General features: G+C 38.1%; 112 protein-coding genes and 1 tRNA gene (2 of these 113 cut by a window edge). 57 read left to right on the forward strand and 56 right to left on the reverse strand.

The genetic code is table 11. From position 1 onward, the window contains the following. The 3 genes from ABS766_RS04595 to ABS766_RS04605 all read right to left on the reverse strand — a co-directional run. A protein-coding gene (locus ABS766_RS04595; protein WP_408083946.1) for an FAD-binding oxidoreductase crosses the window boundary here: on the reverse strand, positions 1-72 show its beginning. 1,329 nt of this gene lie to the left of the window's left edge; only the first 72 of its 1,401 coding nucleotides appear in the window; the start codon lies at positions 70-72; its stop codon lies off the left edge, out of view. 70 nt (positions 73-142) lie between these two features. After that, positions 143-574 carry a DoxX family protein gene (locus tag ABS766_RS04600; protein WP_408083947.1) on the reverse strand — a complete coding sequence of 144 codons (432 nt, stop codon included), beginning with the start codon at positions 572-574 and terminating at the stop codon, positions 143-145. Between the two features lie 159 nt (positions 575-733). After that, positions 734-1,642: an AEC family transporter gene (locus tag ABS766_RS04605; RefSeq protein ID WP_408083948.1), complete on the reverse strand. Its 909-nt coding sequence runs from the start codon at positions 1,640-1,642 to the stop codon at positions 734-736. Between the two features lie 121 nt (positions 1,643-1,763). Between ABS766_RS04605 and ABS766_RS04610 the strand changes: the two genes are divergently transcribed. The 3 genes from ABS766_RS04610 to meaB all read left to right on the forward strand — a co-directional run bounded on the left by ABS766_RS04610 (position 1,764) and on the right by meaB (position 4,040). Next, a complete protein-coding gene (locus ABS766_RS04610; RefSeq protein ID WP_408083949.1) occupies positions 1,764-2,171 on the forward strand; it encodes an Rrf2 family transcriptional regulator in 408 nt (135 codons plus the stop codon). A gap of 34 nt (positions 2,172-2,205) precedes the next feature. After that, a complete protein-coding gene (locus ABS766_RS04615; RefSeq protein WP_408083950.1) occupies positions 2,206-2,853 on the forward strand; it encodes an NAD(P)-dependent oxidoreductase in 648 nt (215 codons plus the stop codon). A 107-nt stretch (positions 2,854-2,960) separates the two neighbouring features. After that, entirely contained in the window at positions 2,961-4,040 is a 1,080-nt protein-coding gene (gene meaB / locus ABS766_RS04620) for a methylmalonyl Co-A mutase-associated GTPase MeaB (RefSeq protein ID WP_408083951.1), read from the forward strand. A 2-nt stretch (positions 4,041-4,042) separates the two neighbouring features. Here the strand turns inward: meaB and ABS766_RS04625 are convergent, their stop codons facing one another. Further along, positions 4,043-4,273: a hypothetical protein gene (locus ABS766_RS04625; RefSeq protein WP_408083952.1), complete on the reverse strand. Its 231-nt coding sequence runs from the start codon at positions 4,271-4,273 to the stop codon at positions 4,043-4,045. 23 nt (positions 4,274-4,296) lie between these two features. Beyond that, positions 4,297-5,685, reverse strand: a complete 1,389-nt coding sequence (locus tag ABS766_RS04630; RefSeq protein WP_408083953.1) for an MATE family efflux transporter — start codon at positions 5,683-5,685, stop codon at positions 4,297-4,299. 196 nt (positions 5,686-5,881) lie between these two features. On the opposite strand from ABS766_RS04630, the gene ABS766_RS04635 reads away from it, so the two are divergent. Next, positions 5,882-6,388 carry a hypothetical protein gene (locus ABS766_RS04635; RefSeq protein ID WP_408083954.1) on the forward strand — a complete coding sequence of 169 codons (507 nt, stop codon included), beginning with the start codon at positions 5,882-5,884 and terminating at the stop codon, positions 6,386-6,388. 101 nt (positions 6,389-6,489) lie between these two features. Beyond that, positions 6,490-6,822: a response regulator gene (locus ABS766_RS04640; protein WP_408083955.1), complete on the forward strand. Its 333-nt coding sequence runs from the start codon at positions 6,490-6,492 to the stop codon at positions 6,820-6,822. Positions 6,823-6,916: 94 nt separating this feature from the next. Here the strand turns inward: ABS766_RS04640 and ABS766_RS04645 are convergent, their stop codons facing one another. Further along, on the reverse strand, positions 6,917-7,798 hold the full coding sequence (locus tag ABS766_RS04645) for a PPK2 family polyphosphate kinase (protein WP_408083956.1): 882 nt from the start codon (positions 7,796-7,798) through the stop codon (positions 6,917-6,919). 73 nt (positions 7,799-7,871) lie between these two features. On the opposite strand from ABS766_RS04645, the gene ABS766_RS04650 reads away from it, so the two are divergent. The 4 genes from ABS766_RS04650 (at position 7,872) to ABS766_RS04665 (ending at position 12,653) form a co-directional block, all read left to right on the forward strand. After that, entirely contained in the window at positions 7,872-8,720 is an 849-nt protein-coding gene (locus tag ABS766_RS04650) for a DUF6929 family protein (RefSeq protein WP_408083957.1), read from the forward strand. A gap of 172 nt (positions 8,721-8,892) precedes the next feature. Further along, positions 8,893-9,411: an RNA polymerase sigma factor gene (locus ABS766_RS04655; protein WP_408084125.1), complete on the forward strand. Its 519-nt coding sequence runs from the start codon at positions 8,893-8,895 to the stop codon at positions 9,409-9,411. After that, the gene (locus ABS766_RS04660; protein ID WP_408083958.1) at positions 9,395-12,256 is read left to right on the forward strand and encodes a YfbK domain-containing protein; all 2,862 of its coding nucleotides are present in this window, start codon (positions 9,395-9,397) and stop codon (positions 12,254-12,256) included. Before ABS766_RS04655 ends, ABS766_RS04660 begins: the two co-directional genes overlap by 17 nt. A gap of 13 nt (positions 12,257-12,269) precedes the next feature. Beyond that, positions 12,270-12,653, forward strand: coding sequence for an FEKKY domain-containing protein (locus ABS766_RS04665; RefSeq protein ID WP_408083959.1), 384 nt, complete (start codon positions 12,270-12,272; stop codon positions 12,651-12,653). Between the two features lie 75 nt (positions 12,654-12,728). On the opposite strand, the gene ABS766_RS04670 is transcribed toward ABS766_RS04665, so the two are convergent. Next, positions 12,729-14,366 carry an ABC-F family ATP-binding cassette domain-containing protein gene (locus tag ABS766_RS04670; protein ID WP_408083960.1) on the reverse strand — a complete coding sequence of 546 codons (1,638 nt, stop codon included), beginning with the start codon at positions 14,364-14,366 and terminating at the stop codon, positions 12,729-12,731. Positions 14,367-14,495: 129 nt separating this feature from the next. Between ABS766_RS04670 and ABS766_RS04675 the strand changes: the two genes are divergently transcribed. After that, the gene (locus ABS766_RS04675) at positions 14,496-14,891 is read left to right on the forward strand and encodes a DUF6678 family protein (protein ID WP_408083961.1); all 396 of its coding nucleotides are present in this window, start codon (positions 14,496-14,498) and stop codon (positions 14,889-14,891) included. Between the two features lie 89 nt (positions 14,892-14,980). Then, positions 14,981-15,190: a hypothetical protein gene (locus tag ABS766_RS04680; protein WP_408083962.1), complete on the forward strand. Its 210-nt coding sequence runs from the start codon at positions 14,981-14,983 to the stop codon at positions 15,188-15,190. On the opposite strand, the gene ABS766_RS04685 is transcribed toward ABS766_RS04680, so the two are convergent. From ABS766_RS04685 to ABS766_RS04715, 7 genes are all read right to left on the reverse strand, one after another. Then, the gene (locus tag ABS766_RS04685; RefSeq protein ID WP_408083963.1) at positions 15,182-16,012 is read right to left on the reverse strand and encodes an alpha/beta hydrolase; all 831 of its coding nucleotides are present in this window, start codon (positions 16,010-16,012) and stop codon (positions 15,182-15,184) included. The genes ABS766_RS04680 and ABS766_RS04685 overlap by 9 nt on opposite strands. A 39-nt stretch (positions 16,013-16,051) precedes the next feature. Next, positions 16,052-16,681 (reverse strand): DEAD/DEAH box helicase, encoded by a 630-nt coding sequence (locus tag ABS766_RS04690; protein WP_408083964.1) that lies wholly within the window; start codon positions 16,679-16,681, stop codon positions 16,052-16,054. A gap of 83 nt (positions 16,682-16,764) precedes the next feature. Then, positions 16,765-17,928, reverse strand: a complete 1,164-nt coding sequence (locus tag ABS766_RS04695; RefSeq protein WP_408083965.1) for a sigma-54-dependent transcriptional regulator — start codon at positions 17,926-17,928, stop codon at positions 16,765-16,767. Positions 17,929-18,039: 111 nt separating this feature from the next. Then, entirely contained in the window at positions 18,040-19,323 is a 1,284-nt protein-coding gene (locus ABS766_RS04700) for an ABC transporter permease (RefSeq protein WP_408083966.1), read from the reverse strand. A gap of 1 nt (position 19,324) precedes the next feature. Continuing rightward, positions 19,325-20,251: an ABC transporter ATP-binding protein gene (locus ABS766_RS04705; protein WP_408083967.1), complete on the reverse strand. Its 927-nt coding sequence runs from the start codon at positions 20,249-20,251 to the stop codon at positions 19,325-19,327. 187 nt (positions 20,252-20,438) lie between these two features. After that, positions 20,439-21,551, reverse strand: coding sequence for a molecular chaperone DnaJ (dnaJ, locus tag ABS766_RS04710; protein ID WP_408083968.1), 1,113 nt, complete (start codon positions 21,549-21,551; stop codon positions 20,439-20,441). 36 nt (positions 21,552-21,587) lie between these two features. Further along, entirely contained in the window at positions 21,588-22,151 is a 564-nt protein-coding gene (locus ABS766_RS04715) for a nucleotide exchange factor GrpE (protein WP_408083969.1), read from the reverse strand. Between the two features lie 139 nt (positions 22,152-22,290). On the opposite strand from ABS766_RS04715, the gene ABS766_RS04720 reads away from it, so the two are divergent. Next, on the forward strand, positions 22,291-22,959 hold the full coding sequence (locus ABS766_RS04720) for a YceI family protein (RefSeq protein WP_408083970.1): 669 nt from the start codon (positions 22,291-22,293) through the stop codon (positions 22,957-22,959). 18 nt (positions 22,960-22,977) lie between these two features. Here the strand turns inward: ABS766_RS04720 and ABS766_RS04725 are convergent, their stop codons facing one another. Further along, positions 22,978-23,883: a TIGR01777 family oxidoreductase gene (locus tag ABS766_RS04725; protein ID WP_408083971.1), complete on the reverse strand. Its 906-nt coding sequence runs from the start codon at positions 23,881-23,883 to the stop codon at positions 22,978-22,980. 116 nt (positions 23,884-23,999) lie between these two features. After that, the gene (locus ABS766_RS04730) at positions 24,000-24,455 is read right to left on the reverse strand and encodes a DUF4442 domain-containing protein (protein ID WP_408083972.1); all 456 of its coding nucleotides are present in this window, start codon (positions 24,453-24,455) and stop codon (positions 24,000-24,002) included. Between the two features lie 228 nt (positions 24,456-24,683). Between ABS766_RS04730 and ABS766_RS04735 the strand changes: the two genes are divergently transcribed. The 4 genes from ABS766_RS04735 (at position 24,684) to ABS766_RS04750 (ending at position 28,341) form a co-directional block, all read left to right on the forward strand. Continuing rightward, positions 24,684-25,022 carry a PadR family transcriptional regulator gene (locus ABS766_RS04735; RefSeq protein WP_408083973.1) on the forward strand — a complete coding sequence of 113 codons (339 nt, stop codon included), beginning with the start codon at positions 24,684-24,686 and terminating at the stop codon, positions 25,020-25,022. Further along, positions 25,019-26,683, forward strand: coding sequence for a PspC domain-containing protein (locus tag ABS766_RS04740; protein ID WP_408083974.1), 1,665 nt, complete (start codon positions 25,019-25,021; stop codon positions 26,681-26,683). Before ABS766_RS04735 ends, ABS766_RS04740 begins: the two co-directional genes overlap by 4 nt. A gap of 9 nt (positions 26,684-26,692) precedes the next feature. Then, complete coding sequence (locus ABS766_RS04745) at positions 26,693-27,415, forward strand: head GIN domain-containing protein (RefSeq protein WP_408083975.1); 723 nt, start codon at positions 26,693-26,695, stop codon at positions 27,413-27,415. Between the two features lie 89 nt (positions 27,416-27,504). After that, positions 27,505-28,341: a GIN domain-containing protein gene (locus ABS766_RS04750; RefSeq protein ID WP_408083976.1), complete on the forward strand. Its 837-nt coding sequence runs from the start codon at positions 27,505-27,507 to the stop codon at positions 28,339-28,341. Between the two features lie 33 nt (positions 28,342-28,374). Here the strand turns inward: ABS766_RS04750 and trxB are convergent, their stop codons facing one another. Then, the gene (gene trxB / locus ABS766_RS04755; RefSeq protein WP_408083977.1) at positions 28,375-29,322 is read right to left on the reverse strand and encodes a thioredoxin-disulfide reductase; all 948 of its coding nucleotides are present in this window, start codon (positions 29,320-29,322) and stop codon (positions 28,375-28,377) included. Positions 29,323-29,471: 149 nt separating this feature from the next. Between trxB and ABS766_RS04760 the strand changes: the two genes are divergently transcribed. Beyond that, positions 29,472-29,546: transfer RNA gene (locus ABS766_RS04760), tRNA-Pro, on the forward strand. 308 nt (positions 29,547-29,854) lie between these two features. After that, positions 29,855-30,079 (forward strand): hypothetical protein, encoded by a 225-nt coding sequence (locus ABS766_RS04765; RefSeq protein WP_408083978.1) that lies wholly within the window; start codon positions 29,855-29,857, stop codon positions 30,077-30,079. Between the two features lie 60 nt (positions 30,080-30,139). Here the strand turns inward: ABS766_RS04765 and ABS766_RS04770 are convergent, their stop codons facing one another. Continuing rightward, entirely contained in the window at positions 30,140-31,429 is a 1,290-nt protein-coding gene (locus tag ABS766_RS04770) for an Ig-like domain-containing protein (RefSeq protein WP_408083979.1), read from the reverse strand. Positions 31,430-31,715: 286 nt separating this feature from the next. On the opposite strand from ABS766_RS04770, the gene ABS766_RS04775 reads away from it, so the two are divergent. Both ABS766_RS04775 and ABS766_RS04780 read left to right on the forward strand, forming a co-directional pair. Further along, positions 31,716-32,834, forward strand: coding sequence for a DUF4932 domain-containing protein (locus ABS766_RS04775; protein ID WP_408083980.1), 1,119 nt, complete (start codon positions 31,716-31,718; stop codon positions 32,832-32,834). Positions 32,835-32,963: 129 nt separating this feature from the next. Beyond that, on the forward strand, positions 32,964-33,338 hold the full coding sequence (locus tag ABS766_RS04780) for a HEAT repeat domain-containing protein (protein ID WP_408083981.1): 375 nt from the start codon (positions 32,964-32,966) through the stop codon (positions 33,336-33,338). 244 nt (positions 33,339-33,582) lie between these two features. On the opposite strand, the gene ABS766_RS04785 is transcribed toward ABS766_RS04780, so the two are convergent. From ABS766_RS04785 to ABS766_RS04795, 3 genes are all read right to left on the reverse strand, one after another. Then, positions 33,583-34,572 carry an endo alpha-1,4 polygalactosaminidase gene (locus ABS766_RS04785; RefSeq protein WP_408083982.1) on the reverse strand — a complete coding sequence of 330 codons (990 nt, stop codon included), beginning with the start codon at positions 34,570-34,572 and terminating at the stop codon, positions 33,583-33,585. Between the two features lie 144 nt (positions 34,573-34,716). After that, positions 34,717-35,406 carry an SIMPL domain-containing protein gene (locus tag ABS766_RS04790; RefSeq protein ID WP_408083983.1) on the reverse strand — a complete coding sequence of 230 codons (690 nt, stop codon included), beginning with the start codon at positions 35,404-35,406 and terminating at the stop codon, positions 34,717-34,719. Between the two features lie 56 nt (positions 35,407-35,462). Further along, positions 35,463-36,110, reverse strand: a complete 648-nt coding sequence (locus ABS766_RS04795) for a rhomboid family intramembrane serine protease (RefSeq protein WP_408083984.1) — start codon at positions 36,108-36,110, stop codon at positions 35,463-35,465. Between the two features lie 105 nt (positions 36,111-36,215). Here ABS766_RS04795 and ABS766_RS04800 point away from each other — a divergent pair, with 105 nt between their 5' ends. Beyond that, a complete protein-coding gene (locus ABS766_RS04800; RefSeq protein WP_408083985.1) occupies positions 36,216-37,112 on the forward strand; it encodes a lysophospholipid acyltransferase family protein in 897 nt (298 codons plus the stop codon). Here the strand turns inward: ABS766_RS04800 and ABS766_RS04805 are convergent. Both ABS766_RS04805 and ABS766_RS04810 read right to left on the reverse strand, forming a co-directional pair. Beyond that, positions 37,102-38,589, reverse strand: a complete 1,488-nt coding sequence (locus ABS766_RS04805; RefSeq protein WP_408083986.1) for an aminotransferase class V-fold PLP-dependent enzyme — start codon at positions 38,587-38,589, stop codon at positions 37,102-37,104. The genes ABS766_RS04800 and ABS766_RS04805 overlap by 11 nt on opposite strands. Positions 38,590-38,633: 44 nt before the next feature. Beyond that, positions 38,634-39,851: a porin gene (locus ABS766_RS04810; RefSeq protein WP_408083987.1), complete on the reverse strand. Its 1,218-nt coding sequence runs from the start codon at positions 39,849-39,851 to the stop codon at positions 38,634-38,636. A gap of 111 nt (positions 39,852-39,962) precedes the next feature. Here ABS766_RS04810 and prmA point away from each other — a divergent pair, with 111 nt between their 5' ends. The 10 genes from prmA to ABS766_RS04860 all read left to right on the forward strand — a co-directional run bounded on the left by prmA (position 39,963) and on the right by ABS766_RS04860 (position 57,030). Beyond that, positions 39,963-40,796, forward strand: a complete 834-nt coding sequence (gene prmA, locus ABS766_RS04815) for a 50S ribosomal protein L11 methyltransferase (protein ID WP_408083988.1) — start codon at positions 39,963-39,965, stop codon at positions 40,794-40,796. Between the two features lie 26 nt (positions 40,797-40,822). Continuing rightward, complete coding sequence (locus tag ABS766_RS04820; protein WP_408083989.1) at positions 40,823-41,098, forward strand: ATP-dependent Clp protease adaptor ClpS; 276 nt, start codon at positions 40,823-40,825, stop codon at positions 41,096-41,098. Between the two features lie 408 nt (positions 41,099-41,506). Further along, positions 41,507-42,952 (forward strand): T9SS type A sorting domain-containing protein, encoded by a 1,446-nt coding sequence (locus tag ABS766_RS04825; RefSeq protein WP_408083990.1) that lies wholly within the window; start codon positions 41,507-41,509, stop codon positions 42,950-42,952. Positions 42,953-43,091: 139 nt separating this feature from the next. Next, positions 43,092-45,899 (forward strand): helix-turn-helix and ligand-binding sensor domain-containing protein, encoded by a 2,808-nt coding sequence (locus ABS766_RS04830; RefSeq protein ID WP_408083991.1) that lies wholly within the window; start codon positions 43,092-43,094, stop codon positions 45,897-45,899. A 245-nt stretch (positions 45,900-46,144) separates the two neighbouring features. After that, complete coding sequence (locus ABS766_RS04835; protein WP_408083992.1) at positions 46,145-49,201, forward strand: SusC/RagA family TonB-linked outer membrane protein; 3,057 nt, start codon at positions 46,145-46,147, stop codon at positions 49,199-49,201. Between the two features lie 10 nt (positions 49,202-49,211). Then, complete coding sequence (locus tag ABS766_RS04840; RefSeq protein ID WP_408083993.1) at positions 49,212-50,687, forward strand: RagB/SusD family nutrient uptake outer membrane protein; 1,476 nt, start codon at positions 49,212-49,214, stop codon at positions 50,685-50,687. 15 nt (positions 50,688-50,702) lie between these two features. Then, positions 50,703-52,238 carry a hypothetical protein gene (locus ABS766_RS04845; protein ID WP_408083994.1) on the forward strand — a complete coding sequence of 512 codons (1,536 nt, stop codon included), beginning with the start codon at positions 50,703-50,705 and terminating at the stop codon, positions 52,236-52,238. Positions 52,239-52,243: 5 nt separating this feature from the next. Then, positions 52,244-53,872, forward strand: a complete 1,629-nt coding sequence (locus tag ABS766_RS04850) for a glycoside hydrolase family 16 protein (RefSeq protein WP_408083995.1) — start codon at positions 52,244-52,246, stop codon at positions 53,870-53,872. Between the two features lie 88 nt (positions 53,873-53,960). Further along, the gene (bglX, locus tag ABS766_RS04855; RefSeq protein WP_408083996.1) at positions 53,961-56,258 is read left to right on the forward strand and encodes a beta-glucosidase BglX; all 2,298 of its coding nucleotides are present in this window, start codon (positions 53,961-53,963) and stop codon (positions 56,256-56,258) included. 7 nt (positions 56,259-56,265) lie between these two features. Beyond that, entirely contained in the window at positions 56,266-57,030 is a 765-nt protein-coding gene (locus ABS766_RS04860; RefSeq protein WP_408083997.1) for a glycoside hydrolase family 16 protein, read from the forward strand. Between the two features lie 115 nt (positions 57,031-57,145). Here the strand turns inward: ABS766_RS04860 and ABS766_RS04865 are convergent, their stop codons facing one another. Then, complete coding sequence (locus tag ABS766_RS04865; protein WP_408083998.1) at positions 57,146-57,301, reverse strand: lmo0937 family membrane protein; 156 nt, start codon at positions 57,299-57,301, stop codon at positions 57,146-57,148. Between the two features lie 27 nt (positions 57,302-57,328). After that, entirely contained in the window at positions 57,329-57,925 is a 597-nt protein-coding gene (locus ABS766_RS04870; RefSeq protein ID WP_408083999.1) for a DUF4142 domain-containing protein, read from the reverse strand. 192 nt (positions 57,926-58,117) lie between these two features. Between ABS766_RS04870 and ABS766_RS04875 the strand changes: the two genes are divergently transcribed. After that, positions 58,118-59,326, forward strand: coding sequence for an LETM1-related biofilm-associated protein (locus ABS766_RS04875; protein ID WP_408084000.1), 1,209 nt, complete (start codon positions 58,118-58,120; stop codon positions 59,324-59,326). 93 nt (positions 59,327-59,419) lie between these two features. On the opposite strand, the gene can is transcribed toward ABS766_RS04875, so the two are convergent. From can to ABS766_RS04895, 4 genes are all read right to left on the reverse strand, one after another. Further along, entirely contained in the window at positions 59,420-60,073 is a 654-nt protein-coding gene (gene can / locus ABS766_RS04880; protein WP_408084001.1) for a carbonate dehydratase, read from the reverse strand. 22 nt (positions 60,074-60,095) lie between these two features. Further along, positions 60,096-61,718: a SulP family inorganic anion transporter gene (locus ABS766_RS04885; RefSeq protein ID WP_408084002.1), complete on the reverse strand. Its 1,623-nt coding sequence runs from the start codon at positions 61,716-61,718 to the stop codon at positions 60,096-60,098. A 76-nt stretch (positions 61,719-61,794) separates the two neighbouring features. Further along, positions 61,795-62,082, reverse strand: a complete 288-nt coding sequence (locus ABS766_RS04890) for a hypothetical protein (RefSeq protein WP_408084003.1) — start codon at positions 62,080-62,082, stop codon at positions 61,795-61,797. Between the two features lie 45 nt (positions 62,083-62,127). Then, on the reverse strand, positions 62,128-62,625 hold the full coding sequence (locus ABS766_RS04895) for a Dps family protein (protein WP_408084004.1): 498 nt from the start codon (positions 62,623-62,625) through the stop codon (positions 62,128-62,130). A gap of 109 nt (positions 62,626-62,734) precedes the next feature. Between ABS766_RS04895 and ABS766_RS04900 the strand changes: the two genes are divergently transcribed. Continuing rightward, entirely contained in the window at positions 62,735-63,682 is a 948-nt protein-coding gene (locus ABS766_RS04900; protein WP_408084005.1) for a hydrogen peroxide-inducible genes activator, read from the forward strand. 35 nt (positions 63,683-63,717) lie between these two features. Here the strand turns inward: ABS766_RS04900 and ABS766_RS04905 are convergent, their stop codons facing one another. From ABS766_RS04905 to ABS766_RS04920, 4 genes are all read right to left on the reverse strand, one after another. After that, the gene (locus tag ABS766_RS04905; protein WP_408084006.1) at positions 63,718-63,915 is read right to left on the reverse strand and encodes a hypothetical protein; all 198 of its coding nucleotides are present in this window, start codon (positions 63,913-63,915) and stop codon (positions 63,718-63,720) included. Positions 63,916-64,052: 137 nt separating this feature from the next. Then, the gene (mnmD, locus tag ABS766_RS04910) at positions 64,053-64,751 is read right to left on the reverse strand and encodes a tRNA (5-methylaminomethyl-2-thiouridine)(34)-methyltransferase MnmD (protein ID WP_408084007.1); all 699 of its coding nucleotides are present in this window, start codon (positions 64,749-64,751) and stop codon (positions 64,053-64,055) included. Between the two features lie 9 nt (positions 64,752-64,760). Continuing rightward, a complete protein-coding gene (locus ABS766_RS04915) occupies positions 64,761-65,147 on the reverse strand; it encodes a hypothetical protein (RefSeq protein WP_408084008.1) in 387 nt (128 codons plus the stop codon). Between the two features lie 83 nt (positions 65,148-65,230). Next, a complete protein-coding gene (locus tag ABS766_RS04920) occupies positions 65,231-65,785 on the reverse strand; it encodes a DUF4920 domain-containing protein (RefSeq protein WP_408084009.1) in 555 nt (184 codons plus the stop codon). A gap of 207 nt (positions 65,786-65,992) precedes the next feature. Here ABS766_RS04920 and ABS766_RS04925 point away from each other — a divergent pair, with 207 nt between their 5' ends. Then, positions 65,993-67,060, forward strand: a complete 1,068-nt coding sequence (locus tag ABS766_RS04925; RefSeq protein WP_408084010.1) for a branched-chain amino acid aminotransferase — start codon at positions 65,993-65,995, stop codon at positions 67,058-67,060. Positions 67,061-67,098: 38 nt separating this feature from the next. On the opposite strand, the gene ABS766_RS04930 is transcribed toward ABS766_RS04925, so the two are convergent. Continuing rightward, complete coding sequence (locus ABS766_RS04930; protein WP_408084011.1) at positions 67,099-67,485, reverse strand: pyrophosphohydrolase domain-containing protein; 387 nt, start codon at positions 67,483-67,485, stop codon at positions 67,099-67,101. A 371-nt stretch (positions 67,486-67,856) separates the two neighbouring features. Here ABS766_RS04930 and ABS766_RS04935 point away from each other — a divergent pair, with 371 nt between their 5' ends. The 8 genes from ABS766_RS04935 (at position 67,857) to ABS766_RS04970 (ending at position 75,210) form a co-directional block, all read left to right on the forward strand. Next, the gene (locus ABS766_RS04935; protein ID WP_408084012.1) at positions 67,857-68,345 is read left to right on the forward strand and encodes a hypothetical protein; all 489 of its coding nucleotides are present in this window, start codon (positions 67,857-67,859) and stop codon (positions 68,343-68,345) included. A gap of 210 nt (positions 68,346-68,555) precedes the next feature. Next, positions 68,556-70,142 (forward strand): sensor histidine kinase, encoded by a 1,587-nt coding sequence (locus ABS766_RS04940; RefSeq protein WP_408084013.1) that lies wholly within the window; start codon positions 68,556-68,558, stop codon positions 70,140-70,142. Beyond that, on the forward strand, positions 70,139-70,756 hold the full coding sequence (locus ABS766_RS04945; RefSeq protein WP_408084014.1) for a response regulator: 618 nt from the start codon (positions 70,139-70,141) through the stop codon (positions 70,754-70,756). Before ABS766_RS04940 ends, ABS766_RS04945 begins: the two co-directional genes overlap by 4 nt. A gap of 109 nt (positions 70,757-70,865) precedes the next feature. Then, on the forward strand, positions 70,866-71,345 hold the full coding sequence (locus ABS766_RS04950) for a hypothetical protein (RefSeq protein WP_408084015.1): 480 nt from the start codon (positions 70,866-70,868) through the stop codon (positions 71,343-71,345). Positions 71,346-71,500: 155 nt separating this feature from the next. Next, entirely contained in the window at positions 71,501-72,100 is a 600-nt protein-coding gene (locus ABS766_RS04955; protein WP_408084016.1) for a penicillin-binding protein activator LpoB, read from the forward strand. Between the two features lie 137 nt (positions 72,101-72,237). Continuing rightward, a complete protein-coding gene (locus ABS766_RS04960) occupies positions 72,238-73,581 on the forward strand; it encodes a COG3014 family protein (RefSeq protein ID WP_408084017.1) in 1,344 nt (447 codons plus the stop codon). A gap of 6 nt (positions 73,582-73,587) precedes the next feature. Next, positions 73,588-73,965 (forward strand): hypothetical protein, encoded by a 378-nt coding sequence (locus ABS766_RS04965; RefSeq protein WP_408084018.1) that lies wholly within the window; start codon positions 73,588-73,590, stop codon positions 73,963-73,965. A gap of 102 nt (positions 73,966-74,067) precedes the next feature. After that, complete coding sequence (locus ABS766_RS04970; protein WP_408084019.1) at positions 74,068-75,210, forward strand: hypothetical protein; 1,143 nt, start codon at positions 74,068-74,070, stop codon at positions 75,208-75,210. An 11-nt stretch (positions 75,211-75,221) separates the two neighbouring features. Here the strand turns inward: ABS766_RS04970 and ABS766_RS04975 are convergent, their stop codons facing one another. From ABS766_RS04975 to guaA, 13 genes are all read right to left on the reverse strand, one after another. Then, positions 75,222-75,938, reverse strand: coding sequence for a tRNA threonylcarbamoyladenosine dehydratase (locus tag ABS766_RS04975; RefSeq protein ID WP_408084020.1), 717 nt, complete (start codon positions 75,936-75,938; stop codon positions 75,222-75,224). Beyond that, complete coding sequence (locus tag ABS766_RS04980) at positions 75,931-76,578, reverse strand: TatD family hydrolase (protein WP_408084021.1); 648 nt, start codon at positions 76,576-76,578, stop codon at positions 75,931-75,933. The genes ABS766_RS04975 and ABS766_RS04980 overlap by 8 nt, the downstream gene beginning before the upstream one ends. 7 nt (positions 76,579-76,585) lie before the next feature. Then, on the reverse strand, positions 76,586-77,152 hold the full coding sequence (locus ABS766_RS04985; protein ID WP_408084022.1) for a hypothetical protein: 567 nt from the start codon (positions 77,150-77,152) through the stop codon (positions 76,586-76,588). A 13-nt stretch (positions 77,153-77,165) separates the two neighbouring features. After that, the gene (mnmA, locus tag ABS766_RS04990; protein ID WP_408084023.1) at positions 77,166-78,353 is read right to left on the reverse strand and encodes a tRNA 2-thiouridine(34) synthase MnmA; all 1,188 of its coding nucleotides are present in this window, start codon (positions 78,351-78,353) and stop codon (positions 77,166-77,168) included. A gap of 38 nt (positions 78,354-78,391) precedes the next feature. Further along, the gene (locus ABS766_RS04995) at positions 78,392-79,072 is read right to left on the reverse strand and encodes a toxin-antitoxin system YwqK family antitoxin (protein WP_408084024.1); all 681 of its coding nucleotides are present in this window, start codon (positions 79,070-79,072) and stop codon (positions 78,392-78,394) included. Positions 79,073-79,220: 148 nt separating this feature from the next. Beyond that, positions 79,221-81,122 carry a membrane protein insertase YidC gene (yidC, locus tag ABS766_RS05000; protein WP_408084025.1) on the reverse strand — a complete coding sequence of 634 codons (1,902 nt, stop codon included), beginning with the start codon at positions 81,120-81,122 and terminating at the stop codon, positions 79,221-79,223. Positions 81,123-81,182: 60 nt separating this feature from the next. Further along, the gene (locus ABS766_RS05005; RefSeq protein ID WP_408084026.1) at positions 81,183-82,799 is read right to left on the reverse strand and encodes a CTP synthase; all 1,617 of its coding nucleotides are present in this window, start codon (positions 82,797-82,799) and stop codon (positions 81,183-81,185) included. Positions 82,800-83,067: 268 nt separating this feature from the next. Beyond that, positions 83,068-83,295, reverse strand: a complete 228-nt coding sequence (locus ABS766_RS05010) for a DUF3820 family protein (protein ID WP_408084027.1) — start codon at positions 83,293-83,295, stop codon at positions 83,068-83,070. Positions 83,296-83,302: 7 nt separating this feature from the next. Further along, the gene (locus ABS766_RS05015; RefSeq protein WP_408084028.1) at positions 83,303-83,704 is read right to left on the reverse strand and encodes an OsmC family protein; all 402 of its coding nucleotides are present in this window, start codon (positions 83,702-83,704) and stop codon (positions 83,303-83,305) included. Positions 83,705-83,707: 3 nt separating this feature from the next. Further along, positions 83,708-85,609, reverse strand: a complete 1,902-nt coding sequence (locus tag ABS766_RS05020) for a LysM peptidoglycan-binding domain-containing protein (protein ID WP_408084029.1) — start codon at positions 85,607-85,609, stop codon at positions 83,708-83,710. Positions 85,610-85,704: 95 nt separating this feature from the next. After that, positions 85,705-86,031 carry a LysM peptidoglycan-binding domain-containing protein gene (locus tag ABS766_RS05025; RefSeq protein ID WP_408084030.1) on the reverse strand — a complete coding sequence of 109 codons (327 nt, stop codon included), beginning with the start codon at positions 86,029-86,031 and terminating at the stop codon, positions 85,705-85,707. Between the two features lie 144 nt (positions 86,032-86,175). After that, the gene (locus tag ABS766_RS05030) at positions 86,176-87,033 is read right to left on the reverse strand and encodes a LysM peptidoglycan-binding domain-containing protein (protein ID WP_408084031.1); all 858 of its coding nucleotides are present in this window, start codon (positions 87,031-87,033) and stop codon (positions 86,176-86,178) included. 254 nt (positions 87,034-87,287) lie between these two features. Continuing rightward, on the reverse strand, positions 87,288-88,817 hold the full coding sequence (gene guaA, locus ABS766_RS05035; protein ID WP_408084032.1) for a glutamine-hydrolyzing GMP synthase: 1,530 nt from the start codon (positions 88,815-88,817) through the stop codon (positions 87,288-87,290). Positions 88,818-88,949: 132 nt separating this feature from the next. On the opposite strand from guaA, the gene ABS766_RS05040 reads away from it, so the two are divergent. The 5 genes from ABS766_RS05040 (at position 88,950) to ABS766_RS05060 (ending at position 93,225) form a co-directional block, all read left to right on the forward strand. After that, positions 88,950-89,618, forward strand: coding sequence for a DUF4919 domain-containing protein (locus tag ABS766_RS05040; RefSeq protein ID WP_408084033.1), 669 nt, complete (start codon positions 88,950-88,952; stop codon positions 89,616-89,618). 118 nt (positions 89,619-89,736) lie between these two features. Further along, positions 89,737-90,438: a DUF4919 domain-containing protein gene (locus tag ABS766_RS05045; protein ID WP_408084034.1), complete on the forward strand. Its 702-nt coding sequence runs from the start codon at positions 89,737-89,739 to the stop codon at positions 90,436-90,438. A 95-nt stretch (positions 90,439-90,533) separates the two neighbouring features. Continuing rightward, positions 90,534-91,544: a DHH family phosphoesterase gene (locus tag ABS766_RS05050; protein ID WP_408084126.1), complete on the forward strand. Its 1,011-nt coding sequence runs from the start codon at positions 90,534-90,536 to the stop codon at positions 91,542-91,544. Between the two features lie 4 nt (positions 91,545-91,548). Then, positions 91,549-92,109: a gliding motility-associated peptidyl-prolyl isomerase GldI gene (gldI, locus tag ABS766_RS05055; protein ID WP_408084035.1), complete on the forward strand. Its 561-nt coding sequence runs from the start codon at positions 91,549-91,551 to the stop codon at positions 92,107-92,109. Between the two features lie 6 nt (positions 92,110-92,115). Further along, positions 92,116-93,225, forward strand: coding sequence for a peptidylprolyl isomerase (locus ABS766_RS05060; protein ID WP_408084036.1), 1,110 nt, complete (start codon positions 92,116-92,118; stop codon positions 93,223-93,225). Positions 93,226-93,305: 80 nt separating this feature from the next. Here the strand turns inward: ABS766_RS05060 and ABS766_RS05065 are convergent, their stop codons facing one another. The 5 genes from ABS766_RS05065 to gltB form a co-directional block, all read right to left on the reverse strand. Then, positions 93,306-93,740 carry a hypothetical protein gene (locus ABS766_RS05065; RefSeq protein ID WP_408084037.1) on the reverse strand — a complete coding sequence of 145 codons (435 nt, stop codon included), beginning with the start codon at positions 93,738-93,740 and terminating at the stop codon, positions 93,306-93,308. Between the two features lie 36 nt (positions 93,741-93,776). Continuing rightward, the gene (mtaB, locus tag ABS766_RS05070; protein WP_408084038.1) at positions 93,777-95,114 is read right to left on the reverse strand and encodes a tRNA (N(6)-L-threonylcarbamoyladenosine(37)-C(2))-methylthiotransferase MtaB; all 1,338 of its coding nucleotides are present in this window, start codon (positions 95,112-95,114) and stop codon (positions 93,777-93,779) included. 100 nt (positions 95,115-95,214) lie between these two features. Then, complete coding sequence (locus ABS766_RS05075) at positions 95,215-95,406, reverse strand: hypothetical protein (RefSeq protein WP_408084039.1); 192 nt, start codon at positions 95,404-95,406, stop codon at positions 95,215-95,217. Between the two features lie 196 nt (positions 95,407-95,602). Continuing rightward, positions 95,603-97,126 carry a glutamate synthase subunit beta gene (locus tag ABS766_RS05080; RefSeq protein WP_408084127.1) on the reverse strand — a complete coding sequence of 508 codons (1,524 nt, stop codon included), beginning with the start codon at positions 97,124-97,126 and terminating at the stop codon, positions 95,603-95,605. A 44-nt stretch (positions 97,127-97,170) separates the two neighbouring features. Beyond that, complete coding sequence (gene gltB / locus ABS766_RS05085; protein ID WP_408084040.1) at positions 97,171-101,697, reverse strand: glutamate synthase large subunit; 4,527 nt, start codon at positions 101,695-101,697, stop codon at positions 97,171-97,173. A 240-nt stretch (positions 101,698-101,937) separates the two neighbouring features. On the opposite strand from gltB, the gene ABS766_RS05090 reads away from it, so the two are divergent. The 4 genes from ABS766_RS05090 to ABS766_RS05105 all read left to right on the forward strand — a co-directional run bounded on the left by ABS766_RS05090 (position 101,938) and on the right by ABS766_RS05105 (position 106,084). After that, positions 101,938-103,536: an ABC transporter substrate-binding protein gene (locus ABS766_RS05090; protein WP_408084041.1), complete on the forward strand. Its 1,599-nt coding sequence runs from the start codon at positions 101,938-101,940 to the stop codon at positions 103,534-103,536. A 79-nt stretch (positions 103,537-103,615) separates the two neighbouring features. Further along, positions 103,616-104,296: a response regulator transcription factor gene (locus tag ABS766_RS05095; protein WP_408084042.1), complete on the forward strand. Its 681-nt coding sequence runs from the start codon at positions 103,616-103,618 to the stop codon at positions 104,294-104,296. Beyond that, positions 104,293-105,600 (forward strand): sensor histidine kinase, encoded by a 1,308-nt coding sequence (locus tag ABS766_RS05100; RefSeq protein ID WP_408084043.1) that lies wholly within the window; start codon positions 104,293-104,295, stop codon positions 105,598-105,600. Before ABS766_RS05095 ends, ABS766_RS05100 begins: the two co-directional genes overlap by 4 nt. Positions 105,601-105,655: 55 nt before the next feature. Beyond that, positions 105,656-106,084 (forward strand): PepSY-like domain-containing protein, encoded by a 429-nt coding sequence (locus tag ABS766_RS05105; RefSeq protein WP_408084044.1) that lies wholly within the window; start codon positions 105,656-105,658, stop codon positions 106,082-106,084. Between the two features lie 37 nt (positions 106,085-106,121). On the opposite strand, the gene ABS766_RS05110 is transcribed toward ABS766_RS05105, so the two are convergent. From ABS766_RS05110 to ABS766_RS05120, 3 genes are all read right to left on the reverse strand, one after another. After that, on the reverse strand, positions 106,122-106,691 hold the full coding sequence (locus tag ABS766_RS05110; protein WP_408084045.1) for a thermonuclease family protein: 570 nt from the start codon (positions 106,689-106,691) through the stop codon (positions 106,122-106,124). 12 nt (positions 106,692-106,703) lie between these two features. After that, positions 106,704-107,879, reverse strand: coding sequence for a GlmU family protein (locus ABS766_RS05115; RefSeq protein ID WP_408084046.1), 1,176 nt, complete (start codon positions 107,877-107,879; stop codon positions 106,704-106,706). A gap of 197 nt (positions 107,880-108,076) precedes the next feature. After that, positions 108,077-108,328 (reverse strand): type B 50S ribosomal protein L31, encoded by a 252-nt coding sequence (locus ABS766_RS05120; RefSeq protein ID WP_408084047.1) that lies wholly within the window; start codon positions 108,326-108,328, stop codon positions 108,077-108,079. 240 nt (positions 108,329-108,568) lie between these two features. On the opposite strand from ABS766_RS05120, the gene ABS766_RS05125 reads away from it, so the two are divergent. The 6 genes from ABS766_RS05125 (at position 108,569) to ABS766_RS05150 (ending at position 115,118) form a co-directional block, all read left to right on the forward strand. After that, on the forward strand, positions 108,569-109,126 hold the full coding sequence (locus ABS766_RS05125) for a DUF4199 domain-containing protein (protein WP_408084048.1): 558 nt from the start codon (positions 108,569-108,571) through the stop codon (positions 109,124-109,126). 3 nt (positions 109,127-109,129) lie between these two features. Next, on the forward strand, positions 109,130-110,080 hold the full coding sequence (locus tag ABS766_RS05130; protein ID WP_408084049.1) for a glycosyltransferase family 2 protein: 951 nt from the start codon (positions 109,130-109,132) through the stop codon (positions 110,078-110,080). A gap of 41 nt (positions 110,081-110,121) precedes the next feature. Then, positions 110,122-111,852 (forward strand): phospho-sugar mutase, encoded by a 1,731-nt coding sequence (locus ABS766_RS05135; RefSeq protein ID WP_408084050.1) that lies wholly within the window; start codon positions 110,122-110,124, stop codon positions 111,850-111,852. Positions 111,853-111,856: 4 nt separating this feature from the next. Next, a complete protein-coding gene (locus tag ABS766_RS05140; RefSeq protein WP_408084051.1) occupies positions 111,857-113,686 on the forward strand; it encodes an ABC transporter ATP-binding protein in 1,830 nt (609 codons plus the stop codon). A gap of 96 nt (positions 113,687-113,782) precedes the next feature. Then, complete coding sequence (locus ABS766_RS05145) at positions 113,783-114,406, forward strand: HAD family hydrolase (RefSeq protein WP_408084052.1); 624 nt, start codon at positions 113,783-113,785, stop codon at positions 114,404-114,406. A gap of 13 nt (positions 114,407-114,419) precedes the next feature. After that, on the forward strand, positions 114,420-115,118 hold the full coding sequence (locus ABS766_RS05150) for a DUF2971 domain-containing protein (protein ID WP_408084053.1): 699 nt from the start codon (positions 114,420-114,422) through the stop codon (positions 115,116-115,118). A 3-nt stretch (positions 115,119-115,121) separates the two neighbouring features. Here ABS766_RS05150 and ABS766_RS05155 read toward each other — a convergent pair whose 3' ends face one another. Then, positions 115,122-115,343, reverse strand: partial view of a hypothetical protein gene (locus ABS766_RS05155; RefSeq protein ID WP_408084054.1) — the 3' end only. It continues 504 nt past the right edge of the window; the window shows 222 of its 726 coding nt (coding positions 505-726); its start codon lies beyond the right edge, outside the window; its stop codon occupies positions 115,122-115,124.

Consider the following 115,343-nt stretch of genomic DNA (forward strand, 5'->3'; position numbering starts at 1 on the left):
TGGCTCGTCAGTAAAAACATACCGGGAACCGGCTATTAAGTGTAGCTGTTTTAAAAGAGAATCTGTAAACATAGTACTGTAATGTATTGGCTTCAAAAATACATCTTAAAATAATTACACAATAATAAAGTTACAGATGAAATTATTTACTGAAAATATATCTTTTCCTGCGCGGTATAAGGCCATCAACCGAAAACTTACCGGGACCAGTTAAAAGCAATACTATAAAAACGGTAAGGTATATAATCCCAAGTTCCTGTTTCATAAGCCCGTCATTAGCATGTACAATAAATACTACCACAAACATTGTAATAATAAGGGGTATGGTAGCTAAGCGTGTTACAAAACCTATGATTAAAAGCGAAGCACAAATTAATTCTGCAAACACGGCCAATACCAGTGTAGTAACCTCTCCCACCCCTATTGGATTGGCAAACTGTATAGGATCTTCAGCTACAAGCATCTGGTACTTTTGCCAGCCATGTGTAAGCATCAATCCACCGGCCATGAGCCGCAATAGTAAAAGACCTATATTAGTTAATTTTTTATTAATTGTAGCCGTAAATGTGCCCATAATTACAGAATTAAAATTTTTTGAGTGCCACTAATTTAAAAATATTGGAGGGCAAATAAAAATTACAACCTGTTAATTATCTATTATTTATTTTATAACTACATATTTTTGAATTAATTACATTTTAACATGTAAGAAATAACTTATTTTAACATTATGTTAACTTTTAAGGAATATATACCAAAGTGCTAAGGTTAAAAAAGATAGCGGAATACCAATACCTATCATCATTCCCGCCAACTTGGGCTTCAATCCGTTAGCTGATGCAAGAATTGCTGCAGTTATCATTGGCGGCATAGCCGCCTCAAGCACACTAACGTGCATCGCCTGGCCACTATGCCCAAATACCCAATAGTATAGTATAAAAATAACCAGCGGTGTAATAATGAGTTTAAAAAGCAGTCCCAGCCATAAAAACTTCCAGTGCCGGCTCTTTATATCTATCTTAAGCTGCAATCCAACAGCTACCAGTGCAATAGCGGTTACCGTATTGCCAAGCCGTAAAAAAATATCCTGAAAAAGAGGTATAAAATCAAAACCGGAGATGTTAAGACACAGGCCAATAAAAAACCCTACAAAAGGAGGGAAAAACAATATGTTTTTAAGTAAATCTATCCCCGCTACCCTTTTACCTGAAAATTTAAGTGCCGTAAAAATGCCCAATGTAGAAAGCACCACAAAACTACCAGGCTGGTCTGTTATTATGGCTACCTTTAAACCATCCTGCCCATAGAGCGCCTGTATTACAGGGTATCCAATAAAAGAGGTATTACCTAGTCCTCCCAGTAAAATAAGGCATCCTGTTAATTTACGGGGCCACAAAAATATTTTTGAAAGGCTGGTAAAAAACAGCCACGACAATAAAAAGCCTATCCACGCCACACCTGCCGGGTATAACAATGATGTATCTATTTTTATTTTTGGTATATAATATAATGAAAGTGCCGGGAGCGAGATATAGATTGCAAACTGGTTTAGGGCAACATGTGCATTTGCAGGTACTTTTTTTATGCGGCGCAGGGCAACACCGGCAAATAAACAGATAAAAATGAGGATAATACTACCCATAAGGTTATAAAAATTAAAAACACAGTATAAAGCCTATAAAGCACAAAGCCGCTAAATTATTGGCAAAATAAAGCTAAGTAAAATAAATTCTTGTTATTTTCGTAGTATATTTTATTACAGAATGATTTCGGGTAAGTTTGCCATTAACCTACATATATTAAGCCTTATGACCAGGCATCCTGATGAATACCTTTCATCAGAATTTTTGGCCGGAAGTATGAATATCAATCCGGTGCTGGTGAGAAAAGAGATAGGCAATCTGAAAAGAAATAATATTGTTGAGTGCCGAGAAGGTAAATTTGGAGGTTCGCGCCTTGCTATAAACGCATCCGCCATAACACTTCAGGATATATTCAATATTACTTTTGAAAGCCTGTCTTTTGGTTACTGTAAAAATGAGCCTAACCCCCAATGCCCAATCGGTAATAAAATAAATGATAACCTTGACCTTTTATACAACGAAATTAATTGCGAAATTAATAAAAAGCTCAATGCAATTACATTAAGCGATTTTACGTCGGGGTTCTAATAGTGTAACATAACTTTTAACTGTCCTAATTACTATGAAAATAGCTATAATTGGCGCCACAGGGTTTGTTGGTACTGCCCTGGTAAATGAATTTGCCCACCGCGGCCACCGTGCCACCGCTATAAGCCGAAATCCTAAAGATGATGCGCCTCACGGTATTACTTATGTAAAAGCCGACGTTTTTGATACCGCTAACCTTGCCGAAGTGCTTAAAGGCCATGATACGGTTATAAGCGCCTACAACCCCGGTTGGGATAACCCTGAAATTTATGATGATTACCTTAAAGGGGCCAGGTCTATACAACAAGCCGTTATAAAAGCCGGGGTTGACCGGTTTATAGTTATTGGCGGCGCAGGAAGCCTTTATGTTTCATCTGATTTACAGCTTGTTGATACGCCAAAATTCCCGGAAGAATATAAACAGGGGGCGCTTGCCGTAAGGGATTACCTTAACGTTTTAAAAAAACAAAAAGACCTGGACTGGGTATTTTTCAGCCCTGCTATAGAGATGCATAAGGGCATTGCCACCGGCCGTACCGGAAAATACCGCCTTGGGTTTGACAGCCCTGTGTTTGATGACCAACATAGGAACACACTATCAGTAGAAGACCTTGCATTTATTATTGCCGATGAAACAGAAACACCACGGTTCCGCAGGCAGCGTTTTACTGCCGGATATTAGTATATAAAGTTAGTCTTCGCAAAAGATAATATAGGGGCAGTTTGTGAACTGCTCCTTTTTTTATGCCATAATTAACTGTATTTTTACCTTAAATATTTGGCCCTACCGTGACAGATAACAGCAACAGTAATGAAACCCACAAGAAAGCTCTGCAACCTGAAAGCATAAATGCTGCTTCGGCAGGATATATTGCGGGGCTGCGGAAAAATGCACCCTCTGCAAAAGCACTTGCCCAGGGAGTGCTTAATGGTGATATTACAGCGCTAAGCAGGGCCATAACGCTTATTGAAAGCGCTAATCCAAATCATTTTGAAAAGGCTGCAGAGGTTATTGCACAATGCCTGCCCCATGCTAATAAATCTGTACGCATTGGTATTACAGGTGTTCCCGGTGTGGGCAAAAGCACGTTTATAGAAGCTTTTGGCAAATATCTTACAGGTATAGGCAAAAAAGTGGCTGTCCTGGCGGTAGACCCCAGCAGTACAGTGTCTCACGGGAGTATTTTAGGCGACAAGACCCGTATGGAAGAACTCGTTAAAGATAAAAATGCCTATATAAGACCTTCTGCCTCGGGGGAAACTTTGGGAGGTGTGGCTCAAAAAACGCGGGAATCTGTCATACTTTGCGAAGCCTGTGGATTTGATACTATTTTGATAGAAACTGTGGGTGTAGGCCAGAGTGAAACTGCAGTGCACAGCATGGTTGATTTCTTTCTGCTGTTGCAAATAGCAGGTGCGGGAGATGAATTACAGGGTATAAAACGGGGTATAATGGAAATGGCTGACCTTGTAGTTATAAATAAAGCTGATGGCGATAATACACATAAAGCCAATTTTACAAAAACAGAACTTAACAGGGCATTGCATTATTTTCCGCCTAAAGCTTCGGGTTGGCAGCCAAAAGCCATGACGTGCAGCGCTGTAAACCGTATTGGTATTTCTGAAACCTGGCAGCAAATAGAACGTTATATTAACCACGCAAAAAATAATGGCTATTTTGAAATGTGCCGCCATAAACAAAACACGTATTGGTTTACTGAAACCATACACCAACTGCTGTTAAACCGTTTTTATAGTAATAGTGAAACAGCCTCACACCTTGAAACAGTAAAAAAGGCGGTACAAAATGGTGAAATATCACCTTTTGCCGCCGCCAGTATAGTACTTAAAAAATATTTCTCTTCCTAAAGTTACTGTGCTTCGTACCGCTCCATTTCGCGGTCATAAAATTCATTTGCAGCAGTAATAAGGGTTTCCATCTCTGCCTCAAGCTCATTTTCATCTATATCATCTGGCTCGTCAATAAATTCAACCTCATCATCTTTAAGGTTAATTATAAAGCGTGGATAATCCAGGTGAATAATAAAAATATCTTCCGGAAAGTCGGTGTTATCTGCCAATACAAATTTTGGTAATTCCATATAACTATATTTATAACTTTAAACTAAGCCCCGTGTACTGGCACTTTAGCCAAAAGCCGGGTGGTTAAATAATGAAAGCGAAGATACAAAAATAATGCTGCTGCGGTAAGCCCGCTCAGTAGCCCTATCCATATACCGGTAGCTTTTAATTCTGTATGCAGCCCAAGGTAATAGGATATAGGGAAACCGATAACCCAGTAAGCCACAAAAGTAATAAGTGTAGGTATTTTTACATCCTGAAGGCCGCGTAATGCTCCTAATACCACTACCTGTATACCGTCTGACAGTTGAAAAACAGCTGCCACAATTAGTAGCGTTGAAGCAATACTGATGGCTTCTGTATTGTCGCTAAATTGCAATGTGTCATCTAGGTTAAGAAAAATTAGCGGTAACTGGTTATGAAAAACAGTAAACACCAATGCAAACACTATCTCTATCATTACAGCAAGTAAAAATATAGACCGCGCTACTACTTTTAGCTTATTATAATCCCGCAGGCCTTTTTGGTTGCCTACCCGTATAGTGGCGGCTACGCTTAACCCAACTGCAAACATAAAGGTAAGTGAAGCAAGGCTAAGCGCAATCTGGTTAGCAGCCTGGCTGTTTTTGCCAATGCTACCGGAAAGCCATATAGCGGTGTTAAACAAAGCTATTTCAAAAAACATTTGCATTGATGAAGGTACACCCAGGGCGGTTATTCGGCGCAAAATACTTTGTTTTATCTCTTTTATCCTAAAACCGGTAAAATAACTTATAAGCTTTTCATTTTTAGACATTATATAATGCATATACAACAGCATTACTATACGCGAAACCAAAGTGCTCACTGCTGCCCCAACAATACCAAGTTCCGGAAAAAAGCCTATACCGTATATTAAAAAATAATTGAGTATTACATTAATAATATTAGCTACTACTACAGCATACATAGCGTATTTTGTAAAGGCAAGGCCATCGGCAAATTGCTTGTACCCCTGAAACATAATCATAGGTACGAGTGAAAATGCCACCAGGCTGGTATAGGGCCCGGCTAGTTGTACTACCTCCTGCGGCTGACCCATATAAAACATAGACGGGCGGGCAAGCCATACTGCAATAAAAAGTGCCAGGCCTAGCAGGGTACACATAAAAATTCCGTGGTGAAATACAGAGCGTACCTTTGAAACGTCTTTTGCTGCATCTGCTTCGGCAACCAAAGGGGTAATAGCAGTAGAAAAACCAATACCTATAGACATAGCCATAAATATTATACTATTACCCAAAGAGGCAGCAGCCAGTTGTGCCACCCCTAACTGCCCCACCATTATATTATCAATTATACCTGTAATGGTATGGCCCAGCATTCCTAAAATTACCGGATAAGCGAGACTTATGTTATAACGAGATTCTTTTATATAGACTGATAAACGCACTTTTTGAACAATTTTGGAGCAAATGTAGCAAGAAGAAGGTTATGGAAATACAGCTAAACGCCAAATAAATAATGAATTATCATTATACACGGCAGTTTTCTAAAAATTATAATATCATTTGTAATAAATTAACTTTTAATTACAATACTTCACAACACAATCAACATAATTTTACAACACAAAAATTAAATTAATTATGAGAATTTTAAAGACATTTGTTTCAGCTATTATTTTTTTAAGTGGTGTGTATACTGCCTCTGCACAGGACATACCTAACGACAATTACAAACAAGGTTTTCGTCTTGGTGTGGGTCTGAGTGCAGGTGTGCCAACAGGAGACAGTTTTAGTTTTGGGCTGGGCGGAGATGTAAGGCTGCAATATGACCTTTCACGGAAAACTTCTTTAACCCTTACAACTGGTTTTACTAATCTTTTCAGTAAAGAAGATTATATTAAAGATTATGGGTATATACCCGTAAAAGCAGGATTTAAGGCTTTTGTACTTAAAAACAGCCTTTATATACTTGGCGAGGCTGGTGCAGGATTTGCTGTTACAAATAATTATAACGACAGTTTCTTTTTATGGTCGCCGGGTATAGGTTATGCTAACGATATTATTGATATCAGCGTGCGTTATGAAGGCACAAATGATACTGAAACAGGACAGGTGGCTTTACGCCTGGCTTATGGTTTTGGGTTATAAGCTTATTTAATATATATACCTAAGTACATTACTAACCCTAAAAACCTGTTACTTTTTTTGTGACAGGTTTTTTTATACATTTATAGTGCAAATTATTTCTAATGACATTATTTGTTATTGACTGGACCCTTATGGATACAACCCCACTGCTTGAACTTTGCCGTGAAAGCAGCCATGAGGTGGTAGGCTATGAATTTGCTGATGGTGGGCGGGCCTATAAAAAAACAGGGGAATTAAAACCTGATGCCATTATCATTAATTACAACATAAAACCCTCTCACGGCAAAGAAACCGCCGGCAGTATTAAAAACCGTAAATCAACAGCACAGATACCCATATATTTTATTGACGGGGAGGTTGAAGATAATGAGCATTGCAATCATTTGGGTATATGCCTTTCTTCGGAAGAACTGAAAGAGTTATTAGAAAGCTGACAGAATAATAACCAAAAAACCTTCAAAAAAAGAACGGACTACCTTAGACCGTAACTTAAAATGTGAAGCGGAAAGGAAAGCAAATAATGCAATATTACGGCGCTTGATCTCTAAGCGCTTTTTTATAGGCTCTTATATTTTCGGCTACCTCATCATTTACATCCGGCTCATGGAAATTATATTTCTGCAGTTCCTCCAGCAATATGGTAGCAACAATCAGCCGTGCCGTTTTTTTATCATCGGCAGGTATGGCATACCAGGGTGCATTATCTTTAGAGGTGTTATTTATGGCCTCGCCATAATAGTTACGGTACTCGTCCCATAATTCACGTTCTTCCAGGTCGGCCGGATCAAACTTCCAGTTATGGCTTTCCAGGTCCAGCCTGCGCAGCAGGCGTTGGCGCTGTTCTTCTTTACCTATATTCAGGAAAAATTTAAAAACTATAGTACCGGTTTGCGTAAGGTGCTCTTCAAAATTATTAATCTGTTTATAGCGTTGCTGCCAAAAATTATCAGGAATATCTTTTACTTCTTCAATGCCCGGCAGGTGTTCATTCAATAAATATTCCGGATGCACACGCGTAACGAGCACATTTTCGTAATAAGAACGGTTAAACACCCCAAACTTTCCTTTATCGGGTAACGCCTTATAATGCCTCCACAAATAATCATGCCGCAATTCATCTAACGATGGTTTTTTAAAACTGCTTACCACTACCCCACGTGCATTAAAATCTTTAAACACATGTTTTATAAGGCTGTCTTTGCCCGATGTATCCATACCCTGCAGGCAAATAAGCACACTGTAGCGGTTATTGGCATACATTTTATCCTGCAATGCCCCCAGTTTTTTGCGGGTTTCTTTTAAGGCCTGCTTCTTTTGCTTATTGGTAGTACCAAGGTCAAATGCTGTAGGCACTTTAGTAATTGCAAAGTTTTCTGTTACTTTAAAATCATCGGGGTGTATATTCTTCATAAACAAATTGCGTTATCTTTATATAAAGTTAACCAATAATACGCCCCCGGGCATTACAGAAATATATAAGATTATGCAAAAGTTTACTTTAGAGGTATTATTTCATATTATAGGTATAAGCGCTGCTTCTGGCCTGTTTTATACTAATAATGCCCTTTATATAACATCAGACAACAGCCATATACTATATGAATACCATACCGACACACAAAAGCTGGATAAAACAGCGCTGGTAGCCGACACCTATACCGGGCCGCTGGAAAATATACCCAAAAAAGATAAACCTGATTATGAAGCCCTGGCTGTACATGGCAACGACATGTATTTGTTTGGCTCGGGAAGTACCGAAAACAGAATGTTGATTGGACATGTTGACTATACTACCAAAAAAGTATACCCCAATATAGAAGCTATTGACTTATATATGGTAATGCAGGATTTTGCCGAACTGGCTCCTGAAGATTTTAATATAGAGGCTGCAGTAAATGATGGGGATACCTGGTATCTTTTTAACCGTGGCAACGGGCCAAAACAACAAAACATTGTATATACACTTACGGGTGATATAAGTGATACGGCTTTTCAGATTATTTATAACGAAATAAAACTGCCAAAAATAAATGGCACACGTCCCGGTTTTACCGATGCTGTTAAAGTAGCCGATAAACTCTATTTTATTGCCGCCGCCGAAAAAACAACGTCCACTTATGAGGATGGTACAATAACTGGTACACTAATGGGCCGCATAGATATTGAAACCATGAAAGTAGACTTTACTATCAAAATATCTGACACCAAAAAGTTTGAAGGTATTACCCTGTATAAAGATAATAGAGACAGCCTTGAATTTTTATTATGCGAAGATGGCGACAACAGTAACGCGAATGAAACGGATATTTTTAAGCTGACGGTTAACAAGTAGCCTGGTTGTTGGTTTGTTGCTAATGTATAGTATATGGTTGGTTAATAATCATATTCTATACGCTGAAACAAAAAAATTTACCCTCCTCCCAACCTTTTGCATGCTTTTGTGCTCTATATAAGCAAAGAGACTTATTGTGATAGACGAAAAACTTATATCTGCTTGCAGGAAAATGCACCGGGGCGCCCAACGGCAGGTGTATGACCTTATGGTGCCTAAGTTGTACCATACGTGCAAAAGATACCTTAAAAGCGAGGAAGAAATAGAAGAAGCAATGGCCGATGCTTTTTTTACCATTTTTACCAAACTGGACCAACTAAAAGAAAATAAGGCTTTTGAAGCCTGGTCGCGCAAAATAGCCGTAAACCAATGCCTGTTAACCTTAAAGCGTAAAGTAAACTTCAACATTTACCTTGAAGATGTAGCACGCAGCGCAGAACCCTCTCAAATGCAACCGGCCGCACTGGAAGAGGAAGATTTGCTGCATCTGCTGGATTACCTGCCCGAAGGTTGCAAAACGGTATTTAACCTTTTTGCCATAGAGGGCTACAGCCATAAAGAAATAGCATCCATGCTGAATATAAGTGAAGGGACATCAAAATCACAATTAAACGTCTCCCGCACAAAACTAAAAGATTTAGTTAACAGTGTTTATTACCAAAACAAGAGCAGCCATGGAACATCAAGATAAACTATATAAACAATTTGAAGAAGCTGCCCGAAAGGCTGAAGAGAAAAGCTTTGGGCGCGCAGATGCGATTTGGAACCGCGTTGAGGAAAAACTGGACAGCCATGAACAAAAGCGTACCGCAGTACGTTGGAGGTACATAAGCATAGCAGCGCTATTTGCCCTGTTTATTACTATTGGGTATGTATTTATGTACCAAAATAACTCAGCTATAACCCCTGAAGGTAATCCAAATAACAATATTACAGTTATAGATACCCAAAAAATAATTGAGGAATTTAGTCCCGAAAAAGCAAAAAAGCAGGTTGTTGTAAATACTGACTCGACAGATAGTGATATTGTTAAGAATAAACAAGAAATAACATTTACCGCTACAGTAACCAATAGTGCAGGTTTACCTATAAAAGATGCCAAGGTCTTTGTTAATAAGAACAAAGTAGCTTTAACCAACAAAAATGGCAAGCTTACAGTAAATACTATTATAGGTGATACTTTAAAAATACAATATAAAGGTATGATTGGTAAATCTATAGTTGCCAATAAAAGTAACCTGTATAATAATGTAGTATTAGCTGATGATGGACTCTATACAAAAAGCGGCAATAAGAATTTTAATAATGGATACTTAGCTTCAGTTGAAAAAGATTCAAAGAATCAGCTTACGTATTCGGGAACTGTAATTGATGAAACTGGCACGCCTTTTCCAGGAGTAAAAGTAATTATAAAAAATACCGGAAATTCAACAATAACCGATTTTGATGGCAATTTTTCAATACAAGCACACAAAGATGATATTATTTCTATTGCTTTAAATGGATATAAAACACAGGAAATAAAATTGTCAGACCAGTTGGTACTTAATATAAGTATGCTTCCTGAAGAAGTATCATTAAGCGAAGTTGTTGTAGAAGGTTATTTCTCAACTTCGAAAGCAAAGGCTGCTGCAGCTGTTACAAACGTAAAAACTGAAGTAGTTAATGATTTTAATTATTACAGGGGTAGGGTTTACAATAATCAGGAAAATGGGTTTGTGAATTCTGATAAAGAAACTACACAAAACAGGCCAAATGTAAGCTTCATTCAATCCTTACAAGGCCAGGTCCCCGGGCTAAACATTTCTACCGGTTCCGGGTCGCCACAGGGAAATAGTATTAAAATAAGAGGGGTAGCGTCTGTTAAGGGTGGTACCGACCCGCTTTACATTATAGACGGTGTGCCTGTGAGTTTTACTGCCTTAAAAATACTTGATAATGATGATATTGAATCAATAAACGTACTAAAAGAGGCGGAATTAACAGCAATATACGGCTCAAGGGGCAGTAATGGTGTGGTACTCATTAAAACCAAAATGAACAAAAGACAACGCAGAAAATTCTTTAAAAAAGTAGAAAAAGAAAGAGAAAACAACAGTACTACAGAAAACGTTCCTCATAAAATACCTATTGATAATGAAGAGTATGAGGCTTTTGAAGAAAATAAATTCCAAAACCCGGCCACTAACCCGCTGTCAACATTTTCTATAGATGTAGATAATGCCTCTTACACTAACATCCGCAGGTTTATAAACAATGGGCAGACAGTGCCTAAAGATGCGGTACGAGTGGAAGAAATGATTAACTTTTTTAAATATCAGTACCCGCAGCCGGAAGGTGAAGACCCTTTTTCTATCAATACAGAATATACCGTTTGTCCGTGGAACCCACAGCACAAGCTTTTAAAAATAGGGTTAAAAGGCAAGGAAATACATAAAAGGGAATTACCTGCAAGCAATTTTGTTTTTCTTATAGATGTATCCGGCTCTATGATAGCCAAGAATAAACTGCCCCTTTTAAAAGACAGCATGAAAATGCTGGTGGGCAAAATGCGTGGTAAAGACCGTATAGCCATAGTTATTTATGCCGGTACTGCCGAGGTGTTACTACCTTCTACTACAGGCTATGACGAAAAAATTATTCTTGAGGCCATTAACAGCCTTGAGGCAGACGGCACCACTGCCGGGGGCGATGGTATAAAACTGGCGTATGAAACCGCTGAAGAAAACTTTATTGAAGGCGGAAACAACCGTGTAATACTGGCTACCGATGGCGATTTTAATATAGGGCCTTCGTCTGATAAAGAAATGGAAGACCTTATAGTAGAAAAACGTAAAACCGGAGTGTTTTTAACCTGCCTGGGCTATGGTATGGGTAATTATAAAGACAGTAAACTGGAAACACTTGCCGACAAGGGCAATGGCAATTATGCTTATATTGATAACGAAGATGAAGCGAAACGTTTTTTAAAGAAAGGCTTTTACGGCTCTATGTACACTATTGCCAAAGATGTAAAAATACAGATAGAGTTTAACCCAAAACATGTGCAAAGCTATCGCCTTATTGGGTATGAAAACCGAAAATTGCAGGATGAAGATTTTACTAATGATAATATTGATGCCGGTGAACTTGGCAGCGGGCACACGGTAACTGCACTGTATGAAATTATTCCCGTAGGGATAAAAAGCCCCTACTTTACCCCTAATCCCGACCTGAAATACAGCCAGCCTGCAAAATTGGCTACTATGTATAATGAAGAACTGGCTACCATAAAATTCAGGTATAAAAAACCGGACGCAGATTACAGTAAAGAAATTGTAAAAATAATACCCGATAAACAGGTAGCGTTAAATAATGCTTCAACCGATTTTAAGTTTGCGGCCGCTGTAGCGTGGTTTGGGCTAAAGTTAAGGGATAGTAACCTTGTGCCTAATAAATCTACCTACAGCATAATAAACCTTGCTAAAGAGGGGCTTAAAGATGACCCTAATGGTTACCGGGCAGAATTTATTAAACTGGCTACACAATTAGAATAAAACTTTTATGGCTATGAAACTATTAATGACTTTATTACCAATCTTAATCATTTTCCCTGCAGTTTTACAGGCACAGCAAAAAGAACCTGTCGGCTGCACAAAAGGAGAAGTAGCGGGCGCTGTACTACAGTTTAAAAAGGATGCGGAAAATGGTACTATAAAATTGTATACCCTTAGCGGTTTACAGCCATTGCCTTTAGAAGATGAAAGTGTTTTCACTAAAAAATACGCAACATCATTTCATGATTTTGGGTGTGTTGCCCCGGCAAACCTGTCCTACTACCGCAATTATAATTTGCAGGTTTTTGAATACCTGAATTCAGAATTTGGTACTTCCTGGCAAAAGGAGCTCCCGCCCGGAATTATAGGATGGCAACATTATAAAGAAACCAACTGACCAATTTTTATAAAAAACCCCTGCAAAATTTTCTGCAGGGGTTTTGATTTATAGTGAAAACATAAAGTAATGTCTTTATTTACGCTCAATCTCCCTGAGGTTTTCCATCTTTTTGTGCTCCAGGAATTCTTTTATGCCTTCAAAATGTTCTTTTACACGCTTATTGCCAAATTCAAATACTTTGGTAACAAGCCCGTCAAGAAAATCCCTGTCATGAGACACCAGTATAAGCGTGCCATCAAAAGCCTTAAGGGCATCTTTAATAATATCCTTGGTTTTCATATCCAGGTGGTTAGTAGGCTCATCCAAAATAAGTACGTTAACAGGCTCCAGCAAAAGCTTTATCATGGCAAGGCGGGTACGTTCTCCACCCGAAAGCACCTTCACTTTTTTGGTCGTATCGTCACCACTAAACATAAAAGCCCCTAATATATTTTTTATCTGTGTACGTATATCGCCTTCGGCAATACGGTCAATGGTATCAAAAACAGTAATGTCGCCATCAAGCATTGCGGCCTGGTTTTGTGCAAAATAGCCTATTTTAGCATTATGTCCTATTTCCAGTTTACCACCGTCATGATTAATTTCTCCCATAATAGCTTTTATCATGGTTGATTTACCCTCTCCGTTTTTACCCACAAAAGCTACTTTTTGCCCTCTTTCTATTACCATACTGGCATTTTTAAATACCACATGGTCGCCATAGCTTTTATCTAGCTCTTCTACAATCACAGGATATTGGCCGGAACGCGGCGCCGGAGGAAATTTTAACCGTAGCGCTGAGGTATCTATCTCATCAACCTCAATAATTTCAAGCTTTTCCAGCATGCGCACACGCGATTGTACTTGCTCTGTTTTAGAGAATGTTCCTTTAAAACGCTCTATAAACGCCTGGTTATCAGCTATAAATTTTTGCTGCTCATCATACGCTTTTTGCTGATGGGCACGGCGGTCTTTGCGCAGCTCTAAGTAATGGGAGTATTTGGCTTTATAGTCATATATACGGCCCATGGTAACCTCAATAGTACGGGTAGTAATATTGTCTACAAATGCACGGTCATGGCTAATAACAATTACAGCTTTAGCACTATTTACCAAAAAGTCTTCCAGCCATTGTATACTTTCAATGTCAAGGTGGTTGGTAGGCTCATCCAGCAGTATCAGGTCCGGTTTCTGTAAAAGCAGCTTTGCCAGCTCAATACGCATACGCCAGCCTCCGCTAAATTCTGATGTAGGTCTGTTAAAATCCTCCCGTAAAAAGCCCATCCCGAGAAGTGTTTTTTCTACTTCAGCCTCATAATTTATTTCTTCTATACTGTAAAATTTCTCACTAAGTTCTGAAACCTTTTCAATAATCTTATAATATTCATCACTCTCATAATCGGTACGTACCGTAAGCTCTTCATTAAGGGCATCTATTTCGGCTTTCATTTTAAAAATATCTTCAAAAGCCTTACTGGCTTCTTCAAAAACAGTAGCGCTGTCTGCTGTTAATAAATGCTGCGGAAGGTAAGCAATAACACTGTCTTTTGGCGCCGATATGGCACCTGTTGAAGGCTTGCTGGCTCCCGCAATAATTTTAAGCAGCGTACTTTTACCCGCGCCATTTTTGCCCATAAGGGCTATTTTATCATTTTCGTTTATAGAGAACGAAACATCGCTGAAAAGCGTGGTACCGCCAAACTGTACCGAAAGCGCATCTACAGTAATCATTTACAATAAATTTTAAGCGGCAAAGATAGTATAATTAACATATAAGCCGGAAGAATAGTAAGGAGCAGTAATTTACGCTACCTTTTAAAAAGCAAAGGATTATATTTGATTGATATTAAAACCTATGTAATGGAAAAAAATGAAAATATCAATAAGTTTATTGGAGAAAAATTCAATGGCTCATTTATGAATAACACAAAATGGGACAAACTCTTAAAAGCCCTTACCGAAACGGTCGGAGAGATAGTTATACAATATAAACTCATTTATAAAGAGGAAATATGTTTAACTACATTCATCATGCCAGATATTAAGCCCTTTTTTTTAGAACCTATCTTATACAAAGAAATTGAATGGGTTGAGTTTCCGGCAGAATATAATATGCCTGTAAACACCCGGGAATCAAGAAAAAAAATAAATATAAAAATACAGGATGTAAGCTTAATAAAGAAAATCATTAACGAAACAGGCCAATATATAACAGAAGAAAGGGATGAAAGACTTAGACTTTACGCATACCGATAGCCGGAGCATTTAATATAAATATTCTCATAACCATTGCTACGAAAACGTTTTCTTTGTATATTTGAATAAGAACTTAAAATTGTACGGTTATGAAAAAATGGATGCGTTCCGGCCTTGTATGGGGCGGTATTTTATACATTTTTGCCATGGTTATTTTTCCTGTAATAGACCATGAGCGTTTTGATTTGGAAAAGCTCATTTTAGGTATACCCTTATGGATTGCTTTTGGCCTTACTGTAGGTTATTTGTTTGAAAGAAAGCCTAAACGTAAAAAACTGCTTAAAAGTAGATCAGCGTAAAATATCTTTTATTTTATCTCTGAATATAAAGTTGGTATTAATACCGTTGTGCCCCTGGTAGGGTAATAATATCACTTCGCAGTCAGTACATCCTTTTGCCAGTTGTTCAGAATTTTGATAAGGTATCAGGAAATCTTCAGTGCCATGAAAAAAGTATTTCGGGGCATTAATTTTATCAATCCATTTAAAGGTTTCTACAGGATATTTTTTCACAAAATCGGGAAGGTAAAAAGGAATTTTTTCATCGCACAACGATGATAATGAATAATAAGGCGCCTGTAAAATAAGTGCTTTTATATTTTTACCGGCAGCCAGGTGTGCTGCCATACCACTGCCTATAGAGTAACCTGCAATTACAATAGGCTTGCCTTTATACTCGCTTGCAATTGCCTGATAAGCCTTTTCATTATCATCAAACAATTGCTTTTCACTGTTTATTGTGCCACCGCTTTTACCATACCCTCTGTAATCAGGCACAAAGGTATCATATCCTAAAGATGAAAACACACTACCTGCTTTTTCTACCCATCCGAAATCATTACCTCCATTACCGTGCAGATAAAACACTAAACCTTTATGCTGACCTGATTTAACCAGCAGGCCATGCAATTTTATATTATCTTCTACTACAATATATTTTTCTTCAATACCATTAGGGAGTTCATTTACAAGGTAATTTGAGGGGAGTTTTTGTGGGTAAAATAAAAGTTTTTCCTGAAAAAAATATAAAAATATAAGCGCTACTGTATAAAATACAACTACAAATATTAAAATCCTGAATATGATTTTTTTTATATTATTATTTTTGGGTATTCCCCTCATTAGAGCTATTTATAATCAAATTTAGATGTATACCCACTATTAACTTTCTTCGTCATCTTCATCCATCTCTAAAAAAATAGGCTCAACCATTATTCTGTCAGCTAAAAACTCTACCCTATCCGTGATGATATCAGTAAAAAATATGCGCTGTGTTTTTTGTATGCTATTGCTCACACGGCTTATTTTAGACTCCAGTCTGTTTTTTAAAAGCAGTTCTGTATCATCAACAATAAACATTTTAAGTTGGTTAACATCATAGCCGGCTGTACTAAACATATCGTTTAGTTTTTGCGGGGTACCAATAAGTACATCTATACCATCAGATATTTGATTTTTGTCTTCATCCATATCTGTTTTCTCATATACGCCATAAGCCCTTAAATCGGTATATTTTGCATATTTTGAAAACATCTCCAGCATTTCCAGCACCTTTTCCTTATCCTGTACAATTACCAAAGCCCTTGGCGATTGCATAAAGGCTTTTTCAAGCCTTTGTATAACATGAATTACTATAGCTGTAGTTTTACCTTCGGAGGATGGCCCTGCAATTACACAATCAGCACCGCTTTTAATAGTTCCAAAGCTATCATTTTGTAATGTTGTCGGTTCGGTTAGCCCGGCTTCTTGGAGTGCTTTTTGTAAGTTGGTATTTATTTTCTTTAGTTTCACTTTTAAGAACAATCTATTATATTCAAATTATACAGCTTATTTATCTACACTTTTAGTGTATTGGGTAGCTGTAAATCTGACTTTTATTTACTGGCAAATAATTTTACATCACTTTCAGATATTTCACTCCCGCCAAGAATAATTAACCTTTCTACCACGTTTCGTAATTCACGTATGTTACCAGTCCAGTCATACTCCTGCAGGAGTTTAATGGCATCATCAGAAAATTTCTTTTGGGCTGTACCCTGCTCTTCAGCAATTTTTTGGGTAAAAAAGTCAACTAAAAGCGGTATATCATTCCGCCTTTCGTTCAATGAAGGTACTTTTACAAGAATAACTGCAAGGCGATGGTATAAATCTTCCCGGAAACGCCCTTCGGCAATTTCTGTTTTTAAGTCTTTATTGGTTGCAGCAATTACACGTACATCTACTTTAATATCTTTTTCGGCACCCACACGTTGCACCATGTTTTCCTGCAGGGCACGCAGTACCTTTGCTTGTGCCGAAAGGCTCATATCTCCTACTTCATCTAAAAAAATAGTGCCTTTGTTGGCTGCCTCAAACTTACCTGCCCTGTCTTTAACAGCGCTGGTAAAAGCGCCTTTTACATGCCCAAATAATTCACTTTCTATAAGCTCACTGGGTATGGCAGCACAGTTAACCTCTATAAACGGTGCACCAGAGCGTTCACTTTTTTCATGCAGCCAGTGGGCCACAAGCTCTTTCCCTGTACCATTGGGGCCTGTTATAAGCACACGGGCATCGGTTGGAGCTACTTTTTCAATAATACCTTTTATGTGTTCTATAGGCTCACTGCTACCCACCATTTCATAATTTTTGCTTACTTTTTTCTTCAGCATTTTATTTTCAACCACAAGCTCTTTTTTATCGAGCGCATTGCGGACAGTATTTAGCAGGCGGTTAAGGTCTGGTGGTTTAGATATGTAGTCAAATGCGCCTAAACGCATGGTTTGTATAGCTGTTTCAAGGTCGCCATGCCCTGATATCATTACAAAAGGGATTTCAGGCTTAATTTTTTTTACTGCCTCAAGCAATTCTACCCCATCCATTTTTGGCATTTTTATATCACAAAGCACAAGGTCATAATCGTCATTCTGTATTTTTTCGAGGCCATTGGCGCCATCTTCGGCTTCTTCTATCATATAAGTATCGCTTTCTTCGGCAAGTATTTTGCCCAGTACACGGCGTATAGCAGCTTCGTCTTCTATTATTAGTATTTTAGGCATTCTATTTTCAGTTTATTGCTTTTAAAGGTATTAGTAGCTTTCCCCTTAAAATTATTAATTATACACATGCATCACAAGTGTAGGCGCATTATTTTAACGTAAGTTTTTGCACTAATACCTCATCCATTTAAACAGTTCCTGGTAAGTTGGTTTTTTGCCGTACATTAAAATACCTACACGGTATATTTTAGAGGCAAACCATACTACAAAGAAAAACGTACCAAAAAGTATTGCTACAGAAAGGGCAATTTGCCAGAGCGGTACGCCAAAAGGTATGCGCATAAGCATAACTATAGGCGATGTAAAAGGTATCATACTAAACACCGTAGCTACTGTACCATTAGGATCGCTTATTACTGTAAAAAAGCCTACATAAACACCCAGCATAAGCGGCATGATAATAGGCAGTAAAAACTGCTGCGAATCTGTCTCGCTATCTACAGCAGCGCCAATGGCTGCATATAGGGAGCTGTATAGAAAATATCCGCCTATAAAGAAGATGATAAATGATATAAACATGGTAAGCAGGGGCAGTTTAAACAGTTCTGCAACATAAATGGCAGCATCGCTTTGGTTTGCCTGCTCCTGTGCCGCACCGGCTGCGCCCCCCATCTGGATGCCGAATACAGTACTGAGTGCAAAGATAAGCCCAAGCCCCAATACTGCCCATATAACAAACTGTAACACACCCGCCAGTGAAGTACCTATAATTTTGCCCATCATTAATTTAAACGGCTTTACCGAAGAAATAATAATTTCTATAATGCGGTTGGTTTTTTCTTCTATAACACTACGCATTACCATGTTGCCATAAATAATAACAAACATCATGATGAGATAGCCTGCGCCTCCTCCAAAAATTATCCTTATCAGTGTAGCTTCTTTATTGGTTTCCTCTCCTGAAAATTTGCTAAGCCGTATGGTTGCTTTTACATTGGCTTCTTCTATCTTTTTAGGATCAAAACCAAGGCTAACAAGGTTTTGCTGAGTAATTTTTTCATCAAGTATATCTTCAATATCACCTATAAAGTCAAGGCTTGGCGATTCGTTAGAGATATAGGCCACTTTATCAGAAAGCTGTTGTATACTATCTGCCTGGGGTATGTATATAAGGCCCTCATAGTTTTTAGCTGCATCTTCTTTAGCCTTATCCAGTGGCAGGCCAGACAGGTCGGTATATTTTACGTGGCTACCGCTTTTAAAATCATTTTTTAGCAAACCTGATGCATCATACAGCGCCACCTGAGATACCTCATCATTATTAAGGTTTGCCAAATAACCTATAAGTGCACCCATAGCTACAATAAGCAACGGGCTCAAAAAAGTCATTACTAAAAATGCTTTATTACGCACCCTGGCATTAAATTCTCTTTTTATTATAAGGGAAAGGCTCATACTACTTGTGGCTTACGGTTTGAATAAAAATATCGTTTACACTGGGTATTTTTTCTACAAAATGGGTTATCTCACCATGTTGCATTAAATATTGCAGCAATTCTTTAGAGGTGCTTGTTTCAGGTATCAAAACATCAAGCTTTAACTCTTCATCCAGTGTTTTAAAATTGGCCTGTTGCGTTTGATAGCGTGTAGAAATATCGGACAGTAACCCTTGAAAGTTATAAGGAGCTATACCTACCTGAAACGTATTGGTGCGGTGTTGTTTTTTTACTTCATGCAGCTCTCCTTCTATAAGCTTGTTAGATTTGTGTATAAGGGCTATGTGGTCGCACATATCTTCTACACTCTCCATGCGGTGGGTAGAAAATATAACTGTAGTACCCTTATCCCTTAATTCCAGTATTTCATCTTTTATGATATTGGCGTTAACAGGGTCAAAGCCACTAAAAGGCTCATCAAGTATTAAAAGTTTTGGCCTGTGCATTACTGTTACCACAAACTGTATTTTTTGGGCCATACCTTTACTGAGTTCCTGTATTTTTTTGTTCCACCAGCCTTTTATATCCAGCTTATCAAACCAATACTCCAGCTGCTCTTTGGCCTCACTTTTGGTAAGCCCTTTCAGTTGCGCAAGGTATAAGGCCTGCTCACCTACTTTCATGCTTTTATACAGCCCTCTTTCTTCGGGCATATAGCCTATCTGACTTATATGTTCCGGCTGTAGCTTTTCGCCATCTAACCAGACTTCGCCACTATCAGGGTATGTAATTTGGTTTATAATACGTATAAGTGATGTTTTACCGGCGCCATTGGGGCCTAAAAGGCCATAAATACTGCCCTTGGGCACCGATAGCGAAACATTGTCAAGCGCGGTATAATTGCCGTATTGCTTTACAACATTTTTAACTTCCAGAATTGGTGTCATTCAGAGATTTTTAATGATTAGTAAAAATACTAATATTTATACAACTGTATCTCATTATATTTTAAATAGAATGAGTATAAGTAAAAAACCCATCCTTATAATAAAACAAGGATGGGAAAAATTGCTATGAAAAAGAAAAATTCACTAGTTAACTAGTGGTATTCAAATGTATAAATAAATTCTTAAATTAAGAAAACATATCCTTAACTTTTTCAAAAAAAGATTTATCAGTTTTCTCAGGCTGAGGTATAAAATTATCGTCAGTAAGCGAATTCTCAAAAAACTGGCGTTGCTCTTTTGTCAGTGTTTTTGGCGTCCATACATTTACATGTATCAGTATATCGCCATTACCATAACTACTTACACCCGGCAATCCTTTACCTTTGAGCCTCAATATTTTACCTGATTGTATACCTTCTTCCAGTTTTATCCTGACCTTGCCATTAACTGTTTCTATATCTTTAGAGGTACCCAGGGCTGCTTCACTAAAGCTTATATACAAATCCATATGAAGGTTTTCCCCCTCACGTTTCAGGGTTGCATGTTCTATTTCTTCAATGGCTACAATAAGGTCGCCTGGTATGCTGTTCCCCCCGGGAGCATCATTACCCTTTCCTGTAACTTTTAGCTGCATACCTTCGGCTACACCGGCAGGTATTTTTATAGATACAGTTTCATCTGTCATTACCATACCCTGAGCATCGGCATGGTTGGGTTTACTTTCTATAATCTGGCCTGTACCACCACAACTATGGCATGTTGATGCGGTTTGCATGCGCCCCAGTATGGTGTTGGTTACCTTCATCACCTGACCAGAACCGTTACAGGTTGGACAGGTTCTATAGTTAACACCGCTTGCCTGTACTTTACGTTTTACCTTAACTTTTTTCTCTACACCATTGGCAATTTCTTCCAGGGTAAGTTTTACTTTAATACGCAGGTTACTGCCTTTCATACGGCGTTGACCACCTCCGCCGCCAAAGCCACCGAAACCGCCACCAAAGGCACTACCGAAAATATCGCCAAACTGGCTGAATATATCATCCATATTCATACCGCCGCCGCCAAAGCCGCCACCTTCAAAAGCTGCATGTCCATACTGGTCATACCTGGCTTTTTTATCGGGGTCGCTAAGCACCTCATAGGCTTCTGCAGCGAGTTTAAAGTTTTCTTCGGCCTGTTTATTTCCGGGGTTTTTATCGGGGTGATATTCTACCGCCTTTTTGCGGTAGGCTTTTTTTACCTGCTCTGCCGTGGCACTTTTATCTATACCCAGTATCTCATAAAAATCTTTCTTCATCTTAAACTTTTGGTTTTTAATTGCCCTTACTTACTTTTAGTTGCCTATTACTACTTTTGGAAAACGTATTATTTTGTCTCCAAGTTTATATCCTTTTTCAATTACATCAACAACTTTCCCTTTAAGGTCTTTAGTAGGTGCCGGAATCTGGGTAATTGCTTCGGCAAAATCGGCATTAAAATCATCACCTGATTTAATATCAACCTGTTCCAGGCCTTTAGAAACCAAAGTATCCCTTAGTTTATTATGTATAAGTGATATGCCTTTAAGGTTTTCATCTTCAGATTTTGATATTTGGGCCATAGCCCTGTCAAAATCATCCAATACTGGTAAAAGCGCCTGTAATACTTCCTGATTTGCCGTTTTAAAAAGCTCTACACGTTCCTTAGAGGTGCGCTTTTTATAATTTTCAAATTCTGCAAAAAGGCGTAAAAACTTATCTTTTTCTTTCGCAAGCTCTTCCCTGAGTTTTTCTTCTTCTGTAAGCGCTTCGGCAGATGGTATGCTTTCTTCATGATTTTCAGCAACGTTATTTGCTGTTTCATTTACGGCATCGTCCTGATTTATTTGCTTTTCTGTATTCTCAGTGTCGTGGCTCATATATCTTTTTATTTTGTTTAACTATTATGTAACTTGTCAGAGGCAAAATGCAAAAGTATTGCCAAAAATCTAAAAATGTCAAATTGTCATTCTTATTTTTGTAATTCTTATTCTTCTGTAACCATAAAACTGTATTGTAATGAAGCATTATGTATTTATAACTATGTTTATTAGCGCATTGGCAACCATATCCTGCAAAAAAGAAAGTGAAGCTACTGAAGCCATACCGCCACAGGAAACTATAGATGCGCCTGCACAGGCCATACATTTTGTAGTAGACACTACAGCATCTGTAATTAACTGGACAGGCAGTAAACCTACCGGAAGTCATACCGGAACTATAAAACTGAAAGATGGTGAGCTATTTATAAAAAGTGATACGGTAACATCGGGCGCATTTACTATAAATATGAAAACTATTGAAGATAATGACCTTAAGGACCCTGAACAGAAACAAAACCTTGAAAATCACTTAAAAGGGCTTAAAGCAGATGCTGAAGATCATTTTTTTAATACCACAAAATATCCTATCGGTAAGTTTGAAATTACCAAAATTGTCCAGGAAGCAAATAAAATGGTAATACATGGCAACCTTACCCTAAAAGACAGCACAAAAAATATATCTTTCCCGGCGGCTATTACTAACAAGGATAGTATAGTTACACTAACCAGTGAGCCGTTTAAAATAGACCGCACTTTGTGGAATGTAAATTATAACTCTAAAAGCGTATTTAATAACCTTGGTAACCAGTATATAGATGACGATATTGAGCTACAGGTAAAAGTTATTGCAAGAAAAGAGGAATAATTTTTTTGTTCAGTATTTTTATTTAAGCTCAGCTTTTATTGCTTTTTCTAAGGAAAGGTATTTAAACTGGTAGCCCTGCCCTAATATTTTTCGGGCGCTTACATTTTGGCTGGCCAATACCAGCACATGCGCCTGGCCCATTACCATTTCTATAGCAAATTTTGGTATGTTTGGCATAAAATAAGGCTTATCCAACACTTTGGTTACTGTTTTCATTAAGGTATTTTGTGTAACAGGATAGGGCGCCACAGCGTTGTAAATACCTTCAAGATTGTTTTTAATTATATAATAATAAATACCAACCAGATCGCGCAGATGAATCCATGACTGCATTTGTTTCCCTGAACCAAATGCAGTACCTACACCAAATTTTACAGGCATGGCAATTTCTTTAAGCATACCGCCCGAGGCTGAAAGTACAAGGCCTGTGCGCACTATAGCTACGGGGATATTAAGCCTTTCTATTTGCATAGCCGCTTCTTCCCACTTTTCTACTACGGTGCATAAAAATGAATGGTCGCGTTCGGTACTGTTTTCACTATATACATTATCCAGGCTGTCTGGATAAATACCAATAGCCGAAGCACTTATAAACTGCTTTACCGTATGGCTATTATTTTTAAGAAGGTTATAAATAATATTAGCGCTTAGTACACGGCTTTCAACAATTTCTTCTTTGTAAGATTTTGTCCAGCGTTTAGATATAGATGCCCCTGCAAGGTGCACAATAACATCAACCCCATCAATACAGTTGGTATCAATTTCACCCCTGTGCGGATTCCATAAATATCCTTTATAATTGTCTTCGCTCTGAAGTTTTTCTTTTGAAGTAGTAAGGTAGTTAATGTATATTCCGTTTTTTAACAAAAGCGAAACAAGTTCATTGCCTACAAGTCCCGTAGCACCTGTAATTAAAACTTTCATAACTTTTTTGTTTATCTATTTCTGTAAAAGTATTGGCTTTTATTGTACCGCCCTGTTAAAAACAAAAGCATTAACTAATGTTTATGATATTGAAGATAAACTTAACGCATCTTTAACTATTGCTTTGCTTTTACAGTCCATTCAAAATCCATTTGCGAAACCTTTTCGCCCGCCTGGTCATAACCTTCAGATGTCATCCAAAAGGTTTGCCCCTCGCCTGTGGCTACAGCCTTTTCAATGGCTAGTGCAATAAGGTTTCCGTTATTACATGTAAAAGTAATCCTTCCTCTTGCCTTTTTGGTAAACATGCCTTTATTGCTGGCTACCAGCATAGATATTTTTTTACCGCTTTGATTGATATGGTACATAACCAGTGCACCTGTTGTAAGCTCTGCAGCCATAGCCTGTACGGCAAAATAGATGCTATTAAATGGGTTTTGGTTTATCCACCTGTGCTTTACGGTTGCCACGCAGCTATATGCTGTAATTTCTTTAACCCTGACACCACATATATAGGCCGAAGGAAGCTTAAGCAATAAAAAGATGTTGAGTTTATGGGCTGTAAATTTCATAAGCGTTTGATTATACTACTAATGTACAACAATTTTCTTATGCATGCATTATAAATAAGTTTGTTAAAAAAATGTTAAATATTAGTACCATGCATTGCATAATAGCTTCTTATAACCATATATTTGCATAGTAAATTATTATAGATAGTAATGTACTATATATAGTAATTAATTATCATCATTCAATCATCAATCAAAAAATGAACAGTTTTAATCAAATCAAGATCTATGAACATTGAAAACACCAAAGCACAAATGCGCAAAGGGGTTTTGGAATTTTGCATACTTTCTGTATTAAAAATTAAAGATGCATATACTTCAGAAATATTAGATACCCTTAAAAGCGCAAAGTTGCTTGTAGTAGAAGGTACCGTGTACCCGCTGCTAACCCGGTTGAAAAATGACGGGCTATTAAGCTACCGTTGGGAAGAATCTACATCTGGGCCGCCAAGAAAATATTATGGGCTTACCGATGAAGGAAAAGAATTTTTAAAAGAATTAAACAATACCTGGACAGAGCTGTCCGATGCCGTAAACATAATAACCAGTCAAAACCCACAGCCATGAACAAAACAGTAAGTATAAACTTAGGAGGCTTATTTTTTCATATAGATGAAGATGCCTATCAAAAGCTAAATAATTACTTTGATGCAATTAGGCGCTCACTTTCACCTGATGGTAAAGATGAGATAATGAGTGATATTGAAGGCAGGATAGCAGAGCTTTTGTCAGATAAGATGAAAAATGACAAGCAGGTGGTAGGCACTAAAGAAATTGACGAAATAATTTCTGTAATGGGCGAACCGGAAGATTATAGGCTGGATGACGAAGAGCCTGTTAAGGAAAAGAAAACACAGAGCCACACTACTTATGAGTATATCAGGACCCGAAAATTTTACCGGGATGAAGACAACAGTATAATTGCCGGCGTATGTGCCGGGCTGGCCCACTATTTCAGGATAGACCCATTATGGATACGCATACTTTTTATTGTATCTCCTTTTATATCTTTTGGAACAAGTATCATAATATATATATTATTGTGGGTGCTTATACCAAAAGCCATTACTACTACCGAAAAACTAGAGATGCGGGGTGAGCCTATAAACATAAGCAACATCGAAAAAAAAGTAAAAGAAGAAATTAATGTTATTACCGAAAAACTTCAAAAGGTAGATTATGACAGGGTAGGCAATAATATTCGTTCCGGAGCCGACAAGGTAGGTAATGCCTTGGGTAGTATTATAAGTGCTGTTTTTAAAGCTGTTGGCAAAGTAATAGGTGCGTTTATTACAGTATTTAGCGCACTCACACTGGGCGGCCTTATAGTTATGCTGATAATTTTGCTTTTTTCCTCATCTATAGAAGGTACACTTTGGTATCCTTATATAAACAGTGTTAATTATACCCATCTCCCTATATGGACAGGCGCCCTGGCCGCTTTTTTTGTACTGGCAATACCATGTTTTACAATATTTTTAGCAGGGCTCAAAATACTGGTTACTAATTTAAAACCTATAAGCAGCACTGCAGGCTATGTACTTGCCGCAATATGGGTTATCTCACTAAGTGCGTGTATCTACCTTGCTATGTATGAAACATCGCAGCTGAGTAACCAGGGCAAAGATTATGAAAAGCATACTTTAGAAGTGGACAAGAATGAAGTATTAAATGTAAAATTTAGATTTAGTAACTACTATGCCAAAGATATATATTATAATGATGACTACCGTTTTGTGCAGGACACACTGGGTAACCCACTTATATACAGCAACAAGATAAGATTTTATGTAATGGAAACTGACGAAGAAATGCCGTATGTTCAGATTGAGAAACTGGCGAACGGGCATACACTTGCCGAAGCTTCTAAAACAGCATCAAGAATTAAATATCATTTTTCTGTAGAAGGCAACACACTAAATCTTGATAATTACCTGTTGTATAGTGTAGAAGACAAGTATAAAATACAACGTGTGGAAATTATTTTATACCTTCCGGAAGGTATGATGTTTCAGCCTGATAAAACAGTACGGGATTATGACTGTACTAATAATAATTTTTTCGACCTTTGGTATGATGATGAAACACACTTATATATGATGGAAAAAAATGCTGTTAAATGTATTGATTGTATAGAACCTACAGATGAAGCAGTAATAGGTGAGCAAGGAGATGAAAGTGCGTTTGAAGAACCTGAAGATATTGAAACAGATACTATTAACCAATAAAACAAAGACATGATAAAAGTTTTAACCTATTTTACAAAAATAATTATTACCGTTATTGCTACTTTACTTTTCTTTTCCTGCGGATTTGAAAAAGTAGATGGTAATGGTACTGTAACTACACAACAAAGGGATGTTAAAAACGGCTTTACAAAAGTAAGCGCCGGCAGCGGACTTGAGGTAGAGATTATACACGGCAGCAAGCATACTATTACAGTAGAAGCTGATGAAAACCTTATGGCACACATTTTTACAGAAGTTTCGGGAGATGAACTCGAAATTAAAACTGATGTGAATATTGGAAATGCAGCTGAAAAAAAGGTTACTGTTACATTACCTGAAATTGAAGCTATAGAAGCATCCAGCGGTGTACAGGTGAAAACCAAAAAGTTAAAAAGTGATAACTTGGAACTTTCTACCAGTAGTGGCAGCCACATGGAAACAGATATTGAAGCTAATACTGCAAAATGTGAGTCTAGCAGTGGCAGCTATCTTAAAGTAAACGGTACTGTAGAAAAGCTTGAAACACACTCATCAAGCGGTAGCACGCTGGATGCGGGTGGCCTCAATGCAAAAAATGCAAAATCTGAAGCCTCAAGCGGCAGTACTACTACAGTAAATGCTACAGTAGAGCTTGATGCCCAGGCTTCAAGTGGAAGCAGCATCCATTATGTCAACACACCATCTAAGCTAAATACCAAAGCATCATCCGGGGGGAGTATATCTCAGAACTAAAAAAGACAAACTTAAACACAATAACACCGGCAAAAGCGGTGTTATTTTTATATTTGCCATAACCACTTAAACAGCAAATACTATTTCTTATGAAAAAATACAGCCTTGTGCTTATAGCCTTATTTATATTCTCTGCAACTTCTGCACAAAAAAAAGAAAAAATTAAAGGATCAAAATTTGTTTCTGTTACACAACGTAAAATGGAGGAATTTAATACCCTTGAGGTGGAAGACAATCTGGAAGTTTTTCTTGTAAAGGGTGAGATTGCCGGGATTGAAATTGAAGCTGACGATAATGTGCATGATGCCATACAGGCTGATTTAAATGCTAGTACCCTAAGATTATATACCAGCAAGCAAATTGTACGCACCAAACAACTAAGCGTACGTGTTACTTATACAGAAAACCTGCAAAGTATTACTACCCATAATGAAGTTATATTAAACGCCCTTGCCAATTTAGAGGTAAGTAATATTAGCATTAAAAACCTTGATGATTCGCAAAGTTTTTTAAATATAAGAGTAGATAGTTTTACATTTGCTATGGATGATAAAAGTCATGCTGAAATTAATGTTAAGGCTGAAAATACGATAATTGAATTAAGTAAAAATGCCGAACTAAAAGCACTTATAGCCAGCCCTACCACAAAAATTGACATGTATCAGAAAACAGAAGCTGAAATTGAAGGCGATACGGATAACCTGTTATTACGTATTGATAATGAGGCCGCATACACTGGTGAAAAATTTACAGCTAAAAACCTGCAATTAACAGCAGAGGCTTTTACATCATGCAGTATAAATGCAAAAGATAACGTAACGGTAAGCGCTTCGGGAGAGGCAGAAATTGAACTATACGGAAGCCCTGCTGCTATAAATATAACCAAATTTACAAATACGGCAACACTCCACAAAAAAGACTTATAAAATAAAAAAAGCAGCGTAAGCTGCTTTTTTTATTTACTCTAATTCAGAAAGGTAACGTTCTGCATCAAGGGCCGCCATACAGCCTGTGCCTGCAGCTGTTATAGCCTGCCTGTATATGTTATCCTGAACATCTCCGGCAGCAAATACTCCCGGTATATTTGTTTTGGTAGACTTAGCCTCGGTAATAAGGTAACCAGTTTCGTCCATTATAAGCTGGTTTTTAAAAATATCTGTATTAGGTTTATGGCCAATAGCAATAAAAAGGCCTGTAATGGCTATTTCTTCTTTTTCGCCTGTTTGGTTATTTACAACTCTAAGGCCTTCTACCACTTCATCTCCTATAACCTCATCTACCTCAGTATTGTATAATACTCTAAGGTTTGGTGTGTTATTTACACGGTGTTGCATGGCTTTACTTGCCCTCATAAAATCTTTACGTACCAGCATGGTTACATTTTTACAAATGTTGGCAAGGTAGGTAGCTTCTTCTGCAGCAGTATCCCCTGCCCCAACAATAGCAACATCTTGTCCCCGGTAAAAAAAGCCGTCACATACAGCACATGCCGAAACCCCGCCGCCACGCAAACGTTGTTCGCTGGGCAGGCCGAGGTATTTTGCAGTAGCCCCTGTAGAAATAATTATAGTATGAGCGAGTATTTGTGTAGTATTATCAATGGTTACTTTATGCCAGCCGCCTACTTCTGTACTTAATTCAACAGCAGTTGCCATACCCATACGTACTTTAGTACCAAAGCGTTCAGCCTGCTGTTGTAACTGTATCATCATTGTGGGGCCATCTATCCCTTCCGGATATCCCGGAAAATTATCAACCTCAGTAGTCGTTGTTAACTGTCCGCCTGGCTCAAGGCCAGTATACATAACAGGATTCATATCAGCACGGGCGGCATAAATAGCTGCAGTATAACCTGCAGGCCCGGAACCTATAATAAGACATTTAATTTTTTCTATAGTATCAGACATATAATTATCAGTAGTTTTTTACGTATGCAAATGTAAGTTTTTATATCAAAAAAAGCTTTACAACTGTATCAGTTTTGCTTATCATAAAATAATTTTGCCCTATAATTACGCTTATGAATTAAATTATGCTATATTTGCAACCTCAATTTCGGGGTGTAGCGTAGCCCGGTTATCGCGCCTGGTTTGGGACCAGGAGGTCGCAGGTTCGAATCCTGCCACCCCGACTAAAAAGACTTCAACGGCAGTCAAAACCCTTAAATCCTATGATTTAAGGGGTTTTCTATTTATCCCCTAAAGTAGACGGAAATTATATCAAATGAAGTAATTTTTCAGAAACTCAATTAGAATATCTTTACCTAAACCCTTTTTTCTATTTTGAAACCTGATGTAGAAATAAGTGTAGACCCATTTTTTAAAGAAAACACGTTAAATATGAGGATATTGTTACTCAGACCAAAATAACTAATAATCTTTATTAAAAGTTAATGTCAATTTATTTTTTCTAAATTAGGGAAACTTTAATATAAATATCATGAACGCTTCAAAAATAATTGGCATAGTTTTAATTGTTATAAGTTTAGTTGTTGGATACATAGGTGTAAATAAAATAGCTGATAACACTAAAGAAATTAATTTTTTGGGTATTAGTATTGAGGCCTCCAATGAATCAGGAAAGCAACAAGGATTTATATATGTAGGGTTAGCAATTGTTCTTTTAGCGGGTGGTTTATATGCTGTTAAAAAGTCAGGTAAATAAAAAGCATCTCTTACCAAAGCACTTTTATCCAGCCCATTGCCACTGCAATGTTTGCCTAAGTCATCTTTGCTTAGTTTTAAATGATATTACATATTCCTTTTCAATAAATGGGTAGCCGTCTATAGATTGGGTTCCCCTGTCAGTTATATAAAAGTCATAATCAGTATCAGGGCTTAAATCAGTTGTTTCCAAACTCAAAATAGTTTGGCTTTCATCCAAACCTATAACGCTTTTTAACGGAAAATGCTCTTTACCATTCTTAGAGAAATTTATAGAAATTTTCTCATCCATGGGTTTTGAAAATACAACTTGTATTTGTTTTAAATCTGTATTTACTGTAGTGCTGCCATTATCAAATTCTATTATCCGGACTACTTTTGGCTGATTCTTTTTGTATTCGGCTTTTATTTCTGCTACATTTATTTCTTCATCAAAATATTTAGATTTTTCTAAAATCTGTAATACTTCAGATTCATCATTAAAATTTACTTCAATAAGATCTTTAATTGCTTGCTGTTTATCTGTTGATTTTTCATAATATTTTTTTGAAATTACATACCCCACAAAGTACCCAAGATCTGGATTTTTATTCCTGTCACCATTATAAAACCAGTTTTGAAAATTCTGGCTGAACATTTCCTTTTTAAATTCAGATTTTACTGATTCATAATTTTTAAATCCATAGTCAATATAGTTAGAAATAAATTTTCTATTAAGCGCTAATTCTGCAACAAAATCGCAGGAACCTTCTTTAATTGCTTTAGACAATAAATTTATTTCACCTTCCTTTTGAAATGTATGTACGAATTCGTGAATTGTAATTTGTTCTAATTTAGACGCATTGGTAAATTGAAACATTTCCTGAAGATTTTGATTTTCAAATTCTGAGACAATGGTATTCTTATCTCCAACAATTTTTTCAATACCTAAAAGTAAGTCTTTATTATTAATCGTCCCTCCCGATTTTAATGTGCCTATAATATAATAAATATTACCGTTAGAATTAATGGGATAAAGCTGTTTAAGCTTATTTAAAGCCTTATTAATACTTTTAATTTTTCTTTTATCAATTAATGTATTTGACCTTATAGAATTCCAAAACAAAGGATACCTATCCATTACTTCAAGATAATCAGTTTCATCAAAATTTTTAATTTTCATAAACGCACTAAGACCATCTGTTTTTTTATTTAGAAATAGGGCTTCTAAAATTTCACTTTTCCCATTCTCAGCTTTCCGGAGGCTGTCATAAGCTAACCAGAAGTTGTCTATATCAGAGGTAATAATTTTTTGCGCACTTACAGTATTAAAAAATGTAAGGATGATTACGATAGATGCTATTGATTTCATAAGTTACTGTCTTGCTACTTAAAAAATGGATTTAGTACGAAAGATTTTTATTGCCGTTTTAAAGACTATCCTAAATTTTCTATGTTACAGTTAACAGATAATATTAATGCAGGGTAAGGGCATAACAAAATTGGCACTAAAAGTTATAAAAGCACATATAATTTACGTTACCTTTTATTGTATTTTAGCGGCAGAAAAATATACATAGCTACTCTAAACCGTGAAAAAGAAACATGGTAAATGTAACTCATTAAACTCTCAAAAAACCAATAAAAAATTTATTAATGTGAAGAAAACATTCTTATCTACGTTACTAATTGTAGTTTCATTTATTTCATTTGCTCAGGAAAAAGTAAATTTTTCTGACAACTTTAAAAGAGAGAACAAGGGAAAATATAAAATCGAAATTAATGAAGTAAAAGAATTAATACATATTATGATTGCCATTACAAATTATGGAAAAGAGAATGATGATATGGTCCAGCAGCAGGGACAGTATTATAAGGATATACGTTCTTATTTTAAGCCTTACGAAAATGAACAAATTATTAAAACTTTTGATTCATTAATGGTTGTGTCCCCCTACAATTATATTTTCCTCACAGGAAATGCTATTTCATATGATTTTAAAGGTAATAAGCTTATAAAGAGTGACGTTTATGATTTTCCGGCTATGGGAGTCGCAAACATCAAAATTGACAAAAATCCAATTACAACATATAAAAGCGAAATAGAAGATTTTGCAAAACAATCTAAATTCAGAAAATTCTATTCTGACCATAAGAAATTTTATTCCGAAATTATTTCAGACTATGAAAAAAATGCCAATCTCGGAAAGCAGTGGAAATGGCTTGAAAATAATTTTGAAAGCAAAAAGGACAGTTATATTATTTTATGTTCCCCTTTGATTAATGGTTTAAATTATACCACAGGATTTAATAATAATAATTTTTCCCTGATTCAGATGAATATTCCTCCTCTTGATAACTATCCGGACCTTACTCCACTTGAGAATGAATTATTGAATACAAGAGTAATGTTTACAGAAATTGACCATAATTATGTAGGCGCCCCCACAGAGGCTAACGAAGAACTCATTAATCAAATTTTTGCTGACCGGAAAATATGGGTAGATGAAAATGCTGAGGGAGCATTTGCCTATCCAAACCCTGTTAAAGTGTTTAATGAATATATGACCTTTGGGGTTTTTGTGCTGTACTGCCAGGACAATTATGATAAAGATACATTAGATAAAGTAATTGGAGATATTACTCTATTGATGACGGACAGGGGCTTTCCAAAAATGAAAATCTTTACTGAAAATCTTTTAAAAATGCGCTCAAAATATCCAAATGAGAAAATTGATAAGTGGTATCCCGAATTTTTGAGCCAGTTTGCACAATAAAAAACCAAAGCATATTTTATGAAGTTATGGGTTGGTGGTTATCTCTGCCAACCCGACTTAAAAACCTCTGGCAGCAATTTGGCTAACTAAAATCTGGAAAAGGCTATATTTATTATAATATTTTTTGAGATGAATCAAATAGTTGAAGGCTTATTACTGCAATTAAAAAAAATTGAGTATGGCTTTAAGCATATCATTATCGCAGGCGATACCCTTCTCCAACATAAGGACATCAATCATTTCGATACGTGTATATTGTTATTACAAGAAGATAGCTATCAGACAAGGATGCTAGCAACTTATATTTTGGGACAGCTGTCTCCCGAAAACTCAGGTGCTCTTAAAACCTTAGAAACCGTAGTAGCCCACGATGAGAACTGGAGGGTGCAGGAAATGCTTGCAAAGGCTTTTGACTCTTACTGTCAAAAAACTGGGTATGAAGCTTCTCTGCCCAAAATTCGTCAATGGCTAAACAACGAGAATCCAAATGTAAAAGGGCCGTAATAGAAGGATTGAGAATTTGGACAGGTCGCCCTTACTTTAAAGAACATCCTCAACAAGCCATCAAACTCATAAGCCGGCATAAGGCCGCGGAAAGTGAATATCTTCGTAAATCTGTGGGTAACAGCCTGCACGATATTCGTAAAAAATTTCCCGATCTTATTAAAAAGGAAATTGATTCATGGAACCTGACTAATGCGCATACAGCGTATGTTAAAAAGATAATTGAAAAATAATAGTAAAGAAATTATTGTTCATAATATTCAAAAGCATCTATAATATCGAGATAAACCCCATCAAAGCCTGCGTTCAAAATCTTTTTCAGATAAGAAGTGTCATTTCCATAAATAATTTGCTGCCAGTCACTATTCCAGTATTTTACTTTAAAATTTCCGGTCCATTCGGGGTTTTCGGTATCAAGCCATACAGGTTTATTATTTGTCCAGCTTTGCTGCCAGTAATAACGATAATCTTCGGCTTCACCAATAGACATATAGCAAAGTACCAGCCTTTTTCCTCCATTAGCTTTAATTTTTAGCTGATTTATTTCATCCTCGGTAAACATTTCATCTTGAGTAAAAAAGAGATCCATAATCAGCAAATCATAATTAGTTGCAGTTACAGCATTAATAAAATCGGCTTTCTCCCCAAAATCTGATGGGTCAATCAAGTACAAAAAATTTTTAACCTGAGAAAGGGCTGTAACTGCCATATCATTTTCATGATGCAAAGGGTTAGGATACTCAGGAATTTTATTCAATCCTCTTTCATTAGCTGCAAAAGAAATATAACCTTCCGCTTCATTTTTCTGATAAGAGTCGTTTACCTTAGAAACTGTACCTGTATAATCTGTCACCAATATGGTATTGCCATTGTTTTTTGAAACATTTAAAAATGACTTTAAATAATTTGTCTGCTGTACCGGGGTTGCTTCATCATCGTTATTATACCCATAAAAAAGGTCTTCCTGTCCATTGCCGTCTATGGCATTTAAATAATCATGATGAGGTTCCCCAAGTATCTCCCCATTTTGGGTTACCAGCTCAATCCCATTTTGAGGCACTATAATAAAACCGGAGTTTTGATTTTTAGCATACCTACTAATACCTATCACAAATTTGCGCATTTCCTGTTTATAATCAATTTCGGCAGAATTGCCATCGTGACCGGAATCATCTTTATTACAGGAAAAAAATAAGGTACTAATCAACAGTGCAGATACAATATTTAATCTCATATATTTTAATAAATTATGGGCAATTATATTAATTAGTAAAACGGTTTTAGCACACCATATAGTATTGCTAAATTATAAAGTTGTAAAATAAAAACACAGGCTGATGAGCCTGTGCTTTTATATGGTAGTATATAAATTTGTTATTTATTCGAGCGAAAAGCTAATAGTAACATTGGCCGTAATGGTTATTTCGCCGGGAGCCAGTGTTTCCTGTTGTTTATCAGCACTCATTTCCATAGCAGCCATTCGGTACATTGGTGGGTTATATGTTTGGGTATTATCGGTTACGGTTATGGCTTTGCCTACTTTTTGCCCAAGGGCATTGGTGTAGTCCATAGCTTTTTTACGGGCATCGGCTACTGCCTTTACCCTGGCCTCGCTTTCTAATTGCTCTTGTTTAGATGATTTAAATGATACCCCGTCTATATTATTTACACCGGCATCAGTTAGCCCCATCATCAAGCTTTCATATTTAGAAAGGTCTTTAAGGTGTATTACAATGGTTTGAGCAGCTACATAGCTGTATTTTTTCTTATTATAATCATAGTTACGGTTCAGGTTTACACGTTGTGTTTGGTAATCTTCTTTTTTAAGATCCTGCGATTTTAAAAATTTTATCACCTTATCTATGGTAGCATCATTGGCTTTTTTAACCTCTGCGGCATCGGCGCCGGTATTGGTTACACCAATGGTAATATCAGCCTGATCAGGCTGTACCATAATTTTACCCTCTCCGCTTACAGTGATGGCAGGTTGTTGGTTTTGTTGCTTTATATCCTGTGCAGTGGCAACAGTACAACTTAGAACAATTAAAAAGGCAGCTAATTTTTTCATAACGTTTGTTTTTATTTTCTGTAAGAAAAACCAAAACTATGCCAAGTTTTAAATAATTACAATTTTCCGTTTTTTGCCATTATAAATAATATAATAATGGGTATGGCCAAAAGCACAACCATAAACGTATTGGTATAAAACATTTCGGGCACACGCGAAAGTGTAATAACATAACCGCCAATAGCGCCGCCAAAATGTGCTACGTGCCCAATATTATCTCTTTTGGCCTTCATACCGTATATGGAATATAACAAATACCCAATACCAAAAATATAGGCGGGTATAGGGATGGCAAAAAACAAATACAGCTTTTGGTCAGGAGCAAATAAAATAGCAGAATATAATACCCCTATTACTGCGCCCGAGGCACCAATAGCACGGTACCAGTAATCATTACGGTGAAAATACAGTGTGAGCAGGTTACCGGCTATTAAACTTGCAAAATATATAATTATAAACGACCAGATACCAATAAAATAAATAACTACAGGAGCAAAAAAATAAAGGGTGAGCATATTAAATATCAGGTGCATAGCATCTGCATGTAAAAATGCGCTGGTAATCATACGGTACTGCTCCCCCGCCCTGATACTGCCTATATGAAATTCATATTTCCTAAAAAAAAGTACATCGTTAAATCCTTTATAGCTAACCAGTGCGTTAACGGCTATAATAATAAAAACAGGTAAAAGTGCTGTATCCATAAATAATATAAAATGTAAAATTAACCAATAGCCGTTAATATGCATACTTTTGGAAAAATAAAATTTAATTGCCGATAAAAAGTATCTTTGCAAAAAAAAATCTGCATGCAGCTTATAGCATACCTGATTGTTTACCCTATACTTTGGCTCATATCTATATTGCCGTTCAGGCTACTGTATTTGCTGTCAGACGCGGTGTATGTGCTGGTATATTATATTATTGGCTACCGTAAAAAAACAGTTGCAACTAACCTTGCCCTTGCCCTGCCCTACCTTACTGCAAAAGAGCGCAAAAAAGTTGAGAAAAAATTTTACCGCCACTTTTGTGACAGCTTTGCCGAAATGGCTAAAACACTTAATATAACCGACAGGCAAATAAAAGAGCGTTTTGTGTTTACCAATTTTGAGCTTATGCATCAAAAAGAAACACAACCCAAGAGTACTGTGGTATTGATAGGACATTATGCCAGCTACGAGTGGTTGTTACTACTGCATAAATATTTAAAAATACAAAAGGGGTTTGGTATATATAAACCCATAAAAAATAAATATTTTGACAGCCTTGTTAGAAAAATAAGGGGACGATTTGGGGCAGAGCTTATCGGTATGCGTGATGTAATACCTGTAATGCGTAAAAAAGCCCGCGAAGGCGATCATGGTTTTTACGGTTTTATTACAGACCAGTCTCCCAGAAAAAAAAGCGCCATACACTGGGGTGATTTTTTTGGTATGGAAGTACCTATTTTTGTTGGCGGTGAATTGCTTGCCAAAAAAATGGGATTAAATATTATGTATGCTAAAATTGAGCGTGTAAAACGGGGGCATTATCAGTGTACTTTTATACCCGTTGAAGGCAATATTAAAGAGATACCTAACTTTGATATTACAGATGGTTTTATGCGAATGCTGGAGCAACAGATAAAAGCTGCCCCGGAATATTATTTATGGACGCATAAGCGTTTTAAGCACCGCCGTAATAACCCTTCAGCGCCTAAAGCGTAAACCAGCTTTCTATATTTACCCCAGCAGGATTATTTTTATGGGTAAACTCATTGTTCATCCTGTTATAGATATAATCGTTAGCCCATTCTTCAAAATTTTCTGCCAGTGCTTTAATGCTGTCGCATACAAAAGCTATTTCCTCATTGGTGGTTGTAGGGTGAATAGACATACGTATCCATCCCGGTTTTTCAATAAGGTCGCCCGCTGTAATTTTATTGGTAAGTTTATTAGATTGTTCCTGGTCTACATGCAACAGATAATGCCCATAGGTACCGGCACAACTGCACCCGCCACGGGTTTGTATGCCAAATCGATCGTTAAGTAATTTTACCCCAAGGTTATAATGCAAACCGCTTATGTAAAAAGAAAGTACTCCAAGCCTTTCACTATGCTGTGGCGCCAGGATATTTACGTTTTCAACATTTTGCAGGCTTTTAAAGGTAAAATCTATTATTTCTTTTTCACGTTGCAGTATATTATTAATACCCATTTGCTCTTTAAGCCTTATAGCAAGTGCCGTTTTAATAACCTGTAAAAAACCGGGGGTACCACCGTCTTCACGCTCTTCTATATTATCAAGGTATTTATGTTCACCCCAGGGGTTAGTCCAGCTCACGGTACCACCACCAGGATGGTCCGGAACCATATTTTTATAAAGCTTTTTATTAAAAATAAGCACGCCTGATGTACCAGGGCCGCCTAAAAATTTATGTGGGGAGAAAAATATGGCATCAAGATACGCTTCTTCATCATCGGGATGCATATCTATAGCCACATATGGAGCAGAGCAGGCAAAATCTACAAAGCATACCCCGTTATAGCTATGTATAAGTTTAGCTATTTCATAATAAGGCGTTTTTATACCGGTAACATTACTACAGGCTGTAACTGATGCTATTTTAAGGGTATAATCTTTATATTGCTCTAAAAGTTCTTTAAAACTATCCAGGCAGATAAGCCCCTGCGGGCAGGCCGGTATTACAACAACTTTAGCAATTGTTTCCAGCCACGAGGTCTGGTTGCTGTGGTGCTCCATGTGTGATACAAACACAACCGGCTTTTTCTCATCAGGAACAGTAGTAAACGCTTTCAGGTTTTCGGGCACTTTAAGCCCTAATATTCTTTGAAATTTATTAATCACGCCCGTCATACCAGAGCCGTCTGTAATCAATATATCATCATTACCAGCATTTACATGGCGCTTTATAATATGGCGCGCCTCATGGTAAGCTGTAGTCATGGCTGTACCAGATGCCGTTGTTTCTGTATGGGTATTGGCTACAAACGGGCCAAACTCATTAAGTAGCTTTTCTTCTATAGGGCGGTATAACCTTCCACTTGCAGTCCAGTCAGTATACACCATTTTTTTTACTCCGTAAGGAGATTCAAAATACTGGTTAATCCCTACAATATTTTTCCTGAAGGGCACAAAATATGCCTCCAGTTTACTTATTTCTGTTCCTGCTTCCTGCAACATAACTACTTAATTTTGTAGACAAATTTAATAATTTTAATCGGCTGTTATATACCAATTTCAATCTGAAAACGTAAATACCAGTTTTGCCTGTCATCACCGTTGGCAAAATCAAGGTCATTTAAGGTAAACTCTGCTTGTGCTTTAAAAGCATGCTCCCATATATATTTAGTAAGGCCTATACTATATTGTGTAGTATCTGGCGTATACCTTATAATATCATGGTCTACATTCTGGGTTGAAAACCTGCCGATAACCTCATAATTTGAGGGAAAAATATAACTCAATTGATAATCAGAACCATAGCCGGTAAAAACATATTGCACATCGGTTATATCTTCCGGGTTACACGTTACAGGGTCATTGGCAATACGCTGCATATAGGCCCACATTAACGACCATCCATCATATTTTAACATGGCATCCAGCAATATAGACTGCATATCTCTTTTCTCATATAAAAAACTGCCTAGTTGCCCTTGTGTACGGCGGGCTTTATTATTAAACTGATAAGCGCCACTAAGTAGAAATTTTGGCGTCTGTTCACGCACGAGATCTCCCTCAAAATAGGTTCCGTTTTTGGTAAATGCCCCTAAAGGAAAAAATTCAACTTTACCGGTATACGCCAGGCCATTATCAGGTTCTTCGGTACTGTTTCTCCCTTCACCCATGCTTATGGCAGCTTTAAAGTTGTACGAAAATTTATCTTTGTATTCATTTAAATTATGCGCCTGAAAACCAAAGTCTCTGTCTATGGTAAAGCGGGCATTATTAATACTTCTGTCTGTCAACTCCAAAGCTCCTGACGAATTTATACGCTGGCGGTTGCCTGGCAATTTTGTTTGCCCAAAGCCAATACTCCAATGCTCATTTGGGCGGTAAAACAAAATAGCATCGCGTATTATATTTATGTTTTGTCCCTCGTGTACCTCGCCAACATCGCCCGGTGCAAAAGAAAGCTGTATGGCATATAAAAATTTAGGGTTGCCTACATAACCATCAAACCTTAGCCTTAAACGGCGTATCTGGCCATCTATCGCTCCTTCTTCACCTTCATTCTGCAAATAGGTAATGCGGTTTTGCATCCTGAATCTGATATTGAACTGAAAAATACTGTCAGGCGATGTTAAACCAAGTCCTTTACCATAATTGTAATAAGGCAGCGCCGAAAGTTTGAGGTCATTATTGTTTTCGGCCCGTTTTAGAACATGTGCGTTAGTAATATATACCGACAATAAAAAAAATATTAATAATTTTATCTTCATAAATATAAGCTATAAGCCTTAAAGTTATGTTAACATCAATTTTTTGCAAACTTAGTATTAATTATTTTTTAAGCAATACAACCTTGATGTACCTTTGCCAAAATTTAAAATATGTCTGTAAAATACATTGGCTATCATTTTACTATAGCCCCTAAAGAGCCTGCCACCGAAATTTTAATTGCTGAGCTTGGAGAAACCCCTTTTGAAAGTTTTATAGAAACTGAAAATGGCATGGATGCTTACATACAAAAAGAACTGTGGACAGAAACTATTTTAGAAGATATACAAATACTAAAATCAGATGAGTTTGAAATTAGTTTTACAGTAGAGGAAATAGAACAGGTAAACTGGAATGAAGAATGGGAAAAAAATTTTCAGCCTATTGAAGTAGACAACACCTGTAGGGTACGTGCGCCTTTTCATGAGTACAAAGAGGTTAAATACGATATTGTTATAGAACCTAAAATGAGCTTTGGCACCGGGCATCATGAAACTACTTTTATGATGATTGAACACTTGTTAGAAACTGATGTTAAGGATAAAAAAACACTTGATATGGGTTGCGGGACAGCTATACTGGCAATACTCGCCGAAATAAAAGGTGCCACTCCCATTGACGCGATTGATATAGATAACTGGTGCTACCTGAATTCAATTGAAAATGCAGAAAGGAATAACTGCAAAAATATTACAGTATATGAAGGAGATGCAACGTTACTTAAGGATAAGAAATATGATATAATTATAGCAAATATAAACCGAAATATTCTTTTAGGTGATATGCAGGCGTATACGCAATGCCTTACTAAAGAAGGTATGCTTTTTTTAAGCGGTTTTTATGAAGAAGATTTTGAAGCTATAGACCAATCATGCCGGAACAATGGCTTAACCTTTGTTAAAAAGCTTTCTCGAAACAACTGGATTTCACTAAAATATGTAAATTAGCACTTTAATGCACAAACGTTTATACTATGAGCACAAAGGAAAAAGTTTTAGAAGAAGTCCTGGTTGAAGATAGTGTTTCTGATATTAACGAGATAGTTTTATACAATGATGAAGTAAACACATTTGATCATGTAATTGAAACACTTATACGGGTTTGTAGCCATACCGCTGAGCAGGCAGAACAATGTTCTATAATAGTTCACTATAAAGGTAAATGTACCGTTAAAACAGGAGAATATAACGACTTAAAACCACAATGTACACAATTACTTGAAGCAGGTTTGAGTGCAGAAATAGTTTAGTATCCATAAAAAACTTATTAAGGCGCCATATTGTTTGGCGCCTTTTTTATTTAAGTTATCAAATATATAATTTTATATTTCGCAAAATATTTTTGGTATAAATCATTAATTCATATAATAATTACACCTATATTAATTAAAACTAAATTGTAGAGTTAAACTTATTACTACAACAATAATAGCATTTTACAAAATTTACCTATACATTACCTCTACAATATAGTTACTACATCGTAATAATTATAAAATCATTAAAATTTAATTTCTTTAATTTCCCTTGATATACAAAGGGTTTAAGCAGGTAATACATTCCCTGAAATCAGTTGTATAGTTTGTATATATAGCTCAACATTATATCGTTTTCGTTGATTTCATAATTTTACATTTATAACCTTAAATTCATTTTTTATGAAAGTTAAAAAATTACTTATGAATAAGCTGAGCCAAGCTACATTAGCATTAGGTTTATCATTATTTACATTTAATAGTATTTCAGCCCAAACTGATTTAACTATTGATGCAAATGCTGAGTGGGTGGGCTCAATGAATTGTTTTGATCTTAGCAACAATTATTTGTGGTCTGATGCCTGGGGTTTTGATGACCTTAAAGCAGAAAAAAATACTACCAACAACAGTATTACATTATATCCTAATTTTACTTGGATAATTGGTGAAGAGAATTATTGGGTTTTGGATGGCCAGGGGCAAAAGATAATGCAGGCTCTTCCACATATTGTAAATAACGATTTAATTGGTGAAAACATTACTTTTAGTGGTAATGTTACAGAATATACCCTGGCTGCAGGTTATACAGTAAAAGCATATATTAATATGGCTACTGTTTTAGATGCAGAGCCCTGGTATATTCCGAGGGGTGAAGTAACATTCCCTATAACATCTACTGGAAATTTTACATTAACATGGAATACAGCAAATGCTGAAGGTGTTGGTGAAGCAAACCATTTAGAATATGGTTTTATTGTAACGGGTGTAAATGCAAATCCGGCAAATATGGAAGCCTTAGGCAACGTAGTTATAACAGATGATGAACCACAGGTTATTGAACCGGGAAGTACAACCGTTACATTAGATGCTACTGACCAGGCAAACATTATTGGTTATGCAAATTATTTTAATGTTGCGGACGAAACTTATTTTGGAGGAAGTGAGTACGGCTTAGCCGACTTAAGGACCGATATAAATGCAGGAAACAATACCCTGATATTATACCCTAACTTTGATAAATATGGTACTGCTGATTTTACAAATGGTGAAATGGGTAACAAAATATTTGAAGGTAATACCTATAAGCAGGATGATGCCCTAATAGGGGAAGATGTGTCATTTAAAGGGCATTGCATTAGCAATTCGTTAGCTGAAGGATATGATGCAATAGCGTTTATAAAATTATTTGACGGAGGCTACCAGCTTGTTAATTACATCCATGTTCCTTTAGTGGAGGGGGAAGACTTTACCGTAAATGTAAATGTTGCTGATTTTCCAACTACTGCGCACGTACAATATGGTTATAGCGTAACAGGCTTAAATGCAAACCCTACACAGATGGAAGCCTTAGGCAATGCAGTGGTAAGCTCTCCTACAGCAGGCATACAGAGTTTCTCTAAAAAAGCAGTTACCCTCTACCCTAACCCAGCACAAAGTGCAATTAACCTTACTTCACAAGATATTATAAGCAGTGTTTCGGTATATAACATGATGGGGCAACAAGTACTTTCTGCTACACCAGGCAAAAATGCAGCAACAATAAATGTTTCCGGATTAAACTCTGGTATGTATATTATTTCAGCTACAGTAAATGGTGTTGAAAGCACTACCCGTTTTATTAAACAATAAAACCCAAACTTAATTCCATACTTTGTGAAACCGCCCCGCCTGCAGCGGGGCGGTTTTTAATTACGATAAATCGTGTTTTATTCAATTATAAATTTTATTACATTTATTTTTATAGTTTAATACTAAATCCAACCTTATTTTGAAAAAACTATACCTAAGCATAATCTGTTTACTTCATTTATTTATTGGTATAAGCCAGGAGTTGCCCCCAATATTAAAATATAATACAGGTACCTATAATGCCGGAAACCAAAACTGGATGGCTACTCAGGATGTAAACGGTTATATGTATTTTGCCAATAATGAGGGGCTACTGGAATTTAATGGTTTTAACTGGACATTATACCCCACACCAAATGAAACTATTTTACGATCAGTAAAAGCTATAGATAACAGGATATATACAGGTTTTTATATGGATTTTGGCTATTGGGAAAGGCAGCCCGATGGTGTACTTGCCTACACGTCTTTAACATCAAAAATAAAAGATAAAATATTTGATGATGAGCAATTCTGGAATATTGAAAGGTATGACCAATGGGTAATATTTCAGTCGCTTTCACAGATATTTATATATAATACTAAAAGTAAAGAATTTAATATTATAGGCTCTGATACTGGAATGAATAAGGTTTTCCGGGTCAATAACACTATTTTTTATCAAACCTATAATTCGGGATTATACGAAATTGAAAATGGCAAGAGTAAACTTATAAGTGATACACAACTATTTAAAAAGAGTAAAATAATAAACATTTACAGCCGTGATGATGCATTACTTATACAAACTCAATATGAAGGATTTTACATATATAAAAACGGTATAGCTACAAAATGGGATATACCGGCAAATGATGAATTGACAAAAACAAGCACTTATAGCGGAGAAGCTCTGAGCAATGGGGGTTTTGCTGTTGGAACAGTTTCTAACGGAATTTTTATTTTATCTTCTAAAGGAGAGGTTAAATACCACATAACCCAAAACAAAGGCCTGAGTAACAATACCGCACTTTCACTTTTTGAAGACCGCGACAGCAACCTGTGGGTAGGGCTGGATAATGGTATCAACTGTATTAATACGCAATCGGCTGTACACAGTTTTGTAGATGATACCGGCTTTTTAGGTACGGTGTATACCTCTGTTATGTTTAAAAACATATTATATATAGGAACTAACCAAGGATTATTTTATAAGCCTTTCAAGTCTAAAGATGAGTTTAAATTTATACCCGGTACAAAGGGCCAGGTATGGTCGCTTTTTGAATATGATAACACACTATTTTGTGGTCACGATTACGGGACATTTATAGTAGAAAATAATACAGTTAAAACTATAAATGTAGATATAGGCACCTGGAAATTTACTACAATACCCAATCATCCGGACTTATTATTGCAAGGCACTTATTTTGGTGTTTCAGTATTGGAAAAAACAGCCTCGGGATGGAAATTCAGAAACCATATAGAAGGTTTTGAATACTCAAGCCGGTATCTTGAAATGCCTGAAGAAGATACTAACAGTATTTATATAGGCCATGAATACAAAGGGGTTTTCAGGATATCAGTTAATAATGAATATACCAAAGTACTAAAAACAGACACCTATAAAACACCTTCTAAAGGAAGAAATGTTAGCCTTGCTAAGTTTAATAAAGATATTTACTTTGCCTCTAAAGAAGGCTTTTTTAAGCTAGACCCAAAAACAAAAAAGTTTAACAAACAAGAGCTTATATCCGGCATTTTACAGGATGGCGAATACACTTCCGGCAAGTTAATGGTAGATAAAAATAACAGGATGTGGTTTTTTACAAAAAACTATATCAATTATTTTATTTGCGGTAAACTTAATACAGAACTTAAACATAATGTAATACCCATACCTTCTTCTATAACCAACTCTATGCTGGGGTATGAAAATATAACCCAAATAACTCCAAGCATATTTTTAGTAGGTACTACAGATGGTTATTATACTATAAACCTCAACGAATTAAAATTTAAAACCTATAAAGTTTACCTTACCGGTATAAATTATGGTACAGATACTGCTATAAAAAACAGCACACTCAATAAAGTAGGAAATTATGACCCTAAAGAGAATAATTTCACCTTTAATTATACCGTCCCGGAATACAGCAAATATGTAAATGCTGAGTTTCAATACAAATTAGAAGGCGACCACAATGACTGGAGCGAATGGAGCAACAGTCCTTCGGTAAGTTTTAAAAGCCTCCCCCCCGGTGAATATGTTTTTAAAGTAAGGGCAAAAACAGGTAATTCAATTTCGTCCAACATAGCTTCATACTCATTTATCATTGCAAAACCCTGGTATGCCACAACACTTGCTTTTATTATTTATCTGATTTTTGCTGTGATAGCTGCATTTTTAGTAAATAAAGCCTATAAAAATTATTACCATAGGCAAAAAGAAAAACTTATTGAAGAAAATAACAGGCTATTAGAAATTAAGCAACTGGAAAATGAACAGGAGCTTATGAAAATTAAAAATGTACAGCTACAGCAAGAATTCGAAAACAAAAACAGAGAACTGGCAGTATCAACCATGAATCTTATTAAGAAGAATGAGTTATTATCTATGATAAAAGACAATCTTGTTAAAAACAACGATAATGGAGAAAAAAGCATTAAGCCGGTAATAAGCCTTATTAATAAAAATATTAATGAAGATGATACATGGGATATGTTTAAGGAGGCTTTTAACAACGCTGATAAAGACTTTTTAAAGAAAATAAAAAAGACCCATCCACTTTTAACGCCAAATGATCTTAGGTTATGCGCCTACCTAAGGCTTAATTTATCTTCTAAAGAAATAGCACCATTATTAAACATATCGGTAAGGAGTGTTGAGATTAAACGATATCGTTTGAGAAAAAAAATGGAATTACCGCACGAATTAGGCCTTGTTGAGTATATACTCTCAGTGTAAAGTAACACATCATTGTTTGAAATTACCTATACAATAACTATACAAAACTACATTTATAAGGTTTTCGCCAGCGTTAAAAACAATTTTGCAACTATGCTAAATTACTGTTAACAGAGGCTTGATGGTATAGGAAACAATATAAACCTGTTTTTTTTCCAATGTATATTTAATGTAAAGGTAAATTTTGATAATAGTACAAAAAACGTGTATAATTTTATAAAATCACAAAAAACCAAATTTCTAATATGAAGTCAAAACTATTTTTAATTGCCTTTCTTCTCATCTCAGCTTTCAGTATAGCACAGGAAGTTGAAATTAGCGGACAGGTAAATGAAGAAGCTACCGGTTTGCCTATACCGGGGGTTAATGTAACGGTACAAAACTCAAACTTAGGCACTGTTACAGATATGGATGGTAATTTTACCATTAAAGTTTCTACTGGCTCTGTGGTAGAGTTTTCATTTCTTGGTTACGAAACCTACCAAAAAAAGGCAACAACCAGCGAAACTATTACAGTGTTATTAAAAGAGACAGCTAACACATTGGATGAACTGGTGCTTATTGGTTATGGTTCTACTACTAAAAAAGAAGTGACCGGAGCTGTAGGCACTGTAAGCAGCCAGACACTTGAAAAACTAAGGCCTGTAAAAGTAGAACAGGCTTTACAGGGAACAGTGTCGGGTGTAAACGTTACCACACAATCGGGTGCACCGGGTTCAAACCTTAGCATCAGGATCAGGGGTATCGGTACAAACGGAAATGCAGACCCTGCGGTAATAGTAGATGGATATTTATTACCCAATGCTGCAGACTTGGGTTTAATTAACCCTAACGATATAGAAAACATAACAGTTTTAAAAGATGCTCAGGCAGCTATTTACGGTACTATAGCAGCTAATGGTGTTGTATTGGTTACAACCAAAAAAGGACGAAAAAACCAAAAAGCACGTATTTCGTATAATGTGTATACGGGCATTCAGGAAACAACAAGAAAAATGCCTACGCTAAATGCTACAGAATATGCTGCATTACTCAACGAAAGTTATGCAAATGGCAACCAGGCAATTCCATACCCTAACCTGAATGGACTGGGTAAAGGGACTAACTGGCAGGACGAAGTTTTTGAGCAGGCTCCTATTACCAGCCATGACCTGTCATTAAGTGGTGGTACAGATAATGTTACTTATTCTGTAAGCGGTTCGCATATAGACCAGGAAGGTATAGTTGGCGGTGATAAATCAGGCTTTGAGCGTAATACGGCACGTATATCCTTAGGCGTTGATGTAAACGAAAAGCTGAAGTTAAATACCAATGCCATTTTTACACAGTTTAATAGAAAAACATTAAGCGAAAATGCTTTAGGTTCGGTACTTTTTAACACACTCAATGTACCCGCCACCCTTACACCTTATGATGAAGAAGGCGCTTATACGCTTGTACCAAGTAATACAGGTTTTGGTACAGAAATTATAAACCCTCTTGCACAAATAGATAACACTTATAACGATTATAACTACAAGAGACTAAACGGTACTTTTGGTTTGGATTATAACTTATTTAAAGGCCTTACAGTAACCGGGCGTATTGGTTTTAGTACTGCCAACGGGAGGGGAAGAACCTTTAATAAACAGATAAGCTACGGAGGTAAAATTTATGACGTACAGAGAAGCAGTGTAGATTTAAACGCCACTAATGACAACAGTTATACTTTTGACCTGTTTGCAGAGTATAAAAAGACATTTGCTGAAGCGCACGACTTTATTTTTACAATTGGTACTACCGCAATGAAAGATTGGGGCGAAGGTTTATATGCTACAGGATATGATGTTCCTTATAACTCATGGCAATATGCCGATATAAGCTTGGCGAATGGGCTTAGCGATGCCAAAACCAACAGCTCTTATGTGTATGATAACAGAAGGCTTTCACATTTTGGAAGGCTTCAGTACAATTTTAAAGGGCGCTACCTGCTTAGCGGTATGATAAGGCGCGATATGTCTACACGCTTCTCCCCTACTTACAGAGTTGCATGGTTTCCTTCAATTACCGGAGGATGGATTATTTCAGACGAACCTTTTTTTAATAAAAAAGATGATAATAGCCTTATAAGTTTTGCCAAACTAAGGGCCAGCTACGGTGTATTGGGCAGCGACAGTAATAATGGCGGTGAAATTTATCGCTCACTACTTTCCGGCGAAGCAATGTATGTTTTTGATAACACACTTACAAGCGGCGTAGCTACAGGAAAAGTACCAAACCCTAAAGGAACCTGGGAAGAAGCAAGAAAACTTGATATAGGGGCTGATGTTAATTTGTTTAATGATAAAGTAACCCTTGTTGCCGATTATTTTGTTGATACACGACATGACCTGTTAATACAAAACATACCGGTATCTGGTATTATTGGTATAGGCGCACCTGGCGCAAGCGCACCAACAGTAAATGCTGGTACAGTGAAAAATTCCGGTTTCGAGCTGGCGCTGGGCTATAAAGATAAACTGGGTAAAGATTTTAGCTTTGACGCTAATTATAATGTCACCTTCCTTAAAAATGAAGTTACCGAGGTAAATAACGGCACAGGCTTTTTTCCCGGCGGTTCTTTTGGCTTGAGTGAGCAACCTTCAAGAATGCAGGAAGGCTACCCAATAGGCTATTTTTACGGCTACCAGATGGAAGGTATCTTCCAAAACCAGGAAGAGGTTGATAATGCCCCTTCACAACTTGGTTTAGGAACAGAGGCACATCCGGGAGATATACGTTTTAAAGATGTAAATGGCGATGGTGTTATTACTCCAGATGACAAAACAGACATAGGCAACCCCATACCCAGTGCAATTATGGGCTTTAACCTGACATTTAATTACAAAAATTTCGATTTTACAACCTACGTATTCGCTTCAATAGGTAATGATATGGTTAGGGCTTATGAAAGAAATGTACCAAACGGAAACAAGCTAAATTATGTATTAAACCGCTGGACGGGTGAAGGTACCAGCAATACAGTACCAAGGGTTACTACAGGGGCAACAAATAATGCGATTTTCTCATCTTATTATGTAGAAGATGCTTCGTACTGCCGTATACAAAATATGCAGCTGGGTTATACACTAAATCCGGACTGGACAGGTAATGTACTTACAAAAGCACGTATATATGTGGCAGTAAACAACCTGTACACCTTTACAAAATATATGGGTTATGATCCGGGGGCTTCATCAGGTGCTCCTATAGGTGGTGGCGTAGACCGTGGTTTTTATCCGGTGCCAAGAATGTATATGATAGGAGCCAACATTAATTTCTAATTTAAAGAAAATGAAAAAGAATATTATAAAAGCAATTGTAGCATTTAGTTTATTAGGCTTGTATACTACTTCATGTACTGATGATTTTGTTGATATACAAACCCCTTATACACTAGATTCAGAAACATATTTTAACAGCGAAGAAGATTATCAAAAAGCACTGATAGGTGTATATGACATATTACAATCAACCTATGTTAATGTCCTATTAGGTGAAATAGCTTCAGACAATACACTTTGTGGCGGTGAAAGCGCTACAGACACACCTGGTTTTCAACAAATTGACAACATGACGCACACTCCTGTTAATCCCAATCTTAAAAACGTATGGGACTGGATGTTTGCCGGTGTAAACCGTGCCAACTATATTATGGAGTATCAGGATAAAACCGATTTTGAAGGAAAACAGTATATAATAGCACAAACCCGCTTTTTAAGAGCTTATTTTCATTTTGAGCTGGTAAAATGGTTTGGCGGTATTCCGTTAAAAGGAGATCAGCGCTTTGTAGTAGGAGATGAAACCTCCATACCCCGCGCCAGTAAAGAAGAAGTTTATGCTTCGATAGAAGCAGACCTGCAATATGCTGTAGAAAATATGTATACAGGAGATCAGCAAGCCGGCAGGATAACCTTAGGTGCTGCCAAAGCACTGCTGGGTAAAGTATACCTGTACCAAAATAAATTTAGCCAGGCTGCGGCTATTTTAGAAGAAGTAATACAAAGCGGCGATTATTCGCTTGAAAGTGATTATAACATCATTTTTGAAAATGAAGGTGAAAACGGCTCAGGGTCAGTTTTTGAAGTACAATATACTGACCAGGAAGGTGCCGGTTTTGAATGCCTGCAGTGTAGTGAAGGTAACGTTGCTGTAGGTTTTAACGGTCCCAGAAATTATGTTGGCCCGTTATATGATTCCGGGTATAGTTTTAATGTACCTACACAGGAAGCTTATGATGCCTATGAGCCTGGAGATATTAGAAGGGATGTAGCCATACTGAATATTGAAGCATGGGCAGCAGCAAACCCAGGGGTTGAATATGGCATTGGTTATGAACATACCGGCTATTTTAACAAAAAATATATACCAAGGCAGGGTGACCTTAACCTGGGCGACAATAAGCTAACCAACCCTAATAATTACAGGGCTATACGTTATGCTGATGTATTGCTTATGGCTGCCGAAGCATATAATGAAACCGGTAACGATGAAAAAGCAAGACAATACGTAAATATGGTAAGGGCACGTGCTTTTGGAGATAACAACCATAACTTTACATCATCTGGTGCAGCGCTTGGTGACCAGATATGGGCTGAAAGAAGAAGGGAATTAATGGGGGAAGGCCACCGCTTTTTTGACCTGGTAAGAACCGGCAGGGCAGCTTCGGCAATTGAAGGTTTTACCACCGGTAAAAATGAGTTGTTTCCTATTCCTTACGAAGAAATTCAATTTTCTAACGGTAACTGGGAGCAGAACCCCGGCTATTAATTAAAACTAATAACTATGAAAAATTTAAAGTATATACTAAGCATTCTGTTCATAAGCCTGTTTTTTGGCTGTAGTGAAGACAGCGACACAGGTTTTGCAAATGATGCCGAAGCTCCTTCAAATATTTCGGCACTGTTCACCATTGCACAAGACAACTCTGGCATGGTAACCATAACCCCTTTAGGCGAAGGCGCTACAATGTTTGAAGTGTACTATGGAGACGGCACAACCGAACCCGGCACAGCTACAGTGGGAGAAAAAGTAGTACACCAGTATACCCAGGGCACTTTTAATGTGAAAATTATTGCCACAGGCATAAATGGTAAAACTACCGAGGCCGAAATACCACTAACCGTTTCTTTTTTACCTCCCGAAAACCTGGAAATAAATATAACCCCTTCAGCAGGAAATCCGTTTGAAATAGAGATAAGTGCGACAGCAGACCTTGAACTGTATTTTGAAGCTACTTTTGGTGAAGACCCATCGGCAACGCCTGTACAGTTTATGGAAGGCGAAACCATAACGCATACCTATGCTGCTATAGGTACTTATACAGTAACTGTAACCGCATACAGCGGCGGCACTGAAACAGTAAGTGTAACAGAAGATGTTGTTATCAGCAACCCTTTACTATTACCTATTGATTTTGAAGATGCCACCCAAAATTATGAGTTTACAACCTTTGGCGGTGCAACAGCATCAGTAGCCGATAACCCGGCATCCGGCGGCATAAATACCAGTAGCAAAGTGGGCAGCATTACTCCGGCACAGGGGACAACATGGACAGGGGCATACATTACGCTTGACGAAGTTATAGATATGTCACAGACTTCTTTCAGGATTAAAGTATATTCACCGGCAGCGGGTGTACCTGTATTGCTTAAGCTGGAAAACCTGACAAACGGCGATATAAGTTCAGAAACTACTGCCTATACTACAGTCGCTAACCAGTGGGAAACACTAACTTTTACATTTACAGGTGCAAATGATGATTATTCAAAACTTGTACTGTTTTTTAATGCAGCAAATCCTGGAACTGGCGACACGTATTATTTTGATGATATCGAACAATATACACCTGCGGCAAATTCGATTTTCCCGATAACTTTTGAAAATCCATCAACAAATTATAATTTCGAAGATTTTCAGGGCGCACAAACTTCTGTGGTAAATAATCCAGATCCTTCAGGTATAAACACAAGCGCCAAAGTAGGAAAAATGCTTAAACCAAACGGAAGCCAGGTATGGGCTGGCTCTTATAAAACCTATCCGGCTCCATTTGATTTTACAAGTATGCATACTATAAAAATGAAGGTTTATAGTCCCGCAGTAGGCAAACAGGTGATTTTTAAATTTGAAAACGGAACCGAAGCTATGAACATAGAAAAAAGTGCCTATACTACTGTGGCAAACCAGTGGGAAGAGCTAACTTTTGTATTTGATAACATAGTAAGTGCTAACAACTACAAAACAATTACCCTATTTTTTGATGCGGGTGTAGCCGGTAACGGCGCAAATTATTATTTTGATGATATTCAACTCACAAACTAAAAACTATGAAAGAGATTTTAAAACATGTTGGTAAACTTTTGGTGCTGCTTATATTGGTAAGCAGTTGCCAGGATGATGATAATACGTTCGGTAAAATTATTGCCCCCACAAACCTGGAACTTGGCTATGAAATTATCGGACAGTCGGCAGATAACCCTAATGGTGATGGTAGCGGAAACGCAATACTCACCGCACATGCCGATAACGCAATAACATACAAATTTATATTTGAAGATGAAACAAGCGTTTCAGACGCCTCTGGTAAAATAACAAAACGCTTTACCACCCCCGGCATACACACCTATACTATAACTGTGGTGGCATATGGCAAGGGTGGTGTAAGTACAAGTGGTACTATAGTAGTAGAAGACATTTTAAGTACGTTTAATGATCCTGCTACTACAGAACTTTTAACTGGCAACAGCTCAAAAGTGTGGTATGTAGCGCGTGATGAAACGGCACACCTGGGTGTAGGCCCTAATGATCCTAACCTGCCTGACACGAACTATTGGTGGTCATGGTGGTTTGCACAACCTAATGAAAAAGGAGATTCAGAAACTGAAAATTGTATCTATACAAATAAACTTACTTTTACAAAACAAGGTAACCTTATTAAATATACGTTGGAGAATGATGCCACATTTTTTAATAAGGCGTACCTGTCATTGGTTGGTGAATCAGGCCCTGATGCCTGCGCACCTTTTGATGTATCAGGGGTTAAAAATGTTACGCTTGAACCCGCAGAATCAGTAGTGGCAGAAGAATTTACTACCGGTACACAAATGAAGTTTAGCGATGGCGGCTTTATGGGATATTATATTGGAACTAGTGTTTATGAAATTCTTGAACTTACCGAAAACCGCATGGTAGTAAGGGCGGTTCAGGGTAATGACCCTGCAACAGCATGGTACCAGATATTTACTACGCAAGATCCTGATGGCCCTGTAGACCCTGTATTTACAACCCTTGCCTGGAGTGATGAATTTGACTATACCGGGGCTCCGGACACGGCAAAGTGGAATATGGAAACCGGCGGCGGTGGCTGGGGTAATAATGAGGTACAAAACTATCAGGCAACCGGGAATGCAGTAGTATCTAATAATACACTTAAAATTACAGCAAGGAAAGAGTCTGACGGTACAATTACCTCTGCCCGTATGACAACCCATAACCATTGGGATTTTACTTATGGAAAAGTAGAATTCAGGGCAAAATTACCAACAGTAGGAGGTTCATGGCCAGCGTTATGGATGTTAGGGTCAAATTATTTAACAAACACATGGCCGGGATGTGGAGAAGTAGATGTAATGGAGCATGTTGGTAACGACCTGAATACTATTCATGGTACACTACATTACCCGGAAAACAGTGGTGGTAACGGTAATACCGGCACTACTACTGTAGATGATGTTGCACAATGGCATACCTACTCTGCCGTATGGACAGCAGATTTTATTAAATTTTATGTAGATGACACTCTGTATAAAACATTTAACAACTCACCTAATGTACCATTTAACCATGACTTTTTCATCATCATGAACGTTGCCATGGGCGGTACTTTTGGCGGTAATATAGATGCTGGATTTACTGAAGCAACTATGGAGATTGATTATGTAAGGGTATACCAATAATGAACTTATATATTTTATAATTTTATCCCCGGAAACTGCAAGGCTATAATTAACCTTACAGTTTCCAGGGATTTTATTTTTTTTTGCAATGAACTATACACTACCTAAGTACTTTTCTGCAGCATTACTGGCTTTTGCCTTAGGCTGCGCGACAACCAACACCACCAAAACAGTTGAAGTTTCTCAACAATCAGATACAGACCGCCGCGTAGACTCTGTGCTTAACTTAATGACCCTTCAGGAAAAAATAGGGCAAATGAACCAGTATAATGGTTTTTGGGAAGTAACAGGCCCCGCGCCACGGGGTGGCGCTGCCGCAATGAAATACGATCAGCTTAAAAAAGGCATGGTAGGCTCTATGCTAAATGTGTATGGCACAAAAGATGTAAGGGCATTACAAAAAATAGCCGTTGAAGAAACGCGTCTGGGCATACCGGTTATTTTTGGACTGGATGTTATACATGGATATAAAACCATAAGCCCCATACCACTTGCCGAAGCCGCAAGCTGGGATATGGAGGCCATTCAAAAATCAGCTGAAATTGCAGCCGCAGAAGCTGCTGCTGCAGGAATTAACTGGACCTTTGCACCCATGGTAGATGTGAGTCGCGATGCCCGCTGGGGCCGTGTGATGGAAGGCGCCGGTGAAGACCCTTACTTTAACAGCCGTGTCGCCGAAGCTCGTGTAAAAGGGTTTCAGGGTAATTTGGATGAGTTTCATTTAGCAGCGTGCGTAAAACATTTTGCAGGCTATGCCTTTGCGGAAGCCGGACGTGATTATAATACCGTGGATATAAGTGATAATACACTGCATAATATAATACTCCCCCCATTTAAAGCGGCTTCTGATGCTGGCGCACTTACATTTATGAATTCGTTTAATGAGCTTGAAGGTATACCCGCAACAGGTAATGCTTACCTTCAAAAAGAAATACTAAAAGGCGATTGGGGATTTAAAGGCTTTATTGTTACCGACTGGGGTTCTATGGGTGAAATGATTACACATGGCTATGCTGCAAACCTGAAAGATGCTGCAATGAAAGCTGCCAATGCCGGAAACGACATGGATATGGAATCTGAAGGGTATGTTAAACATCTGGAAGCCCTGGTAAAAGAGGGCAAAGTATCAGAAGAACGTATAAATGATGCCGTGCGCCGTATATTAAGGGTAAAATTTATGATGGGGCTTTTTGATGACCCTTATAAATATTGTGATGAGCAGCGTGAAAAAACTACTATAGGCAAGAAAGAATTTCATGATGGTGTGCTGGATATGGCTAAAAAATCAATTGTATTATTAAAAAACAACAATAACCTGCTTCCCCTTAAAAAAGAAGGACAAAAAATAGCGGTTATAGGTGCGTTGGCTAATGATAAAACAAGTCCGCTGGGCAACTGGCGCATTAATGGTGATGATGGCACTGCCGTTTCGGTTTTAGAAGGCCTTCAGCATTACAAAGGCAACACTATCACTTATGCCAAAGGAGCTGATGTTGTGGTGGGCACCACAACTTTTGGCACTGAAGTCCATATTAACACTACAGATAAAAGTGGCTTTAATGAAGCGGTACAGGCAGCAAAAGCAGCGGATATAGTGGTTATGGTTATTGGTGAATACGGCCTGCAAACCGGCGAGGGCCGCAGCCGCAGTAAAATAGATATTCCCGGAGTACAGGAAGAATTGCTTAAAGCTGTATTTGAAGTAAATAAAAATGTTGTGGTTGTGTTGAACAATGGCAGGCCATTAATCTTAAACTGGGAAGCAGAAAATGTACCAGCCATTGTAGAGGCATGGCACCTGGGTACCGAAAGTGGTAATGCTATTGCACAGGTATTGTATGGCGATTATAACCCTAGCGGAAAACTCCCTATGAGTTTTCCAAAAGCAGTAGGGCAATTACCCATATATTATAATCATAAAAACACAGGCAGGCCAGGAAATGGGCAACCTACCGAAAGTGTATTCTGGTCGCATTACGGAGATATTGATAATGCCCCCCTCTACCCTTTTGGCTATGGTTTAAGCTATTCTTCATTTGCTTATTCAAACCTTACATTAAGTAGTAATTCATTTAATAAAAACGGACAGATTACTGTTAGTGTAGATGTAAAAAACACCAGTAACCGTGACGGTAAAGAAGTAGTACAGCTTTACCTTAGAGATATGGTAGGTTCTGTTACCCGTCCGGTAAAGGAACTAAAAGGGTTTGAACTGGCCGAAATAAAAGCCGGGGAAACCAAAACCATCACTTTTACCATAAGCGAAAAAGATATTGCTTTTTATACTGCCAACAAAATATGGGAAGCAGAGCCAGGTGAATTTGATGTTTTTGTGGGTGGAAGTTCGCAAACTGTGTTAGAATCTTCTTTTACATATACTAACTAATAGAGTTATGAAAAAAATTGCCCTGTTACTGCTTATTACATGTTTTACCTGTACTGCACAGGTTAAAAAAGGTACCCTCGTATGGGAAGAAAATTTTAATGGAAATATTATTGATGAAGCTACCTGGAATTTTGAAGTAGGCGATGGCTGCCCTAATTGTGGGTGGGGTAATAACGAGCGCCAGTTATATACTACAGAGAACCATAAAGTGGAAAATGGTAATTTAGTTATAACGGCTAAAAAACATGACGGTGAATATACTTCAACCAGAATAACCACGGCCAACAAAAAAGAATTTAAATACGGCTATATAGAGGCTCGTGTAAAGTTACCCACCGGGCAGGGCATATGGCCTGCGTTCTGGATGCTGGGATCTGATATTAAAAAAGAGGGCTGGCCTTTATCTGGTGAAATTGATATACTGGAATATTTAGGGCGCGATCCGGATATGGTATATACCACAATTCATACCAAGGCTAACCATGCCGGTAATGCAACCGGTAAAAAAACAGAATTTAAAAATATGGAGGAAGGGTACCACACGTTTGGTATAGATTGGAGTAAACAGGCAATTACTTTTTATGTGGATAACGTAAGTGTTTTTACGTATGCCCCAAAAGTAAAAACAATAGAAAACTGGCCTTTTGATAAACCCTTTTTTATAATACTCAATATGGCCATTGGTGGTAATTTTGGCGGGCCAGAAGTTGACGATAGTATATTTCCGCAGGAATATTATATAGATTATGTAAAAGTTTATTCAGCAGGGTAACATATTTTATACATTGCAGAGTTAGTAAGGCATAGGGCACCTGCCCATTTTTGTTAATTAAAAAAGGTTCAGAAAACTGAACCTTTTTTAATTACATTACTATAAGATATAGTACTTATACTTTGTTGCTGCCTTTTATCAGATTGTAAACTACCATTATTACTGCTACAACAAGTAATAAGTGTATGAATGCACCTGCTATTTTAAAGACTAAGCCCAAAACCCAGACTATAACCATAATAACTGCAATTGTATATAATAAACCTTTCATAACAATATATTTTTAATTAAGTGCTAACTATTTAGCAGCATCAAGGCTTTCTTTAATGCTTTTTGCCTTAGCAAGATGTTCCCTAAGGGTTGGCAACATTCCTGCAGCCCATGCTTTTATGTCGGCATCTTCAGCTTTATCAGCAGCGTCTTCCATTTTGTCAATGGTTTTTTCATGGCCGTCAATCATCATATCAATATATTTTTTATCAAAATCGGCTGCACTTTCATCATTAAGGTCTTCATAAGCCTCTTTTACATCTTCTGTTTCATCCATAGGAAGTGTAATGTTTTTTTGCTGTGCAAGCTGCTTTGTTTGCTCAGATGCTTTGTTATGGTCTTCAACCAGCATTTGGGCATATTCTTTAACCTGTGGGTTAGCGCTTCTTTCCTGAGCTAGTTTACCAAGCTTAATTTCTTTCATATTTACCTCTGTAGCGGTAACAAGATAGTCTGAATCATCTTCCAGGTTGTTGTTAGCATCGTCAAACTTTTCTTCGTTTTGCTCTTCAGCTGCTTCGGCAGGGTCAGTTTCTTTATTATCCTTACAAGATGTCATTCCTAATGACATAGTTAATACGGCTGCAAAAAGGAATCCTTTGCTAAATAATGATGTTCTTTTCATAATAGTTGTTTATTTACTGTTATTTGTTCTTCCAAAATTACAACATATAAAAGGCTGACTATGTTAGTATAATCACAATTTGTGTTATTAAAATACTAAAAGAATTTTCCTGTAAAAAAACATTCTTTCTTGGCAGTAACTCACAGCCGATTTTAAAATTGTATTAGCTTTGCAGTACAATTAAGTTTGAAAATGATTAACCCCTCTGCATCCGGCTGGATAGATAAATTTTTTAGTAAGCCCATAAAGCTGCCTGTTTATAAGAGTCCACAGGATTTTTATAATTCGGTGCGCGATACCGGCTTTATATACGGGCATGTAATAGATTTTAACAGCCTGGATTTTTCTGAGAGCCGCGAATGGAATACTGAAGAAATTACCAAAGCAGGCCTGCTTAACGTGCTTTATGAAATGTACCGGATGGTTACAACCGATAGCGACATTAAAAATTTTACTGCACAAGCAGCTGCCTTTTATAAGCAAATGCAGCCGGAAGGCTTTAGCATTAATTTATTTAAAAAAGTGTTAGGCACCCCTGCCCCTGCCAGGCAGCTTGAAGAAATACTGGACGCACGGGTAAAAACTAACGACAATATTATAAGCAGAAACTTTTCTCACATACTCATAAATGCACTGTTGTTTATGGATGTGCTTGCTTTTGAACGTTATTTACAACACGAAGGCCTTCCACAGGATTATTTGCGTAAACTGGAAGAAACCGTAACAGGGCTTATATCTGTTACTTTAAAAACCAAAGCCCTGCCTACTAAGTATGACAGGCTTTTGATTAAACTCTTTGAAGCATCGGTACGATATATTAAATTTTCTGATATTAAAACCGATGATTTAAATGATATACCGCTGGATTATTTTACACAAAATACAGAAAAGCTATATCTGCTGGATATGGCCGGCATGGCTATATGGAGTGATGTTGAAGCGCAGCATGCAGAAAATAATTTTATTTATACATTAGCATCAAGATTAGGCCTTAGTGAAGCTCAGGCTACAGAGAGTATTGCCTCTTTTGCAGTATTTCTTAAAATACACCGCCATAAAATACCGTATTTTAAATACTCAAACCCGGTAAAGCATTTTTATGAGCACGCCACACAAAATGTAATGTTGCTTGTAAACCGCAACAGGAAACGTTTAGTAAAAGAAATTTCTAATAACGGCGAACTTGTATTACTGCTTACCCACTCCACACACAGGTCTCTGGATAAAAAAGAAAAGAAAAAGATAAAAAAACAATTGCTGGAAATTTGCAAAACTGTTCCCTCGCTGGCTATTTTCCTGCTACCGGGCGGTAGCCTGCTGTTACCCCTGCTTATTAAACTGATACCGCAAATGCTGCCTTCTATTTTTAATGAAAATCTTGAGCAGGAAGACAGTAATTAATAGTTTATCTGGTAATTTATTAAAATCACCAAACTGTATAAAAAATGAAAAGCCCCGGTATTTTCCCGGGGCTTTCACATAAATGTTATAAAATTATAACATCAACCTGTCAACAGTATCAAGGTCCTTATTATCACATAAGTTAACTTCCAAATCTTTCACAATACCAGAATTAAGCCCGTATACCCAACCATGCAGGCAAAGTTGCTGGCCATTTTTCCAGGCTCCCTGTACAATTGATGTCTTGGCAAGGTCAAACACCTGTTCTTTTACATTAATCTCTACAAAGGCGTTAAACCGTTCCGTTTCATTTACAATAGAGTTCAGGTACTGGTGGTGCAGCCTGTAAACATCTTTTATATGGCGTATCCAGTTATCTATAATGCCTATATGCTGGTTGCCCATAGCGGCTTTTACCCCACCGCAGCCATAATGCCCACATACAATTATATGTTTTACCTTTAATACATTTACCGCATAATCTACCACGCTAAGCATATTCATATCGCTGTGTATTACCATATTGGCAATATTACGGTGCACAAAAACTTCTCCCGGCTCAGCGCCGATAATTTCATTTGCCGGCACACGGCTGTCAGCGCAGCCAATCCATAGCAAAGGGGGCTCCTGCCCTTTTGCAAGCCTTTCAAAAAACTCCGGGTTTTCCTTTAGTTTTTTTTCAGACCATACCTTGTTATTTTCAAGTATCTTTTTATAAAAATTATCGCTGCTGTCTATATTTTTCATAGTATTTTAATTAGCCTGTTGCCTATATATTATCAATTTTTGTTTTTGCAGGTTCTGCATGTTCAATAAAAACATGCTCCCCCGTCACAGAGTCATCAAGGTCATATTTATCCTTGAAGCCCATAAGTTTTACAGAAATGTTTTTTTCCGGGGCAATAATATCCCTGAACTCCTTTACAAGATCCTGCACGTCATGCGCTATATATACCGTATCAGAGGCATCAATAACTACTGCGGCGTTTTCAGGAATATTATTAAATGTTGCCTTAATAGCAGCTTTATTTAGAAAGGAAACTTCCTGTGCAAGATCTATATGTATTATATCGCCTTCGGCATAAGCCTCTTTCCTGAAATTGTAGGCCCTTTTTAAATTTCCCCTCAATATAAAAATAATGCTTATAACCATACCCAGCGCCACACCCTTTAACAGGTCTGTAGCTACAACAGCTACCAGTGTAGCAATAAAAGGAATAAACTGGTATTTGCCTTTTTGCCAGAAGTGCTTTAATTTGGCAGGAGATGCCAGTTTAAAACCGATTACAATAAGTATAGCGGCAAGTGTTGCCAGGGGAATACGGTTTAATAAATGCGGAATGGCCAGCACACATATTAACAGTAAAAAACCATGTATAATAGCTGATTTTTTTGTTTTTGCTCCTGAGTTGGCATTTGCAGATGACCGCACCACTACCGATGTTAAGGGCAATCCGCCAAGCATTGCACTTATCATATTACCTATCCCTTGGGCTTTGAGCTCTCTGTTAGTATTAGTATAACGCTTTTGCTCATCCATCCTGTCTGAGGCTTCTATGCACAACAAGGTTTCTATAGAGGCTACTACAGTAATGGTAGCAGCTGTAACCCATACAGCACTATTAGTAAAGGCTGTAAAATCGGGTATAATTATTATGTTTTTTAGCTCCTCCCAGCTTTCGGGCACCGGAAGGGTAACTAAGTGCTGCGGCTGTAGTGCCAGATCACTCCCTGTGGCTATAAAAATCTCATTAATAATTACTCCTACAAGTACTACTACCAGCGCACCGGGCACCAACTTTAACTTTTTTAAAGCAGGCACTTTACCCCACACTATAAGTAAAATAAGTGCTACTATAGCAATTAAAACCGCACCGGGATCAAAACGTGCCAGAATATCGGGAATATCTGAAAAAGGGTTGGAACCATCAAGCCTGAAAAGTGATTCATCACCCTGATAGCTTTTATCATACCCAACAGCATGCTCTACCTCATTAAGTATTATAATGATGCCTATACCTGCCAGCATACCCTCTATAACATTTGTAGGTATATAGTTAGATATGGCGCCTGCCCTTATAAAACCAAGCAACAACTGCATTGCACCGGCTATAAAGCCACACAACAAAAATGTTTCGAATGAATTGAAAGAGGCTATGGCTGTTAAAACTATGGCTGCAAGGCCCGCGGCAGGCCCGGAAACACTGATGTGGGAATTACTGAGTGTGCCCACAACAATACCACCTACAATACCGGCTATAATACCCGATAAAGGCGGTGCGCCAGAAGCCAGGGCTATGCCCATACATAACGGTAGCGCCACCAAAAAAACCACAAGACCCGATGGAAAATCTGCCTTGAGGCTGGCAAAAAAAGCTGTTTTTTTTGTCATGCCAAAAAATATAATACATTAAAAAATTAAATACTTGTGTATTTATTATCAGCTAAATAGCTGCAAAAAAAATGTATTATATAATTTCGGGAGGGGGTAAAAAAATATCTCCAAAAACATTATCATGCTTTTGGAGATTTTCAGACTTTATAAGTGTTGACTTTTTTGCTGCTTTATAAAAAGAAATTTCAAACTCAAAGTGCAGCCCTAACTGCACCTCTTTAATTTCTTTCTGCATTTCTTCTTCGTTAAGATCGCAAACCAATGATATATCATCCTCTTCTTCCTGTACCAGGCTCACTATTGTGGGTGCTGACAGAAAGGCAAAGAATAAAAATACCATTATGTTTACCAAAACCTTCATTATTGCGAAGATAGATAAAAAATTAATAACTTCTTTGCTGCAATACTATATTTCCTCTTCGCTCCAGGCTTTCATCATCCACATGGTTTTTTCCTGCTCTTTTATAAAATCGCTCATCATGCTGTTAGTACCTTCGTCTTCAATTTTGGCGCTTTCTTCAAGAATTACACGCTCAATTTTTAAAAGCCCTGATAGAGATTCCATAATCAGGCCTACTGCTTCGGTATCTTTAGATACATTTTTGCCTACAGTAAGTTTATTATTGGTAACATAATCATCAAAAGTATGCAGCGGTACGGCACCCAGGGTAAGTATACGTTCGGCCACCATATCTATTTTTAGCTGTGCATCATTATACAACTCTTCAAACTTAACGTGGAGGTCAAAAAAGCGTTTACCCCTAATATTCCAATGGATGCCGCGCAGGTTTTGATAATATACCTGAAAATTTGAAAGTAAAATATTGAGTTCAGCAGCTATAAGTTCTGTTTCTTTTACCGGTAAACCTAAAATGTTAGTTTTTTCTTTTGCCTGTGTTTTCATTACCTCTATTTTTTGTAAGTTTTTACATCACTAAACTATTGTAAATTTAGTTATTTATTCAATAGCCTTTATCAATAGTTTTTATAATTTTATCATAAAAACTTATACTATGACCATTACACAGTTGTATTATGTGCTTGCTGTAGCTGAACATAAAAATTTTACCGTGGCCGCGGAGCGATGTTTTGTTACCCAGCCTACACTAAGTATGCAGATACAAAAACTTGAGGAAGAACTTGATGTACAAATATTTGACCGTAGCAAAAAACCTATCCAACTTACGGAAGTAGGCCAAAAAATAGTAACACAAGCCAAAAATATAGTGAGTGAATCTGGCAGGATTAAAGATATAGTAGACCAGCAAAAGGGATATATAGGTGGCGATTTTAAAGTAGGTATCATCCCTACAATTATGCCTACGCTATTACCTATGTTTATAAATAATTTTATTAAAAAATACCCGAAGGTTAACCTGATTATTGAAGAGCATACTACCGAAGAAATTATCAGGATGGTAAAAAATGGGCAGCTGGATGCAGCTATAGCCGCCACACCACTTGATGAAGAAAGCATAAAAGAAATTGTACTGTATTATGAGCCTTTTGTTGCTTATGTGCCCGAAAATAACCCATCGTTTAAAAAGAAGGAGTTTGAGGTAGAAGACCTTGAAATGAACCTGAGCAATATACTGCTTTTGCAGGACGGGCATTGTTTCAGGAATAATGTGCTTAACATCTGTAAAGCTTCATCACTCCCCTCAGATAACCAGTTTCATATTGAAAGCGGCAGTTTTGAAACCATGATAAGACTGGCTGACGAAGGCCTTGGTATGACGCTACTACCTTACCTGCACACACTTAATATGGATAGCAAATCTACTGCCAAATTACGGCCCTTTAAAGAACCCAGCCCGTCTAGGGAGGTAAGTTTAATATATAGTAAAAAAGAACTTAAACTGCATATTATAGATGCCCTCCGCAACACTATATCCGGAGTGGTAAGGGGCGCTATAGCTTTTCAGAATGTTGCTATAACCAGCCCACTGCAAAAAAAGTGATAAAAAAAGCGGCTACCTTTGAGGCAGCCGCTTTTTTATTTTTCTATGTATACCAGGCAAGCTTTAAGCTCCGGTTTTGAAACAGTAAATTTATACAACCAGTCAACTAGTTGTTCAAGTTCGTAAGGCAGAAGCATTTTTAGGGCTTTCTCTACTTCTTTACAAAAAAGTGCAGGATCAAAACTCACATTTTCCAACACTGTTTTGGTATAACCAAACATTGATGTAGGCATTATTTTTAAATTTTATTTTTTTGGTTAGAACTATAAGAACGTGCGGTAAAATTAATACTTTTTTCGTAAAATAAAAGCTAAATATTCATAAAAAATCGTTTTCGTAATTTGTAAATAACAAATTATTTAACACTTTTTTAGTTTTTAATTGCCCTTAGCATTTCCCTTTTGCCAGGTGGGCCAGGAAGCTTCTCTACCAAAAAGCCTGCCTGTTTCATTGCATTTTTAATAACCGTGCGGCAGGCATAAGTAACCAGTATGCCGCCGGGTTTTAAGGCGGTATACATTTTTTTAAAAATTTCAGGGCTCCATAAGTCCGGTTGGGCATGATAGCCAAAAGCATCAAAATAAACGAGATCATAAACTGATTCATCTACAATATCCTGAAAGAACTGCCTTCGTTTATGCAGGGTGAAGCCATTACTTAAAGTTATAGCTGCCCCCCAGGGGCTATCATGCATTTTTATAAAAACATCTTTGTATAACCCCTGCTTAAGCTGCTGCGGGTAATTAAGCTTCCCTGCCTCTTCAATATCTACCGGATACGCTTCTATACCAGTATAATGAACAAGCCTTTTATTATTTACATTCTCTATGTAAGTAATAAAAGCATTAAGCCCTGTACCAAAGCCTATTTCTAATATACTGATGTCTTCTTTACTTTTTAATGAAAGCCCGTGCTGAATAAAAACATGGTAAGCCTCTTGGATAGCCCCAAATTTAGAATGGTAGCTTTCATTCATTTCCGGCAGGTGTATGGTTACAGAGCCATCTTCTGTAGTAATAATTTCCCTTTTCACGGTAGTTATAAAAAAGGCTGTTGAAGTAACAGCCATATATAAAAATTAATCAATATATAGTTTTTTAATGCGTGGTATAGGCCCCTGGCATTTTTGCTCATGGCATGCAACGCATGATGAAACCGCCTCATTAAAATGGGCTTTGGTATTTACAGTATCGGTATATATAAGGCGCTGCGCCTCTATAAACTTTTTTGCCTGCTCCTTAAAAAAGGCGTCATTTTCTTTGCCATCAGTCATTACGGCATCGTGTATTTTTAAAATATGGGTTGGAAAATTACCCGGGTTTACCCCGGAAGTTATTTTATTTTTCAACAGCATATTTTCGGCATACATTTGTTCCATAAGCGATGCCATTTCGCTCATTTCATACATTTTAAACTCTTTTTCAGGCTTTGCATCACAGTTTTCCCCGTGTTTCGTTTTTGTCACCCCCTGCTGTTTTTTATTACAGGCAATAAACAATAGAGTACTAAGCGTTAAAAAAGCTATATAAATTCTATGCCGTATAGCCATTATAATGTTTTACTTATAAGTACACCATCGGCAAGAAAATTATATTCAAATTCAGGTTCCGTAATTTTGGCAATCTCCTCTTTACTTTTCCCTTCATCTTCGGCATAATGTTTAAGTTCGGCTACAGAAGTTTCGCTAACATAAGCCTTACCGTTAACAATAGCCTCCTGCCCTGCCGAATTCATTGGCACAAAAAAGGCATAATCTTTAAATTTCACAAAGCTTTCTTCTCCGTCTGCCAGTTCAAGCTTCATCCAGCAGCCTTTTCGCTGGCATACATCTTTTACTTTAGTTTTAAAAGTAACATTTATCGTATCACCTGCTTTTAGTGTTTTATATTTATTATACATCTGTTCGCTGGTAATCGCCCTGTCTGCAGTAATTTTATCGCCAAATTGTGCATATTCCCCACTTTCTGTATTTACAGGTTCACCATTTTCTGATGCCGTTTCAACAATATTATCTATCACTATATCTCCCTGGTCTGTATTATTTTCATTTTTACACGAAAAAAACATTGTAAGTGCTGCAATTGCCAAAAATGACTTTCTCATTTTAATAAAATTTAAAATATATAAAGCAAAAATATGCAGAAACTTTAAAAAGGGCAATGTATTATGTCTATTTATTACACTTTGCTACAACCTGTTAAATAATGCTGAATAATAATTGCGTTGCCCTGTATCTTAAAAAAATGGAAATTTTTAGTAAATTTGCTGTCAACACAACTTTACTACTAACAATAATACTATTGTATCCTGATGAGCGAAAATCAAACCCAGTCCTTTATTATTAACAGGGCTGCCACATCGAAAATAGAGAATATTGATTTTGAAAACTTACCGTTTGGGAGTGTATTTACAGATCATATGCTTTATTGCGATTATAAAAGTGGCGAATGGGGCACACCGGTTATAAAGCCGTATGAACCCCTAACAATGGATCCTTCATCGAGGGTATTTCATTACGGCCAGGCTATTTTTGAAGGCATGAAAGCCTATAAAGATGAAAATGATGACGTATGGCTTTTCCGTCCTGACCAGAATTTGACCCGTTTCAATAAATCTGCTGTTAGGCTTGCCATGCCCGAAATACCTGAAGAAGTATTTATTGAAGGCCTTAAACAACTTATCAATATAGATAAAGCATGGGTTAAAAAAGGTAAGGGCAACTCTCTTTATCTGCGCCCTTTTATGATAGCAACCGGCCATGGCGTTATAGCTGCTCCTTCTGGCCAGTATCGTTTCATGATTATCCTGTCACCTTCAAAAGCGTATTACCAGGGCGATGTAAAAGTGCTTATTGCCGAACATTACAGCCGTGCTGCCAATGGCGGTATAGGTGCTGCCAAAGCTGCTGCTAATTATTCAGCACAGTTTTACCCTACCCTGCTTGCCAACAAACAGGGGTACCAACAGGTTATCTGGACGGACGATGCTACGCATACCAAACTGGAAGAAGCAGGTACCATGAATATATTCTTCCGCATTAATGATACTCTTTATACCGCGCCTACAAGCGAACGTATACTGGACGGCGTAACCCGTAAAAGTATAATAGACCTTGCAAAACGTGAAAATATAACTGTAGAAGTACGCCCCGTATTAGTTGATGAAATTATTGAAGCCAGTAAAAATGGCTCTTTAAAAGAAATATTTGGTGCCGGTACGGCAGCGGTTATAAACCCTATTACAGGTTTTAGCTACCAGGACACCTACTATGAACTGCCGAGGCAGGACAACCCCATGGCACTGGACCTAAAAAATAAACTTACTGATATACAATATAAACTGGCTGAAGATACTTTTGGCTGGACAATAAAGATCTAAATAAATAAAGGCCGCAATTTAATTGCGGCCTTTTTATTTTAAAATTTTAATATTTCAGTAAAATCGGGCTTAAAATAGCCCGGGCCCTTCATAACCTTGCCGTCTTCACGGTAAATGGGTTTTCCATCTGCACCCAATTTACTCATATTGCTGCGCTGAATTTCATCAAATACTTCTTCTATTTTGTGTTGCAGGCCATGCTCTATAATGGTACCGCATAAAATATACAACATATCGCCAAGTGCATCGGCTACTTCTGTAAGGTCGTTATTTTGGGCTGCTTCCAGATACTCTTCGTTTTCCTCTTTCATTAAACTATATCTCAGCACATTAAGTTTTTCGCCAAGGCTGGCAGTCGGTATTTTTCCGGTACCTAAACCAAAAGATGAATGAAAAAGAGTTACATGGTCTAATTGTTTTTTCATGCTCTATAAATTTTTACTTTTTAAAAATATAAAAAGTCAGCCATCAAAATTGTAGTTTTGCAAAAAAGATTTTAACATGTTTAGTACCGGACAACTGGTTTTTGCTGCCTGTTTTATAGTGGTTTTTATATTTGCAATGATATATGTATACAGAAAAGACCTTACACTTCACAAAAAATATTATAAAGGCAGTTACTGGATACTTATTAGCCTGTTACTTTTTATTTTTATATTATTTATCATGAAAACCCTGTTGAAAAACGAATCTTAATAAGATGTTAAAAAATCAATTGACAAAATCCCCACACATGGGGATTTTTTTTTAACTTTTGTTTCTGAAATTTGTATTCATTAACCCTAACAATTATAAAATGTCACAACAGACCACCAATGATTTTACGTACACAATTAATGGTTACTATCACAACCCTGCGCAAGCATCATTATTTGTATGCTTACCGCCGGAACTGCGAAAGGGCGAGTATATTTTTGGAAATCAATATAACATATCACAAAATATAAATGGAAGCCACCTGAATGCTGTTGCCATACTTTTTAAGTGTGATGATAATACCACCCCACTGTTTAATAGTGCGCAAACCTATTATAAAAAACAGTTTAACCTTACTTCTTTTTCTTCTAGCCACTCAGGTGCTAGGCCTTATGATATTAATGCTGATAAAACACTTATTGTATTTTTTCATGATGACAGCTTTAATCAAAACCATGACCTTGAGATACTCTATAACATGATACCTGATGCTTATAACAAAATCACAACAGACCAGCAGCCCTATAATACTCAAATTGCCGAGAAAGAACCCCGTAGAGCAGGTATGAGCATTGTGCCCAAATTTTAATCCGTAATAAAAATAATGCATAACAAATGTAAGCTTCTCCTTTTTCTTATACTTATTTTATCAACTCTAAACTGCTATAGCCAAAAAATAAATTTTAAGCAATTAGAGCAGCAAATTGAAAGTGGGAATTATAAAAATTGCCTGATAAAGCTTAAAAAAACAGACACGCTTCATATTTCTACCTATGACAAGGCGAAATATTTCTACTTGTTGGCAAAATGTTATGACAAAGAAAATAAAGATTATCTAGCGCTATCTAACTTACTCAAGGCCAAAACCACTTATAGCTTACTGGGCAAAGATGAAGAAGTTAACGATATTAATTTTGATATATACCAGCTTCTTTTCAGCCGTGCAGATAAAGATAAGACGTATAAAAAGTATTTGGATAAATATATTGATTATGTAGAAGAAAAACATGATAGTTTAAAACTTACTAAAGGGTTTCTTGCAAAAGGTATTTATAAACTGGTTGACGAAAAAAATACAGTTGATGGTAAGAAATATTTAGAAAAAGCATTAAAATATAATGAAAATAATAATGACAAAAATTTAAAATCAACAATAAACAGACATCTGGCGTTTATGTATAATGAGTACCTGCACAACCAGGATTCCGCTCTGTACTATTATAAAGCAGACGTAAAGTACTTAAAAGAGATTAAGGATATTGAAAACCTTTGCAGTAATTATGTAAACCAAGCGGCATGTTATTATTATCTTGAAGACAACAAAAAAGCTATTCAATATTTGCACCAAGCAGATAGCCTGCCCTTAGAGGAACACAAATTAGTTACCAAACAATATATATATGAGTTCCTTTCTATTAACTACGAAGAATTAGAACAATATAAAGAAGCCCTTTATTACTTAAATCTCAATCAGAAATATCGGGACAGTGTTAAAAGCAAAGAACAGGATATAGCCTTAAAAGATATTCAGACAAAATACCAGACTCGTGAAAAAGAGCTAGAAAACCAAGTACTTAAAAGCTCCGTAAAATCTAATCAGATAATGAAATACACTTTTTTAGGGCTTCTCATTGCTACTATAGCATTGGGTTGGTTAATTGTAAAAAATGCACGCAGAAGAGAAAAAATTTCGTTACAGGAAAAGCAAATAGAGCAGCAAAAACGAGAAAAAGCCCTGAAAGATTTTGAACTTAGCAGTATAGACCTTTTAATTGAAGGACAGGAAAAAGAACGGCAACGGCTCGCAAATGATTTGCATGACAATTTGGGAAGCATGCTGGCTACCTTAAAAATAAATTTTGAAAACCTGAAACGAAACACTACTGAAGGACATATACCCGATACTAAATTATATGATAAAACAGATGATTTAATTGATGAAGCATACCAAAGGGTACGGCGTTTGGCGCATGCAAAAAATGCAGGGGTTTTTGCCAACCAAGGGTTAATTCCGGCAGTGAAAAAACTGGCAGATAAGGTATCAGTCCCCGGACGGCTTACGGTTGATGTGCTTGACTTTGGTTTTGATGGCAGGCTGGATAATACCTTAGAATTTACTATATTTAGGGCAATTCAGGAACTTACAACAAACATTATAAAACACGCAAAAGCTACCGAAGCCACAATACAACTCACGCAGCATGACGACGATATAAATATTATTATAGAAGATAACGGTATAGGGTTTGACACAAAATGGTCTGGCAAAAAAGATGGTATGGGGTTACAGGCCATAATTAAAAAAATAAAATACCTAAATGGCAACCTGGATATTGACAGCACACCCGGGAAGGGTACAACCATTATTATAAATATTCCGATATGATACGTATTGTAGTAGCAGAAGACCACCAGTCTTTAATTGATGGCATAAGGATGTTTTTAGAACATGAAGATGATATAATGATTGTTGGCGAAGCCAATGATGGTGACAGGCTTATTGACCTTGTAAAAGCCAAAAAACCCGATGTGGTACTAACAGATATACGTATGCCGAAAACGGATGGTATAACCGCTTGCAGGCAAATAAAAAAAGAGTTCCCACAATGTAAGATCATAGCATTTAGCATGTTTGAGCAGGATGAAGCTGTAACCCAAATGGAAAATGCAGGCGCATCAGGGTATATTATGAAAAACTCTTCGTTAAAAGTAATGGCCGAAGCCATACGCAATGTAATGAATGGTGAAACCTTTTTTGATGTTTCGCTTAAACGTAGCAGCCATAAAAAAACTGACAGCAATATACCGCTAAGCAAAAGGGAATTGGAAATTGTAAGGCTTATAGGAGAAGGCAAAACGTCTCAGGAAATTGCCGATATATTATTTATAGGAAAAACAACTGTAGACACGCACCGGAAAAATATTTTAAAAAAATTAAGCCTGCAGGGAAAAACAGAACTTTTGCGCTATTCTATGGAAATAAAGTATGATTTTAATTAATTTTAAACCCTTACTACAGTAAAATACCTTTTAATGGGTATTTTTTTTAACGTTTGAGTAAGATAGTTTTGTTGCAACTAAATCAACCTACTTAAAAAACTATTTTATCATGAAACTAACACGCATAGGTTTCTTTGTAGTATTATTTACGTGTAGCGCTGCCACTTTTATAGCCTGTAATAATGATGACAGTAATAAAAAAGACCTGGACCTTGTCGGGCAGGAAGGCAATCCACGTTTTAACCTTCAATTTACTAACCATGAAAATGTTGACCTTGACCTGTATGTGCAAACGCCAAATGGTGTAATACTATATTATGCCAATAGCTATGGAGACGGGGGCGAACTGGATGTTGACTGTATGTGCTCAGACTGTCCGCAGGGAGCTAATGAAAATATTTTTTGGAAAGATGGTACCGCACCCAGTGGCACATATACCTATTGGGTAGAGTATTATGAGGATTGTAGCGAAAAGAATAATTCTGCTGATTTTACTGTAAGGGTAGTAAAAAACGGCGAAGTGCTTGCTACAAAGTCCGGATCGCTAAACAATGGAGAATCCTCTCACTGGACACATGAACAACCGTAACATGTAAACATGTTTTATATTTAGAATTTTTGAGCAAGAAAAGGATGCCTCCGTAAAAAGAGGCATCTTTTTTGTAGGAGATGTTTTGATCACGATGTGTGAAAGCTTTTCATACATTATTATAACTTTGTCATATTAATCAATGAACGTACATTATGAAAAACATTATTAAATCTGCTTTAGTGCTTATGGTAAGTATGTCACTTATCAATTGTAAATCTAATAAGGTACAACGTGTTAGCGAAAACAGTGTAACAGACCTTAGCGGCCGCTGGAATGAAACCGACTCAAGGCTTACTGCAGAAGAAATTACAGCCGAACTTATGGAACATGCCTGGTACAGCACTTATGCCAGTGAACATACCGGTAAAAAGCCTGTGATTATTGTAGGTATGATCACCAACAAATCGCATGAACATATTGCAACTGAAACGTTTAGCAAGGATATAGAAAAAGCAATTATCAACTCCGGCCGTATGAAACTGGTTCAGGCAGGTAACATGCGTGAAGAATTAAGGGCCGAAAGGGCTGATCAGCAAAACTTTTCATCGCAGTCTACTATGAAAAAATTCGGCCTTGAAAATGGTGCAGATTTTATGCTTCAGGGCACTGTTAATTCAATTGTAGACCAGGCATCTAAAGAAAAAACCGTTTATTACCAGATAGACCTGGAACTTAGCAACATTGAAACCAATGAAAAGGTTTGGATTGGCGATAAAAAAATAAAAAAATATATCGGCAAAAAAAGTATGTAAGCTTTTACTCATAATCCAAACACAAAATTACTCCTTGTTTACCTGATATGAACATACGCAAAAACTTTATTACAACCTGTTATAAAGCCGTAATGATATTGTTATTGGTTGCTTTTCAGTCCTGTAGTACATATAACATGAAAACTGCAGAGATTGAAAGCGACCTGCTTAACAGCGATTATGAAAGCGCTATACATCATGTAGATAAAAATAAATTTCTGAAAAAAGACAGGAACAGGCTGCTCTACCTTATGGAAAAAGGAAAGCTGGAGCATTTAAAGGGGAATTATGAAGAAAGCAACAAACTTTTAGAAGAAGCTTATATAATGATTGATGACCGGATAAAAACAAAAGCCGGACAGGCTGTTGCTGCCAAATTTACCAACCCAATGGCCGAGCCGTATAAAGGTGAAGATTTTGAAAAAGTTACCATACATTACTATAAAGCCCTAAATTATTTTTACCTAGGTATGCCTAACGAAGCACTGGTAGAAGCAAAAAGGATAAACATCAAACTGTACCAGCTCAATGAAAAATATAAAGAAAATAAAAACAGGTATAGTGAGGATGCTTTTTCACAAATAGTTCAGGGCATATTGTATGAAAGCATTGGCGATATAAACAATGCCTTTATAGCCTACCGCAACGCTTATGAAATTTATGAGCGCAATGGCGGCGAATATTTTGGGGTGCCTGCTCCTTTACAATTAAAAGAAGACCTGTTGCGCACAGCGCTTAAAATGGGTTTTAAAGAAGAGTACAATACATATGTTGAAAAGTTTAAGTTAGAGGCACCTGCTAACAAAGCTGAACCTGAAGGCGAAGCTATTATTTTTTGGGAAAACGGGCTAAGCCCTGCCAAAGACCAGATAGTTTTAACTGTTGCCGGGGGCGGGGGCGTATTTTATGGAGCATACTGGGATGGAGATGTACAACAGGAAATAATTATACCCATACCTCCGGGAGCCAATATAGGTAACGTTAATGCTATTGCCATACCAAAATACCGCGAAAGGGGAAATTATTATAATAAAGCCGCCATTGTAGTAAATGGTAAAGAGGAAGATTTTGAGTTGGCAGAAGATTTTTATCCCATTGCCAAGCAATGCCTTAAAGACCGTATGCTGCGGGAAACTATTGACTTAGTGGCACGCTTTGCTACAAAAAAAGCAAGCAGTGCCATACTGGGAGAAATTGTGGGTAATGCATTGGGAGATGATGCCGGTGATATTGCCAAATTGGGAGGTGATATTGCCGGGGCTGCTACCGAAAAAGCAGATACCCGCAACTGGCAATCGTTGCCTGCTACTATAAGCTATGTGCGTATTCCGCTAAAAAAAGGAAGCGAAAATACTTTTACAATAAAAAAATACGGCCCGGAAGGGGTAATAGATACGGATACAATAACAATACCATATAAAAGGGGATTACAGATTGTAAACTACTCTGACCTTGGCCGTACTAAGTACTTATTAAATTAGTACATTATGAAAAAAACACTATTTTTTGTTGCTATTATGCTATACAGTATAACAGCAATTGCCCAGACTGATAATGGTTGGGAACCCTGGCAAAAAACCAGTTGTTACAGTAAAATATGGTTTCGTTTAAAAGATGGAGGTATGCGCGGCGAACAGCATTACTGGAAAATACAATTTAAAAGCGATTTTGACCAGCTTATATCCTTTAATTATTATGTAGCAGATAAACTTACACAATACGATACTACTACACACCGAAAAACGCTTAATGCAAAAGAGGTAAGTAATGAAATTGAGGTATTTACAGAAAGTGAAGATGTCTATTTGCTTGTAGATAAAGTAAGCCTTTCAGCATATCCGCGTGATTTTATAGATTGTAACTAAGCCCAAAAAGCTTCTTTTCAAAAAGAAGCATAGATATTACAGGGGTTTTAGCCAGTTATGTCAGAAATTTTATATTTTTACAATCCGGCAAGCATATTCTGTATGAAGATTGTAAAATATATTTTTTTACTGTTACTTTTACTGGCTATGGCTGTTGCTGTATTTATAGCCACACAAAGCGGCAAATATACAGTAACCGCCGAACGTACTATCAATGCGCCCATAGCAGTGGTTTATAATTTTGTAAATAATTATAAGAACTGGAATAACATTGAGGTTATTAAAGGTATAGATACTACTGCCACATTTACTTTTGGCGATACGGTTGGCAAGGGCGCCATGATGCAGTGGACTAATAACGGAGACCGGGGCCTTATAAAAACACTTACTGTTACCCAGGATTCTATTTATCAAAAAGTTACTGTTGCAGATAACGAAAACTATTTAACCTGGAAATTTAAAGATACCCTTAACAGTACTAAGGTTATGCTTACTGCACAGGGTAACCTTACATTTACCCAAAAAGCTTTAGCGCTTATAGGGCAGGATACTGACACAACTATTGATGATAACTTAAATAAAGGTCTTAAAAACCTTGATGATTATCTTGTAAAAGAGCTACAATCTTTTGATGTTAACGTTGAAGGCCTGGTAATGAAAAACGGCTATTTTTATATTAGCCAGGCGGCAATGGGTACCCCTGATGATATAAGCCGGAAGGCGATTTCTGCAATAGAAAAGCTTAAAACTTTTGCTACTGAAAACAAAATGGATATAATGGGGTATCCTTTTATACTATACTCCCCTACTGATAGCCTGCCTATGGCCTATGAGGTATGCCTGCCTGTAAAAGAAGAGATTTTAACCACACCGGGTAGCGATATACTTGGTGGAAGGCTTTATCCTTTTAATGCACTTAAAGTTACCTTAAAAGGCAATTATGATTATATGGCAGAAGTGCGAAACAAAGCCACAGCCTATATACATAAAGACACTCTAAATACTACAGTTAATGGCAGATATGTTCAGGAATTTATAAAAACCCCGGCACAAACCAAAAAGCCCTCTGCATGGCAAACAGCAGTATATTATCCTGTTGATGGCGCAGTACTTACCGCCAAAGATTCTTTGGCTATAAAACAGCAGGCGATACAGCCCTTAAAAACATACAAAAAGCCCGCTTTAAAACCACGTCCTAAAGTAAAAGCTGTGTATCAAGACAGCCTTTTACAAGACCCTGAATAAATAAATAATATTTATTGTTTTAATAAATAGGTTACTACCGTTTGTGCGGAATGAAGGCCGAAAAGTGCCGGCATCCAGCTATTGGTACCGTAAAAAGATTTTTTAAAATTTTTACCGTCAGTCATTTTAACACTGGTTTCATCAGGCGCTTCTACGGAATATACTGCTTTAACCCCTTTTGAAATACCTTCTTTACGCAGGCGTTTGCGTATGGTTTTTGCTAATGGGCATACATCGGTTTTACTAATATCTGTAACACGTACTTTAGAGGCGTCATTTTTACCCCCTGCCCCCATATTACTTATTATTTTAACCTTTTTACGCTTGGCAGCCATAATGAGGTTTAATTTGGGAGTAACACTATCAATACAATCCAATACATAGTCATACTTATCACTTACAAGTTCATACGCCCTTTCCGGCGATAAAAACTCCTGTAGGCGTATAAGGTTCAGTTCCTGGTTAATATCCATAAGCCTGTCGCCCACTATTTGTACTTTAGGTTTGCCTACGGTACTGTGTAATGCTGGCAGCTGGCGGTTTATATTAGTAATATCTACTGTGTCGCCATCTACAATAGTCATGGTGCCTACCCCGGCACGGGCTATAAATTCGGCTGCAAAAGAGCCTACCCCGCCAAGCCCCACTACCAGTATATGGGCATTTTTTAATTTTTCAAGCCCTTCTTTTTTAAATAGCAATTCTGCCCTTTCAGTCCATTCAGCCATGCTTAAAAACCGTTTTAAAATTTGTGCCCACAATATTTTTGAGCGTTTCTAAATCTATATATTTTGCTGCCGCAGCTTTATCATATACCTGAACAATGGTTTCCTGTATCATATCCGTTTCAAGAAAAAAGCGATCATCAGGCATCTGTGAAAACACATTGCTCAACTCCGGGTTACGCAATAAATACTTACCGAAAGAAATATAAAAGCCATTATCCAGCAATTGTTGGGCTACCTGTATGTTTTTACTGAAACCGTGTATTATCATGGGTACATCAACATTAAGCCTGTTTTTTATTTCTATCAGCTCCTGAAAAGCAGCAACAAGATGCAAAATTACGGGTTTTTGGTGTTTTTTTGCTAACTCCAGTTGTTTTTCAAAAATATCAACCTGTACATTTAACGGAATTTCAATACGCTTATCCAGCCCACACTCCCCAAGGGCAAGGCAATTAGGTAGCTTAAGACGTTGCTCAATTACAGCAAGATGCTCCTCATTTTTATCCACATCTATGCGCCATGGATGTATGCCGGTTGAAAAATAAGGTACCCCATCAATATCTTCATACGGATATTTATTTACCATTTCAAAAACATCCGGGTTGTTTGTATAATTATGGGTGTGAAGGTTATAGAGCATAATTTTATTATGAGAAAGATACTGAATAATTAAGATTTAATTCTGCGCTATTAATGATAATCTTATAAACTTTCTCTACCTCAGGAATCATTTCAAGACGAGGGGTTTTGTTTATCTTTTTTCCAAATATTCTTGGATTAAAACGATCATCTGGCCCAAGTAAAATTGTTCCCGAACCATTTTTCTTTGCAGTGAATGTAATTTTAGGATCAGAGATACTTACAGATTTTACTTTTTTTGAAAATATACCAGATTTTATCAAAATTCTTTGCTGTGTAATTATATAAACTATGTTGTTTCTTCTGTATGCATCATAAAAAAAGCGTCCAACCGCATTATACAAACCTATACAGATAAACAGAATTCCGAAAATTACAAAGAAAACAGGGGCACCCTTGATAATTACTGTAGTTTCCCAAAAAATGACTAAACCAAACCAAATGATACTTAAAGGAATTTCAATAATATCACTTTTTTTGAATAGCACACCTTTTGGAGGGCAGCCCGTCCATAAAACCGTCTCATTGATTCCCAAAAAAGGGCGGAATTCTTTTTCTATAGAAAAATCTGTCATCAGTTGGGGCAGATCAAGATATAACCCCACTGCCAACAAGCTCATCATCAATATACCAGGCGGCAAACTGGCCCTCGGTAATAGCGCTTTGTGGCTGCTCAAATGATATGTACATGCCGTTATCAAACTTATGCAGGGTGGCTTTTTGCAATGGCTGGCGGTAGCGTATGCGTACCATAACCTCCATAGTCTCTCCATCATTAAGCTTCAGGTCTGTACGTACCCAGTGTATTTCATTTTCCTGTATGAATAATGCTCTGCGGAACAACCCCGGGTGGTTGTGCCCCTGCCCGGTATAGATGGCATTACTTTCTACATCGGTAGCAATAATAAACAGCGGCTCTTTGGTGCCGCCCACATTAAGACCTTTACGTTGCCCTATGGTATAATAATGCGCGCCCTGGTGCCTGCCTACCACTTTGGCCATTTCGGGCCTGTAAGCTATGCTTTTGGCTTCATAAGTTAATTGCTCTTTAACTGAGTTGAACTGCGGTTTTTCACTATTATAGGTTTCCAAATCCGGGGTCACTTCATAGATAATACCTTCTTTTGGCTGAAGTTGCTGTTGTAAAAATTCCGGCAGGCGTACTTTACCAATAAAGCAAAGCCCTTGCGAGTCTTTTTTTTCGGCTGTTGCCAGTTCCATTTCAGCAGCAATTTCACGCACCTGTGGTTTAGTAAGTTCCCCTATTGGAAACAACGCTTTACTTAACTGCTCCTGAGAAAGCTGACACAAAAAGTATGACTGGTCTTTGTTACCGTCTATTCCGGCCAAAAGGCGGTGTACTTCTTTACCGTTTTCTATAGTGGTATCTTTACGGCAATAGTGCCCTGTGGCTACATAGTCTGCGCCAAGGCTCAGGGCAATCTTCATAAATACGTCAAACTTAATTTCGCGGTTGCACAATACATCCGGGTTTGGCGTACGCCCTTTTTCATATTCGTTGAACATATAGTCTACTATACGCTCTTTATATTCTTCGCTAAGGTCAACCGTCTGGAAGGGTATACCCAGTTTTTCGGCCACAAGTAAAGCGTCATTACTGTCTTCCAGCCATGGGCATTCATCTGATATTGTAACTGAATCATCGTGCCAGTTTTTCATAAACAGGCCAATAACCTCATACCCCTGCTCTTTAAGCAAATAGGCGGCTACGCTACTATCAACACCACCCGATAAACCTACTACAACTCGTTTCATTTTTATAATCTCCTATTCTGTTGCAAAGTTACAACAAATTAGTTTTTGCTGTCTTTTTTGTGTACTATCTTAATATGCTTGCCGGTTTCATCTACTTTTTTAACCAGTTTTCCATCTTCGTAATACTTCCATTCTCCTGTCTTTACGCCCGCATCATAGTTACCTTCGGCAGCAATATTACCCCGGGCATCATGAAATATGGCTCTGCCTTGTAATATATCATTTTTATAGATGGATTCTTCCAGCACCACACCGTCAGTAGTATATTTTTTATACGGCCCTTGCTGAATTCCGTTTACAAAAGTGGTTTCCTCATTAATTTTCCCATCCGGGAAATATACCTTCCGTACACCATTAAGTTTTCCTGCTTTATAGTGCTCTACAGACATAAGCGTTGTGCCGCCGGGGTGGTAAAACTTCCACTCCCCTTCGCGCTGGCGGTTTACTTCTTTGCCTTCACTTACTTTAAGCCCCTTTTCATCAAAAAAAGTGGTATAACTGCTACCGTCGGGCTTAAATACCCGTGTTGCCATTATAGTAGACTTTTCGTCATCTTTATAAAAGGTAAATGTACCAGACTCTTTTCCATGTATAAAACTGCCCTGGTAACGGGGCTTGTTACTTTCTTCATAAACACCCTTCCAGTTGCCATGACGCTTTCCATTAGCATCGGTTTTATTAATTTCCTGGGCAAATGTTACGGTACTTATTACTAACATAAGTATAAACAAACTTTTCTTCATACTGTAAAAACGTGATATCTTTATAATTAATGTACACTGCAAAGTAAAACATTTATTGTTTTGCAAAAAGCACACCATTATTTATATAATTAAAAAAGCACCCCGAAAGGTGCTTTAAAGAAGATTATTTTTTAAGACGCTTCTGCTGTTCCTGCGTTTGTTGCGCCTGCTCCATCATTTCCTGCATTTTACGTTGAAAACGCCCTTGTTTTTTAGGTTCTTTTTGTTTGTTTGCCTGTACTATGGCGTGAATTTTATCCTGGTTTACTATATGGTTTTTAATTACATACATAATACCTATAGTAATAAGGTTAGAGATAAAGTAATACAAACTTAGCCCGGATGCATACATATTAAAGAAGATAAGCATCATTAATGGCGAAATGTATATCATAACCTTCATTAATTTACCCATATCCGGCATGCCTTCCTGTTGTGGCGCCGACATACTCTGGTCTCCCGAAGTCATACGCATATAGAAAAATATAGCTACCGAAGCCAATATTGGGAAAAGGCTGATGTGGTTGCCGTAAAACGGTATTGTAAAGGGTAATTCGGCTATGGAGTCATACGAAGAAAGGTCATCAGCCCAAAGGAAGCTTTTTTGCCTTAAATCAAAAAACGACGGGAAAAACTGGAAAAGCGCATAGAATACCGGTATTTGCATAAGCGCCGGTAAACAGCCTGCCATTGGGTTAACCCCTGCAGTACGGTACAGCTTCATGGTTTCCTGCTGTTTTTTCATCGGGTCGCTCTTGTACTTCTCATTGATTTCCTGAATTTCAGGACGTATAACCTTCATTTTAGCCTGGCTCAAATATGATTTATACGTAATAGGAGACATAGCCAGCCTTACCAGCATGGTAAATACTATAATACATACCCCATAAGGCAATACTTTGCTAAGTAATGTAAACAGGTTAATGAAAAGATATTTGTTTATCCACCCGAATATACCCCAGCCTAATGGTATTACCTCATCCAGGTTTTTATCATAACTGTTGAGTATTTTAAAATCAGCGGGGCCGTAATACCAGTTCATATTATAACTAAGCTCGCCTCCTTTATATTCTAACGGAATTTTAGTAGAAAACTGCTTTGTAAATACGGTGTCTTTTTCTTCATCCTCCATTAGGTTTTCTATTGAAAAATCAGCCTTTTTAAACGCCGTATCAGTAAGTAATATTGAGGTGAAAAAGTGCTGCCTGTAAGCTACATAAGTTACATCATCTGCTGTTTCAGCCTCACTCTTACCAAGCCCTACATTATCATCCTTACCGTCTTCATATTCATAAACAATATCGGTATATCGATTTTCGTAAGAAGCACTTTTCTCATTACGGTACGCTTTAAGATCCCAGTCAAGTTCTGCAGGGGCAGTGCCATCTACCACTTTAGATAATCCCTGTGTACGGATAGAAAAATCCAGCATATAATTATCCGGCTTCATAACGTATCTGTACTCTAAAAACTGGTTCTCACCAGCTTTAAGGCGCATACTAAGTACCTGGTTTTGGCCCTCTTTTGTAAGTGAAGGCTCAAAATACATATCACGCGTATTGAGAATGCGGTTATCCGCCGTTTTAAACTGAATATTAAAGTCGGCATTATTGTTATTTATAAGCTGTACCCTTTCGCCCGAACCTTTAGCAATACGTTCAAAGTTATTAAGGTTAGCCTCTGATATATATCCTCCTTTATTGGCTATACGCAATGTAAGCAGCTCATTTTTAATTTCGGTTACAGTGTCTTTAGCCGAAGGCAATGATATGCTGTAGGCAAAAGCACCTAAAGCGCCTTTCATTTTTGCAATACTGGCAGAATCAGTTACTGTAAAATCTTTTTCTGCAACGGCTGTTTTATCTTCCGGTACAAAATTTTCTTTAGATTTTTCTACTTGTTCTTTTTCAGCCTTTATTGCAGCTTCTTCCTTGTTAGCGGTGCTGTTATACATCATCCATAGCAGCAGTAGCATAATAAGGCCAAAGCCGACTATAGTTTTAATATCAATTTTTTTTTCTTCCATCGAAATGTTTAAAAAATTATTTAATTATTTACCGCTTACAAAAAGAGCGTTATATATATATTATTTATTTACCTTTTTTTTAACCGCGGCCTTTACAAAATTTACAAAAAGCGGGTGCGGGTTGGCTACTGTACTTTTATATTCCGGATGATACTGTACGCCCATAAAAAACGGGTGTTTTTCCAGTTCTATAATTTCAACAAGGCCGGTATCGGGGTTTGTACCAGATGTTTTAAGGCCTGCGCCCTGTAATTTTTCTTTATAGTCTTCGTTAAATTCATAACGGTGGCGGTGGCGTTCCATAATCTCATTGGTACCATATACCTTTTCGGCAAGCGACCCCTCATCTAAAACGCACTTCCACGCCCCAAGGCGCATGGTACCGCCTTTATTTACTATATCTTTTTGCTCTTCCATAATATTAATTACAGGATAAGCGGTGTGCTCATTCATTTCTGTTGAATTGGCTTCTCTCCACCCTAAAACATTACGCGCATATTCTATAACTGCCATCTGCATACCAAGGCATATACCTAAAAATGGTATATTATTTTCGCGCGCATAACGTACTGTTTCTATCTTTCCCTCTATACCACGGCCACCAAATCCCGGTGCTACAACTATAGCGTCTAACCCTGCCAGCTTATCTTTTACATTTTCGCGGTCAATATATTCTGAATGCACACTTACTACATTCACCTTAGTTTCATTAGCACTGCCGGCATGTATAAAAGCTTCTAATATAGATTTATAGGAATCCTGCAGTTCTACATATTTACCCACCAGGCCAATACTAAGAGTATGTGCCGGGTGTTTAAGCTTGTATAAGAAATCATTCCACTGCTTTAAGTCGGGTGTATTTTTCTCCGGCAGGTCCAGTTTTTTTAATGCTACCTTATCCAGGCCTTCTTCAAGCATCAGGTTAGGCACATCATAAATGGTGCTGGCATCTATAGACTGTATTACCGATTCTTTGCTCACATTACAGAACAAAGCAAGTTTTTCTTTAAGGTCTGATGATAATTCATGTTCTGTACGGCACACCAGTATATCGGCCTTTATACCGCTCTCCATTAAGGTTTTAACAGAGTGCTGTGTAGGCTTGGTTTTTAGCTCACCAGCTGCTGCAAGATAGGGCACCAACGTAAGATGAATTACCAGGCTGTTGTGTTCGCCAAGATCCCAGATTAGCTGCCTTACCGACTCTATATAGGGTAACGACTCAATGTCGCCCACAGTACCGCCTATTTCGGTAATTACTATATCATAATCGCCAGAGTTACCCAGCAATTGCATACGTTCTTTAATCTCATTGGTGATATGGGGCACCACCTGTACGGTTTTACCCAAAAATTCGCCGCGACGTTCTTTTTCAATAACCGAAAGGTATACACGGCCTGTAGTTACATTATTTGCCTGAGAAGTAGGCACATTTAAAAAGCGCTCATAATGCCCAAGGTCAAGATCAGTCTCTGCCCCGTCATCAGTTACATAACATTCGCCATGCTCATAAGGGTTGAGCGTTCCCGGGTCTACATTAATATAAGGGTCAAACTTTTGTATTGTTGCCCTGTATCCACGCGCCTGCAATAATTTTGCCAGCGAAGCTGCTATAATACCTTTTCCAAGGGAAGAAGTCACACCTCCGGTAACAAAAATATATTTGGTTTTATTCATTTTAAAATTTTGTGCTGTTGTGTTGTGGTAAAAAACGTGGCAAAAGTAAGCAATTTAATCGATAATTATTATTTGAAGTCTCGCCAATTTACAACAATAAAAACGTAACCCGATAAAAATGATTAATTTATCATAACAAAGTTAAACAGAAGTACATAAAGGTTTTATACAAATTATTATATAGTTAATTATATAACACTTTGATATTTGAATTTGAGGGAATAATAAACCTAATTATTTTATAAATTGAAACATTTTATAATATAAACTATGGAATTGGGTATTGTTGCCTGATATTACGCAGCATGCCTTCTAATCCATTAAGTTTAAGTTCATATACCTGTTGCAACTGCTCACCCAGCTTTCCTTTTGGGAAACCCTTATTACGGTACCATACAACATAATATTCCGGCAGGTCTGCCAGGTAACGCCCTTCATACTTGCCAAAGGGCATTTTGGCATGTGCCAGCTTTATAAGTTCCTGCCTGTTATCCAAAAAAAAGTTATTGCCAGTTAAATACAATATCCCTCTTTACATCAGGGTGCAGGCTTAGGTGAACCGGGCAGGTTAAGGCTGCGCGCTCTAAAATCTCACGTGATTTTTTATCGGCATCGCTTTTCATAGTAAACACTATGTTTATTTCGGCAATCATACGGGGTGAAGACTGCATTACTTTAGTAACTTCTGCTGTACTGCCTTCAATAGCTACCTGCATATCCCTTGCTTTAATACCCATAATGGTAAGCATACAGCTGCCTAATGCATTAGCCACAATATCTGTAGGTGAAAAGGCCTCCCCTTTTCCGTTATTATCAACCGGTGCGTCAGAGATAACTTTTTCTCCCGATTGTATATGCACGGAAGATGTCCTTAAATCTCCCAGATAAGTTATTTTAGATGTCATTTTTTACTGTACTGTTTTAATGGTATACCCTTCATCATACTGTAGTATGTAAACACCGCGGTTATAATTGCTTCCGTTTTCGGTTATGTATACAAATTTGTTATTCAGCTGTTCTGAAGCTGCCCTTGCCATAATATCCTGAAATGGCTGTTGCTGGAACAACCTCAGTATAGTATCAAATGTAATATCAAAACCACGCACGGCAAACTGGTTAGGCATTATATTGTTTTTTTCTTTAAAAGCTTTTCTAAACTGCTCGGCCTCCGGGGAGTCATTACTTTTTGAAATTGACGGATAAAGCATTTTAAGGGCTTTTAGCCTGTCAAGCGGTACCTCATCAAAATCAAAAGTCTGGTTACGCTCCAGTACCGCCAGCTGAATATTATAGGTACCCTGTGCTTCGGTGAGTGCTTTGGTCACACTTAGCATTGTGCCCGCTTTTTCAGTTTCTAGCAATACATAGTTTGTTTTGTTTCTATCCATCATTGCTGTTAAAGAAGCCAGGTTAAGGTTGCCATCAGCATTTAAGGGTAAAAACTTTATTGTAGGATAGTTTTGTAATATGAACTGTTTTGAGCTTGCCTTTTTAGGATCTACAATGGCTATAACATTGCCTTTGGTAGCTTTTAAATATTCCAGCATTGCCTTTTTAAGGGTTTCATCTGTAGGTACTGACTGGTATACATTTGCATAGGGCTTGCCTAACTCTTTAGAAAGCGGCGATATTACCGGAATTTTTTTAGATGAAAGCAATGCTGCAGTGCTTTCTACGTTAACCGGAAAAAACGGACCTACAACGGCATCTGTATTGCTTAAAGAAGAAAGGAGGCTGTAACCTGAATTTTTAGCTTCGCCTGAATCGAGTATTTTTACCTTTAATGGTAAGCCCAGTGTTTTGGCAGAATCTATAGCCATAAGCGCCCCGGCATAAAAATCGAGCGTAAGGTTTAGTAACTGGTCGGTACGCAATTTTTCTGACCGCAGTGTATCGCTGGTTATTTTATCTGCATTAAAGGGAAGCAGTATAACCAGTTCTTTTGAATTTTCTTTATAAAGGCTATCCAGCAAACTTCTTTTTTTAGGGGTGCTTACAAGTTCTAATTGTGTGCCGGAAGGAAAAATAAGGGTCATACCTTCCTTTAGTCCCTCTTTGGCAGCCGGGTTCATTTCAAGTATTTTTTCTTCGGTAAGGCCGGTAACTTTTGAAAGGCTGTAAAATGTTTCTTTAGGCTTAACCACATAGGTAACATATTCGGGCTGGCCCACGCCGTGAATATCTTCGGTTATAGCCGATTTTTTTATCAACTTAAGCTTATACCCCAAAGGTAATACCTCTACCACCTCGGGATTTAACTCTTCCAGCAACTGCAGGCTGATATTATATTGCTTGGCAATACCGTACTTGGTTTCTCCCTGTTCAACGGTGTGGTATATATATGGATCAACATTTTTACCTTCATCCTTCTTCTCTGCAATATCAATCTGCGCTGCCACGCCACTGCCTTTGATAGGTATAATAAGCTGTTCTCCAGCCTTAAGGCCTTCTTTAAGCTTATCGGCATTGGCTTTTTCAAGCTCAGGAATGGTTACATCGTATTTTTTTGAAATGCTGTACAGCGTTTCTTTAGGTTGCACCTCATGAATTATATTGGCTACTTTGGTAGGCTGCTCTTTTTTGGGTGCTGCCACAGGTTGTGAACCGGGCTTTGGCAGTAAAAGGGTAGCGCCTTCGTTTATGCCGTTTCTGGCATCAGGGTTTAGCCTGTAAATGTCATAAGGCGTTATTTTGTTTTTTTTTGCTATGCTTATAACAGTTTCCCCTTTTTGTACATTATACTTTACGTAATCCTGGGCATAAGCTGTGCCTACGGTAAGAAAAAACAATAAAATGAGCAGGTATCGCATATAATATTTTTAAACAGTTAAGCCGTTACAAAGTTAACTTTTGTAACGACTTAATATTATATAAATTTATAAAATTACGTTAAAGCCCTGCCGGTTTACCTGTTTGCTGTTAAAGCCCTTTTTTTAGGCTTAAGCCTGTTTTCGAGTTCTTTTCTTGATATCAGGCTTTTATCTACAGGTATATGCAGTATTGTGTTTGGAGAAATGCCATTAACAGCACTTGGGTTAATAGCATATACATCTTTAGGTTGTACAAGATATTTTTTACATATCAGCATTACCGTTTCACCCTGTTCAACCCTGTGGTTCATTACATCTGCTATTGTAGGTGTAGCAAGGCTGTCGGCAGCCTGTTGGGCATTTATATTTGAAATAAATCCAAAAACAAAAATCCCTGCAAGTAGTATCATTTTCCTCTTCATATATCTGATTACATTAATGTTACACAAATTTTTACAACCGTAAATATATATAAAAATTATTTAAAACTTAAATATTATTCGAAAAATAATGTTAAAAAAAACCTGCTTAAAAAAGCAGGTTTCCAAATACCAGGCAGTATTGGTTTAGTTAGATGCATTAGTTTTTATAGTTAAAACCTGGCCTGCCTGTAAACCACGCCTAAGTTGGGTTTTGTTTGATTGGGTAATATCCTGTATAGTAGTATTATATTTACGTGCAAGTCCAGTTAATGTTTCGCCTTGTTGTACTTTGTGTGCTATAGTACCTTCTCCAATTGTATCAGTATTTATGTTTTGGGCTACTGTGTTGGCAGCAGGCGTTTTTACAGGTATACGTATTGTTTCACCTGCACGGAGGCCTTGGCTCTCTAAGCTACTGTTTTGTGCTTTTAATTCGTCTAAAGTTACTTTATACCTTACAGAAAGGCTGTATAACGTTTCGCCCGGTGTAACCTGATGTAGCAACGATTGCGATATGCCTGTACTTATGTTTTCAGGCTTTGGCTCTTCATTTACAACTGCATGAACAGGCTCTTTTGGCTCATACACTTCCTCCGGTTGTAATACAGCCGGCGCAGCATCATACTCTTCTTCTTTACTATCAGTATAAGTACTTTTTTTTATGCCATTATAAGCTATGGCTTCCGTTTTAGGAAGCGCCAGTATAGGAATAGGTTCTTTTTTCTCCACCTTAAAATCCTTTTGCCTGTGTAGTGGAATTCTTAATGATGTATTGGCACTTATACCATTTACAGCATCCGGGTTATAATCATAAATGTCCCTTGGGGTCATTTTATATTTTTTTGCCACCAACATTACTGTTTCGCCCATGGCTACGTTATGCATTACAATTTTCTCTCCTACGGCTTCATCAATTTTACTAAAACCCTTTACACTCTGTTGGCAAAAAGCAGTGCCAGCCATCAACAGCATTGAATATATAACGAGTAATTTTTTTCTCATAGTTAAAAGTAAACTTTAAATTTTGGGACACTTAAAATTAAATAAATAATTTGAAAAATCACTATATCTCTATGATAATTAATTTATTACCTAAAAAATAGCAGCTATTTTAATAAAAAAACATTTAAAAACTATAAAACCACAGCTAAGTTAACAAATAGTTAAATTTTAATTAAACCTATTACTAAAAAAGAAAGGACCGGAATATAAAATCCGGCCCTTATATAAATAATAAATTATGAAATGAGCAGAAACTACTCCCACTCTATAGTGGCCGGTGGCTTTGAGCTGATATCATATACCACACGGTTTACTCCTTTTACATTATTAATTATCTTGTTACTTACTTTCTGTAGGAAATCATAGGGCAAATGTACCCAGTCGGCTGTCATACCATCAGTACTTTCTACAGCGCGCAGTGCCACCACTTTTTCATACGTACGCTCATCTCCCATAACTCCAACACTGTTTACAGGCAACAGTATTGCTCCGGCCTGCCATACACTATTGTATAGTCCGTGTTCTTTAAGGCCTTTAATAAATATATCATCTACCTCTTGTAGTATACGTACTTTTTCCAGTGTTATATCACCTAATATTCTTATAGAAAGGCCTGGCCCGGGGAATGGGTGCCTGCCTAAAAGTTCAGGGTCAATACCCAATGTGGCCCCTACCCTGCGTACCTCATCTTTAAACAACATACGAAGTGGCTCTACAACCTGTAATTTCATAAAATCGGGCAGGCCACCTACATTGTGGTGCGATTTTATAGTTGCCGATGGCCCCTTAACGGAAATTGACTCAATAACATCGGGATATATTGTGCCCTGTGCCAGCCATTTTACATCGGTAAGCAGATGGGCTTCGTCATCAAAAACCTCAATAAAAACACGGCCAATGGCTTTACGTTTTAGTTCCGGGTCTTCAATACCGGCAAGCGCGGCCATAAAACGGTCGGTAGCATCAACGCCTTTTACATTAAGACCCATATCTTTATACTGGTGCAATACGCTTTCAAACTCATTTTTGCGCAGCAGGCCGTTATTTACAAATATGCAGTACAGGTTATCGCCAATGGCTTTATTAAGCAGCACAGCAGCCACGGTAGAGTCTACCCCACCGCTAAGGCCCAAAACTACTTTATCATCCTGTATTTTTAACTTCAGTTCCGCTACAATATCCTCAACAAAGGTATCAGGTGTAAAGTTTTGCGGCACTTCGGCTATTTTAACCAAAAAGTTTTCCAGCATTTGCCTGCCGTCGGTTGAATGGTATACTTCCGGGTGAAACTGTATGGCATACGTAGTCTCGCCTTCAATTTTGTAAGCGGCATTTTCAACATCTGCAGTACTGGCCAAAACAACGCCACCGGTTGGCAGCTGCTTTATGGTGTCGCTATGGCTCATCCATACCTGGCTGTGTGCCGAAACACCATCAAAAAAGGCTTCACCCTCTTTTATATAGGTAAGGTTGGCACGGCCATATTCCCTGATATTACTTGGCGCCACAGCCCCGCCGTTAAAATGGGCAAGGTACTGTGCACCGTAACATACTGCCAGCAAGGGCAGCTTGCCACGAATAAGGCTCAGATCAGGATGTGGCGCATCTTCTGCCCGGACAGAAAACGGGCTTCCGGAAAGGATAACCGCTTTATATGATGTTAAATCAGCCGGGATGCTGTTGTAAGGGAAAATTTCGCAAAAAATATTTAACTCGCGAACCCTGCGCGCAATAAGCTGTGTGTATTGCGAACCGAAGTCTAAAATAAGTACGTTGTGTTGCATGCGCAAAAATAGCTATAATATTGGAATTTGAAAATGTAGTTTTAAGGGATTTTTTTAAGTATCGAAATATTTGTCATATCCCCCGTACAAACATATTTATTATTTTATATCTTAGCTTAAAACCAACTGTTTATGAAAAAAATAATTCTGCTGCTTTTATTGCTTTGCCCACTGTGTATTTTTGCACAGGATTTTACCAAACCCGATTATAAAACAATAGAAAAGAATATAAAGGATAAAAACTCGCCGTATTTTTTTGAAAAATTGTTTGACCGCTTTACCAAAGCTGACACCACAATGACGCTTGAAGAAAAAAGGCACGTGTATTATGGCTATTCTTTTACCGATGCGTATTCACCATACAGTACCCCTGACGCTAAAGATGAACTTAACAAGCTGATGGATAAAGAAAATTTGGATGATACCGAAAAGGAAAAAGCCCTGGGCTTAATTGACAAAGTACTAAAAGAAGACCCTTTTAGCTTACAAATGCTGAACTATAAGTTGTTTTTTTATGAGGAGCTTAACCGAAATAAGGAAGCGGAGGATACTGCTAATAAAATGGGAATGATACTGGATGCCATTTTGAGCACCGGCGACGGCACAAGCATTGAGAATTGCTTTTATGTAATAACGGTTGGAAATGAATATGAGGTAATAAGCATAATCGGGTTTGAGTTTGGCGGTAAGCAATCGCTCATAGAAAATAAATATGATTACCTGGAATTGGCAGAAAACGCTTATGGAATAGAAGGTTTTTATTTTGATATAAGCCGAAGTATCAATTCTATGAAATTTTAACCTTACTGCTATTATTCCTGTTAAAGTAATGGTATATTTATACTAACACGCTCTTAATTAAGATAAAGTTAAGGCAACTGATGTGTAATTTTGAATCAACAGCAAAAATTACTGCATCATGAAGAAGATATTTATTTTATTGGCAGCCTTTATAGTACTAGGTACCAGTGCGCAGGAGCAGCTTACAAAAAAACCTGATTTTACCGCAATCGCAAAAAATATAAAAGCAGAAAATTCACCGTATTTTTATACTACACTTTTTGAAAGGTATAATCGTGCAGATACCAGCATGACTATTGAGGAGCGCAGGCACCTGTATTATGGCCTGGCTTTTACCACAGTAAAAACACCTGAAAGACTTGCCCAAACCGAAGAAAAATTGCGTGAAATACTGCATCAGCCAAACCCTACAAAAAAAGACTACGAAGATGTAATAACTTATACCGGCGTAGTATTGCAGGCCTACCCATTTAGTATCAGTGTAAAAAAATACAGGGAATATTGCCTTAAAGAATTGGGATTGTATGAAATGGCTGCCAAAGAACACGCACAATCTGAAATACTTATCGATGCCATGCTAAGCTCTGGAGACGGCACTACACAGGATAAAAGTATTTATATAATAGACCTTAAAAACGAATACGAATTAATAGAGGTTTTAGGCTTTACCACCCCGGGAGATGCTTATACCGCAGCAGGAAAATATGATTACCTTGTACTTGATGAAAACGCTTACCAGCTTGAGGGGTTATTTTTTAATACAACAGGCATAACCATTACTGATACCAAAACTGGCGTAACCGATAATACTAATTTTTAGTATACTATTTAAGGTATTGCATCGTTTTTCACAGAAAGATTTTTATTTATGTGCCGTAAACAGGCAAATAAAAAAAGGCGTAAATTCGCAAAATGATGAAAAACGACGATATTGAGAAGGCATTACAATTGCTGGCTACCCCTAAAAACATTGTAATAACCACACACCGAAATCCTGATGGAGACGCAATAGGATCATCTTTAGGACTTTACCATTTTCTTTTAAAAACAGGGCACAATCCTGTAGTAATAACCCCAAACGAATTACCTGACTTTTTAGCCTGGATGCCTGGCGCCGAAACAATAAAAAACTTTGAAGGTGATACAGATAACTGTACAAAGCTTTTAAAAGAAACTGATATTGTTTTTACACTTGATTTTAACACATTTAACCGTACCGGAGATGCTATGGGCAATACCTTGCAGGCTGTAACTGCGCCCATTATTATGATAGACCACCACCAGCAGCCGGCCGACTATGCTATAGTAACTTTTTCTGATACGGGATATGGTTCAACCTGCGAAATGGTATATCATTTTATAACAGCACTTGGTAAAGAAGCTGTTATAGATAAAACCATAGGCACCTGCCTGTACACAGGCATTGTTACAGACTCCGGCTCCTTTCGCTACCCGCTTACTACCGGTACCACCCACCGCGTGGCAGCCCGCTTTATAGACCTTGGTATTGATAATAGCCATATACATAGTTTACTGTTTGATAACCATTCTCATAACCGCATACAAATTTTGGCAAGGGCTTTGCAGAACATGAAAGTGCTTCCGGAGTTTAAAACATCATACACAAGCCTAACACAACAGGAACTGGATGGTTTTGGCAACAAAAAAGGTGATACCGAAGGTATAGTAAATTATGGCCTGAGTATGAAAGATATTGTGTTTACTGCTTTCTTTATTGAAAATAAGGAAGAAGGTATTGTAAAAATATCATTTCGCTCTAAAGGCAGTTTTGATGTAAACCGGTTTGCGCGCGAACATTATAACGGCGGCGGGCATATTAATGCTGCCGGTGGTAAAAGTACTGATCCGTTAGAAGTTACAATACAAAAATTTATTGCTACTTTAGCAACCACTAAAATTGAATGATGATATGAAGAAGGTTTTATTTGCCTTGGGTTTTAGCATAGCAATAGCGCTTACCGCCTGCTCTCAACAGCAGGCCCGCAAGCCGGTATCGCATAGTTCGGGCACATTTTTAAAAGAGTCTATAGAGCGTAATAAAAAACTGGTGGCAAGCGAAGAGCTTCAGATAGATTCTATCATGAAAAGTACGCCCGAGATAAAATATTATGCCTCAGATAAAGGCTATTGGTATTTTTATGAAATTGAAAACAATATAGATACCCTGCGCCCAAAACGCGGTGATGTGGCTTTTTTTGACTATGAAGTTAAAGATATTAAAGGCAATGTTATTTATACTAAAGAAGAACTAAGGCCACAAGTATATTATGTAGATAAAGAAAACATAATGATGGGGCTGCGCGATGGTATCAAACTTATGAACGAAGGAGAAAAGGTAACTTTTCTTTTTCCCAGCAATATGGGGTATGGCTACCATGGAGACAACAAAAAAATTGGCTTTAATGAACCCCTTATCTGCACTGTAACCCTTAATGAAATTAAAACCGAAAAAGAAGTACAAGCGAATTAATTAACAATGAAACTAATGACTAGCATTTTTCTTAGCCTTGCGGCGCTGTTTTTTTCATGCAATACTGCAACAACCCCACCCAAAGACCTTAAGCTCGAAGACGGGATTTATGCCCAGATAGAAACTAACAAAGGTACTATAACCCTAGAGCTTGAGTACACCAAAGTCCCCATAACAGTGGCTAATTTTATATCGCTTGCCGAAGGTAAAAATGAGTTGGTAAGTGATGCGTATAAAGGAAAACCGTTTTATGACGGCGTAAAATTCCACAGGGTGATAAAAGATTTTATGATACAAACCGGCGACCCCGAAGGCACCGGAAACGGTGGGCCGGGATATAAGTTTGAAGATGAAATAACCGACCTGAAGCATGATAAAGCCGGTATACTCTCTATGGCCAATGCAGGCCCGGCTACTAATGGCAGCCAGTTTTTTATAACCCATAAGGCTACACCCCACCTAGACGGTATACATACTGTATTTGGCCATGTAGTAGATGGCATGGATGTGGTTAATGCTATAGAGCAGGGCGATGAAATACATACCATTAAAATAATCCGCCAGGGTAAAGAGGCACGCAGATTTAAAGCCGAGAAAGTATTTAAAGAATACTTTGAGGCCATAGCTACAAAGCAAAAGAAATTAGAAGAAGAAGTGCCGTTACGGAAAAAAGAAAAAGTAGCCTTTTTTAAAGAAGCCAAAGCCAGTGGTACCAAAACAGACTCCGGGCTGGTTTACAAAATTATAGAAAAAGGTAACGGCGGCAAGCCAATGCCCGGCTCTATGGTGCTGGTAGACTACTCCGGCTACCTTGATAATGGCGAAGGCTTTTTGTTTGATTCCAGCAATGCTGAAACTGCCAAAGCACTTGGCAACTACATTCCGCAAAAAGATGCTGCAAGGGCCTATAAGCCAATACCTTTTAAAACAGGAACTAAATTGGGTATGATACCTGGCTTTATTGAAGGCCTTGAGCAAATGTCAATAGGCGATAAAGCAATTATATTTATCCCGGCTCATTTAGGTTATGGAGAAAAAGGCGCACCGCGGGGCAACATACCACCAAATGCCGACCTGGTTTTTGAACTTGAAATGATGCCAATACCGCAACATTAACACAAAATGTTTCACATTTTGTACAAAAAATAGGGTTTCGCTGTGAAACCCTATTTTTTTATATAATATTGCAACTATCTCTAATAGTGCCAGATAAACTCATCTTTACTATTTATCATAGCGCCGTATTCCACTTTTATTATTTCACCAAATTCTAACTGAAAAACTACCCAGTTTTCTTCACTAAAATACGTTTCAACCGTATCAATAGTATCGGTTTCAAAAGATTTTATTCCGTGCTTTTTAAGTAAAGGGGTTACGGTATCCCAATTGCGGCCTATAATTTTTTCTCCAAAAAGCAACACATCAGGCTTAGAAGTTATAATATACCCCAGCCTGTAGTCTTCATCTTTATAAAACGTAAGCCGCAGTTTATCAGAATTATAGAGATAAATAACATTACCATCTTCATCCTGGTACTTTTTATCGGGTGCTGTATTCATAAAACCCTTAACGTCCTCCTCTTTCATACCAAACAGCAAGTTGCCAATACCTTTTTTTAACTTAATTTCCATATTTTTTGATGTGTAAGAAAAGTTATTTATACAAACCTATAAGGCAAATTCCGGTGCATTCACAAAATCAAAGCGCACCAGGCCATCGTCATCAATTTTAGTAAGGTTTATTTGATGCAGGGTATTAACAAGTTCCGGGTTCCAGGGCGTTTTTACTTTTATATAATTCTCTGTAAAACCGTGTATGTAGCCTTCTTTATTTTCGCCTTCAAAAAGTACCGTACGGGTAGTGCCCAGTTGCTGCTCATAAAAAGCACGTCGCTTTTTAACCGAAAGCCCCCGCAGCATTTTACTGCGTTTACTGCGTACATTCATAGGTACTACACCCTCCATTTCGGCGGCAGGGGTGTTATCGCGCTCACTATAAGTAAATACGTGAAGATAGCTTATATCAATCTGGTTCAGGTAATTATACGTTTCAAGAAAATGTTCATCGGTTTCTCCGGGAAACCCAACAATAACATCTACACCAATACAGGCATGTGGCATTACCTCACGTATTTTATTCACCCTTTCTGTATATACCTCACGAAGGTAACGGCGACGCATTAATTTTAAAATATCATTGCTGCCACTTTGTAGCGGGATATGGAAATGCGGTACAAAAGTGCGGCTTTGGCTTACAAATTCAATCGTCTCATTTTTAAGCAGGTTAGGTTCTATAGATGAGATTCGCAGGCGTTCTATACCCGGTACCTCATCTAGTGCCTGCACCAGCTCATAAAAAGTATGCTCGTGTTTTTTATTACCAAACTCCCCTTTGCCGTAATCGCCTATATTTACCCCTGTTAAAACAATTTCTTTTATATTTTGGGCTGAAATTTCTGCAGCATTTTTTAGCACATTCTGCAAGGTATCACTACGTGATATGCCACGCGCTAATGGAATGGTGCAATAGGTACATTTATAGTCGCAGCCATCCTGTACTTTTAAAAAAGCACGGGTACGGTCGCCAATAGAGTAACTGCCTACATAAAAATCAGCTTGAGATATTTCGCAGGAATGTACCTCGCCCATATCATTTTTGCTTAAATCATTTATGTAATCGGAAATTTTAAATTTTTCGGTAGCACCCAATACAAGGTCTACCCCGTCTACAGCAGCAAGCTCTTCGGGCTTTAACTGGGCATAACAGCCAACAGCAGCAACAAAAGCTTTATCATTAGCTTTTAGCGCTTTTTTTACTATCTGCTTAAATTGCTTATCGGCATTTTCGGTAACCGAACAGGTATTTATTACATAAATATCCGCAGGGTCTTCAAAATCAACCCTGTCAAATCCTTCGTCCTGAAAATTACGTGCAATGGTAGAGGTTTCTGAAAAATTCAGTTTGCAACCCAGCGTGTAAAAAGCGACTTTTTTCCTGTTTTCCATAATCCTGAAGCCTTAAAGCCTTACTAATAAGCGCGCAAAGTTACTAACTTATTACGAGTTATAAAATCATAATTAAGCGTAATAAAGTAATTTTATGCCATTAACTATTACCGAGTTTATTAAGCATCTGCTTATCTTCTTCAATAATTTTACGCAGCCTTCTGGAAAACTGTACATCACCAAGGTTAGATGACGCTACGTTTTTAAGGTATCCTAATACAGTTTCCAGGGTATCTTCAGGAAGTGTATCCAGTAGTTTTACAATTTCTTTTTTTGTTTCTTCTGTGTTCATTATTTTGGAGATTTCTTCAAATATAAGTAATAAAAAATCCTTCTGTAAATATTATTGCCAGTTTTAGGTATATTTTTTAACGAAAACGTATTATTAACCACCGTTAAAAACCATACTTACGGTTTAAATGGAACTATAGCTCTTTTAATAAAGATAAATCACTAAGCAGATTAATGGTGTTTATGATAAAGATATTTTAGCTGTCCTGGCTAAAAGCAGTACGCTCCAGGCTGGCATCCCTGTTTTGCAGTACCGATGTTTCTTTACCTAAAAAACTGTCTACACTGCGGGCACATTCCCGCCCCTCGGTAATGGCCCATACCACAAGGCTCTGCCCCCGGCGCATATCGCCACAGGTAAAAAGTTTAGGGTGCGATGTTTTATAACTTTTTTCATCTGCTAGTACATTGCCACGGATATCGGTTTCAAGCTCATATTTTTCAATAAGGGTTTGCTCCGGGCCGCTAAACCCTATAGAAATCAGCGCCATATCACACGGAATGATCCGCTCTGTCCCTTCAATTTCAGTTGACTTGAGCCGCTTGCCGTCCGGTGTAAATTCCCAATGCAAATCAGAAACTTTTAAGGCTTTAAGGTTGCCTTTTTTGTCTTTTATATATTCTTTGGTGGCGGTAGCAAAAAGTCTTTCAGCCCCCTCCTCCTGAGATGATGATGTACGGTAAACATCGGGGTATTCCGGCCACGGGTTATACGGCGGGCGTTCATCGCCAAGGCGGTGCATAAGTGCCAGTTGAGTTACACTTTTTGCTCCCTGCCTTATGGCTGTACCCACACAATCACTGCCGGTATCGCCACTACCTATAATTACTACATCTTTATCTTTGGCGGTAATTTCTTCATCAATTATATTGCTCTCCAGCTTTATATAAGCCAGGGGGTCTTTATCTGCAATACGTTTATTTTGCTGTTTCAAAAATTCCATAGCATAGTAAATACCTTTGGCATCGCGCCCCGGTAAGTCTAAATCACGTGGCACCATAGCGCCACAGGCCAGTACTACGGCATCAAAATCGGCCAACAGGTCGCTCATAAAAATATTTACCCCAACATGGGCATGGTAGGTAAATTTTATACCACTTTGCTCCATAAGTTCAATACGGCGGTCTATTACATTTTTTTCCAGCTTAAAATCGGGTATGCCATAGCGTAGCAGGCCACCTGCTGCATCGTCTTTCTCAAAAACGGTGACGCTGTGCCCCGCGGCATTCAACTGGTCTGCCGCTGCCATACCTGCCGGACCGCTGCCAATAATAGCTACACTTTTACCGCTACGGTTTTCCACCTGAAACGGCTTTACCAATCCCCTGTCAAAAGCTATCTCTATAATATGTTTTTCTATAGCTTCTATAGCTACTGCGGGGCGGTTGATATTTAAAACGCAGGACGACTCACACGGCGCAGGGCATATCCTGCCCGTAAACTCAGGAAAGTTATTGGTAGAAGAAAGTATTTCATACGCATCTTCCCAACGCTCATAAAAAACTGCATCATTAAATTCGGGAATTACATTGCCCAGAGGGCAGCCACTATGGCAAAACGGCACACCACAGTCCATACAACGTGCTGATTGCTGGTGCAATTGCTCTACCGAATAAGGTGCTGTAAATTCTTTATAATGCTGTATACGTTTATCTACAGGTTCTGTTTGTGGCAGTTCCCGTTCATATTCTTTAAATCCTGTAATTTTTTCCTGCTTCATCATTTTTATTTCTCTAATCTAAAACTGTAACCATTAAAGGTAAATTATCCTGCCTTTGCTGCTTCTGCCTGTTTTTGTAGTGCCCTTTTATAATCTTTGGGAAACACCTTTACAAAGTTTGCTATCTGGTTATCAAAGTCTTTTAATATAAAATTAGCTGTAGTGCTGTTGGTATAATCATAATGTTTTTGCAGCATACCAAAAAGTTCTTCACGGTCAGCGGCATTGCATTGTTCTAAATCTATCATTTCGGGGTTACAGCGCTCGGCAAAATTTTTGTTGGTATCATAAACATATGCAATACCCCCGCTCATACCCGCACCAAAATTGCGGCCTATTTTTCCGAGGATAACCACGCGCCCCCCGGTCATGTATTCGCAACCGTGGTCGCCAACACCCTCTACTACCACACTGGCGCCAGAGTTACGCACGGCAAAACGTTCGCCCGCACGCCCGTTAATGTAGGCCTCACCGCTTGTGGCGCCGTAAAGTCCTGTATTACCCACAATGCTATTGGCTTCGGGGGTAAACCCGGCATTTGCAGGCGGATTAATCACTAATTTGGCACCGCTTAGCCCTTTGCCAAAATAATCGTTAGCATCGCCTTCTATCTTCATAGTAAGCCCTTTTGCACCGAAAGCGCCGAAACTCTGCCCTGCTGACCCATAAAACTGAAAGTTAATAGTGTCTTGCGGCAGGCCATCGCTTTTATACTTTTTTGTAATCTCATTGCTTAGCATGGTACCGGTACAACGGTCTACATTCCGTATTTTAAATTCTGCCGAAACCTTTTCGCCGTTATCAAGTGCCGGCGTGGCTTTTTTAATAAGCTGCCAGTCTAAAATACCCTGCAGTAAATGGTCCTGCTCCTCGGTTTTATACAGGCTGATGTTATCCGGGTTCGGTTCATCATACAATATACGGCTCAGGTCTACATCCTTATGCTTCCAGAATTCAATATCATCGCGCTGTTTCAGGTTGGCAACATGGCCTATCATTTCATCAACGGTACGGAAACCAAGCTCTGCCATAATTTCACGCAGTTCTTCGGTAAGGAATTTAAACAGGTTCACCACATACTCCACCTCTCCGGTAAAGCGCTTACGTAATTCCTTATCCTGCGTAGCAACCCCAACAGGGCAACTATTAAGGTGGCATTTACGCATTAATACACAACCTTCTGTAACAAGGGCTGCAGTAGCCACTCCCCATTCTTCAGCGCCTAATAATGCTGCAATAGCAATATCGCGGCCCGTTTTCATCTGCCCGTCTGCCTGTAGGGTAACACGTGGGCGCAGTTTATTTTTTATTAAGGTCTGATGGGTTTCTGCAAGGCCAAGCTCCCATGGTAATCCTGCATGTTTAATAGAGCTTAAAGGCGAAGCCCCCGTACCCCCGTCAAAACCGGAAACCAGCACTACATCTGCCTTTGCTTTAGTAACCCCCGACGCTATGGTACCGATACCCGCCTTACTTACCAGTTTCACACTAATACGTGCTTCTCTATTAGCATTTTTTAAATCGAATATCAGTTGCGCCAAATCTTCTATAGAGTAAATATCGTGGTGCGGCGGTGGCGAAATAAGCCCTACACCCGGTGTTGCATGGCGTGTACGCCCTATCCAGTCATCCACTTTTTCGCCGGGTAGCTGTCCCCCTTCGCCGGGTTTTGCCCCCTGAGCCATTTTTATCTGTAATTCATCAGCCTCGGTTAAATAGCGGCTGGTAACACCAAAACGCCCGCTGGCCACCTGCTTGATTGCCGAACGCATACTGTGCCCATTTTCAAGAGGTTCAAAACGGGCCTCGTCTTCCCCACCTTCACCGGTATTGCTTTTACCTCCCAGAATATTCATGGCAAGTGCAAGTGTAGTATGTGCCTCCCAAGATATAGAGCCAAAGCTCATAGCCCCGGTAGAAAAACGTTTGTATATATTTTCGGCAGGTTCAACCTCATCTATAGCAATAGACTTCTGTTGCTTATCAAAACACAGCAGGCTACGCAGCGTACATGCTTTTTCGCCCTGTTCGTTTACCAGTTTGCTGTATTTTTTAAACAGGTTATAGTCGCCCGTACGGGTGCTCAACTGTAATAAATGTATAGTTTGCGGGTTAAACAGGTGAAATTCCCCTTTACGTTTCCATTGCAACTCACCGCCAACAGGCAGCCTGTCAGCAGGTATCTGCTTTTTAGTGAAAGCAAAACGGTGTTTAATCAGGGCTTCTTCGGCAATACCATCTAAGCCCAATCCGCCAATATTAGAAGTAGCCCCGGTAAAATACTGATTTACCACCTCCATATTCAGCCCGAGAATTTCAAATATCTGCGCTCCCTGGTAGGACTGGAATGTAGATATCCCCATCTTAGAGAATACCTTAAGCAACCCTGTATTAAGGGCTTTTATATAATTTTTCTTTAATTCTTTAATGCTGAGGGTTGTATCGCATAAACCTTCTTTAAGCCTATCGCCTATAGAAGCAAATGCCATATACGGATTAATTGCCGTAGCACCAAAAGCAATAAGGCAGGCGGCATGGTGAACCTCCCAAACATCACCGGCCTCTATAATAAGCCCTACTTCGCCACGCAGCCCTTTACGTATCAGGTGGTGGTGCACTGCCGATGCATAGAGTAATGACGGTATAGGCGCATGGCGGCTGTCTATGGCCCTGTCCTGTAAAATAAGTACCCTGTAACCGTCTTCCACAGCATCGGCAGCATAACGGCAGGTACGGTCAAGCGCTTTTTTAAGTGCCTCCCCTCCGCCATCGGCACGGAAATAACATTGTATGGTTTTACTCTGAAAAGTACCTGTATCCATAGTACGTATCTTTTCCAGGTAATGGTCGTCCAATATCGGGTGGCGCAGCACAATACAGTGCGCCGCTGTAGGGTCTTCCTCTAAAATATTGCCGTTGGTGCCTGCAAAGCTGGCAAGTGACATTACCAGTTTTTCGCGTATCGGGTCTATAGGCGGGTTGGTAACCTGTGCAAATAACTGCTTAAAGTAGTTAGACAGGTGTTGTGGCTCTTTACTAAGCACAGCAAGTGGGGTATCTACCCCCATAGAGCCAATGGGCTCTTTACCCTCCAGCGCCATGGGCATAATAATATCTTCTATAGCCTCAGTTGTATAACCAAAAGCCTTCTGGAAACGGAACACCTGCTGGTGCGCCAGGGGGGTATGTGTTACCAATGGCTCCGGTATAGAGCTCATTGTTATTTTATATTTTTCAAGCCACTCCGCATACGGCTGGCGGGTACTGATTTCTTTTTTAAGCGGGTCGTTAAAAACAATTTCGCCCTTTTCAAGGTCAACCACAATCATTTTGCCCGGGCGCAGCCTGCCTTTTTTTACCACTTCAGAGGCATGGATGCCCAGTACCCCTGTTTCAGAGGAAAGAACCATACGGTCGTCCTTGGTAATAGTATAGCGTATAGGGCGCAGGCCATTCCTGTCCAGTGTGGCGCCTATCATTTTACCGTTGCTGAAGCATACGGCAGCAGGGCCGTCCCATTGCTCCATAAGGCAGGAATGATATTCATAAAATGCCCTCAAATCAGCATCAACAGCATCATTCTCATCCCAGGCTTCGGGTATCAGCATCATTAAAACGTGTGGGAGTGAACGGCCGGACAGCGTAAGCATTTCAATCATATTATCCAGGCAGGCGCTATCGCTCTGGCGCCCCGGCACCAAAGGTAGGAGCATGTTTATCTCTTCTTCGGTAAAAAATGGAGAAGCAAAATTCTTTTCGTTGGTGCGCAGCCAGTTAAGGTTACCCTGTAACGTATTTATTTCACCATTGTGCGCAATATAGCGAAAGGGCTGTGCAAGTGCCCATGACGGAAATGTGTTGGTAGCAAAACGTGAATGTACCAGGGCATAGGCACTGGTAATACGCTTATTTTGCAAATCCGGATAATAATGGCGCACCTGCGTACTGGTAAGCTGCCCTTTATATACTATAGTAGCTGCCGATAGCGAAGCTATATAAAAAGCCGTAGGGCTTTTATATAAAGTACTGTTTATAGTATGAGATGCATAATTACGCAATACAAACAGCTTGCGTTCAAACTCAACCTCAGTTGCAAGCAGTTCGGGGCGCTTAATAAATACCTGCTCTATTTCAGGCTCCACGCTAAGGGCTGTGTCACCAATACCGGTACGGTTTATGGGCACTTTGCGGTAGCCCAGTATCTCAAGACCCAGCTGCTCTGCTGCTGCTGCAAAAATTTCTTTACATTCTTCTATAAATTCCTCCCCTTTAGGAAAAAATACCATCCCCACACCATACTGGCCTGCTTCTGGCAACTTTATGCCAATCTTTACACATTCCGACACCAAAAACTCATGCGGCAACTGGAAAGAAATTCCTGCGCCGTCGCCTGTATTGTCTTCGCAGCCACAGGCTCCCCGGTGTTCTAAATTCTCTAAAATGGTTAATGCATCAGATATATGGTTATGAGATTTTCTTCCTTTTATATTAGCCACAAAACCAATACCGCAGGCATCATGCTCGTGGTTAGGATTATACAGCCCTTTTTGTTCTTCCTGCATTATATTCATAGTGCTTATTCTTGTTACGCGAAATAATTATCTTTATACCGTTTTGGGGATATACAACAGACGCTGCAAAAACGGCGGGATAAGGTACAAATAAAATCGTATTAAATTTGTTAATTTGCAATTGTTTTTATTCAATGTAAACCCCAAACAAGATATTAAATTCATAAAAAACAGCATTGTATTACATTTTTATCATTAAATCTATAACAAAAAGTAATTATAAAGTTAAATAACTGTTTCATGCCCAAAATATTTACGTTTATTTTTCTCATTTTAATAATATTCTTTACCTCGTGCAAAAACACACCCGGTACCGAAAAAGATAATTTGGTATTCCGGTATAACGAAAATGCAGCGGTAAATTCGCTGGATCCTGCTTTTGCTAAAATACGCCCCTCTATATGGGTATGTAACCAGTTATATAACGGACTGGTACAACTTGACGACAGCCTTAATGTAAAACCGGACATTGCTAAAAAATGGGATATTTCTGAAGATGGGCTTACCTATACATTTACCTTACGTAATGACGTTTACTTTCATAAAAGCCCTGTTTTTAAATCTGATAGTACCCGAATTGTTGTGGCTACCGACTTTACTTACAGCCTTAACCGCCTTTTAGATGAAAAAATTGCCGCACCCGGGCGCTGGATACTTCAAAACGTAGACCACTTTAAAGCTGTAAATGATACGATATTTGAAATAAAACTCAAAAAAACCTTTCCTGCTTTTTTGGGGTTGCTTACCATGAAATATGCCTCGGTAGTACCACACGAAGCGTTTGAAAATCCTGACAACGATTTCCGGGCTAACCCTGTTGGTACCGGGCCATTTTATTTTAAAATATGGGAAGAAAATGTGAAACTGGTATTGCGTAAAAATCCGTTATATTTTGAAAAAGATAAAAAAGGGGTGCAGCTGCCTTACCTTGAAGCGGTGGCTATTACATTTTTACCCGATAAACAAAGCGGCTTTTTGCAGTTTGTACAGGGCAGGCAGGATTTTGTTTCCGGGTTGGATCCCAGTTATAAAGATGAAATACTAACCCCGAAAGGCCAGCTGCAACCCAAATACCAAAACAGTGTAACCATGATTACAGGCCCGTACCTGAATACAGAATATATGGGGTTCAGGATGGATGGCGACAACAAGGCAGTTAAAGATAAACGCATACGCCAGGCGCTTAATTATGGCTTTGACCGCGATAAAATGATACTCTATCTGCGCAACGGCATGGGTACAGGCGCTACGCACGGCATTATACCCACTGGACTGGGTGGTTATGGCGCTAAAGGCTATACATATAACCCCGCCAGAGCGAAGGAACTTATTGTCGCATATAAAGCAGCAACCGGCGATATCAATCCGGTGATACAAATGAGTACCACTGCCAGCTACCTTGATATTGCCGAATATTTGCAGCGCGAGTGGGAAAAATGCGGCCTGCATGTTGAAGTAGACGTTAACCCGCCTACCACTTTATCGCAGGCATTAAGTACTGGAAAAGCATCTTTTTTTAAGGCAACCTGGATTGCCGATTACCCAGATGCCGAGAATTACCTTTCTCTTTTTTACAGTAAAAACTTTTCGCCGGGCGGGCCAAACTATACCCACTTTAGTAATGCCGAGTTTGATAAATTATATGAGCAGGCGTTTTATATAACTAATGACAAAGAACGCTTTGCCTTGTATAAAAAAATGGATTCACTGGTAATGGAAGAAGCCCCCATTATTCCCCTTTTTTATGATAAGGCGGCACGTTTTACCCAAAAAAATATAACGGGGCTGGGTATCAACCCGCTAAACTCATTAATATTAAAAAGGGTTAAGAAAAAATGAGTTTTCCTAAATGTTTCCAAATTCGTTGCTTTCATTGCTGAGCTAATGGGTATATTTGATATCCGCAAAATTTTGCAGCATGAAAATACTAATTGTGGAAGATGAAACCGGGCTACGGGAAACCATAAAACAATCGCTTGAAAAAGAACGGTATATAGTAGAAACCGCTATAGATTATAATAGTGGCATAGATAAGCTTGGCGCGTATGATTATGATTGTGTACTCATAGATATCATGCTGCCCGGTGGCAGTGGGCTGGCTCTTGTAAAGGCAGTAAAAGAAATGCAGAAAAAGGAAGCCCTGATTATTATTTCGGCCAAAAATTCGGTTGATGACAAAGTTACCGGGCTCAACCTGGGGGCAGATGATTACCTAGCTAAGCCTTTTCACCTTGCAGAGCTGCATGCGCGCATAAAATCGGCTATACGCAGGAACAGCCACAATGGTGACACTTATTTAAACCTCGCCAACATCAGCCTTTCTCCTGAAATGCGCAATGTTACCATAAACGGCGCAGCGCTTACCCTAAACAGGAAAGAGTTTGATCTCCTATACTATTTTATGGTAAACCCTAGCAGGCTTATTAACAAAACCGCATTGGCAGAATCGGTATGGGGAGATTTTACAGACCAGGCAGACAGCCTTGATTTTGTATACTCACAAATAAAAAACCTCCGCAAAAAATTAAAAGAGGCCGGCGCAGAAGCAGATATTCAGGCGGTGTATGGTATGGGCTATAAAATAATTGCTCAGTCATGAGTAAAAAAAACACAAGCATATCGCTGCAAAACTATACGCTACGCTACTTGGTGGTGGCGCTGCTGGCTGTAATTGCCGTTTGGGCAGGGCTTTTTTATGCCGTTATATTAGAGGAGGTATATGATAATATAGACGACGGCCTCAAAAATTCAAAAATCCAGATCATCAGAGAAATGTACGCCCACCCCGAACTGTTAAATACGCGAGAGTTTGGCATCAACCAGTTTAAAATAACTCCACTGCCCAAAGACAGCGTATATGATTTCTCAGATAAATTTATAAGCACTTTTGAATTTATGGAGTATGATGATGATGATGAACCCGTACGTTTGCTGGAAACTGTTTTTAACGACCCGCGGGGACGACCATACAAACTTACAATACGCGCCAGTATTGTAGAAGAAGACGAGCTGCTCGAAGACCTTCTTACCGCGCTTGTAGCCCTGTACATTATGATGGTTGCCAGTATAGCGTTGCTTAACCGTTATTTGGTACAAAAAGCATGGAAACCTTTTTATAATATTTTGGACAGGCTAAAACAGTATAGTCCGGGGAGTGGCAAAACTTTTGAAAAAGAACCGTCTGTAGTTACCGAGTTCAGGGTGCTTTCTGAAGAACTCCAAGCACTGCTGAAACGCAACGAGGCGGTATACGCTAGCCAGAAACAGTTTATTGAAAATGCAAGCCACGAATTACAGACACCCCTTGCCATTAGCCTTAATAAACTCGACCTTTTTGCAGAAAACAATACACTACCAGAAGAACAGATGGCCGAACTCGGAAAAATAACCGATACCCTGCAACGGCTGGTGCGGCTCAACAAATCGCTACTCATGCTCTCTAAAATCGAAAACAGGCAGTTTACCGAGAGCGAATCAGTAAATTTTAATACCCTTATAGCGCAACTGGCCGAAGATTTTGAAGATATGGCTGTTTTTAAAGGCATACATATTACAGTAAGCGGCACAGGACAGCTGGTTTATACTATAAACAAGGGTCTGGCTATCTCGCTGCTTTCAAACCTTATAAAAAATGCGATTATACATAATTATAAAGGCGGCTCGGTAGATATTGCCATAACATCGACCTCTGTTACGATACAAAATACAGGGAAGGGCTACCCCTTAGATGAAACTCTTATTTACCGTCGCTTTTACCGAGACATCCACAACGGGCAGTCAACAGGACTTGGCCTTGCGCTTGTGCAGGCTATTGCGGCGATATACAATATAAAAATCAACTACACATTTACTGATCAACATTCTTTTACATTTATTTTTCCCGAAAAACAGCATCTTTCCTAATTGTTTCCAGTTTTGGGTGGTAATCTTGTACTATAATTTTAAAACAAGATTAGTTATGAAAAAAATTGTTTTTGCTATTACAGTACTAAGCTTTATATCGTGCAACGCCCAGAAAAGAAACATTGGCCTTACCGAACTGCCCGGGCAGGCACAGAGTTTTGTTACTACATATTACCCTAGCCAGGCAATATCGTATATCATAGAAGAAAAAGATACACATAGCACCGAATACGAAATACATTTTTCCGGCAGTGCAGAAGTTGAGTTTGATGCAGCTGGCCTGTGGAAAGAAGTTGAAGCAAATGCATCGGTAATACCGCCGGGGCTGCTGCCAAAGAAAATTTCGGCCTATCTGGCTAAAAATTACAAGGGGCAGAATATAGAGAAAATTGAACGGAAAAACTGGGGCTACAAAGTAGAATGTTTTAGCGACCTTGAGCTGGAATTTGATAAAAATGGGGATTTTTTAAGGATAGATAGCTAAATCTTTCCGCCGCAGATATATAGTGTCTGCGGTTTTTTTACTTACGCCGCCTTATATCGCGCCTATATTCCCACGGAGCCTGTGGGCGTTTGGCAGCCCATAAACCAAGATGCTGTTGGCGTGCCTGTTCTTCATACACACCAAGCTGGGCATTATTGCTGTAGTCTTTATAATGCCAGGCATAACCGGCTTTAATCATCTCTTCGTTTACATTAATACCTTCCTGTGTAATTACAGTACCTACTACCCTGCCATACCGGTCTCGCTTGCCTCCCGATTCTACCGTTACAATTTTACCAAAACAGAGGTCAGATGCGTATTGTTTGGCTTTCATACCATAAGCCTGTTTTTTTTCAGGGCAGTCAATTTCTGCAAGGCGCACGCGTTCGGGCTGCCCATCATACAAAACCTCAAAGGTATCGCCGTCTTTTACAGCTGTTACTTTCCCTGTAAAGGTTTTAAGCGCACGTACTTCTTTAGTATCATTACCTTTACGTGGGCTATCCGGTTGTGTTTTTTGATTATAGTTATAAAGTACGGCCAAAATCAGCATTACCAATAAGGTAGCAATGCTGTATTTGGGTTTACTGGTCCTGCGTTTTGCCATCAAAAAAGTATACTATTTATCCCTTAGTTGTTGGGTTTCATCATATATATACTGAAGTATGTCAGCATCCTGGTCGGTAAATTCAACATTCCGGCGCTGCATCATAACGCGGGCCGTGTCAAAAGCTTTATTAATATGGTGGTTCACCATGCCCGAAGCGCCCCCCCATGAAAAGCTTGGCACATAATTTCTGGGAAAACCGCTGCCAAATATATTAGAACAAACACCTACTACTGTACCGGTATTAAACATGGTATTGATACCGCTTTTACTGTGGTCGCCCATCATTAGGCCGCAAAACTGCAAACCTGTTTTTACAAACCCCTCTTTTTCATAGCTCCACAGTTTCACTTCCTCATAATTGTTTTTGAGGTTAGAATTGTTGGTATCGGCTCCCAGGTTGCACCACTCCCCTAAAACAGAATTCCCTAAAAAGCCGTCATGGCCTTTATTACTATAAGCAAACATAACCGAGTTACTTACTTCGCCCCCTACGCGGCATTCAGGGCCAATAGTGGTAGCGCCATAAATTTTAGCTCCTATTTTTACTACTGCGCCATCACAAAGGGCAAACGGCCCGCGGATGATTGAGCCTTCCATAATCTCGGTATCCTTACCTATATATATAGGACCGGTAGCAGCATTTAGCGTAACAAATTCTAATTTAGCGCCGTACTCAATAAAAATATTCTCCGGTGCTAAAGTATTTACTGAAGCCGGTATAGGCTGTGATTTCCTGTCTGCGGTAAGCAATTCAAAATCCTCACGCAGCGCAGCATCATTCTTTCGGAATATATCCCATACCTGTTCAATTTTAAGTACCTCATCATCATAATATATAATCTCATAGGCATCAAAATCTACTTCTTCCTGCGTGTCTTTAGCATAAAACGCCACTACATCATCGCCTGAAAAAATAGCTTGGTTCCCTTCCAGCGATTTTACCATTTCGGCCAGCACTTCATTAGGCAAAATAGCACTGTTTATCATCACATTTTCCTCCATTTCCACCATAGGGTATTTTTCCATCAGGTATTCTTCGGTAATGGTAGTGGTGGTATATCCCAGGTACATTTCCCATTTTTCTCGTATGGTAAGTATGCCAATGCGTATATCGGCAACAGGTCGGGTAAAAGTAAACGGCAACAAGGCATTGCGCACCGGGCCGTCAAAAAGTATATAATTCATGATGTTGTGCTTTAAAAAGGTTCAAAACAGCAATGCGCCAAAGTTAGCTAAAGTTTTGGAGTTACAAAGTAGGAAAATTATAAAGTGGCAGGGCTGTAGAGTAGCAATATCCTTCCTTTTGAATAGGAAGGATTGGTATGAAGACAAAAAAGCCTTCCGTTTCGGGAAGGCTTCTGTATAGATTGAAAATCCAAAAATTATTTTTTGAATTTAGAATATTTGTTTTTGAACTTGTCAATACGTCCTGCGGTATCAATAAGTTTAGATTTACCTGTATAGAAAGGGTGTGAAGTACGAGAGATCTCTAATTTCACAACAGGGTACTCAACACCTTCGTGTTCTATTGTTTCTCTTGTGTCTGCTGTAGACTTAGTTATAAACACTTCGTCGTTGCTCATGTCTTTAAAAGCAACTAATCTGTAATTTTCCGGGTGAATACCTTTTTTCATTTTAAGTAAATTTTATTGTTCTGGCTCCCACTTGTTTCGAGGCTTCTGTAGGCAGAAGGTGTAAACGCCTGAAAGCTTTTTGTTTTTTAAACTTTTTTCAATTCAGGCTGCAAAAGTACAATTATTTTTTTAATATCAAATACTTAGCTATTATTTTTTGCAGTGTAACATCTGCCGCAATATTACGACATATACGGCATAAATTGTATATTTGTCTCACATAAACCAAACAGATTAATCATGGAACAAAACAACACAGCAGTACAGCCAGTAAAAACAGGTAAAGCCGCAGTTAATTACGGCGTTATTTTTGGCGTTATAATGATTTTAGAATTCATAATAGCCTACGCATTAGACATTAACCCGCAACAAAACAAAACTATAGGACTGATTAACAGTATTTTAAACAATTTGATATTACCCGTTTTATTTATAGCGCTTGCATGCAATTATTTTAAAAAGCAAAATGGTGGCTATATAAAATTTGGTGAATCTCTAAAAACAGGTGTTGCAACAACAGTTATAGCAGCCGCAGTTTTTGCTGTTTTTAATATTGTTTTCTACCTCATATTTCCCGAAGCGCAAGCCGAAATACTTCAAAAAGTAAAAGAGGCACAGGTAGCAACCAACCCGAATTTAACTGCAGAGCAATTAAAAATGACTATTAAAGTTACGGAAATGTTTATGAAGCCTTATATAGCATTTCCTGTAACAATAATAATATATGCCTTCCTTGGGCTGATTTACTCTTTACTAGTAGGTGCTATTGTTAAAAAAGAAAAGCCCGGTACATACTAATACATGAACCTATCTATAGTTATCCCCCTGCTTAATGAAGAAGAATCCCTGGAAGAACTCTACCGGTGGATTACTAAAGTAATGGCAGAAAACGCCTATACCTACGAAGTTATTTTTATTGATGACGGCAGTACTGATGGCTCCTGGAATATTATTAGCAAACTGGCACAACAGGATACCGCGGTAAAGGGGATTAAATTTTTTACCAATTATGGCAAATCTCAGGCTTTGCATGCCGGGTTTGAAAAAGCACAGGGAGATGTTATTATCACCATGGATGCTGATCTTCAGGACAGCCCTGATGAAATACCCGAACTTTACAGCTTAATTAAAAATCAGGGATTTGACCTGGTATCGGGCTGGAAAAAGAAAAGGTATGATGCTAAACTTACCAAAAACCTGCCTTCAAAAGTATTTAACTGGGCAGCAAAAAAAACGTCGGGCGTAAAACTGCACGATTTTAATTGCGGGCTTAAAGCCTACCAGAAAAAAGTAATTAAAAATATAGAAGTTTCGGGCGAAATGCACCGTTATATTCCTGTTTTGGCCAAAAACGCAGGTTTTAAAAAAATAGGTGAAAAAGTGGTGATACACCAGGCACGCAAATACGGCACTACAAAATTTGGCATGGAACGGTTTATCAATGGTTTTTTAGACCTGATAACCATTTGGTTCATCTCAAAGTTTGGAAAAAGGCCCATGCACCTGTTTGGTGCACTGGGTGTACTTATGTTTTTTATAGGCTCTGCCTCGGCAATATATATAGGCATTAGCAAACTCTATAAAGTTTATGCTCATGAAAAAGCCATATTGGTTACAGATAACCCATGGTTTTATATAGCCCTTACCACAATGATTATTGGCACCCAATTATTTTTGGCCGGATTTTTAGGCGAAATTGTTTTGCGCACAAAAAATAATGAACAACGTTATAAGATAGATGAAATAATTTAGCCTTAAATTTGAAGACTCTCACACAATTAATTTAACATAACATGGAAATTGAAAAAACGTTATTAGACAAGGTTAATGTATGGCTTACCTCTCCCGTTTTTGATACCCAGACCAGGGATGCCATAAAAGAAATGATGACATCTGCCCCAAAAGAGCTGGAAGACAGCTTTTACCGCAACCTTGAGTTTGGTACCGGCGGCATGAGGGGCGTTATGGGTCCCGGCACCAACCGTATTAACAAATACACCCTGGGCAAAGCCACACAGGGATTGTCTGATTACCTTAAAACTTCATTTCCCGGAGAAGAATTAAAGGTTGCTATTGCGTATGACTGCCGCAATAACAGCGATACACTTGCGCAAACAGTAGCCAATGTGTTTTCGGCTAATGGTATTAAAGTATATCTTTTTGAAGAGTTAAGGCCAACACCGGAGCTTTCTTATGCCGTAAAATACTTAAAATGTCAGGCTGGTATTGTATTAACAGCATCACACAACCCACCGGAGTATAACGGCTATAAGGTATACTGGCAGGATGGCGGCCAATTGGTTCCCCCGCATGATAAAGCACTGATACAGGTTATAGAGGCACTGCAGTATGATGCTATTAATTTTGAAGCTAATAAAGACCTTATTGAATATATAGGCAGCGAAATAGATAAGGAGTTTATTAAAACCTCTTTGGTTAATGCTACTTTTAACACCTCTCCCGAGGCAAGGCAAAACCTTAAAATAGTATATACGCCGTTACACGGCACATCGGTTAAGCTTATACCGGACCTGCTGGAAAATGCAGGGTATAGCAACGTACACATAGTGGCAGAACAGGCAGTGCCAAACGGAAACTTCCCAACGGTTAAGTCACCAAACCCCGAAGAGCCGGAAGCGCTTAGTATGGCTGTGGCACTGGCTGACCAGGTAGACGCTGATATTGTAATTGGTACAGACCCGGATGCTGACAGGCTTGGTGTGGCTGTACGTAACGGCAATGGCATTATGACATTGCTAAACGGCAACCAGACTATGGTACTAATGACCGAGTTTTTACTGAACGAATGGAAAAAACAAGGTAAGATTGACGGAAAACAGTTTATTGGTTCTACCATTGTATCTACACCAATGATGCATGAGCTTGCCCAGGCATATGGCATTGAATGTAAAGTAGGCTTAACCGGCTTTAAGTGGATTGCCAAAATGATTGTAGACTTCCCTGAGCAGGAATTTATTGGCGGCGGCGAAGAAAGTTTTGGTTACATGGTGGGCGATGCCGTGCGTGATAAAGATGCGGTAACCTCTACCCTGCTACTTTGCGAAATTGCCGCACAGGCTAAAGCCAAGGCAAGTTCATTATACCAGGAGTTACTTAAACTGTATGTAAAATATGGTTTTTATAAGGAGTATCTTATTTCTATTACCAAAAAAGGTATAGAAGGCGCTGCAGAAATAAAACAAATGATGGTTAACCTTCGGGAAAACCCGCTTAAAGAAATTAACGGCCAACGTGTGGTAATGATTGAAGATTACCAGTCTTCTATTGCAAAAAATCTTATTACCAACGAGGAAGAACAAATAGATATGCCAAAAAGCGACGTACTTATTTATTACCTTGAAGATGGCAGTAAAATATGTGCACGCCCTAGTGGTACAGAACCAAAAATTAAATTTTATTTCAGTGTAAACGATACATTGGATGATGTAAACGATTTTAAAACGGTTGAGGCTGCCCTTGACCGGAAAATTAAGAATATTATAGAGGAAATGGGCCTCAAATAAATGAATGAGTGATTATAAAAAAATAGCGCGTTTAGCAAAGCCTTATAAAAAATATATCATCCTGAATATTTTTTTTAACGTGCTAAGCGCGTTTTTCAGTACAATATCATTAATAGCGGTTATACCGGTATTAAAAGTTATTTTTGAAGATACAAGAAGGATAACAAAAGAACCTGTTTACGAAGGCTTTGGCAGTATTAAATCTTACTTGGAAGATTTATTAAATTATACTTTAACAATGCAGATAGACCAACATGGCATATTTACTGTGCTAATGTATATTATTGGTCTGATAGTTGTAATTTTCCTGCTTAAAAATATTACAACTTATCTTGCGGTTTATTTTATTACCTATTTGCGCAATGGCCTGATAAAGGATATACGCGAAAATATGTATGCCAAAATAGTACGCCTCCCTGCTTCTTATTACTCAGATACTACTAAAGGAGATGTTATAGCACGCCTTACAACGGATGTTAATGAGATAAGTAACTCTCTTCAAAACATCCTGGAAATGGTGGTTAAAGAGCCTCTAACTATCTTATTTACTTTGGCAGCTATGATGCTATTGAGCATAAAGCTAACCCTTTTTGTTTTTGTTTTTATACCTGTAGCAGGCTTTTTGGTTTCTCAGGTAGGCAAAACACTAAAAAAGAAATCTATGCTATTGCAGCAGGAACAGGGAAAAGTACTTTCAATACTGGAGGAAACTGTTGGTGGACTTAAAATTATTAAATCCTTTACTGCAGAAGCTATTTTTGGTAAAAAATTTAACGACACCAGCAATCAGCTTTTCCGCCATAGCAATACTGTAGCAAACCGTCAAAATCTTGCTTCACCAATGAGTGAGTTTTTAGGCATTTTAATTATAAGTGTTTTATTAGTATACGGTGGTTATCTGGTTTTTAAAGATCAAAGCATGGAAGCTGGTATTTTTTTAGGGTATATACTTATGGCATATAATATACTTACCCCTGCCAAAGATATATCGAAGGCCAGCTATAACCTTAAACGCGGTACAGCATCGGCGGAGCGTATTGTGCAAATACTTGAAGCTAATGTTGCCATTGAAGACACACCCAATGCTATTGAAAAAAATGACTTTGAAAAATGGCTTGCAATTGAAAATATTACTTTTAGCTATGACAGTAAACATAATGTACTCAAAAACTTTTCATTACAGGTACCAAAAGGGCAAACAGTTGCCTTGGTGGGTCAGTCTGGTAGTGGTAAAAGCACTGTAGCTAACCTGCTTACCCGTTTTTATGACGTGCAGGAAGGCAGTATTAAAATTGACGGACTTGATATTCGTGACATTAAGCTGAATTCACTTCGCGGTATGATTGGCCTTGTAACACAAGACAGTATATTGTTTAATGATAGTGTACGGAATAACCTTTTAATTGGCCGCCCAAATGCCACAGAGGATGAAATTATTTCAGCACTGAAAGTAGCCAACGCCTATGAATTTATAGAAGGGCTGCCTGAAGGGTTAGACACTAATATTGGCGATAGCGGAAACAAACTTTCGGGCGGGCAAAAACAACGCCTTAGTATTGCCCGTGCAGTACTCAAAAACCCGCCTATTATGGTATTGGATGAAGCTACCTCTGCCCTGGATACCGAAAGCGAACGCTTGGTACAGGAAGCACTGGATAATATGATGCAGAACCGTACATCGGTAGTCATTGCCCACAGGCTAAGTACTATACAAAAAGCAGATAAAATTGTAGTAATGCAAAAAGGCAGCATTGTAGAGCAGGGTACGCATGACGAACTTATAGCCCTGAATGGCACTTATAAAAAACTGGTAATGATGCAGAGTTTTGAGTAAGCATTTATCACAAAAGAAATAACAATTGATTAATAGCCGCATTTTGTGGCTATTTTTTTTACACGTAACTTTACTTTGCTAAAACACCAGAAATACATGCCTAAAAAAGCCATTATTTATGATCTTGATAATACCATTTATCCGGTAAGCGATATTGGTGAAAAACTTTTCGGGCCACTTTTTGACCTGATTACTGAAAGTGGCGCACATGAGCATCACATGGAATCAATTAAAAAAGCAACCATGCGTACACCATTTCGCGTTGTGGCACAACGCCATAATTTTAGCGATGAGCTTACCCAAAAAGGTATTAATTTGCAGGAAGAGCTGGAATATACCGAACCTATAGCTTCTTTTGAGGATTATCCGGAAATTAAAAATATACCCGGCCTGCGTTTTCTGGTTACTACCGGTTTTTTTAAAATGCAGCACAGCAAAATAAAGCAATTGGGAATTACCAGCGACTTTGATGAGATACATATTGTAAACCCCGTTGTAACCTCTAAAAAAGAAGTATTTGCAGATATACTAAAACGCCACAACCTTACACCCAAAGAAGTACTTGTAGTAGGTGACGACCCTGAAAGTGAAATAGCGGCAGCCAAAGCGCTGGGCATAACCACTGTTTTATATGATAAAAATGACAACTTTAGCAAAGAAGAGGCTGATTTTAAAATAAGCCATTTTAAAGACCTGAAACGCATATACCAGAACACTTAAAAACGGCAATCTCATGTATGTGTGCAATGAAGAAATAAAACTACCGCATAAAGACACTATAGTGTGGAAATACCTGGACCTTTCTAAATTTCTGGACCTGCTGTTGTGCAGGCAGCTCTTTATGTCGCGCTCAGATAAATTTGAAGACCAGTACGAAGGTACATTTAGTGAGCCAACCTATGAGGAATTAAAAAAAATATCTGAAAACAACCCAAAATTTTTAGATAACTATAAGTCACACCGCAAAAATGTAGTTATCAGCAGCTGGCACATCAATGAATACGAAAGTTATGCCATGTGGCAGATATTTACTAAAAACCAGGAAGGGCTGGCCATACAAAGCACTATAGGACGCCTGCAGGAAGCGCTTAAACCCGAAACAAATTATGAGCAGCATATTGGGGAGGTAGAATATATAGACTATAAAAAAGAATACATCCCTTTTGATAATAACTTTTTCCCATTTCTATTTAAGCGCAAGAGCTTTCAGTATGAGCGTGAAGTCCGCATAATTTCAGACCTTTCCTCTCACAAACTTACTATTAACGAAGGATTAAAAACAGCCGTTGATATAAACCAGCTTATTGAAAAGATATACATACATCCAAAATCTCAAAACTGGTATAAAAACTTGGTAATACAGCTTATGGCACAACTTGGTTTTGATTTCAGTGTAGAAAAGTCTGATTTGGAAAGTGATATTTTAATTTAGCAATTAATTACTAACCGGCTCATAATCGGTAACTTCCCAATCAGTCGAAAGCAGGTTGGCATAGTGGTAGTGTACGCGGTCATTTTTATCAAAAGCCCCATTTTTATTAATATCCTCAAGTGTACGGAAGTAAATGCGGTTTTGCGCCTCTATAAGGTTCCAGTCTACCAGCTCCTGCATAGCACCGGAGAGTTTTTTAAAACCTGTACCGTTAATATGGCTAAT

Origin of the sequence: Flavobacterium rhizosphaerae, from assembly GCF_046000445.1 — a bacterium.
GTDB classification, from domain to species: Bacteria; Bacteroidota; Bacteroidia; order Flavobacteriales; family Flavobacteriaceae; genus Flavobacterium; species Flavobacterium rhizosphaerae.

Excerpts from the sequence above, each read along its gene's own strand:
- ABS766_RS04600 (WP_408083947.1), bottom strand. The coding sequence starts at position 574 with ATGGGCACATTTACGGCTACAATTAATAAAAAATTAACTAATATAGGT.
- ABS766_RS04605 (WP_408083948.1), bottom strand. The coding sequence starts at position 1,642 with ATGGGTAGTATTATCCTCATTTTTATCTGTTTATTTGCCGGTGTTGCC.
- ABS766_RS04610 (WP_408083949.1), top strand. The coding sequence starts at position 1,764 with ATGATTTCGGGTAAGTTTGCCATTAACCTACATATATTAAGCCTTATG.
- ABS766_RS04615 (WP_408083950.1), top strand. The coding sequence starts at position 2,206 with ATGAAAATAGCTATAATTGGCGCCACAGGGTTTGTTGGTACTGCCCTG.
- ABS766_RS04625 (WP_408083952.1), bottom strand. The coding sequence starts at position 4,273 with ATGGAATTACCAAAATTTGTATTGGCAGATAACACCGACTTTCCGGAA.
- ABS766_RS04635 (WP_408083954.1), top strand. The coding sequence starts at position 5,882 with ATGAGAATTTTAAAGACATTTGTTTCAGCTATTATTTTTTTAAGTGGT.
- ABS766_RS04640 (WP_408083955.1), top strand. The coding sequence starts at position 6,490 with ATGACATTATTTGTTATTGACTGGACCCTTATGGATACAACCCCACTG.
- ABS766_RS04645 (WP_408083956.1), bottom strand. The coding sequence starts at position 7,798 with ATGAAGAATATACACCCCGATGATTTTAAAGTAACAGAAAACTTTGCA.
- ABS766_RS04650 (WP_408083957.1), top strand. The coding sequence starts at position 7,872 with ATGCAAAAGTTTACTTTAGAGGTATTATTTCATATTATAGGTATAAGC.
- ABS766_RS04655 (WP_408084125.1), top strand. The coding sequence starts at position 8,893 with ATGCACCGGGGCGCCCAACGGCAGGTGTATGACCTTATGGTGCCTAAG.
- ABS766_RS04660 (WP_408083958.1), top strand. The coding sequence starts at position 9,395 with ATGGAACATCAAGATAAACTATATAAACAATTTGAAGAAGCTGCCCGA.
- ABS766_RS04665 (WP_408083959.1), top strand. The coding sequence starts at position 12,270 with ATGAAACTATTAATGACTTTATTACCAATCTTAATCATTTTCCCTGCA.
- ABS766_RS04670 (WP_408083960.1), bottom strand. The coding sequence starts at position 14,366 with ATGATTACTGTAGATGCGCTTTCGGTACAGTTTGGCGGTACCACGCTT.
- ABS766_RS04675 (WP_408083961.1), top strand. The coding sequence starts at position 14,496 with ATGGAAAAAAATGAAAATATCAATAAGTTTATTGGAGAAAAATTCAAT.
- ABS766_RS04680 (WP_408083962.1), top strand. The coding sequence starts at position 14,981 with ATGAAAAAATGGATGCGTTCCGGCCTTGTATGGGGCGGTATTTTATAC.
- ABS766_RS04685 (WP_408083963.1), bottom strand. The coding sequence starts at position 16,012 with ATGAGGGGAATACCCAAAAATAATAATATAAAAAAAATCATATTCAGG.
- ABS766_RS04695 (WP_408083965.1), bottom strand. The coding sequence starts at position 17,928 with ATGCCTAAAATACTAATAATAGAAGACGAAGCTGCTATACGCCGTGTA.
- ABS766_RS04700 (WP_408083966.1), bottom strand. The coding sequence starts at position 19,323 with ATGAGCCTTTCCCTTATAATAAAAAGAGAATTTAATGCCAGGGTGCGT.
- ABS766_RS04705 (WP_408083967.1), bottom strand. The coding sequence starts at position 20,251 with ATGACACCAATTCTGGAAGTTAAAAATGTTGTAAAGCAATACGGCAAT.
- dnaJ (WP_408083968.1), bottom strand. The coding sequence starts at position 21,551 with ATGAAGAAAGATTTTTATGAGATACTGGGTATAGATAAAAGTGCCACG.
- ABS766_RS04715 (WP_408083969.1), bottom strand. The coding sequence starts at position 22,151 with ATGAGCCACGACACTGAGAATACAGAAAAGCAAATAAATCAGGACGAT.
- ABS766_RS04720 (WP_408083970.1), top strand. The coding sequence starts at position 22,291 with ATGAAGCATTATGTATTTATAACTATGTTTATTAGCGCATTGGCAACC.
- ABS766_RS04725 (WP_408083971.1), bottom strand. The coding sequence starts at position 23,883 with ATGAAAGTTTTAATTACAGGTGCTACGGGACTTGTAGGCAATGAACTT.
- ABS766_RS04730 (WP_408083972.1), bottom strand. The coding sequence starts at position 24,455 with ATGAAATTTACAGCCCATAAACTCAACATCTTTTTATTGCTTAAGCTT.
- ABS766_RS04735 (WP_408083973.1), top strand. The coding sequence starts at position 24,684 with ATGAACATTGAAAACACCAAAGCACAAATGCGCAAAGGGGTTTTGGAA.
- ABS766_RS04740 (WP_408083974.1), top strand. The coding sequence starts at position 25,019 with ATGAACAAAACAGTAAGTATAAACTTAGGAGGCTTATTTTTTCATATA.
- ABS766_RS04745 (WP_408083975.1), top strand. The coding sequence starts at position 26,693 with ATGATAAAAGTTTTAACCTATTTTACAAAAATAATTATTACCGTTATT.
- ABS766_RS04750 (WP_408083976.1), top strand. The coding sequence starts at position 27,505 with ATGAAAAAATACAGCCTTGTGCTTATAGCCTTATTTATATTCTCTGCA.
- trxB (WP_408083977.1), bottom strand. The coding sequence starts at position 29,322 with ATGTCTGATACTATAGAAAAAATTAAATGTCTTATTATAGGTTCCGGG.
- ABS766_RS04765 (WP_408083978.1), top strand. The coding sequence starts at position 29,855 with ATGAACGCTTCAAAAATAATTGGCATAGTTTTAATTGTTATAAGTTTA.
- ABS766_RS04770 (WP_408083979.1), bottom strand. The coding sequence starts at position 31,429 with ATGAAATCAATAGCATCTATCGTAATCATCCTTACATTTTTTAATACT.
- ABS766_RS04780 (WP_408083981.1), top strand. The coding sequence starts at position 32,964 with ATGAATCAAATAGTTGAAGGCTTATTACTGCAATTAAAAAAAATTGAG.
- ABS766_RS04785 (WP_408083982.1), bottom strand. The coding sequence starts at position 34,572 with ATGAGATTAAATATTGTATCTGCACTGTTGATTAGTACCTTATTTTTT.
- ABS766_RS04790 (WP_408083983.1), bottom strand. The coding sequence starts at position 35,406 with ATGAAAAAATTAGCTGCCTTTTTAATTGTTCTAAGTTGTACTGTTGCC.
- ABS766_RS04795 (WP_408083984.1), bottom strand. The coding sequence starts at position 36,110 with ATGGATACAGCACTTTTACCTGTTTTTATTATTATAGCCGTTAACGCA.
- ABS766_RS04800 (WP_408083985.1), top strand. The coding sequence starts at position 36,216 with ATGCAGCTTATAGCATACCTGATTGTTTACCCTATACTTTGGCTCATA.
- ABS766_RS04805 (WP_408083986.1), bottom strand. The coding sequence starts at position 38,589 with ATGTTGCAGGAAGCAGGAACAGAAATAAGTAAACTGGAGGCATATTTT.
- ABS766_RS04810 (WP_408083987.1), bottom strand. The coding sequence starts at position 39,851 with ATGAAGATAAAATTATTAATATTTTTTTTATTGTCGGTATATATTACT.
- prmA (WP_408083988.1), top strand. The coding sequence starts at position 39,963 with ATGTCTGTAAAATACATTGGCTATCATTTTACTATAGCCCCTAAAGAG.
- ABS766_RS04820 (WP_408083989.1), top strand. The coding sequence starts at position 40,823 with ATGAGCACAAAGGAAAAAGTTTTAGAAGAAGTCCTGGTTGAAGATAGT.
- ABS766_RS04825 (WP_408083990.1), top strand. The coding sequence starts at position 41,507 with ATGAAAGTTAAAAAATTACTTATGAATAAGCTGAGCCAAGCTACATTA.
- ABS766_RS04835 (WP_408083992.1), top strand. The coding sequence starts at position 46,145 with ATGAAGTCAAAACTATTTTTAATTGCCTTTCTTCTCATCTCAGCTTTC.
- ABS766_RS04840 (WP_408083993.1), top strand. The coding sequence starts at position 49,212 with ATGAAAAAGAATATTATAAAAGCAATTGTAGCATTTAGTTTATTAGGC.
- ABS766_RS04845 (WP_408083994.1), top strand. The coding sequence starts at position 50,703 with ATGAAAAATTTAAAGTATATACTAAGCATTCTGTTCATAAGCCTGTTT.
- ABS766_RS04850 (WP_408083995.1), top strand. The coding sequence starts at position 52,244 with ATGAAAGAGATTTTAAAACATGTTGGTAAACTTTTGGTGCTGCTTATA.
- bglX (WP_408083996.1), top strand. The coding sequence starts at position 53,961 with ATGAACTATACACTACCTAAGTACTTTTCTGCAGCATTACTGGCTTTT.
- ABS766_RS04860 (WP_408083997.1), top strand. The coding sequence starts at position 56,266 with ATGAAAAAAATTGCCCTGTTACTGCTTATTACATGTTTTACCTGTACT.
- ABS766_RS04865 (WP_408083998.1), bottom strand. The coding sequence starts at position 57,301 with ATGAAAGGTTTATTATATACAATTGCAGTTATTATGGTTATAGTCTGG.
- ABS766_RS04870 (WP_408083999.1), bottom strand. The coding sequence starts at position 57,925 with ATGAAAAGAACATCATTATTTAGCAAAGGATTCCTTTTTGCAGCCGTA.
- ABS766_RS04875 (WP_408084000.1), top strand. The coding sequence starts at position 58,118 with ATGATTAACCCCTCTGCATCCGGCTGGATAGATAAATTTTTTAGTAAG.
- can (WP_408084001.1), bottom strand. The coding sequence starts at position 60,073 with ATGAAAAATATAGACAGCAGCGATAATTTTTATAAAAAGATACTTGAA.
- ABS766_RS04885 (WP_408084002.1), bottom strand. The coding sequence starts at position 61,718 with ATGACAAAAAAAACAGCTTTTTTTGCCAGCCTCAAGGCAGATTTTCCA.
- ABS766_RS04890 (WP_408084003.1), bottom strand. The coding sequence starts at position 62,082 with ATGAAGGTTTTGGTAAACATAATGGTATTTTTATTCTTTGCCTTTCTG.
- ABS766_RS04895 (WP_408084004.1), bottom strand. The coding sequence starts at position 62,625 with ATGAAAACACAGGCAAAAGAAAAAACTAACATTTTAGGTTTACCGGTA.
- ABS766_RS04900 (WP_408084005.1), top strand. The coding sequence starts at position 62,735 with ATGACCATTACACAGTTGTATTATGTGCTTGCTGTAGCTGAACATAAA.
- ABS766_RS04905 (WP_408084006.1), bottom strand. The coding sequence starts at position 63,915 with ATGCCTACATCAATGTTTGGTTATACCAAAACAGTGTTGGAAAATGTG.
- mnmD (WP_408084007.1), bottom strand. The coding sequence starts at position 64,751 with ATGGCTGTTACTTCAACAGCCTTTTTTATAACTACCGTGAAAAGGGAA.
- ABS766_RS04920 (WP_408084009.1), bottom strand. The coding sequence starts at position 65,785 with ATGAGAAAGTCATTTTTGGCAATTGCAGCACTTACAATGTTTTTTTCG.
- ABS766_RS04925 (WP_408084010.1), top strand. The coding sequence starts at position 65,993 with ATGAGCGAAAATCAAACCCAGTCCTTTATTATTAACAGGGCTGCCACA.
- ABS766_RS04930 (WP_408084011.1), bottom strand. The coding sequence starts at position 67,485 with ATGAAAAAACAATTAGACCATGTAACTCTTTTTCATTCATCTTTTGGT.
- ABS766_RS04935 (WP_408084012.1), top strand. The coding sequence starts at position 67,857 with ATGTCACAACAGACCACCAATGATTTTACGTACACAATTAATGGTTAC.
- ABS766_RS04945 (WP_408084014.1), top strand. The coding sequence starts at position 70,139 with ATGATACGTATTGTAGTAGCAGAAGACCACCAGTCTTTAATTGATGGC.
- ABS766_RS04950 (WP_408084015.1), top strand. The coding sequence starts at position 70,866 with ATGAAACTAACACGCATAGGTTTCTTTGTAGTATTATTTACGTGTAGC.
- ABS766_RS04955 (WP_408084016.1), top strand. The coding sequence starts at position 71,501 with ATGAAAAACATTATTAAATCTGCTTTAGTGCTTATGGTAAGTATGTCA.
- ABS766_RS04960 (WP_408084017.1), top strand. The coding sequence starts at position 72,238 with ATGAAAACTGCAGAGATTGAAAGCGACCTGCTTAACAGCGATTATGAA.
- ABS766_RS04965 (WP_408084018.1), top strand. The coding sequence starts at position 73,588 with ATGAAAAAAACACTATTTTTTGTTGCTATTATGCTATACAGTATAACA.
- ABS766_RS04970 (WP_408084019.1), top strand. The coding sequence starts at position 74,068 with ATGAAGATTGTAAAATATATTTTTTTACTGTTACTTTTACTGGCTATG.
- ABS766_RS04975 (WP_408084020.1), bottom strand. The coding sequence starts at position 75,938 with ATGGCTGAATGGACTGAAAGGGCAGAATTGCTATTTAAAAAAGAAGGG.
- ABS766_RS04980 (WP_408084021.1), bottom strand. The coding sequence starts at position 76,578 with ATGCTCTATAACCTTCACACCCATAATTATACAAACAACCCGGATGTT.
- ABS766_RS04985 (WP_408084022.1), bottom strand. The coding sequence starts at position 77,152 with ATGACAGATTTTTCTATAGAAAAAGAATTCCGCCCTTTTTTGGGAATC.
- mnmA (WP_408084023.1), bottom strand. The coding sequence starts at position 78,353 with ATGAAACGAGTTGTAGTAGGTTTATCGGGTGGTGTTGATAGTAGCGTA.
- ABS766_RS04995 (WP_408084024.1), bottom strand. The coding sequence starts at position 79,072 with ATGTTAGTAATAAGTACCGTAACATTTGCCCAGGAAATTAATAAAACC.
- yidC (WP_408084025.1), bottom strand. The coding sequence starts at position 81,122 with ATGGAAGAAAAAAAAATTGATATTAAAACTATAGTCGGCTTTGGCCTT.
- ABS766_RS05005 (WP_408084026.1), bottom strand. The coding sequence starts at position 82,799 with ATGAATAAAACCAAATATATTTTTGTTACCGGAGGTGTGACTTCTTCC.
- ABS766_RS05015 (WP_408084028.1), bottom strand. The coding sequence starts at position 83,704 with ATGACATCTAAAATAACTTATCTGGGAGATTTAAGGACATCTTCCGTG.
- ABS766_RS05020 (WP_408084029.1), bottom strand. The coding sequence starts at position 85,609 with ATGCGATACCTGCTCATTTTATTGTTTTTTCTTACCGTAGGCACAGCT.
- ABS766_RS05025 (WP_408084030.1), bottom strand. The coding sequence starts at position 86,031 with ATGAAGAGGAAAATGATACTACTTGCAGGGATTTTTGTTTTTGGATTT.
- ABS766_RS05030 (WP_408084031.1), bottom strand. The coding sequence starts at position 87,033 with ATGAGAAAAAAATTACTCGTTATATATTCAATGCTGTTGATGGCTGGC.
- guaA (WP_408084032.1), bottom strand. The coding sequence starts at position 88,817 with ATGCAACACAACGTACTTATTTTAGACTTCGGTTCGCAATACACACAG.
- ABS766_RS05040 (WP_408084033.1), top strand. The coding sequence starts at position 88,950 with ATGAAAAAAATAATTCTGCTGCTTTTATTGCTTTGCCCACTGTGTATT.
- ABS766_RS05045 (WP_408084034.1), top strand. The coding sequence starts at position 89,737 with ATGAAGAAGATATTTATTTTATTGGCAGCCTTTATAGTACTAGGTACC.
- ABS766_RS05050 (WP_408084126.1), top strand. The coding sequence starts at position 90,534 with ATGAAAAACGACGATATTGAGAAGGCATTACAATTGCTGGCTACCCCT.
- gldI (WP_408084035.1), top strand. The coding sequence starts at position 91,549 with ATGAAGAAGGTTTTATTTGCCTTGGGTTTTAGCATAGCAATAGCGCTT.
- ABS766_RS05060 (WP_408084036.1), top strand. The coding sequence starts at position 92,116 with ATGAAACTAATGACTAGCATTTTTCTTAGCCTTGCGGCGCTGTTTTTT.
- ABS766_RS05065 (WP_408084037.1), bottom strand. The coding sequence starts at position 93,740 with ATGGAAATTAAGTTAAAAAAAGGTATTGGCAACTTGCTGTTTGGTATG.
- mtaB (WP_408084038.1), bottom strand. The coding sequence starts at position 95,114 with ATGGAAAACAGGAAAAAAGTCGCTTTTTACACGCTGGGTTGCAAACTG.
- ABS766_RS05075 (WP_408084039.1), bottom strand. The coding sequence starts at position 95,406 with ATGAACACAGAAGAAACAAAAAAAGAAATTGTAAAACTACTGGATACA.
- ABS766_RS05080 (WP_408084127.1), bottom strand. The coding sequence starts at position 97,126 with ATGAAGCAGGAAAAAATTACAGGATTTAAAGAATATGAACGGGAACTG.
- gltB (WP_408084040.1), bottom strand. The coding sequence starts at position 101,697 with ATGAATATAATGCAGGAAGAACAAAAAGGGCTGTATAATCCTAACCAC.
- ABS766_RS05090 (WP_408084041.1), top strand. The coding sequence starts at position 101,938 with ATGCCCAAAATATTTACGTTTATTTTTCTCATTTTAATAATATTCTTT.
- ABS766_RS05095 (WP_408084042.1), top strand. The coding sequence starts at position 103,616 with ATGAAAATACTAATTGTGGAAGATGAAACCGGGCTACGGGAAACCATA.
- ABS766_RS05100 (WP_408084043.1), top strand. The coding sequence starts at position 104,293 with ATGAGTAAAAAAAACACAAGCATATCGCTGCAAAACTATACGCTACGC.
- ABS766_RS05105 (WP_408084044.1), top strand. The coding sequence starts at position 105,656 with ATGAAAAAAATTGTTTTTGCTATTACAGTACTAAGCTTTATATCGTGC.
- ABS766_RS05110 (WP_408084045.1), bottom strand. The coding sequence starts at position 106,691 with ATGGCAAAACGCAGGACCAGTAAACCCAAATACAGCATTGCTACCTTA.
- ABS766_RS05115 (WP_408084046.1), bottom strand. The coding sequence starts at position 107,879 with ATGAATTATATACTTTTTGACGGCCCGGTGCGCAATGCCTTGTTGCCG.
- ABS766_RS05120 (WP_408084047.1), bottom strand. The coding sequence starts at position 108,328 with ATGAAAAAAGGTATTCACCCGGAAAATTACAGATTAGTTGCTTTTAAA.
- ABS766_RS05125 (WP_408084048.1), top strand. The coding sequence starts at position 108,569 with ATGGAACAAAACAACACAGCAGTACAGCCAGTAAAAACAGGTAAAGCC.
- ABS766_RS05130 (WP_408084049.1), top strand. The coding sequence starts at position 109,130 with ATGAACCTATCTATAGTTATCCCCCTGCTTAATGAAGAAGAATCCCTG.
- ABS766_RS05135 (WP_408084050.1), top strand. The coding sequence starts at position 110,122 with ATGGAAATTGAAAAAACGTTATTAGACAAGGTTAATGTATGGCTTACC.
- ABS766_RS05140 (WP_408084051.1), top strand. The coding sequence starts at position 111,857 with ATGAGTGATTATAAAAAAATAGCGCGTTTAGCAAAGCCTTATAAAAAA.
- ABS766_RS05145 (WP_408084052.1), top strand. The coding sequence starts at position 113,783 with ATGCCTAAAAAAGCCATTATTTATGATCTTGATAATACCATTTATCCG.
- ABS766_RS05150 (WP_408084053.1), top strand. The coding sequence starts at position 114,420 with ATGTATGTGTGCAATGAAGAAATAAAACTACCGCATAAAGACACTATA.